The sequence below is a fragment of the Pseudidiomarina insulisalsae genome (assembly GCF_003987065.1).
GTDB classification, from domain to species: domain Bacteria; phylum Pseudomonadota; class Gammaproteobacteria; order Enterobacterales; family Alteromonadaceae; genus Pseudidiomarina; species Pseudidiomarina insulisalsae.
Map to the genome: position 1 here is coordinate 115,344 of NZ_PIPY01000003.1, position 115,343 is coordinate 230,686.

Annotated in this window: 112 protein-coding genes and 1 pseudogene (1 of these 113 only partly in view); 85 read left to right on the top strand and 28 right to left on the bottom strand. The window is 52.4% G+C overall.

Annotated features, from left to right (window positions below):
* Positions 1 to 77 precede the first annotated feature (77 nt).
* Positions 78 to 2,666, top strand: a complete 2,589-nt coding sequence (gene acnB / locus CWI71_RS03510; RefSeq protein ID WP_126753879.1) for a bifunctional aconitate hydratase 2/2-methylisocitrate dehydratase — start codon at positions 78 to 80, stop codon at positions 2,664 to 2,666.
* Positions 2,667 to 2,787: 121 nt separating this feature from the next.
* Here acnB and CWI71_RS03515 read toward each other — a convergent pair whose 3' ends face one another.
* Complete coding sequence (locus CWI71_RS03515; RefSeq protein ID WP_126753880.1) at positions 2,788 to 3,702, bottom strand: ATP-grasp domain-containing protein; 915 nt, start codon at positions 3,700 to 3,702, stop codon at positions 2,788 to 2,790.
* Between the two features lie 168 nt (positions 3,703 to 3,870).
* Between CWI71_RS03515 and CWI71_RS03520 the strand changes: the two genes are divergently transcribed.
* Positions 3,871 to 4,248: a DUF4870 domain-containing protein gene (locus CWI71_RS03520; protein ID WP_126753881.1), complete on the top strand. Its 378-nt coding sequence runs from the start codon at positions 3,871 to 3,873 to the stop codon at positions 4,246 to 4,248.
* A 137-nt stretch (positions 4,249 to 4,385) separates the two neighbouring features.
* Here CWI71_RS03520 and CWI71_RS03525 read toward each other — a convergent pair whose 3' ends face one another.
* Positions 4,386 to 6,170: a DUF885 domain-containing protein gene (locus CWI71_RS03525; RefSeq protein ID WP_198678715.1), complete on the bottom strand. Its 1,785-nt coding sequence runs from the start codon at positions 6,168 to 6,170 to the stop codon at positions 4,386 to 4,388.
* 153 nt (positions 6,171 to 6,323) lie between these two features.
* On the opposite strand from CWI71_RS03525, the gene CWI71_RS03530 reads away from it, so the two are divergent.
* Positions 6,324 to 7,238 (top strand): Dyp-type peroxidase, encoded by a 915-nt coding sequence (locus CWI71_RS03530; RefSeq protein ID WP_126753882.1) that lies wholly within the window; start codon positions 6,324 to 6,326, stop codon positions 7,236 to 7,238.
* Between the two features lie 85 nt (positions 7,239 to 7,323).
* Positions 7,324 to 8,354, top strand: a pseudogene (locus CWI71_RS03535) (IS110 family RNA-guided transposase).
* 370 nt (positions 8,355 to 8,724) lie between these two features.
* On the opposite strand, the gene argR reads toward CWI71_RS03535, so the two are convergent.
* Entirely contained in the window at positions 8,725 to 9,192 is a 468-nt protein-coding gene (gene argR, locus CWI71_RS03540; protein WP_126753883.1) for a transcriptional regulator ArgR, read from the bottom strand.
* Between the two features lie 173 nt (positions 9,193 to 9,365).
* On the opposite strand from argR, the gene mdh reads away from it, so the two are divergent.
* The 11 genes from mdh (at position 9,366) to CWI71_RS03595 (ending at position 18,589) form a co-directional block, all read left to right on the top strand.
* Positions 9,366 to 10,298, top strand: a complete 933-nt coding sequence (gene mdh / locus CWI71_RS03545; RefSeq protein ID WP_126753884.1) for a malate dehydrogenase — start codon at positions 9,366 to 9,368, stop codon at positions 10,296 to 10,298.
* Between the two features lie 100 nt (positions 10,299 to 10,398).
* Complete coding sequence (gene rrtA / locus CWI71_RS03550) at positions 10,399 to 10,980, top strand: rhombosortase (RefSeq protein WP_126753885.1); 582 nt, start codon at positions 10,399 to 10,401, stop codon at positions 10,978 to 10,980.
* Between the two features lie 9 nt (positions 10,981 to 10,989).
* Entirely contained in the window at positions 10,990 to 11,961 is a 972-nt protein-coding gene (ispB, locus tag CWI71_RS03555) for an octaprenyl diphosphate synthase (RefSeq protein ID WP_126753886.1), read from the top strand.
* 180 nt (positions 11,962 to 12,141) lie between these two features.
* Positions 12,142 to 12,453, top strand: a complete 312-nt coding sequence (gene rplU, locus CWI71_RS03560; protein ID WP_126753887.1) for a 50S ribosomal protein L21 — start codon at positions 12,142 to 12,144, stop codon at positions 12,451 to 12,453.
* Positions 12,454 to 12,470: 17 nt separating this feature from the next.
* On the top strand, positions 12,471 to 12,728 hold the full coding sequence (gene rpmA / locus CWI71_RS03565) for a 50S ribosomal protein L27 (RefSeq protein ID WP_126753888.1): 258 nt from the start codon (positions 12,471 to 12,473) through the stop codon (positions 12,726 to 12,728).
* Between the two features lie 79 nt (positions 12,729 to 12,807).
* Positions 12,808 to 13,974, top strand: coding sequence for an Obg family GTPase CgtA (cgtA, locus tag CWI71_RS03570; protein WP_126753889.1), 1,167 nt, complete (start codon positions 12,808 to 12,810; stop codon positions 13,972 to 13,974).
* A 120-nt stretch (positions 13,975 to 14,094) separates the two neighbouring features.
* Entirely contained in the window at positions 14,095 to 14,613 is a 519-nt protein-coding gene (gene folA, locus CWI71_RS03575; RefSeq protein WP_126753890.1) for a type 3 dihydrofolate reductase, read from the top strand.
* A 169-nt stretch (positions 14,614 to 14,782) separates the two neighbouring features.
* Entirely contained in the window at positions 14,783 to 15,133 is a 351-nt protein-coding gene (locus CWI71_RS03580; protein ID WP_198678716.1) for a DUF3718 domain-containing protein, read from the top strand.
* 102 nt (positions 15,134 to 15,235) lie between these two features.
* A complete protein-coding gene (locus CWI71_RS03585) occupies positions 15,236 to 16,699 on the top strand; it encodes an alpha/beta hydrolase (RefSeq protein ID WP_126753892.1) in 1,464 nt (487 codons plus the stop codon).
* Between the two features lie 10 nt (positions 16,700 to 16,709).
* Entirely contained in the window at positions 16,710 to 17,444 is a 735-nt protein-coding gene (locus CWI71_RS03590) for an ABC transporter ATP-binding protein (RefSeq protein WP_126753893.1), read from the top strand.
* The gene (locus tag CWI71_RS03595; RefSeq protein WP_126753894.1) at positions 17,441 to 18,589 is read left to right on the top strand and encodes an ABC transporter permease; all 1,149 of its coding nucleotides are present in this window, start codon (positions 17,441 to 17,443) and stop codon (positions 18,587 to 18,589) included. Before CWI71_RS03590 ends, CWI71_RS03595 begins: the two co-directional genes overlap by 4 nt.
* A 9-nt stretch (positions 18,590 to 18,598) precedes the next feature.
* Here the strand turns inward: CWI71_RS03595 and CWI71_RS03600 are convergent, their stop codons facing one another.
* The 5 genes from CWI71_RS03600 to folE2 all read right to left on the bottom strand — a co-directional run bounded on the left by CWI71_RS03600 (position 18,599) and on the right by folE2 (position 24,054).
* Positions 18,599 to 19,930, bottom strand: a complete 1,332-nt coding sequence (locus CWI71_RS03600) for an NAD(P)/FAD-dependent oxidoreductase (protein ID WP_126753895.1) — start codon at positions 19,928 to 19,930, stop codon at positions 18,599 to 18,601.
* Between the two features lie 16 nt (positions 19,931 to 19,946).
* On the bottom strand, positions 19,947 to 20,528 hold the full coding sequence (locus CWI71_RS03605) for a GNAT family N-acetyltransferase (RefSeq protein WP_126753896.1): 582 nt from the start codon (positions 20,526 to 20,528) through the stop codon (positions 19,947 to 19,949).
* Positions 20,529 to 20,539: 11 nt separating this feature from the next.
* Positions 20,540 to 21,904: an adenosylhomocysteinase gene (gene ahcY, locus CWI71_RS03610; RefSeq protein ID WP_126753897.1), complete on the bottom strand. Its 1,365-nt coding sequence runs from the start codon at positions 21,902 to 21,904 to the stop codon at positions 20,540 to 20,542.
* Positions 21,905 to 22,024: 120 nt separating this feature from the next.
* The gene (locus CWI71_RS03615) at positions 22,025 to 23,038 is read right to left on the bottom strand and encodes an adenosine kinase (RefSeq protein ID WP_126753898.1); all 1,014 of its coding nucleotides are present in this window, start codon (positions 23,036 to 23,038) and stop codon (positions 22,025 to 22,027) included.
* A 77-nt stretch (positions 23,039 to 23,115) separates the two neighbouring features.
* Positions 23,116 to 24,054, bottom strand: coding sequence for a GTP cyclohydrolase FolE2 (gene folE2, locus CWI71_RS03620; RefSeq protein WP_241967609.1), 939 nt, complete (start codon positions 24,052 to 24,054; stop codon positions 23,116 to 23,118).
* Between the two features lie 171 nt (positions 24,055 to 24,225).
* Between folE2 and CWI71_RS03625 the strand changes: the two genes are divergently transcribed.
* Positions 24,226 to 24,567, top strand: coding sequence for an Hpt domain-containing protein (locus CWI71_RS03625; protein WP_126753899.1), 342 nt, complete (start codon positions 24,226 to 24,228; stop codon positions 24,565 to 24,567).
* Here CWI71_RS03625 and CWI71_RS03630 read toward each other — a convergent pair.
* From CWI71_RS03630 to mutH, 8 genes are all read right to left on the bottom strand, one after another.
* A complete protein-coding gene (locus CWI71_RS03630; RefSeq protein ID WP_126753900.1) occupies positions 24,544 to 25,299 on the bottom strand; it encodes a response regulator in 756 nt (251 codons plus the stop codon). The genes CWI71_RS03625 and CWI71_RS03630 overlap by 24 nt on opposite strands.
* Before the next feature lie 115 nt (positions 25,300 to 25,414).
* Positions 25,415 to 27,025: a sensor histidine kinase gene (locus CWI71_RS03635; RefSeq protein ID WP_126753901.1), complete on the bottom strand. Its 1,611-nt coding sequence runs from the start codon at positions 27,023 to 27,025 to the stop codon at positions 25,415 to 25,417.
* Complete coding sequence (locus tag CWI71_RS03640; protein ID WP_126753902.1) at positions 27,022 to 28,083, bottom strand: class I SAM-dependent methyltransferase; 1,062 nt, start codon at positions 28,081 to 28,083, stop codon at positions 27,022 to 27,024. Before CWI71_RS03640 ends, CWI71_RS03635 begins: the two co-directional genes overlap by 4 nt.
* A complete protein-coding gene (locus CWI71_RS03645; protein ID WP_198678717.1) occupies positions 28,084 to 29,109 on the bottom strand; it encodes a succinylglutamate desuccinylase/aspartoacylase family protein in 1,026 nt (341 codons plus the stop codon).
* Positions 29,110 to 29,112: 3 nt separating this feature from the next.
* Positions 29,113 to 30,018, bottom strand: coding sequence for a 30S ribosomal protein S6--L-glutamate ligase (rimK, locus tag CWI71_RS03650; protein WP_126753903.1), 906 nt, complete (start codon positions 30,016 to 30,018; stop codon positions 29,113 to 29,115).
* Positions 30,015 to 30,467: an ATP-dependent zinc protease family protein gene (locus CWI71_RS03655; protein ID WP_126753904.1), complete on the bottom strand. Its 453-nt coding sequence runs from the start codon at positions 30,465 to 30,467 to the stop codon at positions 30,015 to 30,017. Before CWI71_RS03655 ends, rimK begins: the two co-directional genes overlap by 4 nt.
* 79 nt (positions 30,468 to 30,546) lie before the next feature.
* Positions 30,547 to 31,233, bottom strand: coding sequence for a DUF2982 domain-containing protein (locus CWI71_RS03660; protein ID WP_126753905.1), 687 nt, complete (start codon positions 31,231 to 31,233; stop codon positions 30,547 to 30,549).
* 25 nt (positions 31,234 to 31,258) lie between these two features.
* Entirely contained in the window at positions 31,259 to 31,918 is a 660-nt protein-coding gene (gene mutH, locus CWI71_RS03665; protein WP_126753906.1) for a DNA mismatch repair endonuclease MutH, read from the bottom strand.
* Between the two features lie 89 nt (positions 31,919 to 32,007).
* On the opposite strand from mutH, the gene rppH reads away from it, so the two are divergent.
* Genes rppH through CWI71_RS03700 form a run of 7 tightly spaced genes read left to right on the top strand, consistent with a single transcriptional unit; the run spans position 32,008 to position 38,590 of the window.
* Entirely contained in the window at positions 32,008 to 32,541 is a 534-nt protein-coding gene (gene rppH, locus CWI71_RS03670; protein ID WP_126753907.1) for an RNA pyrophosphohydrolase, read from the top strand.
* Between the two features lie 2 nt (positions 32,542 to 32,543).
* The gene (ptsP, locus tag CWI71_RS03675; protein WP_126753908.1) at positions 32,544 to 34,820 is read left to right on the top strand and encodes a phosphoenolpyruvate--protein phosphotransferase; all 2,277 of its coding nucleotides are present in this window, start codon (positions 32,544 to 32,546) and stop codon (positions 34,818 to 34,820) included.
* Between the two features lie 32 nt (positions 34,821 to 34,852).
* A complete protein-coding gene (locus CWI71_RS03680) occupies positions 34,853 to 35,644 on the top strand; it encodes a sulfite exporter TauE/SafE family protein (RefSeq protein WP_126753909.1) in 792 nt (263 codons plus the stop codon).
* 3 nt (positions 35,645 to 35,647) lie between these two features.
* Positions 35,648 to 36,478 (top strand): prolipoprotein diacylglyceryl transferase, encoded by an 831-nt coding sequence (lgt, locus tag CWI71_RS03685; protein WP_126753910.1) that lies wholly within the window; start codon positions 35,648 to 35,650, stop codon positions 36,476 to 36,478.
* A complete protein-coding gene (locus CWI71_RS03690; RefSeq protein ID WP_126753911.1) occupies positions 36,475 to 37,326 on the top strand; it encodes a thymidylate synthase in 852 nt (283 codons plus the stop codon). The genes lgt and CWI71_RS03690 overlap by 4 nt, the downstream gene beginning before the upstream one ends.
* 2 nt (positions 37,327 to 37,328) lie before the next feature.
* Positions 37,329 to 38,090 (top strand): tRNA cyclic N6-threonylcarbamoyladenosine(37) synthase TcdA, encoded by a 762-nt coding sequence (tcdA, locus tag CWI71_RS03695; RefSeq protein WP_126753912.1) that lies wholly within the window; start codon positions 37,329 to 37,331, stop codon positions 38,088 to 38,090.
* Positions 38,087 to 38,590 (top strand): DUF1543 domain-containing protein, encoded by a 504-nt coding sequence (locus tag CWI71_RS03700; protein WP_241967611.1) that lies wholly within the window; start codon positions 38,087 to 38,089, stop codon positions 38,588 to 38,590. Before tcdA ends, CWI71_RS03700 begins: the two co-directional genes overlap by 4 nt.
* Here the strand turns inward: CWI71_RS03700 and CWI71_RS03705 are convergent.
* Positions 38,572 to 38,967 carry a SufE family protein gene (locus tag CWI71_RS03705; RefSeq protein ID WP_157981042.1) on the bottom strand — a complete coding sequence of 132 codons (396 nt, stop codon included), beginning with the start codon at positions 38,965 to 38,967 and terminating at the stop codon, positions 38,572 to 38,574. The genes CWI71_RS03700 and CWI71_RS03705 overlap by 19 nt on opposite strands.
* A 145-nt stretch (positions 38,968 to 39,112) precedes the next feature.
* Here CWI71_RS03705 and CWI71_RS03710 point away from each other — a divergent pair, with 145 nt between their 5' ends.
* From CWI71_RS03710 to CWI71_RS03730, 5 genes are all read left to right on the top strand, one after another.
* Positions 39,113 to 39,862, top strand: a complete 750-nt coding sequence (locus CWI71_RS03710; RefSeq protein WP_126753914.1) for an electron transfer flavoprotein subunit beta/FixA family protein — start codon at positions 39,113 to 39,115, stop codon at positions 39,860 to 39,862.
* Positions 39,859 to 40,788 carry an electron transfer flavoprotein subunit alpha/FixB family protein gene (locus CWI71_RS03715; RefSeq protein WP_126753915.1) on the top strand — a complete coding sequence of 310 codons (930 nt, stop codon included), beginning with the start codon at positions 39,859 to 39,861 and terminating at the stop codon, positions 40,786 to 40,788. Before CWI71_RS03710 ends, CWI71_RS03715 begins: the two co-directional genes overlap by 4 nt.
* 205 nt (positions 40,789 to 40,993) lie before the next feature.
* Positions 40,994 to 41,926: a hypothetical protein gene (locus CWI71_RS03720; protein WP_126753916.1), complete on the top strand. Its 933-nt coding sequence runs from the start codon at positions 40,994 to 40,996 to the stop codon at positions 41,924 to 41,926.
* A 555-nt stretch (positions 41,927 to 42,481) separates the two neighbouring features.
* Positions 42,482 to 44,326: a DUF1302 domain-containing protein gene (locus CWI71_RS03725; RefSeq protein ID WP_241967613.1), complete on the top strand. Its 1,845-nt coding sequence runs from the start codon at positions 42,482 to 42,484 to the stop codon at positions 44,324 to 44,326.
* A 161-nt stretch (positions 44,327 to 44,487) separates the two neighbouring features.
* Positions 44,488 to 46,533, top strand: a complete 2,046-nt coding sequence (locus tag CWI71_RS03730) for a S9 family peptidase (protein ID WP_126753917.1) — start codon at positions 44,488 to 44,490, stop codon at positions 46,531 to 46,533.
* A 23-nt stretch (positions 46,534 to 46,556) separates the two neighbouring features.
* Here CWI71_RS03730 and CWI71_RS03735 read toward each other — a convergent pair whose 3' ends face one another.
* The gene (locus CWI71_RS03735) at positions 46,557 to 47,291 is read right to left on the bottom strand and encodes a glycosyltransferase family 25 protein (RefSeq protein WP_157981043.1); all 735 of its coding nucleotides are present in this window, start codon (positions 47,289 to 47,291) and stop codon (positions 46,557 to 46,559) included.
* Positions 47,292 to 47,372: 81 nt separating this feature from the next.
* Positions 47,373 to 48,158: a glycosyltransferase family 2 protein gene (locus CWI71_RS03740; protein WP_157981044.1), complete on the bottom strand. Its 786-nt coding sequence runs from the start codon at positions 48,156 to 48,158 to the stop codon at positions 47,373 to 47,375.
* 82 nt (positions 48,159 to 48,240) lie between these two features.
* Between CWI71_RS03740 and ung the strand changes: the two genes are divergently transcribed.
* The gene (ung, locus tag CWI71_RS03745) at positions 48,241 to 48,897 is read left to right on the top strand and encodes a uracil-DNA glycosylase (RefSeq protein WP_126753920.1); all 657 of its coding nucleotides are present in this window, start codon (positions 48,241 to 48,243) and stop codon (positions 48,895 to 48,897) included.
* Between the two features lie 37 nt (positions 48,898 to 48,934).
* Here the strand turns inward: ung and CWI71_RS03750 are convergent, their stop codons facing one another.
* Positions 48,935 to 49,105: a DUF3545 family protein gene (locus CWI71_RS03750; protein WP_126753921.1), complete on the bottom strand. Its 171-nt coding sequence runs from the start codon at positions 49,103 to 49,105 to the stop codon at positions 48,935 to 48,937.
* A gap of 247 nt (positions 49,106 to 49,352) precedes the next feature.
* On the opposite strand from CWI71_RS03750, the gene suhB reads away from it, so the two are divergent.
* The 9 genes from suhB to fdx all read left to right on the top strand — a co-directional run bounded on the left by suhB (position 49,353) and on the right by fdx (position 56,340).
* Positions 49,353 to 50,153, top strand: coding sequence for an inositol-1-monophosphatase (gene suhB / locus CWI71_RS03755; RefSeq protein WP_126753922.1), 801 nt, complete (start codon positions 49,353 to 49,355; stop codon positions 50,151 to 50,153).
* 5 nt (positions 50,154 to 50,158) lie between these two features.
* A complete protein-coding gene (gene trmJ, locus CWI71_RS03760) occupies positions 50,159 to 50,890 on the top strand; it encodes a tRNA (cytosine(32)/uridine(32)-2'-O)-methyltransferase TrmJ (protein WP_126753923.1) in 732 nt (243 codons plus the stop codon).
* Positions 50,891 to 51,052: 162 nt separating this feature from the next.
* A complete protein-coding gene (iscR, locus tag CWI71_RS03765; protein ID WP_126753924.1) occupies positions 51,053 to 51,541 on the top strand; it encodes a Fe-S cluster assembly transcriptional regulator IscR in 489 nt (162 codons plus the stop codon).
* A 30-nt stretch (positions 51,542 to 51,571) separates the two neighbouring features.
* Positions 51,572 to 52,786 carry an IscS subfamily cysteine desulfurase gene (locus CWI71_RS03770; protein ID WP_126753925.1) on the top strand — a complete coding sequence of 405 codons (1,215 nt, stop codon included), beginning with the start codon at positions 51,572 to 51,574 and terminating at the stop codon, positions 52,784 to 52,786.
* 15 nt (positions 52,787 to 52,801) lie between these two features.
* Positions 52,802 to 53,185, top strand: coding sequence for a Fe-S cluster assembly scaffold IscU (gene iscU, locus CWI71_RS03775; protein WP_126753926.1), 384 nt, complete (start codon positions 52,802 to 52,804; stop codon positions 53,183 to 53,185).
* Between the two features lie 33 nt (positions 53,186 to 53,218).
* A complete protein-coding gene (gene iscA / locus CWI71_RS03780; RefSeq protein ID WP_126753927.1) occupies positions 53,219 to 53,542 on the top strand; it encodes an iron-sulfur cluster assembly protein IscA in 324 nt (107 codons plus the stop codon).
* Positions 53,543 to 53,544: 2 nt separating this feature from the next.
* Complete coding sequence (gene hscB / locus CWI71_RS03785; protein WP_126753928.1) at positions 53,545 to 54,045, top strand: co-chaperone HscB; 501 nt, start codon at positions 53,545 to 53,547, stop codon at positions 54,043 to 54,045.
* 60 nt (positions 54,046 to 54,105) lie between these two features.
* Complete coding sequence (gene hscA, locus CWI71_RS03790; protein ID WP_126753929.1) at positions 54,106 to 55,989, top strand: Fe-S protein assembly chaperone HscA; 1,884 nt, start codon at positions 54,106 to 54,108, stop codon at positions 55,987 to 55,989.
* Between the two features lie 12 nt (positions 55,990 to 56,001).
* Complete coding sequence (gene fdx / locus CWI71_RS03795; protein WP_126753930.1) at positions 56,002 to 56,340, top strand: ISC system 2Fe-2S type ferredoxin; 339 nt, start codon at positions 56,002 to 56,004, stop codon at positions 56,338 to 56,340.
* Between the two features lie 91 nt (positions 56,341 to 56,431).
* Here the strand turns inward: fdx and msrA are convergent, their stop codons facing one another.
* Positions 56,432 to 56,962 (bottom strand): peptide-methionine (S)-S-oxide reductase MsrA, encoded by a 531-nt coding sequence (gene msrA / locus CWI71_RS03800; protein ID WP_126753931.1) that lies wholly within the window; start codon positions 56,960 to 56,962, stop codon positions 56,432 to 56,434.
* 131 nt (positions 56,963 to 57,093) lie between these two features.
* On the opposite strand from msrA, the gene CWI71_RS03805 reads away from it, so the two are divergent.
* The 11 genes from CWI71_RS03805 (at position 57,094) to CWI71_RS03855 (ending at position 71,447) form a co-directional block, all read left to right on the top strand.
* Positions 57,094 to 59,532: a heparinase II/III family protein gene (locus tag CWI71_RS03805; protein WP_126753932.1), complete on the top strand. Its 2,439-nt coding sequence runs from the start codon at positions 57,094 to 57,096 to the stop codon at positions 59,530 to 59,532.
* Positions 59,533 to 59,636: 104 nt separating this feature from the next.
* Positions 59,637 to 60,068 (top strand): nucleoside-diphosphate kinase, encoded by a 432-nt coding sequence (gene ndk, locus CWI71_RS03810; RefSeq protein WP_126753933.1) that lies wholly within the window; start codon positions 59,637 to 59,639, stop codon positions 60,066 to 60,068.
* Between the two features lie 113 nt (positions 60,069 to 60,181).
* Positions 60,182 to 61,315, top strand: coding sequence for a dual-specificity RNA methyltransferase RlmN (gene rlmN, locus CWI71_RS03815; protein WP_126753934.1), 1,134 nt, complete (start codon positions 60,182 to 60,184; stop codon positions 61,313 to 61,315).
* Between the two features lie 70 nt (positions 61,316 to 61,385).
* On the top strand, positions 61,386 to 62,174 hold the full coding sequence (gene pilW, locus CWI71_RS03820; protein WP_126753935.1) for a type IV pilus biogenesis/stability protein PilW: 789 nt from the start codon (positions 61,386 to 61,388) through the stop codon (positions 62,172 to 62,174).
* 11 nt (positions 62,175 to 62,185) lie between these two features.
* Positions 62,186 to 63,286, top strand: a complete 1,101-nt coding sequence (locus tag CWI71_RS03825) for a RodZ domain-containing protein (RefSeq protein ID WP_126753936.1) — start codon at positions 62,186 to 62,188, stop codon at positions 63,284 to 63,286.
* A gap of 18 nt (positions 63,287 to 63,304) precedes the next feature.
* Entirely contained in the window at positions 63,305 to 64,417 is a 1,113-nt protein-coding gene (gene ispG / locus CWI71_RS03830) for a flavodoxin-dependent (E)-4-hydroxy-3-methylbut-2-enyl-diphosphate synthase (RefSeq protein WP_126753937.1), read from the top strand.
* Positions 64,418 to 64,483: 66 nt separating this feature from the next.
* On the top strand, positions 64,484 to 65,749 hold the full coding sequence (gene hisS, locus CWI71_RS03835; protein ID WP_126753938.1) for a histidine--tRNA ligase: 1,266 nt from the start codon (positions 64,484 to 64,486) through the stop codon (positions 65,747 to 65,749).
* Between the two features lie 71 nt (positions 65,750 to 65,820).
* Positions 65,821 to 66,444 carry a YfgM family protein gene (locus CWI71_RS03840; RefSeq protein ID WP_126753939.1) on the top strand — a complete coding sequence of 208 codons (624 nt, stop codon included), beginning with the start codon at positions 65,821 to 65,823 and terminating at the stop codon, positions 66,442 to 66,444.
* Positions 66,441 to 67,637, top strand: coding sequence for an outer membrane protein assembly factor BamB (bamB, locus tag CWI71_RS03845; RefSeq protein WP_126753940.1), 1,197 nt, complete (start codon positions 66,441 to 66,443; stop codon positions 67,635 to 67,637). The genes CWI71_RS03840 and bamB overlap by 4 nt, the downstream gene beginning before the upstream one ends.
* A 2-nt stretch (positions 67,638 to 67,639) precedes the next feature.
* The gene (gene der, locus CWI71_RS03850) at positions 67,640 to 69,103 is read left to right on the top strand and encodes a ribosome biogenesis GTPase Der (RefSeq protein WP_126753941.1); all 1,464 of its coding nucleotides are present in this window, start codon (positions 67,640 to 67,642) and stop codon (positions 69,101 to 69,103) included.
* Positions 69,104 to 69,236: 133 nt separating this feature from the next.
* The gene (locus tag CWI71_RS03855; protein WP_126753942.1) at positions 69,237 to 71,447 is read left to right on the top strand and encodes a heparinase II/III domain-containing protein; all 2,211 of its coding nucleotides are present in this window, start codon (positions 69,237 to 69,239) and stop codon (positions 71,445 to 71,447) included.
* Positions 71,448 to 71,519: 72 nt separating this feature from the next.
* Here CWI71_RS03855 and hslR read toward each other — a convergent pair whose 3' ends face one another.
* Together hslR and hslO are read right to left on the bottom strand one after the other, a co-directional pair.
* Positions 71,520 to 71,894, bottom strand: coding sequence for a ribosome-associated heat shock protein Hsp15 (gene hslR / locus CWI71_RS03860; protein ID WP_126753943.1), 375 nt, complete (start codon positions 71,892 to 71,894; stop codon positions 71,520 to 71,522).
* Between the two features lie 328 nt (positions 71,895 to 72,222).
* Positions 72,223 to 73,050, bottom strand: a complete 828-nt coding sequence (hslO, locus tag CWI71_RS03870; protein ID WP_126753944.1) for an Hsp33 family molecular chaperone HslO — start codon at positions 73,048 to 73,050, stop codon at positions 72,223 to 72,225.
* Positions 73,051 to 73,181: 131 nt separating this feature from the next.
* Here hslO and gspC point away from each other — a divergent pair, with 131 nt between their 5' ends.
* The 32 genes from gspC (at position 73,182) to CWI71_RS04030 (ending at position 104,879) form a co-directional block, all read left to right on the top strand.
* Positions 73,182 to 74,108 (top strand): type II secretion system protein GspC, encoded by a 927-nt coding sequence (gene gspC / locus CWI71_RS03875; protein WP_126753945.1) that lies wholly within the window; start codon positions 73,182 to 73,184, stop codon positions 74,106 to 74,108.
* 29 nt (positions 74,109 to 74,137) lie between these two features.
* Entirely contained in the window at positions 74,138 to 76,246 is a 2,109-nt protein-coding gene (gene gspD, locus CWI71_RS03880) for a type II secretion system secretin GspD (RefSeq protein ID WP_241967614.1), read from the top strand.
* Entirely contained in the window at positions 76,215 to 77,720 is a 1,506-nt protein-coding gene (gene gspE / locus CWI71_RS03885) for a type II secretion system ATPase GspE (RefSeq protein ID WP_126753946.1), read from the top strand. Before gspD ends, gspE begins: the two co-directional genes overlap by 32 nt.
* A 2-nt stretch (positions 77,721 to 77,722) precedes the next feature.
* Positions 77,723 to 78,967: a type II secretion system inner membrane protein GspF gene (gene gspF, locus CWI71_RS03890; protein WP_126753947.1), complete on the top strand. Its 1,245-nt coding sequence runs from the start codon at positions 77,723 to 77,725 to the stop codon at positions 78,965 to 78,967.
* A 12-nt stretch (positions 78,968 to 78,979) separates the two neighbouring features.
* Positions 78,980 to 79,402: a type II secretion system major pseudopilin GspG gene (gspG, locus tag CWI71_RS03895; protein ID WP_126753948.1), complete on the top strand. Its 423-nt coding sequence runs from the start codon at positions 78,980 to 78,982 to the stop codon at positions 79,400 to 79,402.
* A complete protein-coding gene (locus CWI71_RS03900; protein ID WP_126753949.1) occupies positions 79,368 to 79,973 on the top strand; it encodes a pilus assembly FimT family protein in 606 nt (201 codons plus the stop codon). Before gspG (CWI71_RS03895) ends, CWI71_RS03900 begins: the two co-directional genes overlap by 35 nt.
* Entirely contained in the window at positions 79,973 to 80,335 is a 363-nt protein-coding gene (gspI, locus tag CWI71_RS03905) for a type II secretion system minor pseudopilin GspI (protein ID WP_241967615.1), read from the top strand. The genes CWI71_RS03900 and gspI overlap by 1 nt, the downstream gene beginning before the upstream one ends.
* A complete protein-coding gene (locus CWI71_RS03910; protein ID WP_126754029.1) occupies positions 80,332 to 80,895 on the top strand; it encodes a type II secretion system protein GspJ in 564 nt (187 codons plus the stop codon). The genes gspI and CWI71_RS03910 overlap by 4 nt, the downstream gene beginning before the upstream one ends.
* Positions 80,873 to 81,955, top strand: a complete 1,083-nt coding sequence (gene gspK / locus CWI71_RS03915; protein WP_126753951.1) for a type II secretion system minor pseudopilin GspK — start codon at positions 80,873 to 80,875, stop codon at positions 81,953 to 81,955. The genes CWI71_RS03910 and gspK overlap by 23 nt, the downstream gene beginning before the upstream one ends.
* Complete coding sequence (gene gspL, locus CWI71_RS03920) at positions 81,955 to 83,094, top strand: type II secretion system protein GspL (protein WP_126753952.1); 1,140 nt, start codon at positions 81,955 to 81,957, stop codon at positions 83,092 to 83,094. Before gspK ends, gspL begins: the two co-directional genes overlap by 1 nt.
* Positions 83,095 to 83,097: 3 nt before the next feature.
* A complete protein-coding gene (gene gspM, locus CWI71_RS03925; RefSeq protein ID WP_126753953.1) occupies positions 83,098 to 83,607 on the top strand; it encodes a type II secretion system protein GspM in 510 nt (169 codons plus the stop codon).
* The gene (locus CWI71_RS03930; RefSeq protein WP_126753954.1) at positions 83,604 to 84,377 is read left to right on the top strand and encodes a type II secretion system protein N; all 774 of its coding nucleotides are present in this window, start codon (positions 83,604 to 83,606) and stop codon (positions 84,375 to 84,377) included. Before gspM ends, CWI71_RS03930 begins: the two co-directional genes overlap by 4 nt.
* Positions 84,378 to 84,389: 12 nt before the next feature.
* The gene (locus CWI71_RS03935) at positions 84,390 to 85,217 is read left to right on the top strand and encodes a mechanosensitive ion channel domain-containing protein (RefSeq protein ID WP_126753955.1); all 828 of its coding nucleotides are present in this window, start codon (positions 84,390 to 84,392) and stop codon (positions 85,215 to 85,217) included.
* A gap of 89 nt (positions 85,218 to 85,306) precedes the next feature.
* Positions 85,307 to 85,669 carry a hypothetical protein gene (locus CWI71_RS12060; RefSeq protein ID WP_198678719.1) on the top strand — a complete coding sequence of 121 codons (363 nt, stop codon included), beginning with the start codon at positions 85,307 to 85,309 and terminating at the stop codon, positions 85,667 to 85,669.
* 93 nt (positions 85,670 to 85,762) lie between these two features.
* Positions 85,763 to 86,452, top strand: coding sequence for a YjbF family lipoprotein (locus CWI71_RS03945; protein WP_126753956.1), 690 nt, complete (start codon positions 85,763 to 85,765; stop codon positions 86,450 to 86,452).
* Positions 86,449 to 87,315, top strand: coding sequence for a capsule biosynthesis GfcC D2 domain-containing protein (locus CWI71_RS03950; protein WP_126753957.1), 867 nt, complete (start codon positions 86,449 to 86,451; stop codon positions 87,313 to 87,315). The genes CWI71_RS03945 and CWI71_RS03950 overlap by 4 nt, the downstream gene beginning before the upstream one ends.
* Entirely contained in the window at positions 87,312 to 89,480 is a 2,169-nt protein-coding gene (locus CWI71_RS03955; protein ID WP_126753958.1) for a YjbH domain-containing protein, read from the top strand. Before CWI71_RS03950 ends, CWI71_RS03955 begins: the two co-directional genes overlap by 4 nt.
* Positions 89,481 to 89,504: 24 nt before the next feature.
* Positions 89,505 to 89,915: a type II secretion system major pseudopilin GspG gene (gene gspG / locus CWI71_RS03960; RefSeq protein WP_126753959.1), complete on the top strand. Its 411-nt coding sequence runs from the start codon at positions 89,505 to 89,507 to the stop codon at positions 89,913 to 89,915.
* Between the two features lie 9 nt (positions 89,916 to 89,924).
* The gene (locus tag CWI71_RS03965; protein WP_126753960.1) at positions 89,925 to 91,607 is read left to right on the top strand and encodes a GspE/PulE family protein; all 1,683 of its coding nucleotides are present in this window, start codon (positions 89,925 to 89,927) and stop codon (positions 91,605 to 91,607) included.
* Positions 91,607 to 92,806 (top strand): type II secretion system F family protein, encoded by a 1,200-nt coding sequence (locus tag CWI71_RS03970; RefSeq protein ID WP_126753961.1) that lies wholly within the window; start codon positions 91,607 to 91,609, stop codon positions 92,804 to 92,806. Before CWI71_RS03965 ends, CWI71_RS03970 begins: the two co-directional genes overlap by 1 nt.
* Positions 92,803 to 93,267, top strand: a complete 465-nt coding sequence (locus tag CWI71_RS03975; RefSeq protein ID WP_126753962.1) for a type II secretion system protein — start codon at positions 92,803 to 92,805, stop codon at positions 93,265 to 93,267. Before CWI71_RS03970 ends, CWI71_RS03975 begins: the two co-directional genes overlap by 4 nt.
* The gene (locus CWI71_RS03980) at positions 93,251 to 93,688 is read left to right on the top strand and encodes a type II secretion system protein (RefSeq protein ID WP_198678720.1); all 438 of its coding nucleotides are present in this window, start codon (positions 93,251 to 93,253) and stop codon (positions 93,686 to 93,688) included. Before CWI71_RS03975 ends, CWI71_RS03980 begins: the two co-directional genes overlap by 17 nt.
* Positions 93,652 to 94,338 (top strand): PulJ/GspJ family protein, encoded by a 687-nt coding sequence (locus CWI71_RS03985; RefSeq protein ID WP_126753964.1) that lies wholly within the window; start codon positions 93,652 to 93,654, stop codon positions 94,336 to 94,338. The genes CWI71_RS03980 and CWI71_RS03985 overlap by 37 nt, the downstream gene beginning before the upstream one ends.
* Positions 94,331 to 95,194 carry a hypothetical protein gene (locus CWI71_RS03990; protein ID WP_126753965.1) on the top strand — a complete coding sequence of 288 codons (864 nt, stop codon included), beginning with the start codon at positions 94,331 to 94,333 and terminating at the stop codon, positions 95,192 to 95,194. The genes CWI71_RS03985 and CWI71_RS03990 overlap by 8 nt, the downstream gene beginning before the upstream one ends.
* A gap of 6 nt (positions 95,195 to 95,200) precedes the next feature.
* A complete protein-coding gene (locus tag CWI71_RS03995; protein ID WP_126753966.1) occupies positions 95,201 to 96,355 on the top strand; it encodes a hypothetical protein in 1,155 nt (384 codons plus the stop codon).
* Positions 96,348 to 96,893 carry a hypothetical protein gene (locus tag CWI71_RS04000; protein WP_126753967.1) on the top strand — a complete coding sequence of 182 codons (546 nt, stop codon included), beginning with the start codon at positions 96,348 to 96,350 and terminating at the stop codon, positions 96,891 to 96,893. The genes CWI71_RS03995 and CWI71_RS04000 overlap by 8 nt, the downstream gene beginning before the upstream one ends.
* A complete protein-coding gene (locus CWI71_RS04005) occupies positions 96,890 to 97,408 on the top strand; it encodes a hypothetical protein (RefSeq protein WP_126753968.1) in 519 nt (172 codons plus the stop codon). Before CWI71_RS04000 ends, CWI71_RS04005 begins: the two co-directional genes overlap by 4 nt.
* Positions 97,409 to 97,431: 23 nt before the next feature.
* Positions 97,432 to 99,486, top strand: a complete 2,055-nt coding sequence (locus CWI71_RS04010) for a type II secretion system protein D (RefSeq protein ID WP_126753969.1) — start codon at positions 97,432 to 97,434, stop codon at positions 99,484 to 99,486.
* A gap of 309 nt (positions 99,487 to 99,795) precedes the next feature.
* Entirely contained in the window at positions 99,796 to 101,526 is a 1,731-nt protein-coding gene (locus tag CWI71_RS04015) for a hypothetical protein (RefSeq protein WP_126753970.1), read from the top strand.
* 151 nt (positions 101,527 to 101,677) lie between these two features.
* Positions 101,678 to 102,988, top strand: coding sequence for a flippase (locus CWI71_RS04020; protein WP_126753971.1), 1,311 nt, complete (start codon positions 101,678 to 101,680; stop codon positions 102,986 to 102,988).
* Positions 102,989 to 103,006: 18 nt separating this feature from the next.
* Positions 103,007 to 104,110, top strand: a complete 1,104-nt coding sequence (locus tag CWI71_RS04025; RefSeq protein WP_126753972.1) for a nitroreductase family protein — start codon at positions 103,007 to 103,009, stop codon at positions 104,108 to 104,110.
* Positions 104,097 to 104,879 (top strand): glycosyltransferase, encoded by a 783-nt coding sequence (locus CWI71_RS04030; protein ID WP_157981046.1) that lies wholly within the window; start codon positions 104,097 to 104,099, stop codon positions 104,877 to 104,879. Before CWI71_RS04025 ends, CWI71_RS04030 begins: the two co-directional genes overlap by 14 nt.
* On the opposite strand, the gene CWI71_RS04035 is transcribed toward CWI71_RS04030, so the two are convergent.
* A complete protein-coding gene (locus tag CWI71_RS04035; RefSeq protein ID WP_126753974.1) occupies positions 104,872 to 106,098 on the bottom strand; it encodes a glycosyltransferase family 4 protein in 1,227 nt (408 codons plus the stop codon). The genes CWI71_RS04030 and CWI71_RS04035 overlap by 8 nt on opposite strands.
* A gap of 165 nt (positions 106,099 to 106,263) precedes the next feature.
* On the opposite strand from CWI71_RS04035, the gene CWI71_RS04040 reads away from it, so the two are divergent.
* The 4 genes from CWI71_RS04040 to CWI71_RS04055 are packed head-to-tail and all read left to right on the top strand — an operon-like array spanning position 106,264 to position 111,529.
* On the top strand, positions 106,264 to 107,172 hold the full coding sequence (locus tag CWI71_RS04040) for a Wzz/FepE/Etk N-terminal domain-containing protein (protein ID WP_126753975.1): 909 nt from the start codon (positions 106,264 to 106,266) through the stop codon (positions 107,170 to 107,172).
* A gap of 4 nt (positions 107,173 to 107,176) precedes the next feature.
* Positions 107,177 to 108,466: an O-antigen ligase family protein gene (locus CWI71_RS04045; RefSeq protein ID WP_126753976.1), complete on the top strand. Its 1,290-nt coding sequence runs from the start codon at positions 107,177 to 107,179 to the stop codon at positions 108,464 to 108,466.
* Entirely contained in the window at positions 108,463 to 110,388 is a 1,926-nt protein-coding gene (locus CWI71_RS04050; RefSeq protein WP_126753977.1) for an acyltransferase family protein, read from the top strand. Before CWI71_RS04045 ends, CWI71_RS04050 begins: the two co-directional genes overlap by 4 nt.
* Positions 110,375 to 111,529 (top strand): polysaccharide pyruvyl transferase family protein, encoded by a 1,155-nt coding sequence (locus CWI71_RS04055; protein WP_126753978.1) that lies wholly within the window; start codon positions 110,375 to 110,377, stop codon positions 111,527 to 111,529. Before CWI71_RS04050 ends, CWI71_RS04055 begins: the two co-directional genes overlap by 14 nt.
* On the opposite strand, the gene CWI71_RS04060 is transcribed toward CWI71_RS04055, so the two are convergent.
* The 4 genes in view from CWI71_RS04060 to CWI71_RS04075 are tightly spaced (at most 13 nt apart) and all read right to left on the bottom strand, a layout consistent with a single transcriptional unit that may run on beyond the window.
* Positions 111,526 to 112,569 (bottom strand): glycosyltransferase family 4 protein, encoded by a 1,044-nt coding sequence (locus CWI71_RS04060; protein WP_126753979.1) that lies wholly within the window; start codon positions 112,567 to 112,569, stop codon positions 111,526 to 111,528. The genes CWI71_RS04055 and CWI71_RS04060 overlap by 4 nt on opposite strands.
* Positions 112,566 to 113,819: a UDP-N-acetyl-D-mannosamine dehydrogenase gene (wecC, locus tag CWI71_RS04065; protein ID WP_126753980.1), complete on the bottom strand. Its 1,254-nt coding sequence runs from the start codon at positions 113,817 to 113,819 to the stop codon at positions 112,566 to 112,568. Before wecC ends, CWI71_RS04060 begins: the two co-directional genes overlap by 4 nt.
* Before the next feature lie 3 nt (positions 113,820 to 113,822).
* The gene (wecB, locus tag CWI71_RS04070; protein ID WP_126753981.1) at positions 113,823 to 114,956 is read right to left on the bottom strand and encodes a non-hydrolyzing UDP-N-acetylglucosamine 2-epimerase; all 1,134 of its coding nucleotides are present in this window, start codon (positions 114,954 to 114,956) and stop codon (positions 113,823 to 113,825) included.
* Between the two features lie 13 nt (positions 114,957 to 114,969).
* A protein-coding gene (locus CWI71_RS04075) for a WecB/TagA/CpsF family glycosyltransferase (protein WP_126753982.1) crosses the window boundary here: on the bottom strand, positions 114,970 to 115,343 show its 3' portion. It continues 352 nt past the right edge of the window; 374 of the gene's 726 nt are visible here — the last part of the coding sequence; its start codon lies beyond the right edge, outside the window; its stop codon occupies positions 114,970 to 114,972.

A 115,343-nucleotide genomic window follows, 5' to 3' on the forward strand; every position in this document is an offset into this window, starting at 1 on the left:
TGCCTCTCAAAACCCCTATAATTGCGCCAAAATTTTCACCCGCAAGTTTCATCCGCATAGCAAAGTAGAGGTAATCTGTGCTGCAAGACTATCGTAAGCATGTTGAAGAGCGCGCCGCAGAAGGCATCCCACCGAAGCCACTAACCGCAGAGCAAGTTGCGCAGTTAGTTGAATTATTGAAGAATCCTCCAGCCGGCGAAGAGCAATTTTTAGTTGAGTTACTGTCTGAGCGTGTACCGCCAGGCGTTGACGAAGCCGCCTATGTCAAAGCAGGCTTTTTGTCAGCTATCGTAAAAGGCGAAGCCTCGAGCCCTGTCATTAGCAAGCAAGATGCGGTGAAGTTACTCGGTAATATGCACGGTGGTTATAACATTGAAACCCTGGTGCAATTGCTTGATGACGCAGAACTGGGCGAGCTGGCAGCTTACGAATTAAAGCATACCTTACTGATGTTTGATGCCTTCCATGACGTGGAAGAGAAAATGCAAGCCGGCAACGCTCTGGCGAAAGAAGTTGTTGAGTCGTGGGCTGCCGGTGAGTGGTTCACCAGCCGTAACGAAATGCCAGAGCAGATTAAAGCGACCGTATTCAAAGTAACTGGCGAAACCAACACCGACGATTTGTCACCAGCGCCAGATGCCTGGTCACGTCCGGATATTCCTTTACATGCCAAAGCCATGTACAAAATGCCACGCGAAGGCGTGACCAATGCGGCTGAACAAATTGCTGAGCTGAAAGAAAAAGGGCATCCGGTTGCCTTTGTTGGTGACGTAGTAGGTACGGGTTCATCACGTAAATCAGCGACCAACTCGGTGCTGTGGTACATCGGTGAAGACATGCCGGGTACGCCAAACAAGCGTGCTGGTGGTATCTGTATTGGCGGCAAAGTGGCGCCGATTTTCTTCAACACCATGAAAGACGCTGGCGCGTTGGTGTTTGAAGCCGACGTCGAACAAATGAACATGGGTGATGTGATCACCATTTACCCTTACGCGGGTAAAATTGAGAACGAAGCGGGCGAGATTATTGCCCAGTACGACTATGCCTCACGCGTTATTCTTGACGAAGTGCGTGCTGGCGGTCGTATTAACCTGATCATCGGCCGTGGCCTGACTGAAAAAGCGCGCGAATCGCTGGGCATGGGACCGTCGGACTTGTTCCTGAAACCCGAGCAACCTGCTGACTCTGGCAAGGGCTATACCCTGGCACAGAAAATGGTAGGTAAAGCTTGCGGTATGGAAGGCGTACGCCCGGGTACTTACTGTGAGCCAAAAATGACCACCGTGGGTTCACAGGACACCACCGGTCCAATGACCCGTGATGAACTGAAAGACCTGGCTTGCCTTGGTTTTACTGCTGACCTGACCATGCAGTCATTCTGTCACACTGCGGCTTATCCGAAGCCGGTTGATATTGAAACTCAGCATACCCTGCCTGATTTCATCATGAACCGTGGCGGCGTGTCGCTGCGCCCGGGTGACGGCATTATCCACAGCTGGCTGAACCGTATGTTGTTGCCAGACACCGTTGGTACTGGTGGCGATTCACACACGCGCTTCCCGCTGGGTATTTCATTCCCGGCAGGTTCTGGTCTGGTCGCTTTCGCTGCGGCTACCGGCGTTATGCCATTGGACATGCCGGAGTCAGTACTGGTGCGCTTTAAAGGTGAAATGCAACCGGGTATCACCCTGCGTGATCTGGTTCACGCGATTCCTGCGTTTGCCATTAAAGAAGGCCTGTTGACCGTTGAGAAACGCGGTAAGAAGAACATCTTCTCAGGTCGTATTCTGGAAATCGAAGGTCTGGATCACTTAACTGTTGAGCAGGCGTTCGAACTGTCAGACGCCTCTGCTGAGCGCTCTGCGGCGGGTTGTACGATTAACCTGTCAGAAGAGTCGGTCGCAGAATACCTGCGCTCGAACATTACCATGCTGCGTTGGATGATTAACGAAGGCTATGGTGACGCGCGTACCCTTGAGCGTCGTGCTCAGAAAATGGAAGAGTGGCTGGCCAACCCGTCACTGATGCGTGCCGATGCTGATGCTGACTATTCTGCAGTGATCGAGATCGACCTGAACGAAATTAAAGAGCCGATCGTTTGCTGCCCGAATGACCCGGACGACGCCAAGTTCCTGAGCGAAGTTGCGGGCGATAAAGTGGACGAAGTCTTCATCGGTTCATGTATGACCAACATCGGTCACTTCCGCGCCGCTGGTAAGTTACTGGAGAAGAACAGCGACGAGCTGAACACGCGCCTGTGGATTGCACCACCGACCAAGATGGACGAAGCGCAACTGCGTGAAGAAGGTTACTACAACATTTACGCGAACAACGGCGTGCGCACTGAAATGCCAGGCTGTTCACTGTGTATGGGTAACCAGGCGCGTGTTGAGCCGGGTGCGACCGTGCTTTCAACCTCAACCCGTAACTTCCCGAACCGCTTAGGCGACGGCGCGAATGTCTACCTGACCTCAGCCGAACTGGCCGCTGTTGGCGCCATTCTTGGCAAACTGCCAACCCCGGCTGAGTACCTTGAGTACGCCGCAGACATTAACGCAATGGCCGGCGAAGTTTACAAGTACCTTAACTTCGACCAGATGGACGCGTTCCGCGACGCCGAAGCTGCCGCCAAGCAGAACATCATCCCGACCATTAACGTCGCGTAATTGCAAGGGAGGGCAGACCTCCCTTTTATTTCTTCAGAGCAAAGGGGGGGCAGCCCCCCTTTTTTTGTGTCCGCCGCGCAACGACCTCTGCCCCGCAGTGATCACTTCGCTTTGAGTTGGCCTATATCTGCGTAAACCGTGGGTGTATGGATCCGGTGTACAACTGACTAAGCAGCGCAGCAAAAAATGGAACGTTAAGTGAGTTGTTTATGAGTTCGGTGTGAACAAAGTTGGACTTTGAGTTGACCTCAATCAGCCGCACTTCATGGTTGGCTTTGAATAACAGATCGACGCCGAGCAATCCGTATTCTGTTTTTGAACTCGCGTTAATAAAATCAGCGAGTATTGGTTTTAGAAGGATAATCGCTTTTTGCAACTCTGCGCGCTTTCGTTCTAACTCTGGTAATTCTGTCATGCGCATCATTTTAATTGCGCTGCCGGCTTCATGATAACCGCGATGATCAATCTGTGTCGCGAAATCTGTCGCTTTCGGATCGTAAGGCTTGCCGTGAATCATGACAAAGCCATCGTCGAATAAAAATACTTTCTGGTCGTGGACAAACACGTAAGCGCGCGCTGTATATTTTTTTCCGTCCACTAACTCAATATCATCTACCTGCTGTTGAATAAAATGATGCGGAGGTAATTCATAACTGGCTAATTCGTTTGTTGTCAGGCAGTGAATTCCTTTACCACCTGTCGAATAGGTAGGTTTAATAAACCAGACACAATCTTTATTTTGCGCGTAGTCGAGGGCTTCCCCGACACTGAAAAAGCCGGGTGGAAATAAATGTGCAATTTCCATGTCCCGTACTTTTCGAGCTATAAATCCTTTGTTATCAAAGCCTTGAATGCATTTATAATTCAGCAGTCGGAAGTGAGAAGGGGTAATGTCAGGGTGCGTTCCGTAATAGGCATCCCAATAACTAAACGGGCGTAAATAAGCGAAAGGTAACAGTTGACCTGCTATCTGGTGGAACGCCGAAGCAATGATTCGACTGGCACGATTAACAATAATCTCAGGTTGCGCCGACATAGAAGTCTATTTGCTGTTGTTAATAAGTTAAGATGCTAACAAAACAATTTCTTTAAGTCGCACAATTTTTTTACACAGTAGCGATTTGGGGGAAAGCAATTGCGATTTAGCCAGTCACCATCTAAATTTCTGATAGCACAACAGAAACAATAAAAAAGGAAGCATGTTATGGAACCTGTCCAGGAAACCACCGTTATTACAGGACCAAGTAAAGAAGAACGTACCTTTGCGATGCTACTGCATTTATCACAACTTCTCGGTTATATCGCCCCGCTTGCGGGCTTTATCGCTCCGATAGTTATGTGGTTACTCAAACGTGACGAAAGTGCTTATATTGATGCCAACGGCAAAGTTGTTTTTAATTGGCTTATTTCAGCATTTATCTGGGGTGTGATTTCAGTCATTCTCAGCTTTATCGTTATTGGCGTTTTCATGCTGTTTGCGCTTGCCATCTGTCATATTATTTTCGCAATTATGGGCGCAATACGCGCCAACGACGGCATCGTCAGACACTACCCACTCACCATCAAATTCTTCCGCTTTTAACCTCTGCCCTCACCCGAGGGCAGACCCCAGCAAATTTTCCCGCTGCGCCAGAGGGGGCTGCCCCCTCTGGCGTAGAGGGAGCTGTTGGGGCAGAGGTGGTGCTGATTTTGGGGTGGTGGTAGCAGGGGCTGCCCCTGCTATGTTTGCGAGTTGATCCAGGTGCGGATTTCGGTCTCGAGGACATCAAGCGGAATACTACCGTTCTTCAGAATCTGGTAATGAAATTCTCTGATGTCGAATTTGCCGCCCAAGATTTGCTCAGCTTCACGGCGCAAGGAGCGGATCAGCATTTCACCAAGCTTGTAGGAAAGCGCCTGACCAGGCCAGGTGATGTAGCGGTCAATTTCGGTGCGCACGTTATGCAGGCTCAGCGCGGTATTGGAAGCCATGAAATCCATAGCCTCTTCACGAGTCCAGCCCATGGCGTGCATGCCGGTGTCCACTACCAGACGTGCCGCGCGCCACATTTCATAGCTCAAACGGCCGAAGTTGCTGTAAGGGTCCTGGTAAAAACCAGCTTCTAACCCCAGCCATTCGGAATATAGTCCCCAGCCTTCACCAAACGCAGAAATATAGGTACGCTGACGATAAGAGGGCACGCCCTCCATTTCACCCGCCAAAGCGTTTTGTAAGTGGTGGCCAGGCACCGCTTCGTGCAGCGTCAGCGCTTCGAGCTGATACAGCGGGCGACGATCAAGCGCATAGGTATTGACCCAGTAGAAGCCCGCACGGTCGTCGCGGTTGGTGCCCGCGTAGCGGCCAGTGGTGTACTTGGGCGCAATTTCAGAGGGCACCGGCGCCACGCCATAAGGCTTGCGTGGCAGCAACTTGAAGAACTTCGGCAGCTCGCCATCCATGCGTTTGGAAATATACGAGGCTTCTTTCAGTAGTTCTTCGGCTGTTTCAGGGTAAAACCGCGGATCGGTACGTAAGAACTCGACAAACTCGTCGAAACTGCCAGCGAAGCCGGTGCTATCAATCACCTCTTCCATCTCCGCACGAATGCGCGCAACTTCCGCCAGACCGCGTTCGTGAATCTGCTGCGGGGTCAGTGACAAGGTGGTGAAGTGCTCAATGCGGTTTTGATAATAGGCCATGCCGTTCGGCAATTCAGAGGCGCCGACCGACTCGCGACAATTTGGCAAATACTCCATCACCATAAAATCAAAATACTGCTGGTAAGCAGGAATCACTGCGTCGTCAATCACCTGCGCGGCCTGTGTCTGCAATTCGGCCCACTGCGCGTCACTAACAAAGTTAGGTTGCTTCAATAAGGGTTGAAAAAACACGCTGTCACGTGGGTCTTGCACAATGAACGCGGCAATACTGTCTTCGAAACCAACCATCGCCGCCTTGGGCTGAGTGTAACCGGTGGCGAGCCCGCGCTCGAGCCAGGCGGTCTGCTCAGCCATGTAGCGTGGCACGGTCGCCAGTTTGGCAACATAATTCTGGTAATCCTCGTAGCTACGCAAGGCAGTATTTCGCACCATGAACGACAGCGAGCTATGGAAGCCGCCTTCCGCGTTTAAAGGCATGTAATGTTCATTGAAGTCATAAGAGTCGACGTCATTTTGCAAACGATAGGTCAGCATGCGCCAGTTAATATATTGCTGGCGTGACAAGGCGTCGGTGTCGATTGCGTGCAGTTCCTGAAGCCAGGCGCGCTGCTGCTCAGCGCGCGCAGCCACTGCTTCAGGGGTCATAGATGGCAGTGCGGTATCGGAATCTTCACTGCCCACAGGGTTTTGCATGCCTTCCCAGACGCGTTCCGCTACTTGGGTAAAGCGTTGGTCTTCGCTTTGCGTGGTAGCTTGCACCGCGGTGCCCTGGTTTGAAGTGCCAGATGTCGCGGCACAGCCGCCCAGGAACATGGCCAGAGAGGCAGCCACTAAAGTAGTTGTAAAACGCTGTGGTGATCCCATAATAACTCCGCTTAAATTCTGATTTTTTTCGTACAATTTTTGCTAAACTGGCAAGCATTTACTAAAAGGCATTGTATGCCAGTGAGCAGGTAGCGCAAGCCGCTTGCGACCAAGCCGCTAACTTCCTAGAGCAATAACCAGCAGAGGACACGCATGGCACAAGCGCAAAAAGGCATTTATGCCGAACCTAACCTGCATGGCTTGACCTTGTTACTCAACGTAATGACCGACGATGTCGACAACATGCGTCGTAAGCTTGCGCGTATCCCGACCCTTTTAGAAGAGCTTGATGAGAGATTTTCCGAAGCTTTACTTAGCGGCTATATTGCCATCGGCAGCGATTACTGGGACATCATTTATCCTGACGAGCGCCCACCGCAACTGGGTCACTTTCCGGACTTACGCGATGCCGATCGCCAGGCGCCGCGCGAGCCGGTTGATTTATTGCTGACCGTGCGCTCCGACCGCTTTGACGTCAACTATCACAGTGCCCGCGCTATTTTAGAGTGGTTTGGCCATGACGTTGAATTGACCGATCAGATTCCAACGTTTCGCTTCATGGACGGACGCGATCTGACCGGGTTTATTGATGCGCCAGAGAACCCCCGTGGCATTCGCAGACGCCAACTTGCGCTGATTCAGGCCGACGACGACCCGGTATTCGCAGGTGGCAGCTATCTGTTCGTGCAAAAGTTTCGTCACGACTTGCGACGTTGGGAGCAACTAACTCAGGAAATGCAGGAGTTTGTGATTGGCCGGAAGAAGCTGACCGGCGAGCGCATCAGTGAAGCGGTGCTGCAAATGGTCACGCATACGCAAAAAGCGCGGATGCAGGACGATCAGGAGCAACCCATTCAGATGTTACGGCAGAATATGCCATGGGGCGATATGCGTGAGCAAGGCTTACTGGCGATGTACTTCAGCGCCCAGCCCCGCGACGTGGTGCATTGGCTGAAACGTCGTTATTATGCCGACGAGCAGGGCGACTACGACCCCTTACTGGACTATACCGAAGCAGTCAGCAACGCCGCGTATTTTGTGCCTTCCGTAGAGTTCCTGGCGAAGTAGCCCGATGTGATGGTCTCCTCCAACAATACGGCATCGCAATGTGCCAAAATAATACGTGATTATTTACATGTTGGAGGAGACACAGATGACTATTGTAACCCGAATCGGACTGGATTTGGCAAAAGAAGTTTTTCAGGTGCATGCAGTTGATGCGCAGGATGAAAAAATTACCAACAAGCAGATCAAGCGTAAAGATTTGCTGCAGTGGTTTGCCAGGTTAGAGCGCAGTGACGATTGTCTGGTCGCGATGGAAGCCTGTGGGAGCAGTCATCACTGGCGTCGCGAGTTGGAGAAGTTAGGGTATCGTACGATGGCGATACCACCGGCGTACGTAAAACCCTATGTGCGCACCAACAAGAACGACGCGAATGATGCGCGAGCGATTTGCGAAGCAGCCAGTCGGCCAGGCATGCCGACAGTACGGCTGAAAACGGTGGCTGAGCAAGACGCGATGATGCTGATAAAGCAACGTGATGGGTTAGTACGGGAGCGCACGCGGCAAGTCAATCGCATTCGCGACAACTCAGTGAGTACGGTATTTTCATCGGCCAGGGCATTCGTACATTGCGCCGTAAGTTGCCGGAGATTTTAGAAGACGCTGAGAACGGTTTGGAAGCACTTGGCCGTTCATTGGTGCAGCTCTCGTACGATTATATTGTCGGCATTGATGCTCAGATTGAACTGTACGAGAACAAGATAAAAGCGCTTGCGCAAAGTAGCTCTCAGGCACAACGTTTACAGACTGCGCCGGGCATTGGTCCGATAACAGCGATGACGCTGATAGCGCAGCTGGGCGACATGAGGCAGTTTGCCCATGCCAGAAGTGCTTCGGAGTATTTAGGCGTGGTGCCAAGGCAGTTTAGTAGCGGTGGCAAAACGGTACTTGGCGGTATCAGTAAACGTGGTAATAGCCAGTTAAGAAGCTTACTCATTCATGGTGCACGCTCGGTGATACGTGTCGCCAAAGGCAAGGACGACAAGTTCAGTCGCTGGGCAGTGAGTGTCGCCGAAAGACGTGGCAACAATGTGGCTGCGGTGGCGGTTGCCAATAAGCTGTTACGCATTGCCTGGGCCATGCAAACTAAAGAGCAGGATTATCGAGCGATGGCTGCGTAAGTCGTCGCAGAGATTTAACAAGGTAAACCCTGAAAGAAAAACGTAGGTACTACAACAACGATTGTGAATTAAAACTGATGGTAAACGAGTCATCCTGCATGGCGTGAGACCGATGAACTGCAGTCATTTTATGACGTTAGCCCGATAGGCCACACCATGCGCGGATTACATCAAGGCCCCACAATGAGCTAAAAATGAATACATTGTGAATTGAGGCCGAATATACGAACGCAACTTCGCTTACTACCGGTTTTAACTTGCAAAGTTGGAGGAGACCATATACGTAGTTCTACTACGGGGGAAGCCATCCACCACCGCGAAAGGTTATCGTTTACCCCGCAGTAGAACTGCGGGCTACCACCTACAACCGCTACCCAACGTTCTCAAACAGCTCGCGAACTTTCTCCAAAGTAAAATCGATGTCGGACACTTTCACCGGCGCAATAAAAATCGTGTCATCACCGGCAATGGTTCCTAGCACGCCTTCCTTCTTACCGACCGAGTCAAGCAGTCGGGCAATCAGTTGCGCAGCACCCGGGGAGGTGCGAATAATGACCATCACGTCGTTGTGTTGAATGTCAAAAACCAGTTGCGACAAAGGCGCGCGGGTAGAGGGGATGCCAAGCTCTGGTGGCAGGCAATACACCATCTCCTGACGCGCGTTGCGCGTGCGCACCGCACCATATTTACTTAGCAACCGTGATACTTTCGACTGACTGATATTGTCAAAACCACGCTCTTTCATCGCATCGACAATTTCGCCTTGAGAGCCATAGCGCTCCTCTTTCAGCAGCGCTTTAAAAGTATCAATCATTGCATCGGATTTAGAATTTGCCATGGGTGCACGCTACCTTATTGTCATAGTTTCTGAACGCTCCGCCAAAAGATAAAAGCCAGTCTATCGTAAAACCGTCAAAACGCCTAGCAAGCCCCTGTCAGGTTGTAATTTAGACGGTTTTGCAGTAGGCTTTCGGCACTAAAAATTTCCCTAACAACTGGATGGAGTCTGAGATGAAAGTTGCAGTTTTAGGTGCAGCTGGCGGTATCGGCCAAGCACTATCATTACTTTTGAAAACCCAATTACCTGCTGGTTCTGAGTTAGCGCTGTATGACGTGGCGCCGGTCGTACCAGGTGTTGCTGTTGATCTCAGCCATATTCCGACTGCCGTGAATGTGAAAGGCTACGGCAAAGAAGATCTGGCTCCTGCGCTGGTCGGTGCTGATATCGTTCTGATCCCTGCTGGCGTACCACGTAAGCCAGGCATGGATCGCTCAGACCTGTTCAACATTAACGCTGGCATCATTGCTAACCTGATTGAAGCGATTGCGGATAACTGTCCGAAAGCCTGCATTGGCGTAATCACCAACCCGGTGAACACCACGGTTGCTATCGCTAAGCGCGTACTCGAGAAAAAAGGCGTCTATGACAAGAACAAACTGTTCGGTGTCACCACCCTTGACGTCATCCGCGCAGAAACCTTCGTTGCTGAAATTCACGGTAAAAACCCTGCCGAAGTGAATGTTCCGGTGATTGGCGGCCACAGCGGCACGACCATTCTGCCATTGTTGTCACAAACTGGTCTGAGCTTCACTGACGAGCAAATCGAGCAACTGACGCATCGCATTCAAAACGCGGGCACTGAAGTGGTTGAAGCAAAAGCCGGCGGCGGCTCTGCAACCCTTTCCATGGGTCAGGCAGCAGCACGTTTCTGCTTGTCATTAGTAAAAGCGCTGGAAGGCGACAATAGCGTCGTTGAGTGCACTTACGTTGAAACCGATGGTAAAGACGCATTGTTCTTCGCTCACCCGGTTCGTCTTGGCAAGAATGGCGTGGAAGAAATTCTGTCTTACGGCGAATTAAGCGACTTCGAAGAAAACGCTAAGAAGTCCATGCTGGATGGCCTGAAAAAAGACATCCAGACCGGTCTGGACTTTGTGAAGTAAGTCACACTCCGACCAGTATCGTAACGCCGGGTCAGCTGTCACAGCGCCCGGCGTTTTGCTATCAGGGTCAATTATCAACGGGCGAAAGGTTCCCACAGTCATGCAACTGCTAGGTCTTGATATTCCTGTCAGCCGCCGGGCCCTGTTGCCAACGGCAAGCGTCATGTTGTTATTAACGCTCATCATGCTGCTTCCTGAGGCGATACGCGACGAATTAAAGCTCGATCGGCAGAGCGCACTACGGGGCGAGCAGTTGTGGCAGCTTATCACCGGGCAACTCGTGCATCATAGCTGGCCGCACCTTGGCCTGAATTTGCTGGGCCTGTTGGTTTGCTGGGCACTGTTTATTGATCATCAACAGGGCTGGCGCCGCTGGCTTGGCGTGCCTCTGATTATGCTAAGTAGTAGCGCGGCACAACTTTACTTCGACCCGCAGGTGCGTTTTTACGCCGGTTTTTCAGGCACGCTGTACGGCATTTTTGCCTATTGCGCACTGGCCGACGTACTGCATAAACGCTGGCTGGGAGCGCTGGTACTACTTGGGCTGGCAGGCAAGGTGATTTATGACCTGCTGTACCTTCCTGACTTCAGCGGGCTGGCATTTGCCGCGCACACCGGCGGCGTTGTTGCTGGACTTATACTGGCGTTTCTTTGTAAAATCTTAACCTTAAACCACGGCTAGCGAAGCGGAATGAAGTTATCTGAAATTAATGCGTTAATGGCGACCGATATGGCCGGTGTCAACCAGCTGATCGGGCAAGAACTCAAGTCAGATGTAGCACTTATTAACCAGCTCGGCTTGTACATCGTGAATGGCGGCGGCAAACGCTTACGACCGTTACTGGCCGTCACCGCGGCCCGCGCCGTCGGCTATCAGGCGCAGGGACACCTGACCCTAGCGACCATCATCGAGTTTATTCACACCGCAACGTTGCTGCATGACGATGTGGTCGATGCCTCAGAATTACGCCGTGGCCAGGAAACCGCTAACGCCGTATTTGGCAATGAAGCCAGCGTACTGGTCGGTGACTTTCTCTACACCCGCGCGTTCCAACTGATGGTGACGCTGGACTCAATGAAAGTCATGAAGATACTCGCCGACGCCACCAACATCATTTCCGAGGGGGAAGTGTTGCAGTTAATGAATTGCAACGACCCGGACACCACCGAAGAGAGCTATTTTGGCGTTATTTACGGCAAAACCGGCAAGCTGTTTGAAGCGGCAACGCAACTCGGCGCCGTTCTAGCAGAGCAATCAGAAGCGATTGAGCACGCGCTGGCCGCTTACGGGCGCCATCTCGGCACCGCATTCCAGCTGGTTGATGACCTGCTTGATTACACCGCCGACAGCGACGTCATGGGTAAACAAGCCGGCGACGACCTGGCCGAAGGCAAGCCCACACTGCCACTGCTGTACGCCATGTGGCATGGCAACGAAGAAGAAGCGGCACTCATTCGCAGCGCCATCGAACAAGGCGACGGCCGCGGTCAGCTGCAGACCATTCTCAGCGCCATGCGCCGCACCGGCGCGCTGGATTACACCCGCGATCGGGCGCTGGAAGAGGCACGGTTAGCACAGCAGCAGTTGGAGCAGCTGCCGGCATCAGAGTATCGCGATGCGTTGCACGCGCTAGCCGACATCGCCGTCGACCGCCTGTCGTAAAAAACAAAAGCGTTAATGGATATTAGATATTGGATATTGGAACTGAAAAAGCGTTATTTCGGGCGCCCAATAACCAGTATCCAATATCCATTAACGCTCTTGCTTTTAGAACGAGAGGCGCTTATAATTCGCGCCCTGATTTAAATCTAACGCGCCCGGACGGGCAAATCGGAGAAAATTATGTACGCAGTATTCCAAAGTGGCGGTAAGCAACACCGTGTAACTGAAGGCCAAATCGTCCGCCTGGAAAAGCTGGAAGCAGCCACTGGTGATGTGGTTGAGTTCGACCAAGTATTAATGCTGTCGAACGGTGACGACGTGAAAATCGGCGCGCCTTTTGTTTCTGGTGGATCTATCAAAGCGGAAGTGGTCAACCATGGCCGTGCTGACAAAGTGAACATTATCAAGTTCCGTCGTCGTAAGCACCACATGAAACATCAAGGTCATCGTCAGTGGTTCACTGAAGTGAAAATCACTGGTATTAACGGTTAATTAAGGAGTAACGACACATGGCACACAAAAAAGCTGGTGGTTCAACCAAAAACGGTCGTGACTCAGAAAGTAAACGTCTGGGTGTAAAGCGCTTCGGTGGTGAGTCAGTTTTGGCTGGTAGCATCATCGTTCGTCAACGTGGTACTAAGTTCCACGCTGGTGACAACGTAGGTATCGGTCGTGACCACACTTTGTTCGCACTTGCGGACGGCAAAGTTTCTTTTGCGGAGAAAGGTCCAAAGAACCGCAAATTCGTTAGCATCGTTACTGAATAAGTTTTAGTAAGCTAACGCAAGACAAAGAAACCCCGTCCTTTGTGACGGGGTTTTTTAATATCAGCAGGCAGGTTTTAAGATGAAGTTTGTAGATGAAGCAGAAATTCGCGTAGAAGCGGGCGACGGCGGTAATGGTGTCGTCAGTTTCCGACGTGAAAAATACATCCCAAAAGGTGGCCCCGATGGTGGTGATGGTGGCGACGGTGGTGACGTTTATCTGGAAGCAGACGAAAACCTGAACACGCTGATCGATTATCGCTTTGAACATATCCACCGCGCACAACGCGGACAAAATGGTATGGGTAAAAACTGTACCGGAAAACGCGGTGAAGACATTGTGTTAAAAGTTCCGGTCGGTACCCGTGCTACTGACCAGGAAACCGGCGAAGTGCTGGGCGATTTAACCCGCCATGGCGCACGCCGTATGGTCGCCAAAGGTGGCTTTCACGGCTTAGGTAACGCGCGCTTCAAAAGCAGCACCAACCGTGCACCACGGCAAAAAACCAACGGTACGCCGGGCGAAATTCGCACGCTGAAATTAGAGCTGATGCTGCTGGCTGACGTTGGCCTGTTAGGTATGCCAAACGCTGGTAAGTCGACCTTTATCCGCTCGGTCTCTGCGGCCAAGCCCAAAGTTGCCGATTATCCGTTCACCACTCTGGTACCTAACCTGGGTGTTGTGCGTCCGGTACCACACGCCAGCTTCGTGATTGCCGATATTCCCGGACTGATTGAGGGCGCCGCTGAAGGTGCAGGCCTGGGTATTCAGTTCCTGAAACACCTTGAGCGTTGTGGCCTGTTGCTGCACCTGGTCGATTTGGCCCCGTACGATGGAACCGATCCTGCAACCCAGGCGGTGACCATTGTTAACGAGCTGGAAAAATACAGCCCGAAATTGGCAGACAAGCCACGCTGGTTGGTGGTTAACAAGGTTGACTTGTTAACTGAAGAAGAAGTTGAAGAACGTTTGGCCGAGCTGACTGAGGCGCTGGACTGGGACGGTCCGGTCTATAAAATCTCAGCGCTTAGCAAGCAGGGCACCGAGCTGCTCTGTAAAGAAATTATGACCTATCTGGAGAATTTGCCGAAGCCGTCGGCAGAAGAGCAGGAAGCAGAAGCGCAGACTACCACTGAATTTAAGTGGGACAGTTATCATCAGGAACAGCTTGACGAGTACGGCGATGATGACGATGATGATGACTTTGACGACGACGATTACGACGTCGAAGTAATCTATCAGAAATAACAAAAGCGTTATTGGATATTAGATATTGGTTATTAGATACTGGTTATTGGATATTAGATAATGGTTGTTAAAGACACCAAATAACTAGTATCCATTATCCAGTAACGCTCTGAGGTTTTTATGCGAATTGCGCTTATTGCAGCTATGGCTGAGGATCGCGTCATCGGCAAAGATGGCGCTATGCCCTGGCACCTGCCAGCAGAACTTCAACACTTCAAACGTATTACCCTCGGCAAGCCCGTGGTGATGGGACGTGCGACCTATGAGTCAATTGGTCGCCCGTTGCCCGGCCGGCGAAATATCATTCTCAGTCGCAAGTATCAGCAACCTTACACCGACGATCAGGGCGTAATTTGGGTCAGTAGTCCCGCACAGGCGGTGGCGGCGGCCGGTGAATGTGAAGAGCTGATGATCATAGGCGGCGGACACGTGTATAACGAATTTTTAAGACACGCTCAGCGCCTTTATTTAACTGAAATTGATTTGAAAGTTGCTGGCGATACCTGGTTCCCTGACTTTGAAGCCCTTGGTGACTGGCAGCTTCACGAGCAGATCGAGCATCCAGCAGATGCCAAAAACCCTCACTCGTTCAAAACTCTGGTTTACGATCGTATACAACCTGACCGCCCAAGTGTTTAGCAGCGTGTAAACGATTGGTAAATGAAAGTAGACAGGTTAACATTTTATTCCGTTGTCAGGGCTCTGACAGCGGGGTAGGATTGCAAACCTGAAGGGGAACTGAAGGTCGTATTTGATGTTGAGAGTAGTATCTTATTGCCTGAGCGCGGTGCTAGGGGCCACTATGCTAATGTCGCCTACGCAGACCGCTCACGCGCAATATCGGTTCGAGACAGAAGAAATCGCATTAGTTTTCTGCGCCTATGCACGGGACAATGAAACTCAGCGCTTACAGTACAAATTGCGCGAGCTTCGCATTCGCATGCGCGATGTCTATTCAAGTATTCGCTGCAATGGCGCCTCCCTTATTCAGTTCGCTATGAAAAGTAACTCCCAGGATATCGGCAGCTTCATTGCGCGTAGTGTGACCCTCGAGGGATTGCGCACTATGGATGACTATCGCTGGGCACGCGAAAATGGTTACCTTGATACAGAAATCGGCGAAACGCTGAAGTTTCGCTTTGAAAATGACCTGAATTAAGCCTTTTTCTTCTCTCGCCACATTTATTTACAGTTTCCGGTCTTTTTAATCGACCTGTGAAGGTTTAGACTGAGTGCATTGGTTACAAATGGATAACAATGCATGAAAACTCTCATCGCTCCTTTGGTCCTGTTCTCGGGCTTAATCACTCTGAATGTGCAAGCGCAAGAGGCGCCGACGCATTCGACCAAAGCGCTGCAACAACAGCAATGTTATTTGAAAGATATCTCAGAGCAACTGCGCTGTGGCACCTTAACGGTGCCGGAAAACTATGCTGAGCCCGAGGGACGAAGCATCGACATCCATTTCGCCGTGTTACCGGCGATTAGCGAAAATAAAAAACCGGATCCGCTGGTGATTCTGGCCGGCGGCCCTGGCCAGGCGGCGACTGAATTAGCTGCTATGATCAACCGCATTTTCCAGACCGTACGGCAACAGCGTGACATTTTGTTGATTGACCAGCGTGGTACCGGTAAGTCAGCGCCGTTGAGCTGCGAGGTCAATCATGTTGAAGAGCTGGTTAAAGCCGACGATGACCTTGATCTTGCGGCGATGGCACGCGATTGTCTGCAGCAGTATGACGAAAGGGACCTGACGCAATATCACACGGTGAATGCGATTCGCGACTTCGAAGCAGTGCGTGAAGCACTTGGCTATGAGCAAGTGAATTTATATGGCGGCTCCTATGGATCACGCGCCGGACTAGTTTACATGCGCGAAGCGCCTGATTCGGTGCGGGCGGCGGTACTTGACGCGGTAGCGCCGGTACAGGTCGTGGTCGGACCCTTCGGTCGCCATGGCGCTGAGTCATTCAATAAGCTGCTTGATAATTGTGCGGCCACAGAAGCTTGCAGCAGCACCTTCCCTGAGCTCGATGACACCTATCAGCAGTTAATGCTAACACTGGAAACGAACCCGGTGCCATTGACCGTGCGTGATCCGCTGACCAACGCACCCGTTGATATCCTCATCACTGCCGGACGCTTCAGTTCGGTGATGCGGGTCGGCTTGTACCATCCGACAACCCGACAGATGTTGCCCTACGTGATTGACCGCACAGCCGCTGGAGATTACGTGCCGCTGACAGGACTGTTGGGGAGTACCATGGCGCAGTCGGAGCTCTACATGGGGCTGACCTTAAGTGTGCTGTGTAGTGAAGACCTGGCGCGCGCCAGTGACGACTTACTGGCCGCCGATGGCGATAATGCGTTTATTGGTAGTCGCACCGCCGACGCCTTTATTGAAATGTGTTCCGTATGGCCAAAGGCCGAGCGTCCTGACAGCTGGTTTGAGCCGGTACACAGCGCCGTGCCAACCTTACTGTTGTCCGGCGAGCTTGATCCGGTCACGCCACCGAGCTGGGGCGAGATGGCAGCACAGACGCTGAGCCAGAGCCGCCATATGATGGCGCCAAAAGGCGCACATACCATTGTCGGTCATACCTGCGCGAATCACCTTGCGGCGGACTTTATAAAAGACCTTGATTTAGCCGCGCTGGATGCCGAATGCTTGGAAAATCAGCGGCAAAAACCTTTTATTCTCAATAGTAACGGCAAAGGATTATAAGAGAGCTAGCATGATCGAAGTAAAATCATTACAAAAATCCTTCGGTAAAGTGACGGCTCTAGATGGTTTAACATTTAGTGCTCCGGAAGGACAAATTACCGGACTACTCGGCCCGAACGGCGCCGGCAAAACGACCTGCCTACGTACTATCTACGGGCTGCTGAAAGCAGACTCAGGTGAGGCGCTGATTGACGGCGTCGATGCCAATAAAGACCCGCTGACGGTGCGTACCAAAATAGGTATTTTCCCCGACAAGTTTGGTCTTTACGAACGCCTGACCGCGCGCGAGCAAATTACTTATTTTGCCACCTTACATGGTCTGGAAGGCAAAGCTGCCGCGCAGGCCGTTGCTGAGGTCATTGATCGGCTGGATATGAACGCCATCGCCGATCGCCGCGCGACGGGCTTTTCGCAGGGGCAGCGCATGAAAGTTGCATTAGCCCAGGCAATCGTCCATCGCCCGCAGCATCTGATTCTTGACGAGCCAAGTCGTGGTCTTGATGTCATGAGTACCCGAATTCTGCGTGATCTTTTGCGCGAACTGCGGAATCAGGGCACCAGCATTCTCTTTTCCAGTCATGTGATGCAGGAAGTCGCAGCCTTATGCGACCAGGTGGTGGTCATAGCTGCCGGTAAAGTTGCTGCCCAGGGGACGCCTGACGAGTTGTGTCAGCAAACCGGAGAGACGGCATTAGAAGAAGCCTTTGTGAAGATCATTGGTACGGATGAGGGTATTGCGGCATGAAGTCACCGATAAAAATTGTCTGGCGTAAGGAAATGAAAGACGCCCTGCGTGATAAGCGCTCGGTGATGGCCGCAATGTCGTACGCGTTTTTTGGCCCCTTATTGATGGCTGTCGCTTTTTATGTACTGATCAGCCAGCTCACCGACACCAGCGACGTCAAAATTGACATTGAGGGCGGGGAGTATGCGCCGGCCTTTGTCCAGCATCTGCAAAGCCGTGGCGTGGTTCAGCGTGATGAGCCCTGGCCCGCCGGGCGGCAGCCGATAACCCTGGAAATTGCCGGTGACTGGGATGAGAATATCGCCACCGCGCAGCCAGCGAAGGTGACACTGACCGCCGATTTTTCCTCACAAAAGCAGCGTACCGATATTCGTCGCGTTGAGTCCGCCGTCGAAGCCTATAGCACGCAGCTGACCTATATCCGCTTGCAGATGCGTGGCATTGACCCGCGCATCACCCAAGGGATTGATCTGGTGAAGCATGACACCGCGACCAAGGGCTCCAAAGCCGCGATTCTGATGGGCAGTGTGCTTATTTTTATCCTGTTATCGGTATTTTTCTCAGGTATGAACGTAGCCATTGACATTAGTGCCGGTGAGCGCGAGCGTAACTCACTGGAGCTGTTGCTGTCGCAACCACTGACCACCAGTCAGCTGGTCTGGGGCAAGTCGCTGGCCGCTTCTGCGTTTGCCATGTTTGGCGGCATGTTAAGCGCTATCCTTATTCCTATTATCTTTAAGCTTTTGCCGTTGCATGAAATCGGTATGAGCATTTCGCTGGGCTGGCCTATGGTGCTTCTCATCATCCTGTTGTTGGTGCCCTTAGCGTTGCTTGCCACTGCCTTGCAGTTATTTGTTTCATTCCGGGCGAAAAGCTTTAAAGAGGCACAGACGTATATTTCGCTATTACTCATGGCGCCAATGTTAGTGGTATTTGGCGTCGAGTTTGCCAGGGTGAAAAATCAGCTGCTTTACTACCTGCCGCTGACCGGTCAGCACCAGGCACTGCTCGATATTATCAAAGGTGAGCCTTTGCAATGGATGGCGATGCTCGTCAGTGCCATCGCGACCTTCCTGGTGGCGGTGCTACTGCTGAAGCTTATCAGCCGTATGTTGAGCAGCGAAAAAGTGGTGTTTGGTCTGTAACCAAACGACTTAAAAGGTGCGCCAGCGGGCTAATTGGTAAAACGCCCACTGGCCTACACGCCGCAAATGCGGTAACGGAAATCGCGGCAACGGCCCCTGATAAAACGGTAGTGCTGGCAGCTGTTCTCCCATTGCCAGCTCGGCTAGCCGTTGGCCGGCCAATTGCGTGAAGGTCACGCCTGCACCGCAATAGCCCATCGCGGTATAAATACCGTCATCAGGACTGTAAATGCGCGGATAATTATCCAGCGCCACACTTATCCAACCGCTCCAGTAATATTCCACCGGCTCACTGCTCAGTTGCCGTAGTGCCGGGAAGGTTCCCTGCAATGCCGCCAATAAATGTTTGGCGTAACGCGGATGCTGCGCGTCCTTACCGCGGATGGCGCCCCGTCCACCAAATAACAGGCGGCCGTCCGGCAACAGGCGGTAATAATATTTTAAAGTGCGCGTATCCATCACTAATTCGGTACTGTGCAGGCCGGTCGCGGCTTTCTCATCAGCAGTCAGCGGGCGGGTCACAATCACACTGGAGAGCACCGGTAAGCTGCGGCCATGAATACCTGGATGCAGGTGGTTCGGCGTGTAGCCGTTACTGGCAATCACGACCTTAGGTGCACAGATGCGCCCCTTCGCCGTATGTAAGCGATGCTGCTGCGCCACCTTGTCCCAGCGTTGTACCGGGGCGTCTTCCACCAACGTAACGCCAGCCTGCTGAGCTTGTCTGGCGAGACTGGCCGCGAGTAGCACGGGATTTATGCCGAAGCTTTGCGGATAGTGTATGGCAGCATGCGCTTGCGGGCTGTGGACACGCTTCTGAATGGCATCGGCATCGAGCCAGCGCGTACCAGGTTCGTAGCGTTTTAGAATGGCGTAGCTGGCTTTCAGCGCGTCAATCGCTTGTGGCCGGTGGGCAATTTTCAGATAGCCGCCGCGTTGCGCCTGTAGGCGTTGCGGGCAAGCCTGCAAATGCCGTTCAAGGCGCTCGAAGGCATGATCGTATTCGGCCTTAATAGCACGGGTGCCGTCGACACCCAGCCGTTTTTCCCAGTCACCATAGCCCAGCCGGCCCGTACCTGGCATGGCAAAGCCAGCATTGCGGGTAGAGCATCCCCAGCCTATCTGATTGGCGTCAATGACCACAACCTGCTGCTGAAAGCGTTGCGCCAGTTCCAGCGCGGCATTCAGGCCGGTGTAACCGGCACCAATAACAACAATGTCAGCATGTTCGGGTAAGTACTTTTGTGTGGCAGGTAAGTCGACACTAGTGGTCGCTTGCCAATAACTTCGGACGTGCGGTTGCGCAGGGCCGGGGTAGTTATTAACAAGCGGATCGTACATAGGTGTCAGGAATAGGTCAGGAATCGAATTTTAAAATCATTTCGCCAGCAGTACAGTGACAGATACCATCACAGATAGGGCAGTGATAGCCGCCTTGCACTGAAAGTTCATACCAGCGGTCAGCATGTTCAGCAACCATTTCGCCGCCGCAACGGGTAAAGTAAGAGTATGCACTATTATTCGGACTTTGCATCCAAATATGCGCAAGCCCCGCTTTACAGCCCAGCGACTGGGCTGCGGCGATAGAGCGCTCTAACAACCCACGGCCAATACCCAGACCACGGCTGATTTCCGAGACCGCCGCGCACTTAAAGTAGCACATCTGCTCAGGAGTAACGGGCCACTTGGCTGGCGTGCAATACGCGTCAATTTCCCAGTTGCCGGGTGCAAACGTCAGACGAATCCCTGCCAGCTCGTCATCAACAAAGGCGAGCCAGTTCAGATTGACGCCGTTTTTTAAGCCGCGCGCGACATAGTCCGCCAGGTTTGCTTCGGTCAGGTAGTTGTCACCGTGAACCCGGTTGCCTAATTCAATAACGGCCGCGTGATCGGCGGCCGTTAGTTCGCGGTAGGTAACTACCGGTTGTTTCTGCGTCATAATGACACCAATTAATAACGATATAAGTCAGTCTTGAACGGACCTTCAACGTTAACATGGATGTAGTCAGCTTGTTCTTCGGTAAGCTTGGTAATCACGCCACCAAAGCCCTGCACCATGTAACGGGCAACTTCTTCATCGAGCTGCTTAGGCAGTACTTCAACACGCAGTTTCGCAGTTTTCTCAGCGGCTGGCAACTCAGCAAACTTCTGCTCAAACAAGTGCAGCTGTGCCATCACCTGGTTGGCGAACGAGCCATCCATAATGCGGCTTGGGTGACCGGTGGCGTTACCTAAGTTCACCAAACGACCTTCTGAGAGCAAGATCAGGTAATCGTTAGCATCGTCGCTACGATAAATTTGATGAACCTGTGGCTTCACTTCTTCCCAGCGCCAGTTTTTACGCATGTAAGCAGTGTCGATTTCATTATCGAAGTGACCGATATTACAAACCACGGCAGTTTTCTTCAGCGCCGCCAGCATATGACGGTCACAAACATTGACGTTACCTGTGGTGGTCACGATAAGGTCAATCGTTTGCAGTAAGTCTTTGTTGATGCCCTCAGCCGTGCCGGTATTGACGCCGTCAATGTACGGTGACACCACCTCAAAGCCGTCCATGCATGCCTGCATGGCACAGATAGGATCAATCTCGGCGATACGCACGATCATGCCTTCCTGGCGCAAACTGGCAGCAGAGCCTTTACCCACGTCGCCATAACCCACTACCAGCGCTTTCTTACCCGACAGCAGGTGATCAGTCGCTCGCTTAATCGCATCGTTCAATGAGTGGCGGCAGCCGTATTTGTTATCGTTTTTCGATTTGGTTACGGCGTCGTTGACGTTAATTGCCGGTACTTTTAGTACGCCGTTTTGTTGCATTTTCAGCAGGCGGTGTACACCTGTGGTGGTTTCTTCGGTAATACCATGCACCTTGTCCAGCATTTGTGGGTACTTGTCATGAATCAGCAGGGTCAAATCACCGCCATCATCAAGAATCATGTTCGCGTCCCACAGCTCGCCGTCTTTATGACACGTTTGCTCCAGACACCACTCGTACTCTTCTTCGGTTTCCCCCTTCCAGGCAAACACCGGAACGCCAGCGGCCGCCATCGCTGCTGCGGCGTGGTCCTGAGTCGAGAAAATATTACATGATGACCAGCGCACTTCGGCACCGAGTTCGATCAGTGTTTCAATCAACACCGCAGTCTGAATGGTCATATGAATACAACCAATAATACGCGCGCCTTTCAGTGGTTTTTGCTCGGCGTATTTGCGGCGGATGGTCATCAGCGCCGGCATTTCGGATTCGGCGATAGAGATTTCTTTGCGGCCCCAATCGGCCAAACTGATATCTGCAACTTTATAATCTGACATAATAAAACCTCACTGCGTTGTTGGTTACTGGTTACTTGATATTGGTTGCTGGTTACCAGCTAATAACTAATATCCAATATCCAATATCCAATATCCAATATCCAATAACGCTCTTGTCGTTTAACTAAATTCGGGTGCGTGTTGTAGCTTTATTAGCAACTGCTGCTGTTGATCCAGACTCAAGCGTGGACCAAAACTTGCAACCACCTCGGCCGACGCATGACTGGCAAGCAAGCCACAGGCTGCCAGTGAATAATTGCGGATCAGACCGAACATCATAGCGCCTGCGAACATGTCACCGGCACCATTAGTATCAATGGCTTTCACCGGAATACCCGGGACCGCCACCTGACGGGTTCCGTCGCCCAGCAAGGCGCCGTCCTTACCCAGCGTAATGGCGACTAATCCGGCATGGCGCTGCAACTGTTGCAGTGCCGCTTGTACGTCATCGGTGCCGGTAAGGATCGCCGCTTCTTCCTGATTACAGAACATGACGTCAACGCCGCCCGACAGAATTTCATCAATGCCGTCACGGAAGTATTTCACCATTGCCGGATCACTGCAGGTCATGGCTATTTTAGTGCCATTGGCGCGTGCCACTTCTTTGGCGCGGGCAATCGCCTCGCGCGCCACCGGTGAGGTCACCAGGTAGCCCTCAATATACAGGTACTCAGCCCGAGCGATCGCTTCTTCGTCAAGTTCAGCGGTACTTAAGTCAGCGGTAATACCCAGATAAGTGCGCATGGTGCGCTCGGCATCAGGGGTCACCATGACCAGACAACGTCCGGTTTTGCCCTCATGCTTCTGATTGCCAGTATTGGTGGTAATACCTATCTGCTCTAAGTCTTCGCAGTAAAATTTACCGGCCTGATCATCTGCGACCTTGCAACAGTAAAACGCTTTGCCGCCAAACTGACTGAAACCGACCAGGGAGTTGGCTGCTGAACCACCTCCGGACTGTTTCTTTAATTCACCGCGTCTGGACAGTTCCTTAATCAGGCGTTCTTGCTCGACATCTTCGATTAAGGTCATCATGCCTTTTTCGATTTTGTGCTGCTGTAAAAACTGGTCAGTTACTTCAAACTCTTGGTCGACCAGCGCATTGCCGATGCCGACGATATCAATTGAATCCATGTGATACTCGGGATAAGTTCATAAACAAAAAAATCCGGCTGCTTAGTATACAGCAGCCGGATTTCGAGATCGATAAATTAGGACTGGAAGCCGCCCGGGACTCCCTTGGTGGTAATACTCACGGCATCGTGCGCGTGCAACGACTCGTAGTGGTTTACCCGTACCCAGAAATCAGAGAATTCTGAATGTTGGTTTAAAGCGTGCTGCAGACGGCGTGCAGCATCTTCGCAGAACATCAGGTTCTGACCATTCAGACGCGCAAATTCCTGCTCGTCTTCGCGTTTCACCGCGGCTTGCACCGGCGTTTGCAGCGCGTTCTCAATGGCATCGACCAGCGCGATGATCGGCAATTCCGAAATCTCTTCGCCCATTACCACTTTTACTTCAGCGATGGAACGCTGGCTGTGCGGCGTAGCCACGATACCTTGCGTGGTACCTAACCAACGATGCACCATTTCGGCGTCGACTTCCGCGTCAGTACCGAACTGCTCAGCAAAGGCGTCCTGAATGAGCTGACGCGCCAGCGCTGCCGAGCATGGGCAGGTTGAAGAGTAGGGCACTTCAACGCCCAGTTGCAGATACAGCTTGCCATGGTCGTAACGACCGATAACGGTAACTGGGTAGGCTTTCCAACCCGGCTTTTTACTGATCAGAGCCTTGCGGCGCAGGTGATAATCGAAGCTAAACTTCACATAAGCTTGATCAGAGAGCCCTTCATGACTATCAATAAAGTCATGGAGAAGTTTACTGAGCGACTGATGCGAGAGTACGTTGTTGTTCGATAAATCTTCAAGCAACAGGTAGAGTCGGGACATGTGAATGCCTTTCGCTTTTGGATCTTTAAGATTCACAAAAGCGTCAACCAGCGCACTGACCGGGCGCTCCGGTTCGTTGGCGGCACCAACCACCAAAGGCATCTCAATGTTACTCATGCCCACCCAATCCAAGGCACCCTCAGTTTGTGCTTTGGTTTGATTGGCGATATCTGGCATCATTGTCGGTGTAGCTGTTGGCATTCGAATACGGCTCCAAACATTGCAAAAGAGTACAAAAGTACAGATGTTCCTTAAAAAAGGGGCGATAGTATACAAGATTTAACCTGATTACGGTAGTTTGCCATATCGGGTTCAATTTTCAGGGAAAACTTTTTCGATTACGATTATCGGTTCAGCACAAGGAAAAGAGCAATGTTAGATAAAGATCTCCTCGAGCAGTATGCAGATCTGATGGGTGATGACGGCGTACAGGACATGTATGCGACCTTTGCTGATAACATCGGTGGTTATCTTAATCATCTGCAGTGGCTCGTCAAAGCGCGTAACGAAGCTGAATTTCGCAACCAGGCGCATCGGGTGAAAGGCGCGTGTCGGTCAATGGGGCTGACAGAGCTCGCGACCACCATGGAATATTTTGAGCGCGGCCAGTGGCAGTGGGAAGAGGTGGAGAAAGAGCTGGCGCAGTGGGAAAGTGATTTGCCCCTGCACCAGCATCAGATTGAAGCCTGGTTAAACGCCCGGCGAATTGAGTGAAGGTTGCTCGAGGTGGCGAATGTTCACCTCGCCGACAAACCGATAGCCCTCACCATGAATGGTGGTGATCAGGTTCGGTGAGCTCTTATCCGCTTCGAAGTGACGGCGGATGCGACGAATGGCCACATCAACGGTGCGGTCGTTCGGACGCAGTTCACGGTCAAGCATTTTCTTCACCAGCGTTTCGCGGTCAAGAATCTTACCCGGATTGGTCAAAAACAGTTCCATTGCGCGGTATTCGCTTTTTGGTAAACGGAACATTTTGCCTTCCGGCGAAAACAGGCAACGGCTGTCACTTTCCAGGCGCCAGTTATTGAATTCATAAACCACGCTGTCATGACCGACGGCTTTTTGCTGACTCTTAATCGCTTCAATACGGCGATAAAGGTTACGCACGCGCATCAGTAATTCTTTGGGGTTATACGGCTTGATAATATAGTCATCAGCGCCAAGCTCTAAAGCCAGTAAGCGGTCTTCCTCCGCATCCCTGCCAGTTAAGAAGATCAAGCCGACATTTTCGTTCTCACGAAAATTCTCCGCCAGCTCAATACCACTCTTACCCGGAAGGTTGACATCCATGATCACCAGGTCGACTTGCTGGCGCGCCATGATGCGTTGCATTTGCATGCCATCTGCTGCATCGTAGACGTCATAGCCTTCCTGCTGGAACAGGCGCGTCAGAGTGTTACGGGTGACGACTTCGTCTTCTACGATTAGTAATCTAGCGCTCATATTGGTTGATCCGTTCGTCGTTAACATATGTTGAAATCTGGTGTACGCGAGAAGTGTAGCACGAGATTCTAATAAGTGCGTAAAAATCCTGCAAGCTTTCTTGCAAGTTTTTCGCTTACGCTTTGATGATCATGGTGAATTCGGTGTAGCGGCCCGGCCGTGACTGCACTTCAATGCTACCTTCAAGTGCACGCGTGACCAGATTATAGACCAAATGCAAACCAAGACCAGTGGAGCCCTGACGGCGCCGGCTGGTGACAAAGGGGTCGAAAATACGCCGGCCGAGATCTTCAGGTATTCCACGCCCGTCGTCACGGTACTGCAATTTCACGTGGCTACCGTCAAGACGCTCCGCCAGCAGGGTAATATGCCCGCCCTGGCGCTCGGCAAAGCCATGCAACGCCGAGTTTTCCAGCAACTGCCGCAGCACATGATGCAACGGCCCGACCCGGGTGGTGACCTGCAGATTTGCCGGGCACTCGAACCTGACGTCAATGTCGTGTAATTGTGGTACGCGCTCGCGGGTGCTGTGTAGCACCGACTCACAAAACTCCAGCAGATAGACCTGCTTTGCTTCTTCGGCAAACTGATCCATGGCCAGTTGCCGGAACTGGTTAATGAGATCGGCCGTGCGCTCAATATTGCGCTGAATCATGCCCAGGTTGTCGTCACTGGCCTCCATAAAACGCTCGAAATCATTCCGGGTAATGGTGTTCTCGGCAAACTTCTTCTGCATCAGCTCCAGCTTGTCCTGCAAAATCGAGGTCGAGGTGATTACCAGCCCCACTGGGGTATTGATCTCGTGCGCCACGCCGGCAATTAAATCGCCCAACGATTGCATTTTCTCGTTCTCAATGAGCTGACGCTGAAACTGGTGAAGTTTCTCCAGGGTTTCCATCAGCTCTTCATTGGACTCGCGTAGCGCGTTGGTGCGTTGCTTCACCTGACGCTCCAGCTCAATGTTCAAATCCTGGGCCTGGCGCTCGGTTTGCTGCTGGCGCTCCAGGTGCTGCTCAATGCGCCCCAACAGCGTATTAAACGAAATACTCAGCTGTTGCAGCTCAAGCAGGTGGGACTCCGGCAGACGTACGGAATAATCGCGGTTACGACTAATGCGCTGGATAATCGCCACGGCCTGATCAAGCGGGCGTAACAAGGTGAGTCGCGCGCGCAAACTAATCAGCCAGGCTAGCAGCGCCACCACCAAAATGGTCAGACTGCCGGTGACAAAGGTCATCCAGGTGGCCTCATTCGAGGTCTCACGACTTAAACGTACATAGACCGAGCCCAGATTCTCATTTTCGATTTCAACCGGCAGTGCCGCCTCAATATAGTTATTGGTGCTGCGCACACCGAAATTCTGGGTGGCGCCGTCAATGCGTACCGGTATCGGCGCGGTGCCTTCGCGGTTGTAGCTGGCGAAGTAACGTAATTGCTGGTCGCCGGCCAGATTCGGTTGCTGATAAATATGAATGTGCTGAATGACCTCACTGCTGCGAAAATAACGCAGGTAACTGGTGAGCCCCTCGGCGTCACCAAACAGCAAGTAGCGACTGCTGGTATCGGCAATGACATTGGCGATATCCAGGGCGCGCTGTTCACTGGCTTCGTTCACCTGTTGCAGGTGGGTCATGCTCATAATGAACACGGCAAAGACTGACAGCAACACACTGGTGCTGATGACGAGCCAGGTAATACTTTGCCTGATCGAGCCGGTGCGAATCATCTGCGGCCTCGCCTGGCGGTGGGCGAGGCGACCTGACTCACCGCGCGGTAGACCGCAAATTTGTTGTCCTGCGCGACGCGTTGACAGTGATCGAAGCTGGCCTCAATCAGCTCGGGCCAGGGCAAAAACCGGTTGGCGACCAGCCAGAGCTCGCCCTTGGGGGTAAGGTGCTGCCGGGCATTACGCAGAAACTGCTGGCCAATAGTGTAATCAGTCGCCTGGCCGGTATGAAATGGCGGGTGACTGACAATCACATCAAACTGCGGCAAACCGGGCTCAAGCTTATCGGCGGCGATCAGTTCGCCGCGCAGACCGTTGAGCTCCAGGGTCTTCGCGCAGGCTTTCAATGCCATAGCGCTGACATCAAGATAGGTGACTTCCAGCGCCTCTTGCTGGCGTTGCAACCAGGCGCCCAAGACGCCATGGCCACAGGCAAAATCAAGTAATTTACCGGCCTTGAACTGCGGCAGATGCTGCAGCAGCATTTCACTGCCAGCGTCAATGCCGGGATAGGCGAAAACTCCCGGGTAACTGGCCAGTTTTAACGGCGTCAAAGGCGGCTGCGCAAGCGTTTCGCAGACCCGATACGATTCGGGGTCAAAGCCCGGGGTAGGGGTGCTCAGCCGGGTTAGCAGCAGGGTCGAGTGATTGCCATTGGCCACTTTCTGAACTGCGCCATAAGGGGCGCTGATCTGTTTGTGAATGCTTTTAATGCCGCTACGGTTCTCACCCAGCAGCCAGACCGGCGCATCTGCGGGCAGGCAACTTGCCAGCGCCGCCAGCAAATAGTCCGTCAGCTTCTTCTCTTTAGGTAACCAGACAATGGCACCAGCAAAGGCACCCGACGGTGGCTCGGCGCCAAAATGATGCAAGCTACTGTCGTCGTGTTGCCATAGTTTGCTGAAGCCGGCATGCAGATGCCAGCAGCCCGTAACCGGCACTGACGTTCGCCAGGCGCGATCAGGCGAGTTGACCGCGAGCAGCGCCTGAGCGTCAATCGCTGCCGCTTGCCGTACCAGTAGCTGAGAGGGTGGGCTAAGTTGTTTTAGTTCAGACATTTAAATCGGCTTGCCGTCATAAGCTTCGCTAAAGACATCGACACTTGATGAGGCTTCTTCAAATACCTCCTCATCAAACTGCGCGATATTGAACAGGGCCTCCCCTTCGTTGGCCACCGGAATGTTGCTGATACCGATAACAATACCGTTGTAAGGGCTATGGATCGGATGCAGATCGTCGCCGTGAGGGTTGACCGTCTGCGCAATCACCTGGCCCTTCTGGATCGTCTGGCCAAGCTGCACCTGCGGTATCACCAGGCCGTCATCTTCGTTACGGATCCAGGCACTGCGATGCGCAACCACCGGCGTGACTTTCTTGCGGGTACGACGGCCTTTGAGCATTTTCAGCCCTTTCATCACGTTCTGCACACCGATGACGCCGGCTTTAATGGCAGCGTAATCGAAGCGTAAGGCTTCTCCTGCCTCATATAAAATCAGCGGAATACCCAACTCAGACGCCAGTGAGCGCAGCGAACCATCGCGCTCTTTGGAGTGCAGAATGACCGGTGTGTTAAAGTCATAGGCCATATCCAGCGCTTCGTCGTTGTCGGTGTCGACCCGGATCTGCGGCAAATTGCTGCGATGAATAGCGCCGGTATGCAAATCGACAATATGGGTGGCATTTTGCACCAGTGACTCGTTAAACAAAAATGCCAGGCGACTGCCTAGCGCACCACGCTCGGAGCCGGGAAAACAGCGATTCAGATCGCGTCGGTCAGGTAAATAACGCGACTGCTGAATAAATCCAAAAAAGTTCACCACCGGCACCACAATCAAAGTGCCGCTCAGTTCATTCGGGTCAGTCTGACTAATCAGGCGCCGGCAAATCTCAATGCCATTCAGTTCGTCACCGTGAATGGCGGCACAGACCAGCAACACCGGACCCGGTTTCGGGCCATGAAAAACCTCCGCATGCAGATCCATCGGAGTATCGTTATATAAGCGCGCCGCCGGAATTTTGATACTGTGGCGCGAGCCCGGGGCAATCTTCTGTCCCGCGAGCTTAAATGCGACCGGCTTTTTCACGAATTAACCTTTCCCTTTTGTCCGTGTGCGATGAAACTTCGCATTCTTTTCGATAAATGAAATAATTTGGCTGGCCACGTCTTTTTCAGTCGCCGCCTCAATACCTTCAAGGCCCGGCGACGAGTTCACCTCCATAATCAGTGGGCCGTGGTTAGAGCGCAGAATATCAACACCGGCGACATTCAGTCCCATGGTTTTCGCTGCCTTAACGGCCGTGGCGCGCTCGGCCGGGGTTAATTTCACCAGGCTGGCTGAACCACCCCGATGCAGGTTAGAGCGGAACTCGCCTTCTTTGGCCTGACGCTTCATCGCGGCAATCACTTTGTCACCGATAACCAGGCAGCGAATATCGGCACCGCCGGCTTCTTTAATGTACTCCTGCACCATGATGTGCGATTCCAGCCCCATGAAGGCCTCAATCACGCTCTCGGCGGCCTGCCGGGTTTCTGCCAGTACCACACCAATACCCTGGGTCCCTTCAAGTAACTTTATGACCAGTGGCGCGCCACCGACCATTTCAATCAAATCGGGAATGTCTTGCGGCTGGCTGGCAAACCCGGTGGTCGGCAGGCCTATGCCTTTACGGCTCAAAAGCTGCAGCGAGCGCAATTTATCGCGGCTACGTGAAATCGCCACCGACTCATTCAGAGGATAGGTACCAATCATCTCAAACTGGCGTAGCACCGCAGTCCCGAAGAAGGTAACGGATGCACCGATGCGCGGAATGATGGCATCGTAGTGCGGCAGGATCTTACCCTTCATATGAATGGAAGATTCGCGCGCATTTATGTTCATGTAGCAGCGCAACGGATCAATTACGTCAACCTCATGACCACGGTCTTTCGCCGCTTCGATTAAGCGACGCGTGGAATAGAGCTTCGCATTACGCGAAAGAATCGCGATTCTCATGAGCGGACTCCTTTGGGCTCTGATGAATTGCTAGCATCGCCAAGTAGGAAAGACGCATCGGGATCGACGAGAAATTCACCCCGCATGGCCTGACGACCTAATAGCATGCGAAACTTCATGCTGTCGCGATTGGTGAGGGTAAGCTCAATAGTTTGGCTAAACGCCCCTAAAACCAACTTGCTTTGGATGACGTAACGCAGCTCGGTATGCCCGCCTGAGTCAGTGACTTCCCGCTTGTCGTGAATTTTTGCCTCACAGACATGTTCACGATCAGAGTTTTGCTCAGGGTGCACCCAGATACGTAACCAGTCTTCACCGTTTTTTTCAAAAGGCTCGAGTTTAAAGGCGTGCAGGCACGACGTTCGTGCCCCGGTATCGACTTTCATTTTGATGGCATCAATGCCAAGTTCGGGGAGAGCTCCCCATTCGCGCCAACCCAATGTTTGCATGCGCTTAGTTGCTCCAACTGGAAATTAAATTTACCTGTCAAGAATATAGGCGAGCGGGCGAAACAGCAAGCGACAGCGTTTACTCATCGCCTGCGGCAGCGCTCTGACGATGCTCTTTCACATCGCGCAGCCACTGACAAAACTCATCTAAGGGGCGATCGAGGGCGCTGGCGGGGACATAAAGGTCATAACCCAGTAATTCCCGCAGTTGTGCTGTGCGCACGGCAAACATGGCCTGCACCCCATGGTAAACCTTGCCACTGGGCGCTTTATAGTAGTTCGGGATGTCATAATAAGGGGTGTAGTCATTAATTTCACCACTCTCGCGGCGCAAGGCTGCCGACAATAAATGACGCTGTTCACTGACCAGGTACACCGCGAGGCGCGGCGAAATGGTATCGAGTACCGGCTCGATGTTATTGAGGCGAAAACCGAGATAAGGCAACTCTTCGAAATCCATGCCGCGACGGGCACGGGGAATATCAAAGCGCAACAGATTGTCCCAGTCAAAATGCCATTGCCCGCGGCGGTGATCATAACGAATTTCTTCAGGCGTGATGATCAGGCTCACCGGCGGTTCCATTAATTTGGCGATGCCCAGGAAAAATAATGCCGCGGCAGCAATATAAAGCAGCGCCCAAGCCGCCTCCGGCAGCTCATACTCAGCCAGATAAAGAAACATGGTCGCGGTAAATATCAGCACCCCGGTCACACAAAAGGTCAAAGCATCACGGCGCGCGCCCGGGTGTACCTGTAACTCAGTCATAACTCTCCTTACTTCGCTGCTCTTTTCAGTCCAGGTTGAAGGTGCGGCGGATGATGTTCCAGGTGAAATCCGTTTTCAGATAAAAGCCGCGTGGCAGCGTCTGAATACGTTCTCCATCTGGACCTATGGCCTCAGTCAACACCCGGCCGTTGGCGGCTTTCGGGCGCAGCTGTAAAACTTCGCCCTGATGCGCGGTAATGCGCTCGACCTGACCCATAGCAATTTTGTCCATATGCTCCTGCCAGTCGTTCTTCAGTAACGCCGTTTCACTGGCGTCGGGCTGCCACAAAAAGGCCGTGCCCACGGTCCGTTGTGCCAGCGGAATTTCCCGCCGTCCGTCAATCGGAATCCATAATACACACTGTAGCTTGTTACGCACGTTACTGCTTTCCCAGTTCACCCCGGTAATATCCACCAGCGGCGTGGTGCAAACGAAAGTGGTTTCAAGGGGCTTGCCACGGGCATCCAGCGGAATGGTTTTAAGTTCAACCCCCAGCTCCGGGAAGTCCTGCAGAGCCTGAGAGCCGGCGGTGGCTCCGAGTGCGGTCTCAAGCAGTTGCCCGACCCAGCCCTTATGCCGGCGTAAATCGGCCGGTACCGACATGCCGTGACGTCGCGCTAACTCGGCAAAACTCAGGCCGGCCAGGTCACTGGCTGCGTCAAATAATGTGCGCAGGTCGCTCATACTGCTCCTTATTCTTGGTATGACACTTTCTTTCAGGGCTCGATTATGGAAAAATCGGTTACAGAAGTCGAATTTTAGAGGATGCCCGCGTGATAGACGCAGAAGGATTCCGCGCAAATGTTGGAATCATTATCTGTAATGAGCAGGGACAAGTGTTTTGGGCGCGTCGATTTGGGCAACACAGCTGGCAATTTCCACAAGGCGGCATTGACGATGGTGAAACACCAGAGCAAGCCATGTACCGGGAGTTGTATGAAGAGGTCGGATTAAGACCTGAACAAGTGGAGATCGTATATACCAGTCGTAACTGGTTTCGTTACCGCTTACCCAAACGTCTCGTTCGACGCGAACAGCGCCCCACTTGTATTGGCCAGAAGCAGAAATGGTTTTTGCTGCGCTTAAAATGTCAGACAGAGGACGTCAATGTTCTTTGTTCGTCGCATCCGGAGTTTGATGACTGGCGTTGGGTCAGTTATTGGTATCCGGTCAGACAGGTCGTGTCGTTTAAGAAGGATGTTTATCGGCGCGTCATGAAAGAGTTCGCGCCTGTGGTGATGCCCGCGTCGCCGACGCAACAACGGCCTGCCCCACGAAAACAGCGCGGCCCACGACGGAAACGTTAATTATGCTGCGAGTGTTGCAACGCATCGTTGAAGCTGTCAACCAGGCGCCAGACTTTGAGCTGGCGCTACAGACGATGGTGCAACAAGTTAAAGAAGCTCTGCAAACAGACTCGTGTACCGTCTACCTGGCAGATCACGAGCAACAACAGTTTCATCTGGCCGCGACCGATGGCCTGGATATCAAGTCCGATCAACCCATTCACGTGCCTTTTGGTGAAGGTCTGATTTCACTTGCGGCGCAGCGTGAAGAGCCCCTGAATATTGCCAATGCCAGTGAACACCCGAAGTTTTTAAAACTGGCTGAAGTCGATGAGGAGCGCTACAACGCGATGCTGGCAGCGCCGGTGATTCATCGCCGCCGCGTACTGGGGGTGCTGGCTGTACAACAAGAGCATGATCGGGCCTTTAGCCGTGACGAAGAAGCCTTTGTGGTGACCTTGGCCGCGCAATTGGCAGTAGTTATTGCCCATGCCGAAGCGAAGGGTTTTTTACGCACCGTTAAGCAGTCGCCCTGGCTGCAAACGCTGAAAGGCTCTGCGGCTGCGCCCGGCGTGGCTATCGCGCCGGCTTACGTGGTGCAACCACGGGCGCGGCTGAGCGAAGTTACCCCGAAAAAGACGGAGCACCCGGAGCACGAAATTCGGCGTTTTCGCTCGGCAGTGGCGCACACCCGGCAAGAGCTGATTGATCTCAGTGAGAGCATGAAAGGCCAGATTGCTGAAGAAACGCTGGCGATTTTTGAGGTGTACCATGCGATGCTCGACTCCACCAGTCTGGGTCAGGAAGTTGAGCAAAAAATCAATGATGGCTGGCGCGCGCAGACCGCGCTCAAGTTGGTGGTGGAGAGCCTGGTCAATCAGTTCGAAAACCTCGACGATGAGTACATCCGCGAGCGTGCCAGTGACGTGCGCGATCTGGGGCAACGCATACTTTCGCACTTAAAAGAGCGTACAAAGCAACAGCACGAGCCGCCACCTGAATGTATCTTAGTCGCGCATGAAGTTACCGCCACCATGCTGGCTGAACTGCCCCACACCGAAATACTCGGCATTGTCTCAATGCGCGGCTCAAGTAACTCCCATGCGGCTATTATGGCACGCAGTATGGGCATTCCGGCGGTGTTGGGTGCCGATGATATTCAGTTGAATGAACTTGACGGTGAAACCATCATTGTGGATGGCTATAACGGTGAGTTGTTCATTGACCCTCCCGTGCAGGTTGAGAACGAATACCGACAACTGGCCGAAGAAGAGCTCGAGCTACGACAGAAGGTTGAGCAAGCCCGCGGCCTGCCGGTTGAGACCGAAGACGGCGTCGCGATCACCCTGCAACTGAATGTCGGACTGAATACCGAGCGTGACTGGTTAAAAGAGCTCGACATAAACAGCGTGGGACTGTACCGCACGGAAATTCCGTTCATGATGCATGAGCGTCTGCCCACCGAAGACGAACAGGTTGAGCTGTACGGCCAGATTTTAGAGCAATTTACGGCCGGCACCGTGGTCATGCGTACCCTCGATGTCGGGGGCGACAAGCCGCTGCCGTACTTGCCGATGGACGAAGAGAACCCATTTCTGGGCTGGCGCGGTATTCGCCTGACGCTCGACCATCCGGAAATTTTCCTGGTACAGATTCGGGCCATGATGCGTGCCGCGGTAGGCCGCAACAATTTACATATTTTATTGCCGATGATCACCAGCGCCGAGGAAGTTGACGATGCCGCGCGGCTGGTCAAGCAGGCCTATCATGAAGTGGCTGAAGAGTCGAATGGCCACGACCGGCCACAGCTGACCGCGCCGAAGCTGGGCGTGATGCTGGAGGTGCCGGCAATGGTGTACCATATGCATACCATTGTCGATAAAGTCGATTTCTTCTCTGTCGGCACGAACGATCTGACTCAGTATCTGCTGGCGGTGGATCGCAATAATCAGCGTGTCGCAAGCTTGTATGACGCCTTTCATCCGGCAGTGCTGTACGCGTTAAAGCAAATAGTGGAACGCGCCAACGAGCTCAATAAGCCAGTTTCGGTGTGTGGCGAGCTGGCCGGCGAGCCCGGCGGTGCTTTGTTATTGGTTGCCATGGGCTACCGGACGTTGAGCATGAACAGTTACAATATTGATCGCATTCGCTGGATTATTCGTCACATAAAGGCAAGTGACCTTGCTACAATGTTAGAAAAAGCGTTAAAGGCCCGTTCGGCTCAGGAAGTGCGCAAACTTGTCACAATGACATTGGAAGAAGCCGGTTTAGGCGGTTTTGTCCGCGCTGGCGGTTCGTAACCTCAACACTCACTCACGACTAAGGAGTCATAGTGCTCATCACAGGCTGGTTATGGTGTTTAGCCGGAGGCGTGATAGCTGGCTTACTGGCCGGTATGCTGGGCATTGGTGGCGGCCTTGTGATTGTGCCCCTGCTTATTTATCTTTTGCCTTTGCTAGATGTGCCTGCCGGACTGGTGGTGCAAATGGCGGTGGCGACCAGTCTGGCAACCATTGTGATGACGACGTTAAGCTCGGCGCGCTCTCATTACCGGCACGGCCAGATCAGTTGGTTCTGGGTACGGCGACTGGTGCCCGGTTTGATGGTTGGTGCCATTTTCGGCGCCTGGCTGGCGACCCAGCTAAAACCCGAATGGCTGCAACGTATTTTCTCGGTAGTGCTGCTGGTGCTGTCCATTCGTATGATGATTCCACAGCGCACCGGCGAGCCGTTGACCGGCGTATCCAAGCGCCTGATGGCGCTCATCAGCGCGTTGGTAGGTAGCCTGTCAGCCTTGGTGGGTATTGGCGGTGGCTCATTAACGGTACCGCTGTTGCAACGTCTGCGGGTGCCCATCCGGCAGGCTATTGCGGTGTCGTCGGTAGGTAGTTTAAGTATTGGCTTGAGTGCCGTATTGGCGTTTATTATTCTGGGTCAGCAGATGACCAGTAATGAGGGGCCACTCGGTTACGTGCATGGGCCCGCCTGGCTGGCCATCTCAATTACCTCAATGCTGTGCGCGCCACTGGGTGCCAGCCTTACGCAAAAGATACCGGTAAAACGTCTGCAGCAGGGCTTCGCAGCATTTTTGGTATTGGTCTCACTTGAATTATTTATAGGATAAAACATGCAAGCTGAGTTTATGATGCATCCGAGCATCGACCCGGTGATTTTCAGTATTGGCCCGTTGGCGTTGCGTTGGTACGGCTTGATGTATTTGCTGGGGCTTGGTTTTGCCTATCTTTGGGGCAAGCGACAGTGCGAAATGCCGCACTATGCAAAGCTCGGTTGGACGGATAAACGTTTCAGCGACTTGCTATTCTGGTCCTTTGTCGGCGGTGTGATTGTCGGCGGCCGCTTAGGCTATGTGCTGTTTTATCAGTTCGACTACTTTCTTGCCAACCCGTTGTATCTGTTCGATATGAGCACCGGCGGTATGTCCTTCCACGGCGGTTTGCTGGGGGTCGTGATAGTGCTGGCGATTTTTGCCAAAGTCACCAACATCCACTTGCTGCGTGTCGGCGACTTTATCGCGCCACTGGTACCTATGGGGTTGTTCTTCGGCCGTATCGGTAATTTTATTAACGGTGAGCTTTGGGGCCGTGTCACCGATGTGCCCTGGGCGATGATTTTCCCGGCCGCCGGGCCTGAACCGCGCCACCCGTCGCAGCTCTATCAGGCCGCGTTGGAAGGGTTATTGTTATTCATTATTCTGGCTATTTACAGCCGTAAACCACGGCCGATGGGCGCCGTGAGTGGCTTGTTCCTGGTGGGCTACGGCACCGCACGGTTTATTATTGAAAACTTCCGCGAACCTGACGAGCATCTTGGTTTGCTGTACTTCGGCTGGTCAATGGGGCAGTGGTTATCGGCGCCGATGATTGTCGTCGGCGCGCTGATGATGGTATGGGCCTACCGTTTTCATCCGGTACAAAGCGACAAGGAGCGCAAAGCATGAAACAGTATTTAGAACTTTGTCAGCGCATTGTCGATGAAGGTGTCTGGGTTGCCAATGAGCGTACCGGTAAGCGCTGCCTGACCGTGATCAATGCCGATCTTGAATACGACGTGGCCGGTAATCAGTTTCCGCTGATTACCACCCGCAAGAGCTTCTGGAAAGCGGCGATTGCCGAGTTTCTCGGGTATATCCGTGGCTATGACAATGCCGCCGATTTTCGTAAGTTAGGCGCAAAAACCTGGGACGCCAATGCGAACCTTAACGAAGCCTGGTTGCAAAACCCGCATCGCCGCGGCGAAGACGACATGGGGCGTGTGTATGGCGTGCAGGGCCGGCGCTGGGCCAAGCCTGATGGCGGTAGCGTCGATCAGCTGCGCAAGGTCGTCGACAATCTCAGCCGTGGCGTGGACGACCGTGGGGAGATCATCAGTTTTTATAATCCCGGTGAATTCCACATGGGTTGCCTGCGACCCTGCATGCACACGCACAACTTTTCATTGCTTGACGACACCCTGTATCTGACCAGTTATCAGCGCTCCTGTGATGTACCGCTGGGGCTGAACTTTAATCAGGTGCAGGTGTTTACCTTTTTGGCGCTGATGGCGCAGATCACCGGGCATCAACCGGGGCGCGCCTACCATAAGATCGTCAACGCGCATATTTACGAGGACCAGTTGGAACTGATGCGTGACGTGCAGTTAAAGCGCGAACCCTATCCGGCGCCACAACTGGAGATCAACCCGGCCATTAAGAGCCTGGAAGACCTGGAAACCTGGGTCACGCTCGATGACTTCAAGGTGCATAATTACCAGCACCACGATCCTATTAACTATCCGTTTAGTGTCTGATTATGGCTGACCAGAGATTTGCAGGTGTGCAGCGCGTTTATGGCGCCAACGAATTCCAACAACACCAGCGCCATCATGTCGCAGTAATTGGTCTCGGTGGCGTCGGCTCGTGGGCCGTTGAAGCGCTGGCGCGCTCGGGTGTGGGCGCGCTGACGCTGATTGATCTTGACGATGTCTGCGTGACCAACATCAATCGCCAGTTACCGGCGCTGACCAGTACCGTGGGACGGCTGAAAACCGAAGTGCTGGCGGAACGGGTGCGCGACATTAATCCTGAATGCGAAGTACGTGTTATTGATGACTTTCTGGCACGTGAGAACCTTGACCAGTACCTCGGCGAGCCTGTTACCGCAGTGCTTGATGCCATTGACAGTGTGCAGGTGAAAGCGGCTCTGATTGCCTGGTGTAAACGCCGTAAGCTGCCACTGGTTACCTGTGGCGGCGCCGGAGGTCAGGTGGACCCTGGCCAGGTCACCTCAGCTGATCTGGCCAAAGCATCGCAGGATCCGCTGTTGGCGAAAGTGCGCTCTATGTTACGTCGCGACTATAACTTTTCCCGCAACCCGGCGCGTAACTTTGGGGTGAAAGCGGTGTATTCCACCGAGCAGCTACGTTATCCGCAAACCGATGGTGGCTGGACCCATGCCAAACCTGGTGCCGGTACCATGCGGATGGACTGCGCTACCGGCTTTGGCGCCGCCATGCCGGTGACCTGTACCTTTGCGATGCATGCCGTCGCGTTACTATTGGGCAAGCTCAAATGATGCAGCTTTATATGTTCTACATTGGTGGCTCGGCACCGGGCGCCAACATTGAAGTACATGACGTGCGCTTTGTCGCTGGCGCGTCGGTCGAGGCCTGTTACCCGGCATTACGCGCTAACTGGTACGGTACCTTAAGTGGCCTGCACCTTGATAGCTACGTGCGGGTGCATCATGTTGATGGTTATCGCATTGAATTGCGCCGCGAAGCCGCTGCGCAGGCAGAAAAACTCTGGTTCGTGAACTTTGGTGGCTATTACCCCAACCGCCTGGCGGAATTTCATGACTTTACTTTGGTCGTTGCTCAAAGCGCCGACGAAGCCAAGCGCGTGGGGTATGAGCGCTTACTTACGGACAGCGTGCAGCAGCACAAAGACGATCTTTACGATGTCGATAACTGCCTGAATGTGGATTTGCTCGACGGCTGGCACGTGCATCTGGTCAAAGATGATGAGCAGCAGCCGCTGGTGCCGGACTGGTCCGGCTATGAAGTCATTGCCTGAACTACTGCGCGCAGACCGTTACGCCGCGAGCTACTGACAAAGCTCTGTAAGCCAAGCAGGGCAAGCAGGGCATCCAGATCGAAGCTGGCGACCTGCTGTTTGTTGGCGCCATGCAACGCCAGAAATACCAACGCCAGCAAGCCTTTCACCACCCGCGACGAGGAGTCCAGTTGCAACTGTAACTGATCATTTTGCCAGCTTTTGGTCAGCCAGACTTGCGCTTCACAACCCTGCACCTCGTTTTCAGGTTGCTTCAGTTCCGTCGCCATGGGTGGCAAGCGGCTGGCCAGCTGAATCAGAAACTTCAGGCGCTGCGGTTGTTGCCGGGCTTCACTCTGTAACTGGCTGAGATCGCTTTGGGTAAGTTTGCCGTACACAAAAAACTCCAGAGGAACTGCCCCTGATCAACGCAAGAGCAAGGGAAAATATAGGCTAAGAGTACCATTTTTGTTCCGAAAAATGTTAATCTTGGGCGGTCTAAGATAAAACGTGATCGAAAATTAACGCAACAGGAACGACAACATGAAGATATTAGTGGCGGTCAAACGCGTCATTGATTACAACGTGAAGGTACGCGTAAAAGCTGACCAGTCTGACGTTGATCTGGCCAACGTGAAAATGGCCCTGAACCCGTTCTGTGAAATCGCAGTTGAGGAAGCAGTACGACTGAAAGAAAAAGGCATCGCTGAAGAAGTGGTGGTGGTCTCTATTGGCCCGAAAGCCGTGCAGGAGCAATTACGCACCGCGCTGGCACTGGGTGCTGATCGTGCCATTCAGATCGAAACCGAAGATATGCCAGACTCGCTGGCGGTCGCCAAGTTACTGAAAGGCGTGGTGGAAAAAGAAGCGCCACAGTTGGTGATTCTTGGTAAGCAGGCGATTGACTCTGACAACAACCAGACCGGCCAGATGCTGGGCGCCTTGACTGGTATGCCGCAAGGCACCTTTGCCTCGAACGTCGACATGAACGACGGTAGCGTGAAGGTGACCCGTGAAGTGGATGGCGGCTTACAAACCGTGAAACTGAGCTTGCCAGCCATTGTCACCACTGACCTGCGTCTGAACGAGCCGCGTTATGCCTCGTTGCCGAACATTATGAAAGCCAAGCGTAAGCCGCTGGACGTGACCACGGCAGATGAGCTGGGCGTGGACGTGAAGCGCACAGTGAAACTGCTGAAAGTGGAGCCGCCTGCAGAGCGTAGCGGTGGTGTGAAAGTTGCCGATGTAGCGGAACTGGTCGATAAATTGAAGAATGAGGCAAAAGTCATATGAGCATTTTAGTCATTGCCGAACACGACAATAAAGAATTAAGCCCGGCCACATTGAAAACCCTTGCCGCAGCGCAAGCGATTGGCGGCGACATCGACGTGCTAGTTGCCGGTGACGACTGTCAGGCCGTTGCCGAAGCAGTAGCGAAAGCTGAAGGCGTCAGCAAAGTACGCGTTGCTGATAATGCCGTTTATGGTCATTTCCTTGCCGAGAATCTTGGCACTTTAGTTGCTGAGCTGGGCAAAGATTACGGACATATTCTGGCGCCAGCCACCACCACTGGTAAGAACTTCATGCCACGTGCTGCAGCCTTGCTGGATGTCGCGCAAATTTCAGACATTATGGCGGTTGAGAGTGCCGATACCTTCAAGCGCCCTATCTATGCAGGTAACGCCATTGCTACCGTGCAGTCTGAAGACGCTATTAAGGTTATTACTGTGCGTACCACCGCATATGACGCGGTGCCTGCCGAGGGCGGTAATGCTGAGATCGAAGCGGTTGATATTGTTATTGATAACGACAAATCTGAATTTGTTGGCGAAGAGCTGGCTGAGTCAGAACGTCCGGATCTGACCGCTGCGCGCGTTGTTATTTCAGGCGGTCGCGGTATGCAAAACGGCGAGAACTTCCATTTGCTGGAAAAAATCGCTGACAAACTTGGCGCTGCCGTCGGTGCGTCACGTGCCGCCGTTGACGCTGGCTTTGTGCCAAACGACATGCAGGTCGGTCAGACCGGTAAGATCGTTGCGCCTGAGCTCTACATCGCAGTAGGTATCAGTGGTGCGATTCAGCACTTGGCGGGTATGAAAGACTCAAAAGTCATTGTAGCCATCAACAAAGACGAAGAAGCGCCGATTTTCCAGGTCGCTGATTATGGTCTGGTGGGTGACTTGTTTGAGGTTCTGCCTGAGCTGGAGAAGCAGCTGTAACGCGATACACGTTCAATATTATGCCGAAAGCCCGCATCATGCGGGCTTTTTACTTTTTGGCAACAATCTTTAATGACTTTGAATACATTGTTGGGGTGATACGAATCGTTTATTTTTTGAACTTGACTTTGCTGAGTAAAGCAAAGTTCCGATGATAACGCGAGCGGTACGGTATCACAGTCTAAGCACTCAAAAGGATCACCTCATGAAGCATTATAAAAATAAACTTTTACTATCCTGCGCTGCGTTGCCGCTGCTGTGCATCGAAGCCGCTCAAGCCGAACAGCAGACATATATTTTTAATGGCATATTAACGCAGTTTGACTCTACCTTTTTCAGTCAGGCGGCAAATGATTCGATGGACCAGTTTACTCTAACGCTGATCGTCGAAACGACAGCCGTCCTTGTCTATGCCGATCCTGAAACAGAAGTCTACACCGACGCAGTTATTCGGTTTGACACCGGTTCTTCCGGTCCGAATGGAGGAGTGTGGACCTTTCCTACACCGACGTTTCACCAAGGCTCCATTAATGAGATTTCCTACTCCAAGACAGGGGGAATTGATGAGCTGACGGTGCAGCTTGACTTCGAGCAGCAATCCTGGCGCTATGTTGAGTACTTAACAGTAACTCAGGCTAGCACGCCATTCATTGGGCTTAATGGCACATTTCCGGGCGTATTAAATGGTCAATATGAAGTGTCGGTTTCATATGAGGCGCAAGAGTTTCAAGGTGAAACAATGACATGGAGGGTCGCAGGTCAAGGCTTCACCACCAGCGTTATTGGAACTTTATTTGATAGTGATTTTGATGGCGTAACAGATGAAATCGATCTCTGCCCAGCTTCCATCAAGGACGAAACGGTTGTCTTTAACGGTTGGTATGACTCAGGGGTCCCCAACTACGTTGACGAAAGTGGCTGCACCATCATGGACCATTATGCTGTTTGTCTTGTCGAAGAAGAGGAAGAACAAGAGCCGTCACGCTTTAGTTGGGTTCAGCCCACCTACAGCGGTCCAAGCTATTGCGAGAAGCAGGTTGCCTACGGCCTTGTTTCCGATGGCGTAATCGATTTCAGCGAGTCACGCACCTTACGTCGCGCCCTATATGACGCCTATCGAAGCGGCGGCATTCGCTAACCTTCACTGAATTAGTTAGTAAAGACAAAACCCCGCAACCGCGGGGTTTTATTTTTCCACCAGCGGGGCAGCCCCCCGCTTTTCTCCCACCTGCGCCAGCAGGGACAGCCCCCTCTGTGGCTAAAGTTAAGGCTTTAAGGGACAAGGCGCACCCGCGACTTGTCGCTTTGGAGAAGCAAAATGAAGAACTTAGTTATAGCCATAGTGCTCTTTTTACTCATCGCCCCCATAGTGGGCGAAGGGGAACCTTGACCGGCTCCTCGCATGCTTTGTTTTGGTGCTGGGCTATTGTGAAAAACAGGTCGTCTATGACTTAGTGAGCGAAGGGATCATTGATTACAGCGAATCCCGTGATTTGCGCAGTGCTCTGTATCAGTCATATCGCTAAATTTCCGACGATTTTCACCCAGCGGGGCAGAGGTCCCGCTTTTTTGTGGCTGCCCCAGCAGGGGCAGCCCCTTCTGGCGTGGATTTTTCGTTAGAGAGCACTTGCATATTTGTAACTCATCGGACATGATTGACCCTATAACATCCTAATGGGATTAGGTGGCTAACATGAAAAGAAGAACAACTATGCTTAAAAAATTACCTCTCGCTACCGCGGTAGCGCTAGCATTCGCAGGAAGTGCCGGGGCTCACGCCGCAGAATTTGAAGTGGGTGATTTCCGCGTTAAGTTTGACTCCATCATTTCATATGGTGCCGCATGGCGGGTGGAAGACCAGGACATGCGTCTCATCCATCCCGGCAACATGCCAGGTGGCATGGGTCAGTCAGGCGTTGCCGACGACGGTAACCTGAACTACGACAAAGGCGACATGGTGTCGTCAGTAGTAAAAGGCGTCCATGATCTGAGCATCGACGGCGGCGATTATGGTGCTTTCGTCCGTTTCAAATACTGGTATGACGATGTCATCAAGAACCAGGAAGTGCCACATGGCCACACCGCGACAAACTATTTCCCAGATGTCACCCTGAACAACGACGGTCTTGATGACTGGTCGACCGGCTCAGGCTTCGAACTGCTTGACGCCTTTGCCTATGCCTACTTTGATTTGGGCGACATGCCAGTCAACCTGCGTGTCGGCCGTCAGGTATTAAGCTGGGGTGAGAGTACGTTCATTTTTAACGGCGTCAATGCGATTAACCCGGTGGATGTGAACGCAATTCGCCGCCCAGGTGTAGAAATTAAAGAAGCACTGCTTCCGGTCGGAATGGTCAACCTGAACATCGGCCTGACCACCGAAACCAGCCTTGATATGTTCTACCAGTACGAGTGGGACAACACCAAGCTCGACGGCTGCGGTACTTTCTTCTCCACCGTCGACATCTTAGGCGGCCCTGGCTGTAATAAAGTTACCCTGAACCCCACCCTGGTCGCCGGTGACCCATCAAGCAGCCTGAGCGATCGCGAGTCGGTACAGTTCGGCGCTTATCTTGATCGCTCGGCCAACATTGAGCCTGATGATGACGGCCAGTACGGTTTCGCGCTGCGTCATTACAGCATGGATCTGGACGTTGAGTTTGGCTTGTACTACATGAACATTCACAACCAAACGCCTATTATCTCTGCTTACAACTGGGAGCAACAGCCGAGCCCGAGCTTCAGCCATCCTGACGGTTATCCGATTGCGGGCCCCAACTATGTGCTGCAATATCCGGAAGATCAGGAAATTATCGGTGCCAGCTTCAGTACCAACCTCGGCCTTTGGTCAGTAGGTGGTGAATATAGCCTGCGTACGGACATGCCAGTCCAGATCAACACCACTGAAATTCTGACTGCCGGTCTGCGTGCCGGTGTACCAAGCACTTTCAGTGATCGCATCCGCACTGATGACGAAGGTAACTTCACGAATCTTGGCGAACTGCAGGAAGGTTATGAAAGCCTGGACGTGAGTCAGTATCAGCTGACCGGTATTCGCTTCCTGGATAACGTACTTGGCGCAAGCCGCGTGACGTTCATCGGTGAAATCGCACTAAACAAAGTCCACTCGCTGCCAGGTCTTGATGAGCAACGCTTCGGTCGTAATCCGGTTTATGGCAAGTGCTTAACAGTTGCTGATCAGCAGCAACTGGGTAACCCAAGCCCAGCGGGCGATATTAACTGTGAAGGCTTTGTCACTGCCTCTTCATGGGGTTATCGCACCCGTTTCGTAGCGGAGTACAACAACGTATTCTCAGGCTGGAACATGACTCCAACACTGGCGTTTGGTCATGACGTGAAAGGTTACTCGCCGAACAGTAACTTCATTGAAGGTCGTAAAGCGATTGGCCTGAGCGTCGACTTCAGCTACTTGTCATCGTACAAAATTGGCGTTGGTTACAACGTTAACACTGGCGGTGACTACGATGCGGCAACCGACCGTGATTTCGCAGCGGTCAGCTTTAGCTACAGCTTCTAAGAGGCTACGCTTTGTTAATACCTTAAAAACCCGCTTCGGCGGGTTTTTTTGTACCGTTCATCGAACAGCCCTTGCGACTGACCGGTTAAATGACTTAAACATGGTAGCAATGATTCGCGCGAACCCCGTAGCAAGACTACGGGCTACTTAGGAGTCCGGAAATGAAATTGACAATCGCAGCAGTACTGGCGCTTACCACCAGCAGCGCCATGGCAGCTGATACTGATCAACAGCTGTTTCAACCTAAAGATGTGTTCCAGCTGGAGTACGCCAGTTCACCCACAATTCACCCCAGCGGTGAGTACACGGTGTTTATTCGTAACTACATGGACATTATGACCGACCGTCGCTACGGCGCGCTTTGGCGGGTCGACAACAGCGGTGACTTGCGACCGTTACTCGGTGGCGACGCCAATGATCACTCGCAGACCTGGTCGCCCGATGGCAGCAAGCTGGCGTTTGTTTCCAATCGCAGCGGCAGCAATCAGATCCATCTTTATTGGACCGATACCGCGAAACACGCTCCGGTAACCCGCCTGACCGGCTCGGCCAGTAACCTCAGTTGGTCGCCAGACGGTAAATGGCTGGCGTTTACCATGTTTACACCCGAGCCTAAGCCGGCCCCGGTAAGCTTGCCGCGCGCTCCGGAAGGCGCAAAGTGGGCAGAGCCGCCGAAGTATATCGACAAAGAACAATATCGTTTCGATGCTGCCGGCTATGCGAAAGACGGCTACACCCAGATTTATGTGATGCCGGCCGAGGGCGGCACCCCGCGCCAGTTAACCCATGGTGACTATCACCACAGCGGCACCCTGGCCTGGACCGGTGATAGCAAGCGCATCATTTTCTCAGGCAACCTGCGTGAAGACGCCTTCGATCAGCCGCAGAACTCTGAGTTGTACAGCGTGACCGTAGCTGACGGTACCCTTACTCAAATGACCGACCGTTTCGGCCCGGATCGCTCGCCGGCGATCAGTCCGGACGGCAAAAAGCTGGCATGGCTGGGTAACGATGATGAAAAAATGAGTTATCAGCTGACGCAGCTGTATGTCATGGACCTGTCAGGTGGTGAGCCACAGTTGCTGACCAGCGATCTTGATTACAGCGTCAGCGACGTGCAATGGAGTGGCGACAGCGGCAGCCTCTACTTCTCTTACGACCGTCATGGTGACGGCCACATTGTACGGCAGTACCTAAGCGGCCAACGTATTGACCTGACCGACAATATGGGCGGCCTCAGCTATGGCCGGCCCTACAGTGGCGGCGACTTTGACGTGCAACAAGACGGCGTACTCGTGTACACCAAAGCTGACGCCCAGCGTCCGGCCGACCTGGTTATGCAAAACGGTGAGCAGGTACAACAGCTGACCCGCCTGAATGAAGATCTGTTCGCTCATAAACAATTGGGTAAAGTTGAGGAAATCTGGTACGACTCGAAGCACGGTGACTACAAAGTACAAGGCTGGATTGTTTATCCGCCGAACTTCGACCCGAAGAAAAAGTACCCGCTGATCCTCGAAATTCACGGTGGCCCCCATACTGCATACGCTGAGACTTTCTCAGCCGAAGTACAGCTGATGGCCGCCGCCGGCAATGTGGTGCTCTACACCAACCCGCGTGGCAGTACCAGCTACGGCGAGGCATTCGCCCAGGAAATTCACCACAACTACCCAAGTCAGGACTTTGACGACCTGATGGACGGTGTTGATGCGGTCATCGACAAAGGTTTTATCGATGAAGAGCGCTTGTACGTGACCGGCGGCAGCGGTGGTGGTGTGCTGACGGCCTGGATTGTGGGTCATACCGACCGCTTCCGCGCCGCTGTTGTGGCCAAGCCGGTGATTAACTGGTACAGCTTTGTGCTCACTGCCGATGCTTACAGCTACTTTACTAAGTATTGGTTTCCTGGGCTGCCATGGGAGAACATGGAGCACTACATGAAGTATTCACCGATTAGCTATGTCGGAAACGTTACAACGCCAACCATGCTGTTAACCGGTGAAGCCGACTACCGCACGCCGATTTCTGAGTCGGAGCAGTATTATCAGGCACTTAAACTGGCGGGGGTTGAAACCGCCATGGTCCGTGTACCTGACGCGCCGCATGGCATTTATAGCCGCCCGTCAAACCTGATTGGTAAAGTCGCGTATATCCTGCACTGGTTTGAAAAACACGGTGAAGGCGACAAGCGTACGGCCGCTAAGTAATAAGGCAAAAACCGCGGGTCAGATCACCATCTGGCCCGCAAGCTATCCAGATATAGCAGCAACTGATGTTTCACCCGCACGAGCGGACGCCGCGGCTGCTTGCGACGGTCACCCATGGCAAAAATATCGCTGCCGTGCTGGTGAGTGTTGTCCACTGCAAATGGCATCAGGCCCCGCACCACTAGCCCTAACTCTGTCTGCCACTGCAAATCGACATCCACCGGCCGGTGAAAAGGCGGTCGCTGCGCTAACAGTTTCTTCGCGCCGGCAGCGCTGACGATATGCCCGCAAGCGCCCATGGGCGGCTTCTTAAAGCGCACCCAGCGAAACCCTGCGAAGTTATCCAGTAGATAACTTTTTTGCTGTTTAAACGGCGCGGCGACTTTAATGAGATCCCAACTTTCCGAACACTGCGCAACGGCCTCAGGCAGCGAAGAAAACTTAGGGTCCAGCACCACGTCATCCTCAAGCACGATGGCATAATCCAGCTGCTCGTCAAGAATGGTCTGCCAGGCCTTCAGGTGGGAAAGATAACAACCGATTTCACCGCGCGAGAGCTGATAATGATAGTTATTGCGAGCCGCATCGCTGTCAAAAACCCGGGCGATAGCCGTCTCGCCCAACGTGTCGCCAGCAACGGCGTCAATTCGCTCAAATGGCAGCCCCGTAGCTTCGAGCTGCGCTTTTACATTACGCCAGCGCTCGGGTGAGCGCTCAAGATTAATAACCAGAACTTTCCATTTCTTCAAGTCAGCCACAGACAGAACCTCCTTATGGTGCCTATGAACAACAACTCATGACTTCGCAACTGTCAGTATAGCAGTAAGTGTTTGACCTGCTTAGTTGTTCTCCTTCTCTGCCTGCTTGCGGCGATAGGCCATTTCGTAAAGCTTGGCTTCTGTGAGAAAGAAATGAAACGCATCGATGTTGGCTTTAATAAACCCGCGCCAACCCGACCAGATCATCTGACGGCCGAGATAAAACTTTAAAAACATCAATGGGAAAATCAGCAACAGCCGCGGCAGGCTGCAAGGGCGCCCTTGTTGCTCGCGTTGTTCGGCTTTCAGCTTGGAGTACTTATTTAGCTTGTCCATGTAGCCATGCGCGGTGTCATAGCCATAATGCTTCAGGTAAATAGGCAGATAAGCAAGCGGCGGTTCGACTTCAATATGCTCATGCACCAACACGTCGGTATTCATATGGCACTTGTCCTTGCGATAGACCCGGCGGTACTTATGGTGACGCGCCTTACGCAGGCTATGGCCCATAAAAATGTCGTCATGATGAATCCAGATGCCATTAATATCTCCCTCGGCAATGCGCTCACGGATCATCTGCAAACCGCCTTCGGGCATCACTTCATCGCCGTCAAGATTCAGAATCCAATTATGCGTGCACTGCGTGATGCCAAATTCTTTTTGCTTGGCATAGCCAGGCCAGTCATTGTGCACCACGCGGGCGCCATGCTTGGCGGCAATGGTGAGCGTGTCGTCAGTGGAGCCGGAATCAATAATGACAATCTCTTCCACCCCGCGCACACTCTCTAAGACTTCGTCTAAGTGCGCTTCTTCGTTCAATGTAATAATAAAAACACTGATAGGTGGATAATCGGTTTTTGCTGACATGCCCGGCCTCGCATTGTTACCATGAATGGCAGTTATCATACCGTAAAAAAGTGCATGACACAGCGACCAGGAGGAACCCGGCGTGGAAGCAAAAACAGAGCCCAACTGGCAAAGCTGTTTAGGTCCGGAAAAGCAGAAACCGTATTTTCAGCAGTTGTGGCAACGCGTCGAAGCCGAGCGGGCCGCGGGCAAGTCGATTTATCCGCCGCGCGAAGATGTATTCAATGCCTTAAAATTAACGCCCATGGCGCAGGTCAAAGTCGTCATTCTGGGGCAAGATCCCTACCATGGCCCGGGACAGGCCCACGGGCTGTGCTTCTCAGTGCCTGAAGGTATGAAACTGCCGCCTTCATTAAAGAATATCTTTAAAGCCTTGCAGCATGACTTTCCTGACTATCAGATGCCCGACAACGGTGACTTAAGCCACTGGGCGCGCCAGGGGGTGCTGTTACTTAATACAGTTTTGACTGTGGAGGAGGGCAAAGCGCACTCGCATGCCAACTGGGGCTGGGAAACCTTTACCGATCAGGTCATCGCACAGCTGAATTACCAGCGTGAGGGCATTGTGTTTTTACTCTGGGGCGCGCATGCGCAAAAGAAGGGCGCGCTGGTCGACAGCAACCGCCATCATGTACTGACCTCAGTACATCCATCGCCGCTGTCAGCGCACCGCGGGTTTCTTACCTGCGGACACTTCCGCCGCACCAACGAACTGCTGGACAAGCCAATAGATTGGTAAACGACGTTGTTCGTGCCTTCGAATAACGAGTAACGCTCTAGAATTCCAGTTCGTCGAGTTCGAGGTCGAGACCGTAATCCATATCTTTAAGCTCATCGCGAAGTTTATATTTTTCTTTTAGCGCTTCAATTTCCCGCCACTTACGTTTACAACGACGTGACTTGTTCTGTTTTGCTTCAACACCGTTTAGCTCGTCTGAATGATCCATGGGATCCTCCTAGCTTTTTAGTTGTTATTTTAGGCATAGCGCAACACTTTAATAACACCTGCCGGAATAAAATACAAGAGCGTTCTTCGTTATTAGATACTGGATATTGGTAAACAGCGAAAACGAATATCCAGTATCTAATAACCAACAACGCTCTTGCCTTTCAATAACGGTTTTGCCTTTCACGAGCGAAGCGAGTATACTCCGCGGCCACAAAATTGTTCTTTCACAGCACAGGTATATTGGTATGCATCCCATGTTAAACATCGCGGTGCGCGCAGCGCGTGCGGCCGGCAAAATTTTGACCAAGAACTTTGGCGTTGAAGCTGACTTCAATGTTCAGGCCAAAAGTCAGCACGATTTCGTCAGCGAAATCGACAAAGCTGCCGAGCAAGCGATCATTCGTACAATTCAAAAAACGTACCCCGACCACAGCATTCTTGCTGAAGAAAGCGGCGCGTTAGAAGGGAAGACGCCGGAGCATCAGTGGATTATTGACCCGCTGGATGGCACCACCAATTACCTGCGCGGTATCCCTCACTTCGCTATTTCTATTGCGTATCTACACAAAGGCTCAGTGCAAGCGGCGGTTGTCTATGACCCGCTGCGTGAAGAGCTGTTCTCTGCCACCAAAGGCGGTGGCGCGCAGTTAAATGGCAAGCGCATCCGCGTCACCAAACAACGGGATTTGAACGGAGCCTTACTGGCTACTGGCTTCCCGTTTAAACGCAAAGACCTGATGGAGAATTATCAGGCGGTATTTGCCGCGTTATTTGAGCAAACTTCGGACATGCGTCGCGCTGGCGCAGCGGCACTGGATCTTGCCTACGTAGCAGCAGGCCGCATGGACGGCTTCTGGGAATTCAGCCTGCAGCCATGGGATATTGCCGCGGGCAACCTGATTGTGCGTGAGGCAGGTGGTTTGGTAACCGATTTTAAAGGCGGCCATGACTACATGCAAAATGGCCATACCGTCGCTGGTAACCCGAAAGTTGTGCAGAATCTGCTTAGCAAAGCACGTCCGCACTTACCGGCAAGCATGAAGTAACAGCAATGTCAGATAACAGCTTAGCGAACCTTCGCATCATCCTGGTCAACACCTCGCATACCGGCAATATCGGCTCCGTCGCCCGCGCCATGAAAACCATGGGATTGTCGGAGTTGACCTTAGTTGATCCAGTGCAGAAGCCGGACAGTCACGCCTCGGCTTTGGCCGCAGGCGCTACCGACGTGCTGCAACGCGCGCAGATTGTTAGCACCTTAAGCGAAGCCATTCACGACTGTGGCATGGTCATCGGCACCAGCGCCCGCAACCGCACCCTCGACTGGCCCTTACTGGGCCCCCGCGAGGCGGCGGCGCAAGCCCTTGCCGAGAGCCAGAATCACAAGGTCGCACTGGTATTTGGCCGCGAAAGCAGTGGCTTAACGAACGAAGAGCTGCAGCAGTGTACCCATCATGTGCATATTCCGACCAACCCGGATTACAGCTCGCTGAATCTTGCCATGGCGGTACAGACCCTGGCTTATGAAGTGCGCATGCAATGGCTGGAAGCAGACAAACTGCCGCAAGCCGCCGAAAGTGAGTACCCGCTTACCGAAGACCTCGAGCGTTTTTACGTACACCTGGAAAGCACTTTAAAAGACACTGGTTTCATTATTAAGAATCATCAGGGCCAGGTAATGGCCAAGTTGCGTCGTTTGTTTACGCGGGCACGGCCGGAGGCGAATGAGCTCAATATCCTCCGCGGCATCCTCGCCTCAGTCGACAAACAGCAAAAGCGTTAGTGGATAAAAAGCAAAAGCGTTACTGGATATTGGATACTGGATATTAGCAGCCACTATCCAGTATCCAATATCCAGTAACGCTCTTGCTCTTGTTTTGTGAATACTTGACTAAAATAGTCGGGAATGCGAAAATTACGGCATCACTAAGGAGGAAACAAAGCTATGCGCTTAACCTCAAAAGGGCGATATGCCGTAACCGCAATGCTCGACGTTGCGTTGCATACAGAACAAGGCCCCGTGCCGTTGGCGGATATTTCCGAACGGCAGGGAATTTCACTTAGCTATCTTGAACAATTGTTCGCGCGTTTGCGTAAGCAAGGACTCGTGAGCAGCGTTCGTGGTCCGGGCGGTGGTTACCGGTTGGGTCATGCGCCGCACGAGATTTCAATTAGCGCGGTGATTCAGGCGGTTGACGAGAGTATTGATGCCACGCGTTGTGGCGGTAAGGGTGGTTGCCAGGGCGGCAGCCGTTGCCTGACCCACTCGTTATGGTCGGACTTAAGCGACCGCATTGAAGATTTTTTAGCAAATATAAGTCTGGCTGAGCTGGTCAAGCAGCGCGATATCAGCGAAGTCGCTGAACGTCAGAATGCTCAGGTAGCAGAACAGAAAAAACGCGAGCAACAAATTGCACTGAATTGTCAGTTATAAGAAGTCTGACAACGTAAGGAGTAGCACCGAATGAAATTACCAATTTATTTTGACTACGCAGCAACCACTCCGGTTGACCCGCGTGTAGCCGAAAAAATGATGCAATACCTCACGCCAGACGGTCAGTTTGGTAACCCTGCGTCACGTTCGCATCGCTTTGGCTGGCAGGCCGAAGAAGCCGTTGACGTCGCGCGTAATCAGATCGCCGAGCTGGTCAATGCGGACCCGCGTGAAATTGTATTCACCTCAGGTGCTACCGAGTCAGACAACCTGGCCATTAAAGGCGCAGCTGAGTTTTACCAGAAAAAAGGTAAGCATATTATTACGGTGAAGACCGAGCATAAAGCCGTGCTGGATACCTGTCGTCAGCTTGAGCGTGAAGGTTTTGAAGTGACCTATCTTGACGTGAAAGAAGACGGTCTGATTGACCTTGACGCCTTCAAGCAAGCGTTACGCGACGACACTGTAGTGGTGAGCGTGATGCACGTGAACAACGAAATTGGCGTTATTCAGGACATCGAAACCATCGGTAACCTGTGCCGCGAAAACAAAACCATTTTCCACGTCGATGCCGCGCAGAGTGCTGGCAAAATCGATATCGACCTGCAAAATCTGCCAGTCGATCTGATGAGCTTCTCCGGCCACAAAATGTACGGCCCGAAAGGCATTGGCGCACTTTATGTACGTCGCCGTCCACGTATCCGTCTGAATGCACAGATGCACGGCGGTGGTCATGAGCGTGGTATGCGTTCAGGTACCCTGGCGACCCACCAAATTGTTGGCATGGGTGAAGCCGCGCGTATCGCCAAAGAAGAAATGGCGGCCGAACGCGAGCGTTTCCGTGCCTTACGTGAGCGCCTGTGGAATGGCGTAAAAGATATCGAAGAAGTGTACGTGAACGGTTCTCAGGACCACGGCGTACCGCATATCTTCAACATCAGTTTTAACTTCGTTGAAGGCGAAAGCCTGATCATGGCGTTGAAAGACCTGGCGGTTTCTTCAGGTTCCGCCTGTACCTCGGCCAGTCTTGAGCCATCGTATGTATTGCGTGCCTTAGGTCGCAACGACGAATTAGCACATAGCTCCATTCGTTTTAGCTTTGGCCGGTTTACCACCGAAGAAGAAGTTGATTATGCAGTTAAGCAAATTCAGCAATCCATTGGTCGCTTGCGCGACATGTCACCCCTTTGGGAAATGTACAAAGACGGCGTTGATTTAGAAAGCGTCGAGTGGGTGGCACACTAAGAGAGGTGAAGTGTTATGGCATATAGTGAAAAAGTAATCGACCATTATGAAAACCCGCGGAACGTGGGCGGCTTTGACAAAAATGACCCGTCTATCGCGACCGGTATGGTCGGCGCGCCTGCATGTGGCGACGTGATGAAGTTACAGCTGAAAATTAATGACGCTGGCATTATTGAAGACGCCAAGTTTAAAACCTACGGTTGCGGCTCTGCCATTGCGTCAAGCTCGTTGGTGACCGAGTGGGTGAAAGGCAAGTCAATTGAAGAAGCGTCACAGCTGAAGAACACGCAGATTGCCGAAGAACTCGCGCTGCCACCAGTGAAAATTCACTGTTCAATTCTGGCAGAAGACGCAATTAAAGCTGCTTTGGAAGACTACAAGAAAAAGCACACGAGTTAATTGACGCTGGGTAACGTACGAAAAGAGGCAGTAATGGCAATTACCATGACCGAAGCGGCCGCTCAACGAGCGCGGTCGTTTCTGGAACAACGTGGCAAAGGCGAGGGCATCCGTTTAGGCGTGAAAACCACCGGATGCTCAGGGCTTGCCTATGTAATGGAATTCGTTGACGAAATTGATGAAACCGACACCGTCTTTGAAGAAAAAGGCGTGAAAATTATTATCGATGGTAAAAGCTTAGTGTACCTTGATGGCACCGAGCTTGATTTCGTTAAAGAAGGCCTGAACGAAGGCTTTGAGTTTAACAACCCCAACGCCAAAGGCGAGTGTGGTTGTGGTGAGAGTTTTAACGTCTGACCATGAATCATTTCGAGCTTTTCGATATTCCTACTGCTTACGACCTTGATCTGGCCGAGCTGCAGCAGCGCTACCGCAAGTTGCAGCAAGCTTTGCATCCTGACCGTCATGCCGCCGGCAGCGAGCGCGACAAACTGCTGGCGGTGCAGCGTACCGCACAGCTGAACGACGCTTATCAGACGCTGCGTTCTCCGCTGGCCCGGGCCGAGTACCTGTTGTCCTTGCGCGGCGTCGACATGCAGCACGAGCAAAAAACCTTACAGGATCCTGAATTCCTGATGGCACAAATGGAATGGCGTGAACGCGTCGAAGAGCTCGACGCCACTGATTTCACCGCCATGGACGCCGCCTACACTGAGCTGGCCGAACAAACGGCGCAGCTGCAGGCGGAACTCGAGCGTCTGATCAAAGCAGACGCCAATGGCGACGCGGCAGACACCATTCGTAAGTTGAAATTTATGCACAAATTACGCAGTGAGCTCGAAGCTCTGGAGGAAATGTAGGCGTCGTTTTGTGACGCGGCCTGCCCTCCATCAGCGTAGCCAGCAAACAACGAGGTATTAATGGCACTTTTGCAAATCGCAGAGCCCGGGCAAAGCACCGCGCCGCATCAACATCGCCTGGCGGCAGGTATTGATCTGGGCACCACGAACTCACTGGTTGCGACCGTCCGTAGCGGCGAAGCGCAAGTTCTGCGTGATGAACAAGACCGCGCAATTTTGCCCTCGGTTGTCTACTACGGTGCCGACGAAGTCGCCGTGGGGCATGCAGCGCTTGCCAAGCATGATGATGCTTCTGTCGCAACCGAAGACACCATTGTCTCGGTGAAACGCTTCATTGGCCGTACCGTGGCCGACGTGAAGCGCAACTTTGCCAATTTACCCTACCGCATGAGCGAAACCGATAACGGCGTGCCGGTGTTTCATACCGCTGCCGGCGCGCGCAATGCGATTGAAGTGTCGGCCGATATTCTGCGCTCCCTGTCGGCGCGTGCCCAGGCGGCACTTGGCGGCGAACTGACCGGTGTGGTCATTACCGTGCCCGCTTATTTTGATGATGCTCAACGCCAGAGCACCAAAGACGCGGCACAGTTGGCCGGCCTGAACGTCTTACGTTTACTGAATGAACCCACCGCAGCCGCGGTTGCCTACGGTCTGGATACCGGTCGTGAAGGTTTGATTGCCGTTTACGATTTAGGTGGCGGTACCTTCGATATCTCCATTTTACGCCTGCAGGGCGGGGTGTTTGAGGTACTGGCGACCGGTGGTGACAGTGCCCTGGGCGGCGACGATTTCGATCAACTTATCGTCGCGCACCTGAAGCAGGAGTGGGAGTTGGACGACGATGTTCCGGCACGACTGGAGCGTTCACTCATTAACGCTGCCAAGCACGCCAAAGAAGCCTTAACCGACGCCGACGAAGTCTCGGTAGAAGTAGCCCGTAGTTCTACTACGGGTGATGCCAGCTACAACACCACATTAACACGTTTGAAGCTTAACGAACTCATCGAACCCTTAGTCCGCCGCACGCTGGTCAGTTGCCGCCGCGCTTTGAAAGACGCCGAAGTCGATGCCGCTGAAGTGCTCGATGTGGTGATGGTGGGCGGCTCAACCCGGGTTCCGCGAGTGCGTGAAGCCGTGGGCGAGTTTTTCGGTCGCGAGCCGCTGACTTCGATTGACCCGGATGAAGTGGTGGCCATTGGCGCAGCGATTCAGGCCGATATTCTGGCTGGTAACAAGCCCGACTCCGACATGTTGCTGCTTGATGTCATTCCCCTGTCACTAGGTCTGGAAACCATGGGTGGCCTGGTCGAGAAAGTAATTTCCCGCAATACCACAATTCCTGTTGCGAAAGCCCAGGAATTTACCACCTTTAAAGACGGTCAGACCGCGATGATGATCCACGTGGTGCAGGGCGAGCGCGAACTGGTGGACGACTGCCGCTCGTTGGCACGCTTTGTACTGACCGATATTCCGCCAATGGCTGCAGGCGCCGCGCACATTCGCGTGACCTTCCAGGTCGATGCCGATGGCCTGTTGAGTGTTACCGCCATGGAAAAATCAAGCGGAGTAAGCGCGTCGATTCAGGTGAAGCCATCGTATGGCTTGAATGATGAAGACATTACCACCATGATCCAGTCATCCATGACCAATGCCAAAGAAGATATGGCCGCGCGCATGTTGCGCGAACAGCAGGTTGAGGCCGACCGCGTATTGGAAGCATTGAGCAGTGCCCTGGCAGTTGACGGCGATTTGCTTGACGAGTCCGAGCGCGCACGTCTGGATGAGGCAATGGACGCTTTGCGTGTCGCTCGTGCCGGCACCGAAGCTGAAGCCATCGAAAAAGCGATTGAAGCTGTCGATAAAGCAAGTGAAGACTTTGCCGCACGGCGTATGGACGCCGGCATTCGCAAAGCCTTGTCTGGCAGCAACGTAAACGAACTTTAACGAGGAAAGACAATGCCACAAATCGTATTCTTACCGCATGAAGAACTCTGCCCTGAGGGTGCTGCTATAGAAGCTGCAGACGGCGAGAGCGTGCTGGATGTTGCGTTGAAAAATGGTATTGGTATCGAGCATGCCTGTGAGAAAGTCTGCGCTTGCACCACCTGCCACGTGTACATCCGCGAAGGCTATGACTCACTGGCCGAAATCAACGACAACGAAGACGACATGCTCGACAAAGCCTGGGGCCTCGACCCCGACTCACGCTTAAGCTGCCAGGCCAAAGTCAATGGCGAAGACCTCGTCGTCGAAATCCCCAAATACACCATCAACATGGTCAAAGAAAACCACTAAGCCAGCAGGGGCAGCCCTCGCTGCTACCAGCAACTAAAAAAGAGAGGGCTGCCCTCTCTTTTTTTGTGCCCGATTTTCGCGACCTCTGCCCTTACTCGAGGCGCTCGGCAAAGGTGCGTTTGAATTTGGCTAGTTTTGGATGGACGACGGCCTGGCAGTAGGCGTTCTGTGGGTTACGTTCGACGTAATTGTCGTGATAGTCCTCGGCCGGCCAGAACTTATCTAATGGCTCGATTTCGGTGACAATTTCACCGTCCCAGGTACCTTCTTCACGCATCTCCGCGATAATTTTCTCGGCTTCCTCGCGTTGCTCTTCGGTCTGATAGAATATTGCCGAACGATATTGAGTACCGACGTCGTTACCCTGGCGATTTAGCTGCGTAGGGTCATGCAGCGCAAAAAAGATTTCTAAAATGTCGCGTACCGATAATGCCTCAGGTTCAAAAGTGATCTGTACGACTTCGGCATGGCCGGTGTTACCAGTACAAACTTCTTCATAGGTCGGCTCTGGTTTATCTCCGCCAGCATAGCCCGACTGCGCCTTCAGAACGCCGCGAACTTGCTTAAACGCTCCCTCAATACACCAAAAACAACCACCACCTAATGTAATTTGCTGTGTCATACCTTACCTCTTGTAGACGTTTAGACATCCATAATACATGCTCTCAGGTTTGCATGGCAACAATTTATGGTTGTTGAAAAAAGCTTATTTATTTAACATGCACGTTAAAAAATAAAAACGGAATTTATAAAATGCGATTTCTCATAATCACCCTTTTACTCGTCACACTAATTGGTTGTGGTGGCCAGGAGTCGGCAAAAAAAGTTAGCCCACCGGTCAGCCTCAACACCCAACCTGACACATTTGAGGGCACTTGGGCATCATCTGTTGTTATAGATGTTTTGGCAAATGATCAGATAACGGATTTTACGCGTCTGGAAGTTGTGAACCCACCCGAGTATGGGGACGTTAAAGTCGAGAATAACAAATTAGTCTATTTTCCTCCGCAACAAGAGATTTCGGAAGAGCTAAGTTATCAGGTCGTGGCGGGTACAAATTCATCTGCCGAGACTCAGGTATCCGTCCAACTTAAAAACGGGATCACCTCAGTTTCTTTATCTGATTCGAAACTAGAGGAAGGTTTGCCTTATGAATTACGCATTGGAATGGCCCTACCGCCGCAAGATGAATCAATCTATATTGAATTGATTCGTGATGATTTGCCTAAGCAAGCACTGGCAACGATTAATCCCAATTCCGCAGAATCAGAGGTTATCTGGAAGTACACACCTTCCGGTGATAATGAGACAAAAGGTTATTTTACTGCGAAAGAGGATACGTTAGTCGTTACGTTTAAAGGTAAATCAGAAACTCTTTCTTACGACTATTATAGTGTGCCTGAGGCTACTGTCCTAAATAACAGCGTGCGTTCAAGATGGTACCGTCAGGATCAGGCCGATCTGATGGCGGAAAAAAGAGGATTCTATTTAAACTGGACGAGCTTCCCGGTATGGGAAATTCCGCAAACACCTCAATGGTCGGAGGATCCGTTCAATAATAATACGTGGTTACTTTATTTCCATTCGCTGGCCTGGCTCCACTCGTATGAGTTTCTCTACGACAAGACTCATGACCCTTCTTATCGAAGTGAAATTAAACGCATCATCTTCAATTATCTTGAGAACTCACCGCGAGACAACCCGGCGAACTACATGAGCTGGAATGATCATTCCACTGCAAATCGCGCAAGTGTAATTAGCTATTTTTATCTGCAATTCCTTAAAGATGAACTTTCGGCCGAAGAGCATCGGTGGTTTATCCAGCAGATGCTCCACCACGCAGCAGAATTAAGAGAGTTGCTTGATGAGGACAAGTACTACGCGCATAACCATAGTATGTTCCATTCACTCGCTTTAATTAATATTGTACTTAGTTTTCCTACTGAGTTTGCCAGTACTGACTACGCAAGCGCGGCGATCGCAAGAATTAAAGAATTATTCGAGACTATGGTGGTAGCGGAAACCGGTTTCTCGCGCGAGCAGTCAACTTCTTACCATTTCATCGCGATGGAGTTGTTTTTGGCCACGGGCAACTTCTTAGAAACCATTTTAAGAAGTAACGATAACGCAATTAAAAACTTGCTTAATAAGATGGTGGATGCGGCAACACACCTTACTTACGTCAATGGTGGCGCGCCTGCAATGGGCGATACCAACTTCGGTGCGGATGTATTCAAAACGCGCCTGAAGAATATTGTCAGTAGAGGGAATTTGTCATCACCGTATTTCGATTACATCCATGGTGACAAAACGGCGCAGCCACTGGAACGAATCTTCCTTGAGTCGTCAGAGGGTATCGCAATTTTGCGTCCTAATAGTGGTGCGCAGAACCTTCCTGAAAAATTCTTACTGTTGGATTTTGGATTACCCAAAATTTCCCATGGCCATCACGACACGGGGCATATTACCTACGCTGTCGATGGTACTGAATATTTGGTCGACCCAGGCGGGCCCTACCTTTACCAAGGAAAAGGGCGCTTTCATTTTGCCTCGCGCGCAGCACACAATGTGCCGATCGTAAATGGCAAAATGACGGTCGAAAATGCCGGCCAAATTCTTGCTTCTGAATGTTCCGAAACTGCATGCTGGAGCGTAGGGCGACTTATCGAGTCTGACTATGCACACTTTCGATTCACACTTGTGCCGGCAAATGACAAAATAAGTATTTACATCATCGATTTAATCCAAGCGCCATCGGCAGCTTCTGGCAGCACTTCAGACATTGCCTTGAACTGGCATTTTTCACCCATGGTCTCCCTGGCGAGTTGCTCCCAGGCAAACGTGAACTCTGACAGTTGTATAATGAGCCATGAAGTAACAGGTGAATACCTTTTTAATGTTGTAGCTCAGGAGCCTTTGCAGCGAAAAATTCAAGAAGGTATTGATGATGGAGAAACAATGGCGGGTTGGGTGCAGCCGAAGTTTGGGCAAAAAGCTCCCGCACCGGTTTTAGTGTATGAGACGCAGGCAACAAATTTTGCTGCGCTTAGCAGTATCGTTTCGGAGCAAAGTGCAACTCCAGCAGAACTCACAGTATTAGAAAATGGGGTGGATGTAAGCTTCGACAGGTTCAACGTTGTCATTCAGAACCCGTGGTCGGCGAGTCCGACAATGAGTGTTTCTGAAAATTAAACCTAAAAATTCTAAAGCCGGGCTGTGGTAGCAGTAAAATACTGAACCGTGTATAATCCGCGCGACTTTAATTTAGCTAGCCTTTTCGACTTTGGAGACAAAAAATGGCTTTAGAACGTACTTTATCAATCATCAAACCTGACGCTGTTGGCAAAAATGTTATCGGCGCTATCTACAATCGCTTCGAGAGCACAGGCCTGCGCATTGTTGCTGCAAAAATGATGCACCTGAGCAAAGAGCAGGCGGAAGGTTTCTACGCAGAACATAAAGAGCGTCCTTTCTTCGGTGCTCTGGTTGAGTTCATGACATCAGGTCCTATCATGGTAAGCGTTCTGGAAGGCGACGATGCAGTGAAGCGTCACCGCGAGGTTATGGGTGCGACCAACCCTGCAGAAGCACTGGCAGGAACGCTCCGCGCTGACTATGCTGAAACTATCGACGAGAACGCGGTTCACGGCTCTGACGCGACTGAATCTGCGGCACGTGAAATTGCATACTTCTTCTCAGACGAAGAAATCTGCCCACGCACTCGCTAAGGGAAGATCAGCAAGGCTCGCGTGGCGAGCCTTGCGTTATTAGTCAATAGATATTAGATATCGGTTCACTAATAACCACTATCCATTAACCCGCAACGCTTTTGGTTTTATACATGAACGCAGTAGACAAAAAAGTTAACCTTCTCGACCTCAATCGCCAGGGCATGCGCGAGTTCTTCCAGGAACTTGGCGAAAAGCCTTTTCGTGCCGATCAGGTCATGAAGTGGCTGTATCATTACTGCGTTGACAACTTTGACGAGATGACCAATCTCAACAAAGTACTACGGGAAAAACTCAAAGAAATCGCCGAAATCCGTGCCCCTGAAGTCCGCCTGCAACAGCAGTCGAGCGACGGCACCATCAAGTTTGCGATGACGCTGTTCGACGGCCAGGACGTCGAGACCGTGTGGATTCCGGAAGCCGACCGCGCCACCTTGTGTGTGAGCTCGCAGGTCGGTTGCGCACTCGAGTGCACCTTCTGCTCAACGGCGCAGCAAGGCTTCAACCGTAACCTGCGCGTGGCGGAAATTATTGGCCAGGTATGGCGGGTAAATAAGCTGCTTGGCCCGTTCGGTGAAACTGGCATTAAACCCGTCACCAACGTGGTCATGATGGGTATGGGTGAGCCATTGCTCAACCTGGCGAACGTCGTGCCAGCCATGGAGCTGATGCTTGACGATAACGCCTTTGGCCTGTCAAAACGTCGCGTCACCTTAAGCACCTCAGGCGTGGTGCCGGCGCTGTACAAACTCAAAGAGCAAATCGACGTGGCGCTTGCCATCAGCCTGCATGCGCCCAACGATGCGTTGCGCGACGAAATTGTACCGATCAATAAGAAGTACAATATTGAAGAGTTCTTAAAGGCCAGCCGTCATTACATTGATGGCTCAAAAGCCAATAAAAATATTACGATTGAATATGTCATGCTTGATCACATCAATGACTCAACCGATCAGGCGCATGAACTGGCAAAAACCTTGCAGGGCACCCCGTGCAAGATCAATTTAATACCGTTTAACCCGTTCCCGGGCAACGATTATGGCCGTTCAAGCAATTCTCGCATTGACCGCTTTGCTAAGGTTCTGATAGAAAAGGGCTATATTGTGACCGTGCGCAAAACCCGCGGTGACGACATTGATGCCGCTTGCGGCCAGTTGGTCGGCGATGTGGTGGACCGAACCAAGCGCATCCTGAAGAAGCAGCAAGCAACCCGCGGTGGTGCCGGAATCGACGTCAAGGTTTCGTAAAGCGTCCCGATGCGCATAGGCAGGCACGCCAGTTCAAGGTAGCATAGCGAATAACCGAAGAGGGCCTGACATGCGAATTTTGCTCCATACTGTAAGCGTCATCCTGCTGGCGACACTCAGCACTGGCTGTGTCAGCCAGCGCACCGTTGATGGCAAGGAAAAACCCGCACAGCAGTTCAACGCCAGGGAAGCCGCAGCGACCCGCCTGGCGCTGGGCTTACAATACTTGCAGACCGGTAATTACGAGCAGGCGCGCGTGAACCTGGAAAAAGCCCGTGACTACACGCCTGAAAATCCAGCGGTGCAAACCGGACTGGCTTTTTATTATCAGCGCGTGCAAGACTACGAGATGGCCGAGCAGTATTACCGCCGCGCCATTCAGTTGCAACCGGACAACGGCGACACCCACAACAACCTGGGCGCATTACTGTGCTCAATGGGGCGCTATCAGGCCGCCGAGCAACATTTTAACCGCGCGTTGCAGATTCCCGATTATGTAAAAGTTGCCGCAACCTATGAAAACGCAGCGCGTTGCGCGGCGCGGGCCGGTGATCTGCAAAAATCCGATCAGTACTTCCAGCGCGCAATCAACCATAGTTCGCGAAATAGCACTATTCTTGAAACCTACGCTGCGGTATTGTTAGAGCAACAACGTTATCAGGATGCTGCGGACGTGCTCGCACGTCGTGCCCAACTGCCCCAACTTTCCCCTGAGTATCTCTGGCTGGAAAGTGAACTGGCGCGCTATCAGAACGACCGCGTCCGGCAACGCAGTTTCGGTGAACTTTTATTGTCGCGTTTTCCCGATTCCCGCCAAGCGCAAACGTATCGGGCACGCGCGGCCAAAACTAAATCATGATGAAGTAACCCATGACCTCAGACAAAGACCTATTTAATGATGAAGCGCCTGAACAAGGTGCAGCACAACCGACTCGTACACCAGGTAAACTGCTGACCGAAGCGCGCGAGAATAAGGGCCTTACACAACAGCAGGTGGCCGATAGTCTACGCCTGCGCCTGGCTGTGGTGCAGTTCATTGAAGCTGATGAATACGAAAAACTGTCGTCGCCGACCTTTGTTCGCGGCTATCTGCGTTCGATGGCGAAGGCACTTGAGGTCAGTGAAGAAGAGATTTTCGCGGCCTATCGTGAGCATGGCTATGACGTGAGCCAGGCCAGCAATGTAAAAATGCAGAGCTTTTCGCGTCGCAAAGTGCGGGAGCGTAACGACAGCCGGCTGAAGTGGATCAGCTACATCATTATTATTTCAGTGCTGGCGCTGGTACTTATCTGGTGGTGGCAGGAAAGCGGTTTTAGCCTGACAACCATTACTGGTAGTGAAGATGCGCCGACCGAACAAGAGGCCCAGCAGCAACGCGAAGCCAGCCAGAACATACCGCAAGTGGTGCGCCCTGAGCCGCAAGTTACCCAGCGCCTGACTGAGGCCGAAGCCCGGGCCGCGCAAATCAGTACAGAAATGACACCGGCAGAAGCCGAGCCGGGTATTGAGCCTGAGAGCCTGGATGTGCCCGAAGAGAACATTCCCGGCGAAATCCCGGCCGATATTACGCCAGCGGAAGACCCGACTGAAGACCCAGCTCAAGACCCGGCCGAAAACCCGACTGAAAACCCAGCCAGCGGAACCGGCACCACAACGCCTGCAGCAGAAGCTGCCGAGGCGCTGGTCATTACCGCTAACGAAGCAAACGCACCGAGCACCGTCACCGCCGCGGCAGAAGAACAACTGGTCTTCGCCTTTAATCAAGCCTGCTGGGTGAAAGTTACCGACGCCACCGGTGAAGAGATCGCGATTGGTGTTAAAGCAGAAGGTTATCGCATGCCGCTGACGGGAGAGCCGCCATTTGATATTATCTTATGCAGACCTGAGGCGGTCACCATCACTTACAATGGCGAGAACGTGAATCTCGACAGCTATGTACGTGACCGGAGTGTGACCTTAACGCTCGATTAAGACTTTTGAAGTAACAACATGATGCATGAGAACCCGATAAAACGCCGTCCTTCCCGCCGCATTTACGTGGGCAATGTTCCTATTGGTGACGGTGCCCCGATTGCGGTGCAGTCAATGACGAACACCGAAACCACCGATGTCGAAGCCACCGTGAAGCAGGTCAAAGCGATTGCCGCGGCCGGTGCTGATATTGTGCGGGTCTCTGTGCCCACCATGGACGCGGCCGAAGCCTTTAAATTTATCAAGCAGCAAAGCCCGGTGCCTTTGGTTGCCGATATTCATTTTGATTATCGCATCGCCTTGAAGGTCGCTGAGTACGGCGTTGACTGTTTACGCATCAACCCCGGCAATATCGGTAATGAGCAACGCATTCGCGCGGTGGTCGATGCCGCGCGCGACAGAAATATTCCGATCCGTATCGGGGTAAACGGCGGTTCACTGGAAAAAGACCTGCAGGAAAAGTATGGCGAGCCAACCCCGGCAGCGCTGGTTGAATCAGCCATGCGCCACGTGGATATTCTTGATCGCCTGAATTTCCCTGATTTTAAAGTCAGCGTGAAAGCCTCGGACGTTTTTCTGGCGGTTGAATCTTATCGTCTGTTGGCCCGGCAAATTGAGCAGCCGTTGCACCTGGGTATCACCGAAGCCGGTGGCCTGCGCAGTGGCGCGGTGAAGTCATCCATTGGTCTTGGCATGCTGCTGGCTGAAGGTATCGGTGACACCATCCGTATCTCACTGGCTGCGGATCCGGTCGAAGAAGTCAAAGTTGGTTTTGATATCCTCAAGTCGCTGCGCATCCGTAGCCGCGGCATTAACTTTATTGCCTGCCCCAGCTGCTCGCGTCAGGAATTTGACGTGATCGGTACCGTCAACGCGCTGGAACAACGCCTGGAAGACGTCGTAACGCCAATGGACGTGTCCATTATCGGCTGCGTGGTGAACGGTCCGGGCGAAGCCATGGTTGCCGAAATTGGTCTGGCCGGCGCAAAAAATAAAAGTGGCTTTTACATCAAGGGCGAGCGTCAGAAAGAGCGCCTGGATAACATGGATTTGGTCGATCAACTTGAGCGTCACATCCGTGCCCGCGTAAAACAGCTCGAAGCTGAACAGATTCCTGTGAAGCAAGGGTAAAGCTGCGGTATACTACCCGCCATTTTTTAAATTTGAACGCAGATAAACCAGACGGTAAGTGACATCGTGGCAAAAACTATCCAAGCAATTCGTGGCATGAACGACATTTTGCCGGACCAGAGTCCGGCATGGCAGTTTGTCGAGGGCGTACTGCGCCAGGTGGCGGCGTCCTACACCTACCAGGAAATTCGCATGCCGGTGCTCGAAAGCACCGACCTGTTCAAGCGCTCGATCGGCGAAGTAACCGATATCGTCGAAAAAGAGATGTACACCTTTGACGATCGCAACGGTGACAGTCTGACCTTGCGTCCGGAAGGCACCGCTAGTTGCGTGCGCGCCGGTAACGAGCATGGACTGTTGTATAACCAGACGCAGCGCTTGTGGTACATGGGCCCGATGTTCCGTCACGAGCGTCCGCAAAAAGGCCGTTACCGCCAGTTTCACCAGTTTGGTATTGAAGCCTTTGGTATGGAAGGCCCGGACATTGATGCCGAAGTCATTCTGCTGTCGGCGCGGCTGTGGCAGCAATTTGGCATCAGTGACCAGGTTGAACTGCAACTGAACTCGTTGGCCTCAAACGAAGCCCGCGCCCGCTACCGTGACGCCCTGCGTGAGTTTCTACGTGCTCATGAAGACCAGCTTGACGAAGACTCAAAGCGTCGTCTGGACACCAATGTACTGCGCGTGCTCGACAGCAAGTCGCCCGAGACACAACAAGTACTGGAAAATGCGCCGAAACTATCTGAATACTGGGACGATGAGTCACGCGCGCACTTCGACGGCTTGTGTCAGCGTCTTGACGCTGCCGGCATTAAGTATGTTCTCAATGAGCGTCTGGTCCGTGGTCTTGATTATTATAATCGCACCGTGTTTGAGTGGGTGACCACCGAACTTGGCGCGCAGGGTACGGTATGTGCCGGCGGCCGTTACGATGGACTGGTTGAGCAACTGGGCGGTAAAGCCACCCCGGCCGTGGGTTTTGCCATGGGTATTGAGCGACTGGTACTGCTGCTGGCCTCGCAGGATAAGATTCCGGCAACGCAAACCGTTGACGTGTATGTGATTGCCCTGAACGAAGCTGCGGAACTTAAGGCGCCGGCCGTTGCCGAACAACTTCGTAACGAGCAACAGGGCTTGCGCGTGCAATTGCACAGCGGCAGCCAGAACATGAAGAAAAAGCTTGCCAAAGCGGACAAGTCCGGCGCCGAGTACGCCGTGATTATCCGCGACGACGACTTTGAAATTAAACACTTACGCGACCGCGATCAAGTCGATCGCAGCGCCGCAACCATCGCCGACGTGATCACGCTGGTTGCTAATAAAGAAGCATAATTTACGAAAAGCGTAGCGCTCGAAAAGCGCAGCGCACGAATAACGAACAACGATTTCACTCAGAGGTCCACATGGAAACAGAAGAACAACAAGTCGAACAGCTCAAGGCATTTTGGAAAGAGCATGGCAAAGGCATCGTCGCCGGCCTTGTGATCGGTTTTGGCCTGTTTTACGGCTGGCGCTATTACGACGCGCAGACTCTGGCAAAACAAGAAGCGCAGTCGCAGCAGTACGAACAAATTGTCGCCCAGCTTGAAACTGACGGTAGCGAAGCCATGAATCAGGCAGAGCAATTTGTCAGCGAAGCCTCAGGCAGCACCTACGCGACCCTGGCAGCCTTTGAGCTGGCCCATCAGGCCACCGAAGCCGGTAACCTGAGCGCAGCCATCGACAGCCTGCAAAGCGCCCGCGAAAGTGCCGAAGGCGTACTGAAGCATGTGGCGAACCTGCGATTGGCCCGCTTACAGCTGGCGCAGGAAAATTATCCCGCGGCACTCTCTGCACTTGAGCAAATTGCCCAGGTGGAAGGTTTCGAGGCCAAAGCAGCTGAATTGCGCGGTGACGTGCTGATGGCCCAGGGCGATGCGCAAGGCGCGCGTCAGGCCTATCAGGATGCCATTGCGGCAGCAACTGAAGCAGGTGTTCCAACTGTACTGGTTGAAACCAAACTCAACAGCATCCCGGCGGCCTCATGAAACAGTTAAAGTATTTGCAGCGTGGTCTTCTTGTCGCCGTAGCCCTTGGTTTAAGTGGCTGCTCAATTTTTAGTGATGAAGAGATCACCTACAAACAACTGCAACCTTTTAACGCCGGCGTCACGCCCAGCGTGGCCTGGGAAGCCAGCGCCGGTGATGGTGTCGGCGAGTTTTTTTCGCGTCTGAACCCAACGGTTGTTGACCAGCACATTGTCGTTGCTGACCGCGAAGGCATGGTCATTGGCTATCAGCGCGACACCGGTAAACGTGTCTGGGCACGGGACTTGCAAGCTGAGTTCGCGGCACAGGGCGAAGGCTGGCTGAGCGGTGCTGAATCGTTACGCATCAGCGGCGGCCTTGTCAGTTACCGTGACAAAGTCGTGCTGGGCACCGAAAACGGTGACGTGATTATGCTGAACGGTAACGACGGCAGCGTCATCTGGCACAACAATGTAAAAGCTGAAATTCTGTCTGACCCGGCGGTCGACGCCAGTTATGTGGTCGTCACGGCCAGCAACGGCAAGGTGTTTGGTCTGAACGCCGAAACCGGTGAGCAGTTATGGAGCATGGTTACCGACGTGCCGGCGTTGTCTTTGCGCGGCACTAGTGCACCATTGATCGCTGCCGGCGGTGCAATTTTTGGCACCGCTAACGGCAAGCTGACGGTCGCGGTATTAAATAACGGCCAGCAGGTCTGGGAAGCGCGTCTGGCGATGCCATCCGGTGCGACGGAGCTGCAACGTCTGGTTGACGTGGACACGGCGCCAGTGATGCGCGGTGAGCTGATTTACAACATTGCCTACAATGGCCAGTTAGCGGCGGTTGAAATGCGTACGGGCCGGGTGGTCTGGCAACGTGAGTACTCGTCGTATCAGAACCTGGAAATTTACGGCCGTACCATTTTCGCCACCGATTCCGATGATCGCGTTTATGCCATTGATATCGAAGGCGGTATCGAGGAATGGATTAACAACGACTTTGAAGGTCGTGGTCTGACAGCTCCGGTTTATTTTAACGGCCACATTGTTGTCGGTGACTCTTTTGGTTACCTGCATTTTATTGACGCGCAAAGTGGTGAAGTCAGCGGTCGTCTTGAAGTAGACAGCGATGTCTACGTGGCGCCTGTGGTTGCTGACGACACGCTTTATGTACAAACACGCGACGGTAGTTTACTCGCGGTAAGGATTAATTAAGAATGTTACCTGTTGTGGCCCTGGTCGGGCGCCCGAATGTGGGCAAATCCACCCTGTTTAACCGGCTGACCCGTACCCGGGACGCACTGGTAGCGGACTTTCCTGGTCTTACCCGCGATCGTAAATACGGCCAGGCCGATTACGATGGTTACCAATTTATTGTCATCGACACCGCGGGTGTGCATGGCGATGAAGAAGGTATCGATAAAGAAATGGCGTCGCAGTCACTGCGCGCCATTGATGAAGCAGACGTTGTTCTTTTTATGGTCGATGCCCGCGACGGTATCACCAGTGCTGACCTTGGCATCGCGAAGCATTTACGCTCGATAGGCAAGAAAGCTTATGTCGTCGCCAACAAAATCGACGGCATCGACGCTGAAGCAGCGCAGGCTGATTTTTACGAGCTGGGTTTAGGCGAAGTTTACGGCATTGCTGCCGCCCACGGTCGTGGTGTTGAGAGCCTGCTACACAAATGCTTTACCCCGTTACTCGACGACTACCCGGATATGTCAGTAGCCCGCAGTTCTACTGCGGGGGAACTCGACGAAGAAGCTGAGCCTGAAGATCTTGCTCACGACGAAATCGACTACGACGCACTACCCCTTAAACTTGCCATCGTCGGTCGCCCGAACGTAGGTAAGTCAACACTTACCAACCGTATTCTTGGTGAAAAGCGGGTGGTCGTGTTCGATATGCCCGGCACCACCCGCGACTCTATTTATATTCCAATGGAACGCGACGGTCGCGAGTATATTCTTATCGACACCGCCGGTGTACGCCGCCGCGGTAAAATCGATGAGACCGTTGAGAAGTTCTCGGTCATAAAGACCTTGCAAGCCATTGAAGACGCCAACGTGGTTATCTGTGTGCTGGATGCGCGCGAAACCGTATCGGATCAGGATCTCAACCTGATTGGCTTCGCGCTCAACGCCGGTCGCTCCATTGTGATTGCAGTCAACAAATGGGATGGTTTGAGCCAGGATCATAAAGAAGAGATCAAGCGCGAACTCGATCGCCGTTTAGGCTTCGTCGACTTTGCCCGGGTGCATTTTATTTCGGCACTGCACGGCAGCGGCGTCGGCAACCTGTTCGAGTCAGTGCTCGAGGCCTATGCCAGCGCCACACAGCGTGTCGGCACCTCGAAGCTCACCCGAATTCTGGAAATGGCCGTCGACGAGCACCAGCCCCCATTGGTACGGGGCCGCCGGGTGAAGCTAAAGTACGCCCATGCCGGAGGTTACAACCCGCCGCGCATTATCATTCACGGTAATCAGGTGAAAGATCTGCCGGGCGCCTATCAGCGCTACCTGATCAACTATTTCCGCAAATCGCTCGGCGTCATGGGCACCCCCATCAAAGTCGAATTCCGCGAATCGGAAAACCCCTTCGCCGGTCGCAAAAACCAGCTCACCCTGTCGCAGCAGCGCAAACGCAAACGCCTGATGAAGTTTATCAAGCGCAAATAGTGCATTGCGCAAAAAAAACTCTTGACTAAGGATAGCTCCTGGAGCTAATAAGTAGCCTACCAACTGTTTGAGCGAACGCCCCGACCGGGGCGTTTCTTTTGTTCCCAGAAAAATAATTATTGGAACCACCATAATGTTAGGGAAAACACCTAAATTCGTATTGTTTTGTATCGTTTCACTACTCGCTGGCTGCGGTGGCGGTTCGGAGACCGGCGGCGGAGGTGGCACTGAAAAACTACCGACAGCGACGGTCGCTTCAGTAGAGGTTGAGGCTGGCACCTTTGGCATTATGGGCGGCGATCACTTCACTGTGAAGGTAACGCTAAGCGAGACAGTCACCAGTGATGCGTCAGTGAGCTTAACGCTGACTGATTTGTCGGCGAGCAAGGACATTGATAAAGAAACTGTCCGGGTGCAGAACGGACAGCGTAGCGCAACCATTCGTTGGCTTGCGCCACAGCCGATTAAAGACACTTACGCGGTCTCATCAATGGCCAATGTCACAGCGTCTTTTAATAATAGTGCGGCGACCAGCAATAATTTTAATATTTACAAATCGCCTCCGGCAGATGTGCTAGCCAACACGCGCGGTAAGCTATGGCAAACGGATACTCAGGTCGAGCTGCTGGTCGAACAAGGACTGTTTCAGGCGGTGACAACAGCTTTTGAACCCTGGACCCTACCCGAGCAACCGACCTGGTACGAAAATCCGTACGAAAGTCTGGCCTGGCAACGGGATTATCACGGTTTAGGCTGGCTGTATGCCTTTGACGCTGCCTATCAGCAGAGCGGTGATGCCGCCTTACTCGATAAAATCAAATTCTACCTGTTCGACTATCTACAGAAGGTACCCGTTGGCGCCAATGAAGAAGCAGCCTGGGACAACCTCGCTGTAGCCTGGCGCCTGGAAGCGTTGGCGTATTTTTACCATAAGTATTTTCGTAGCGAACTGAACGCCGCCGACAATGCGACCTATGTGGATGCCATGAAAGCGCATGCGGACGTGTTGCTTGGCTATTCCACGAATTACGTTTACAGCGGCGAACACAACGGGCTTTACCATGCCGTGTCACTCATGAACCTTGGTGTGATTTTACCGGGTACCAATAATGCCGAAAAATATACCGCTCACGCGTCCGAAAATATTCTCTATATCTACAATGTCCTGGTCGACAAAGCATCTGGCGCTACCCGGGAGCAGTCGACACAGCGGCTGGTTGAGGCACTTGAGCTGTTTAGTTATGCCAACGGGCTGAACCTGGTTGCCCATGATAGAAATATTATCGATTTTTATCCGTTGCTCAGCGCCATGAATGACTTTGCAAGCCATCTGGTTTTCGGTCACGGGGAAGCTCCTGCAATGGGGAATACCCATTACGGGCAAGCAGACTTGCGCGAGCGGGTGAACACTGCCGCTGAGTCAGGAGGTATTGACTCTTCTTTTGTCCGTTATCTGACGTCTGGCGGCACTGAAGGCGAACCGCTGATGGCGAGCTACCTGGCCAAAGAGCAGGGTTATGTAATACAGCGACCCGGTTACAGCATTGATAAGCCAGAGACGTATACGTTTACTGATTATGGCAAGCGCCAGGAAGGCAAAGGCCATCACGATGCCGGTAATGTGGTAGCGGCGTACGACGGACAGGCGATTTTGGTCGATAGTGGCGGCGCAGAAAACGCCGGTGATTACTTTTCCTCAGCGTTCGCGCATAACGTTTTAACGGTGCAGAACAATGCCGAACTCATCGCCGGTGGCGAGGTGCGCGCTGCAGGATGTGAACATGGGCTCTGTTACAGCATCGGTAAAGTGAGCGGTCCGGACCATCAGTATTTTCGTATGGTATTTAGTCAGACGACCGGGCAGGGCCCACGTTGGACCATCGTCGATATCGCCGCCAGTGTATATGCCGATCTTGCGCTTGATTATCAAATGATGTTCCATTTTGCGCCCGACGCGACGGTCATAACCCAGTCTGATGCCAGCGCATGTCAGCAGATCACCTTGGCCAATGGCACCAGCTATTGCTTACAAACACAAGCCGATCTGCCACAAAGTGTGCACTATTTTAAAGGGCTAGAAAGCGAAACGTATACCCAGGGCTGGGTGCAGTTGAACGAAAGTGAAAAGGTGGCGGCGCCGGTCATTGAAATGCGCAGCCACGGTATGGAGTTGATGGCCGTGACTGAGCTGCGTAGTGCAACGCAAAGCGCAGCACCGCTCGCAACCGTCACCCGGATGACGGCAGATACCTGGGATCACACCATCGACCTCGGCAATTATCTCGTCGATGTGCTTTATCTAACTCGCTCGAACCCAGAAGTACAGATCACCCCAACTGAGTAATAATAAACGTAGCCCGTAGTTCTACTACGGGCCTAGCCTGCCAGGTGCGCCGATGCCAGCTACGACCAGCGATCAACGCTTCATCTTCAGAAGTTCCCGGCGCTCTTTTTTGTCAGGTTTATGATCAGGATGTGGATTGTAAAGCGCGTTCATTTTGCGTAACTCCGCCTCTTTCGCGCGCCGCTCTTTCGAAGCCTCGGTTTCCTGATAGAGCTTCTGCGCTTCCGGCGCACCGCGGCGTTGATCGCTTAGCTCCAAGACTTCCACTTCCATCACTTCATAACCGCGGGTCAATTTAATCAACTGGCCGACATTAATGGTCTTTGAAGGTTTGGGACGCTGGCCATCTACATGCACCTTACCTGACTGCACCATTTGCCGCGCAAGCGACCGCGTTTTGTAAAAGCGTGCCGCCCATAACCACTTATCCAGGCGTACATTTTCCATAGTGAACCCTATTACGCTTCATGACTGCCGAATACATCGTCGAGCCAGGTGAAATTAATATCTGCCCATTCCGGTGGATATCTACCGCTCGCCAGGTATCGTCTTAGTGTTGAATAAGGCCAATCCAGGGCATTTTCAACATATCTGTGTTTCACTGGATTATAACAGCAATACAGAATATAGAGATGATGCTCTATTTCATTGCGTATGGTGTGTTCCCAATAACAGTGGTGCCAAAGCGAGCCATTGCCGCGGCGCGCGCCGGGGTGATAAGTTGCATCGGCGCGCGTGGCAGGTTGGGGCCCGTAGTAGAACTACGGGCTACCGGTTACAGATCTTGCTCGGTGAAGCGGTATTCGCTCAGGCAGTAGTCGCAGGTCATGACGATTTCGCCGTCTTCAGCAAGAATCTGGCGCAGCTCGTCAGGGTGCACTGCTGAAAGTGACTCAAGGGTGCGCTCGCGCGAGCAGCCGCAATGAAAGGTCACCGGCTGCGGACGGTACAGTTCCACCTGCTCCTGGTGATAGAGACGATGCAGCACTTCTTCACCGGGGAGGGTATACAGCTCGTGAGCGGTCATACTGGCCGTCAGCGTCTCTAAATGTTCAAAGCCGCTGCGGTCGTGCCCGGCCGCAGGCATTACCTGCAAAAACATACCGGCGGCGTGTTCGCCATCGGCGTGCAGCCACAGACGCGTGTGCAATTGTTCAGATTGGGCAAAATACCGTTCAATTACCTGCGCCAGTGAATCAGCGTTGGCATCGACCACGCCCTGATAACGTTCACCGTCGTCCGGCGTAATGGTAATAATAAGCACTGCCTTGCCAAATAGCGCACGAAAGTCGTTATTATCGTCGGCAATGGCCTCACGTACCCGCGCCAGGCCGCGCAAATCCTGCTCGTGACTACCATTGACGGTAATAAAATTAATCGGACCATCACCCTGCAATTGCAAACTGATCTGTCCTTCAAATTTCAAAGTGGCACTTAATAACGCAGTAGTGGCCATCAATTCACCAAGCAAACGTTGAACTGGAGCCGGATAATCGTGTCCATGTATCATGCGCTGATAACTGCTACTTAATTGAACGAGCTCGCCACGCACGTCCTGTTCAGAAAATGTATAGCGAAAAAGTTGGTCAACTGGGTAATTCATACGGCATCATCACTGTGTAATATTTTGTACGCATTATACCATAATCACCCATTTTGATCTGTTCACTTTACCCCTGAAGGGTTAGAATGGCTTAATCTTCGTGCTGTCACAAAATTATAACGATTAGAAAAATGCCGATTGAGAACCCACAACTAAAGCGCTTTGCCTCCTTAGCCCGCGAGCCGCGCGTATTGCGCGCCGGACTCTGGTTGTTGACGGCGTTATTTGCCGTTTACGCGGTCTGGCTGTTGGCGCAACTAACCTGGCAGCTACTGGCACCGACCAGCACGCCTGCCAGCGGGCCTTTGGCAGTGCAGGTACAAAACCAGACCAGCGAGCGTGAGACAAATCTCACCGGTCTTGCCCGGTTGGACTTATTTGGCACCACGGTGGTGACTGCATCTGATACCCGGAATGCGCCAAAAACCCAATTAAATGTGCGTTTACTCGGCGTCTCTGCCAGCACCATCCCGGAGCGTTCTGCGGCCATTATCGAAAAAGATCGCCGGCAGGAAGTGTACGTCATTGGCGACAAAATCAGCGGCACGCAGGTGAGCATTGAGGAAATTTACGCTGACCGGGTCATTCTGAACAATAACGGCGTCCTGGAAACACTGGAACTAGAAGGCATTGGTGAACTCAGCGAAGGCCTTAGTCTGACCCTTGAGAACCAACAACGCACTGCTGCGAACACAGAAGAAGAACCGCCGATGAGCGATGCGCGCTTGCGCGAAGTTTCCGATGCCCAGCAGGCCTACCGCGACTTACGGCGTGGCGGTGAAAGCGCGGCCTTACTTGATTACATTCGGATTAGCCCGGCCATGTCCAGTGAAGGCTTACAGGGCTACCGGCTGAGCCCGGGTAAATATCCCGAGCTGTTTACCAGCGCCGGCTTTAAAACCGGTGACATTGCCGTTGCCATTAACGGCCAGGATTTAACCGACGTCGCCAGTGCTCAGGTAGCCATTGGTGAATTACGCAACGCGCGGCAAATTATAGTGACTGTCCTGCGCGATGAAGAATATCTCGACTTAGAGCTAGCGGTTCCAAGCGAGTAACCAGAACCACGAGAACAATAGGACCAACTATGCGCATTTTGACCACCGCATCGATTTGGCTCAGCAGCATGAGTTTGGCTTGCGCTATCGGCGTAAGTGCCAATGCCTTTGCCCAGCAGGCTGGCCAGCAAGCCAATCAGGAAGCTGCACAGTATGCAGCTAGTTTTAAGAATACCGACATTACCGAATTCATTCAGGTGGTGGGGCGTAATCTGGGTAAAACCATGATTATCGACCCTGATGTGCGCGGCACCATTAACGTGCGCAGTTACGACGTTATGAGTGAAGAGCAGTACTGGCAGTTTTTCCTGAACGTGCTTGAAGTCTATGGCTTCGCCACGGTCACTATGGAGTCGGGCGTGGTGAAAGTCATGCGTGACAAAGACGCGCGTAACGGCGCCATTCCGGTGGTCGACGACAATACCCTGGGCGGTGACACCTTGGTAACCCGCGTGGTGCCGGTCAACAACGTCAGCGTACGTGAGCTGGCACCATTGTTGCGTTTACTTGCCGACAGCAGCGGTGGTGGCAACGTGGTCAGCTACGATCCGTCGAACGTGATTATGATCACCGGCCGCAGCGAAACCGTGCAGCGCCTGACCGAAATTATCGAGCGCGTCGATCGCGCCGGTAACCAGGACGTTGACGTGGTGAAACTCGAATACGCATCAGCTGCCGAAATTGTCCGTATTGCCTCAGCGTTGTTTGAAAAAACCAATGAGGGCACCCCGGCGCTGCTGATCCCGAAAATTGTGGCCGATGAGCGCACCAACTCCGTCATTATCAGTGGTGAGCCGCGGGCGCGTCAGCGCGTCGTGCAGTTAATTAACCAGCTCGATCAGGACTTAAAAACCGAGGGTAATACCCGAGTGTATTACCTGAAATATGCCAAGGCCAAAGAATTGGTTGATGTCTTACAGGGTGTGAGCGAGAGCATTCAGGCCGAACTGGACAATGCCGCTGGTGGGGCCGCGCAACAAGCGCGTATGGCCCGTGGTGCGCGCGGTGGTAGTCAGCAGAACATCAGTATCTCGGCCCATGAAGACAGCAACTCGCTGGTCATTACCGCGCAGCCTGATCTGTTAACCAATCTGGAAAGCGTGATCCGCCAGCTCGACATCCGTCGCGCGCAGGTGCACGTCGAAGCCATTATTGTTGAAATCTTTGAAGGCGACGGCATTGACCTGGGTCTGCAGTGGATCTCTGAAGACGGCGGTATGGTGCAGTATCAAAATGGTCGGCAGGTGCCGATTGGCCCATTGGCCGCGGCAGCCTATCAGGCGCGTGAGCGCGAGGGCCGTACCACGCAAACTGTGGTCGACGGCAATATTGTCACCACTACCGAGCCGGATGAGCCGGGTGATGTGAGCTTGCTGGCGCAATTGCTGGGTAATGTGAACGGCATGATGATTGGCGTGGTGAAGAATGACTGGGGTGCGATCTTGCAGGCGGTTGCAACGAATACCAAGTCGAACATTCTGGCCACGCCCAGTATTATGACCGTCGATAACGAGGAAGCGTCCTTCCTGGTCGGTCAATCGGTCCCAACCATTACCGGCTCCACGGCCGGCGATAACAATACCAATCCGTTCCAGACCGTCGAACGCGAAGACATTGGTATTAAACTCAATGTCACACCGCAAATTAACGAAGGTGACGCAGTGCAGCTGGTGATTGAGCAGGAAGTTTCAAGCTTAAGTGGTGCGACCGCGGTCGATATCACCATCAATAAACGAACGCTGAAAACCACGGTCATGGCCGACGACGGCGACACCATTGTACTGGGCGGTCTGATTGATGAGGACGTGCAGGAAAGTGAGTCGAAAATTCCGCTGCTCGGTGACATTCCGCTGGTGGGCGCGCTGTTCCGCAGTACCTCAACCACGCGGCAGAAGCGCAACCTGATGGTATTCCTGCGCCCGACCATAGTCCGTGACTCAGCAACCGCCACTGGCGTCAGCAGCCGTAAGTATAACTACATGCGCGCGCAACAACTGAAGCGTCAGGACCAGGGCGTGACCCTGATGCCAAATACCGAGACACCAGTGTTGTCAGAATTTGAAGACAGCGAACTGGCCATTCCGCCTGAGTTGCAGAAGTACCTTGATGAGCGCAAAGGAGATAAAGGTAATGACTGATCTTGCCGAAACGCAAGTGGCTGAGTTGGCGGCACGGGTAGCGCCGCGTCGCCTGCCATTTGGTTTTGCCAAGCGTCATGGCGTGGTGGTCGCCGACAGTGAAGACGAGACCACGGCGCTGACCGTGCATTGCCGTGACGACATCACGCCGGGCGTGCTGCTTGAAGTACGGCGCGCGCTCGGTCAGCCATTTAACCTGACCCGCCATAGCAACGAAGCCTTTGATGCATTGCTCACGCAGGCGTATCAGCGCGACTCCTCCGAAGCCAAACAGCTGATGGAAGACATTGGTAATGAAACCAATTTATTTTCGCTGGCAGACGAGTTACCGCAAACCGAAGATTTGCTCGAAAGCGAAGATGACGCGCCGATTATCAAGCTGATTAACGCCATGCTTTCGGAAGCCATCAAAGAGGGCGCCTCGGATATTCATATCGAGACCTTTGAGAAAGACCTGCTGGTGCGTTTTCGTATTGACGGCGTGCTGCGCGAAGTCATTCGCCCGAACCGCAAACTCAGCTCGCTACTGGTGTCGCGTATTAAAGTGATGGCACAGCTTGATATTGCCGAAAAACGGGTGCCACAAGACGGTCGTATCAGCTTGCTGATTGCCGGGCGCGCGGTCGACGTGCGGGTCTCGACCATGCCGTCAAACCATGGCGAGCGCGTCGTGCTGCGTTTGCTCGACAAGAACAACGCGCGGCTGAACCTGCAGCAACTGGGCATGACCGACGCCAACCGGAAAATCTTTGCCGAGCTGATTAAAAAACCGCACGGCATTATTCTGGTCACAGGTCCCACCGGCTCGGGTAAATCGACCACCTTGTACGCCGGGCTGATGGATATTAACTCTAAAGATCGCAATATTCTGACCGTTGAAGACCCGATTGAGTACGCCATTGAAGGCATTGGTCAGATGCAGGTGAACCCGCGCGTCGACATGACCTTTGCCCGTGGCCTGCGCGCCATTTTGCGGCAGGACCCTGACGTGGTCATGGTGGGTGAGATCCGTGACGTCGAGACCGCGCAAATTGCAGTGCAGGCTTCACTGACCGGTCACCTGGTGTTATCGACCCTGCACACCAATACCGCCGCTGGCGCTATTACCCGACTGGAAGACATGGGCGTTGAGCCCTTCTTGCTAAGCTCATCGCTGTTGGCAGTGCTGTCACAGCGCCTGGTGCGGACCTTATGTGACGACTGTAAAGTACCTGTCACAGCGGGCAGTCAGGAATGCCGTGCGGTGGGTTGCGACAAATGTAACTCTACCGGGTATCGGGGCCGGACCGGTATTCATGAACTGCTGGTGGTCGATGAGACCATTCGCGAGCTCATTCATAACGGCCATGGCGAACAGGCCATCGAAAAATACGTTCGCCAGTCAACGCCGGGTATCCGTCAGGACGGTCTGGACAAAGTCGCGCAAGGCATTACCACACGTGAAGAAGTGTTACGTGTGACGCGCGAGGAATAAAAATGGCAGCTTTTTCCTACCAGGCACTGGACGCCAAGGGGCGCAAGAAAAATGGCGTCATGGAAGCTGATACCGAGCGCCAGGTCCGGCAGCTATTGCGGGATCAGGGCCTGCTGCCAGTCAGCGTTGACGTCGCCGAGCAAAGTGCTAGCGCCACCGCGACCACCCGCACCGGTGTTTCAGGTTGGCTGGCGCGCCGCCGCGTCCGTAAAATCAGTGCCGCCGACCTGGCGCTCATCACCCGTCAGCTGGCGACTCTGGTGGCCGCTGCGATGCCGATTGAACAGGCCTTACTGGCCGTTGCCGAACAGACCGACAAGCCGCGCTTACAGAAACTGGTCATGGCCGTGCGCTCGCGCGTGGTGGAAGGCTATTCGCTGGCAGTGGCAATGGCCGATTATCCGCATATCTTTGACAAACTCTTTACCGCGATGGTGGCGGCGGGCGAGCGCTCAGGGCATCTCGACGAAGTACTCAACCGCCTGGCCGACTATACTGAACAACGTAATCAGCTGAAGGGTCAGTTGACGCAGGCGCTGGTGTATCCGGCCGTGCTGACCTTGGTCGCGGTCAGCGTGATTATTTTCCTGCTGGTGTCAGTGGTACCGCAAATTGTCGAGCAGTTTGGTGACCTGGGACAGGAGCTGCCGTTTATTACCCGCGCCTTACTGGCGGTAAGTGAGTTCTTACAAACCTTCGGGCCTTTTATGTTAGTCGGCATTTTGCTGGCGCTGGTCATTGGCGGACAGCTGTTGCAAAAGCCCGAGCGGCGCGACAAGTTTCATGCCTGGCAACTGAAACTACCGATGATCGGCAATGTCATAAAAGGTGTGAACACCGCGCGGTTCTCCCGCACCTTAAGCATTTTGACCGCTTCGGCGGTGCCCTTGCTTGAAGGTCTGCAAATTACCGCGCGGGTACTCGGTAACCGCGCCATGCAACATGCGGTCACCGCTGCCGCTGACAGAGTACGGGAAGGTTCATCGCTGCGCGCCGCGCTGGCGCAGACCAAATTATTTCCACCGATGATGCTGCATATGATTGCAGCGGGTGAGAAATCAGGTGAACTGGAACAGATGCTCGGTCGCGCGGCCGACAATCAGGACCGCGACTTCGAAAACACCATGAACGTGGCACTGAAGGTATTTGAGCCGGCGCTGATTATTGTCATGGCCGCCGTGGTGCTGGTTATTGTGCTGGCAATTATTCAGCCGATCTTGCAGTTAAACCAAGCCGTCGGCTTGTAAAGTGGAGGTACTATGAAAACTACGAAAGGTTTCTCTTTGATTGAAATCATGGTCGTCATTGTCATTTTAGGACTGTTAGCGACCCTTATTCTGCCCAACGTGCTGGGCTCGGCCGAACAGGCCAACGTGCAAAAAGCCAAATCTGACATCATCGCGCTGGAAAATGCGCTGGTGCAGTATAAGCTCGACAACAATTCTTATCCGACCACTGAGCAGGGTCTCGAAGCGCTGTTGAACGAACCAACGATGGATCCGTTACCACGCAACTATCGCCGGGGCGGCTACATCCGCCGTCTGCCAACTGACCCCTATGGTGCTGACTACCTGATGCTAAGCCCGGGTGAGTACGGCGAGATTGACGTGTTCTCTGCTGGCGAAGACCGTCAGCCAGGTACCGACGATGACATCGGCAACTGGAACCTTGATCAAAACTAAGGGGTTTACCCTGGTTGAGGTAATGGTCACCATTGCCATCATTGCGGTGATGGCAATTACGGTGACCTTTGTCGTGCCTGATCAACAGAATGATGCCCTTGATGACAGCGCGGAAGATCTCTATCAGCGCATTCGCTATGCCCAGGAATACGCGCTGCTACGCCATGCCATTTTGGGTTTAAGGCTGGACGAGCGGGGCTACACCTTTGTGCAATGGCAGGATAAAAAATGGCAGCCGCTCGATTATCGTGGCTTGCGCGCACAAGAATGGCCCGAAGGCGTGGTGTACGAAATTGACAGCGAAACTGAAGCGTTGCTAGGGCAGGATGAGGACGCGGTGGAGGCCTTTTTCGCGCCCCCCGAAGATGCCCGCGTCAGTGCCGAAGAGCGCGAAGCGCAGCAACCGCAGCTGTGGATTCTGGGCAGTGGTGACATCTCCGTATTCAAGTTACGGCTACAGCCATTGAACAATCTGGCCGGGTACGGCTGGCTGATAAGCAGTGACGATGGTTATCAGGTAACCTTGCAGTCGCTGCGCGAAGCAGCGGCGAACTCCGCGGAAGCCTCCTGATGCAGTGTCAACGCGGTTTTACTCTGGTGGAAGTGATGGCGGCGCTGGCGATTTTTGCTATGGCGGCGCTGGCCGGCGTGGCCGCGGCGACCAATCATCTGAATGATCTCGCTCATCTGCAGGAACGCACGCTGGCACGCTATGCCGCCGCAAATGCGCTGGCGCGGATTTCGCTTGACGATGAACCGCAAGAGGTCAAAAAAGGCAGTGAAACCATCGCCGATCAGCAGTGGTACTGGCAAGCCACCTTTACCGAAACCGTGACGAACGAAGTGGTGTATGTCGAAGTGAGCGTCAGCACCAGCGAAAACAGCAACGACAGCAGCTATCGCCTCGGGCGTTATCTGAGGGTAAGCGAATGAGGCAGCGCGGTTTTACGCTGGTAGAAGTGCTGGTGGCCATTGTGGTGTTTGCCATTATCGGCCTGGCGAGCGCCGCGGTCGTCAATACCATGATGCGCACCAACGAGCAAAGCAGCGAAGCGCGTACGGCCTTGCTGCAGTTGCAACAGGCCATGTTACTGATTGAGCAGGATTTACGCCAGACCGTATCGCGCCGTACACCAAGTGGTGAGCACTATGTCAGGGCTGGCTGGTTTAACCCGGGGCAGCTGTTGCCGCGCAGTGAATTGCAGCCGTTTCGCTATTTTGTCAATGATGACCAGCAGCTCATTCGCGAGCACTACAGCTACCCCGACATGAGCAAGAGTAGTGATCCGGTGCAGCGCGTGTTGCTGGAAGGTATTACCGATATCACCATTACGCCGATTGTCAAAGGCCAGGAGCAGGAAGAAGAAAGTGAAGGGCCCATGGCTATACCTGACGGTGTTGAGGTGACGGTAGAAAGTGACTATTGGGGCACCATTGTGCGGGTATTTTTGTTAAACGGAGGCGACTTCAGTGACCCAGCACCGAGCCCGTAACCACTGTTACAGTGTGCCACCGGCGCGTCAGCAAGGCGTCGCGCTGGTCATGGTTTTATTAGTGGTGGCACTGGTGACGGTACTGGCGGTGCAGCTGAGTCAGCGCATGCAAATGAATGTCGTGCGCACCATGAATTACCAGGACAGCGAGCAGTCGTACTGGTACTGGCTCAGTGCTGAAGAAATTGCCCGGCAGCTGTTACAGGTACAGGTGCGCGATAGCCGTGGTGTCATTCATCAGGGCCAGGTCTGGTATCTGCAAACCGTAGAAGAGCGGGTGTACCCCATTGAGGGCGGCGCGCTGGCAAAGGCGGCAATCACAGATTTGCAGAGCTGCTTCAATCTGAATGCGCTAAAAGGCGATAACCTGAGCACCGAACAACTGGTTCGGCGTAAAGTACAAATGCGGATGTTGCTGCAGGCAGCAGACGAAAATATTGATGATTATCAGGCCGATGTCATTGTTGAGAGTATGGCCGACTGGCTCGACAATGACGAGCAGATGAGCAGCAGTTACGGTGCTGAGCGCGCCGACTATGAGAGTCTGAGCGTGCCTTACCAGGCCGCGAATGACTATTTTGTGCATGAAAGCGAGCTGCGCCTGGTGCGCGGCGTGAGTCAGCAGATTTACCAGGCACTAAAGCCGTTTGTCTGTGTTATACCCAACAGCAACCGGCTTCAGCTGAATATTAATACCGTCGCGCGTGGTGAAGTGTTGCACGCCATCAGTCTTGGCGCGCTGACCGTCGACGCCGGTACGGCAGCGATTGATAACCGACCGGATGGCGGCTATGACAAGGTGGAAGACGCGCGCAATAACTCGATTCTGGCGCAGGCCAGTCAGCAGCAGATCAACCCGAATTTTGGCGGCGTGCCGCGACCCAGTGGCATTACGGCAGAGTCACTGGGCGGTATGTTTGACGATCTCGTGGTAAAAAGTAATTATTTTGAATTAGACACCCACATTGACTACGGCGAGATGACGCTCAGTGGGCAAAGTAAACTCTACGTCAGTGAGAGCGAGGCCATCGTGCTCATGCGTGGACGAGGAGAACCTTAATGGAACAGCTCTACATTCATCTGGCGCAGCCGGTGCGTTGGCTGATCTGGCACCCGGGCCAGGGTGAAGTCATTGCCAGCGGCGAGCTAAGCGACAGCGGCCAACTGCATCAGCTTAGCGAAAAAGCACAGCGCTGCACTGTGACCGTGCTGGTCCCCGGTCAGGACGTACTGCTGACCGAGGTACGACTACCTGCCGGTTCGCAACGGCTGTTGCCGCAACTGGTACCTAATACGCTGGAAGACGAGCTGGCCAGTGACATCGACAGCCTGCATTTTGCCTGGCCAGCCAATGCGCGCCCGGGTGGCGTCGACGTGCCGATTCCGGTCACCGTGGTCGCAAAAGAGCGCATGCGTGAGTGGCTTGACGCCTTGCAAAGCGCTAACCTTGAGGTCGACGCAATGTATCCCGATTACTTTGCGTTGCCGGTAGTAGAAGGTGGTGCACAGTTACGTCTTGGTCACAGCTTGCTGGTCCGTGAGGGCGAGTGGCAGGCCTACAGCACCGACTATCCGCCGCTACTTACCAGCGACGCGCAAGATATTACCGACCAGTTTGAAATGCCGCTGCAGGTTGCCAGTGCCGCGCACGTGCAGAATGGCATTAATTTGCGCCAGGGTGACTATCGCCCAGTGCGTAAGCGCCGTAAGCAAAACCTGCAATTACCCTGGCGCCCGGCCGCCATCGCCGCGGCCATCGCATTGCTGGCGTTGTTCGGCCAGCAGCTGACCACCTATCTGCAGTTGGGGGAGGAAAACGAGCAGTTGCAGGCGGCCATTGAAACAACCTTCCGTGAAGCTTTCCCACAAACTACACGTATTGTGAACGTGCGTAGTCAGCTGCGGCAGCAACTTGCAGGCTTAGGTATGAGCAATAGTGCTGGCGCTGACCTGGCCACTGGTGGCGTCAGCATGTTAGGGGAGCTGGAGCCGGCTTTTGCCAGCACACCTGATTTGCAACTGGAGTACATTCGTTATAATAACGCCACCTTACAGCTGCAAGTGAATGCCCGCGACTTTGACAGCCTGCAACGCTTTCAGGAAGCAGCAACGCAAACCGGGTTAAGTGTGAATCAGGGCCAGGTGACCAATCAGAATGGTGCGGTCACCGGTACCATTGAAGTTCGCAAGGAGAGTTAATTTATGTGGCCTGAACAGTTACAACAGCGCTGGCAGCAGCTGAATAGCCGTGAACAATTACTGGTTAGTCTGGCCGGTGTGGTGTTGGCCATTTGCATTGTTTATTTTGCTCTGTGGCAGCCGCTACAGAACGGTATTGATGCCCGTCAGGCACAACGCGACGCGCAGCAGGAGACGCTGGCATGGGTGCGCGAGAATACCGGCCGTTATCTGGCGCTGCGTCAGCAGGCACCGCAAAGCCCTGGCCCGGCACGTCAGTCAAACTTAAGCCTTGGCGATATCCCCCGTATTGTCACCCAGCAGGCCAGCCAGCTGCGCCTTGATGTCGGGCGGCTGAATCCGGAAGGACAATCGCTGGTGGTGGTCATGAATGACGTGCCGTTTAATCAGGTGCTGGCCTTTATTGACGCGTTGCAACGCCAATCAGGACTGGTGGTCGAGCAGCTTGATATAACCCGTGCCGGTAAGCCTGGCCACGTGCATGTGCGACGACTGAAAGTAGGTCTGGCATGAGTTGGCGCTGGTTGCTCTGGCTGCTCCCGGTTTATCTTATCGGCTTAGTCGTGTTCGCTCCGGCACGTTTATTGCTGTGGTTTATTCCCGCACAAAGCGGTATTGAACTGAGCGCCATCTCCGGCACGCTCTGGGACGGCCAGGCCTCGGTTAGTGCGCCGGCCAATCAGCAGTTAACATTAACCTTTCACCAGGTGCAATGGCAGTTGCAGCCATGGGCGCTCTTCACTGGCAAGGCGCAGCTGGCGTTTCGTGTGCCATCGGGTAATACCGTGCAGGGCAGCGGCACGGCCACTTTGGGTATAAACGGTGCGGTGCAATTGCAGGGAGAATTTTCCGGTAATCTGCAAGAGGCCATTCAGACCTATCAGTTGCCGGTGCCTGTTACCCTCAATGGCGACTGGTCGCTTAATGTACAGCAGTTTCAACTAAATGATCTTGCTGACGGGCATTGGTGTAATGAGTTACAGGCCCGCGTGGTCAGCCGCGATACTGAGGTGCGTTTTAATCAGCGTTGGAGCGACCTGGGTGAATTCAGCACGCTTCTGAGTTGTAATGCCGGCAACGAGATTGTCGCCGATATGGCCGCGGACAATCGTCTTGGCCTTAGTTTTGAGACCGTGATCGGCGGCACGCAACAGTCGCCCCGTATTGCCATTTCGGGCAGCATGCGTCCGACCACGCAAACCCCACGCGAAGTCGCTGATATGTTAGTATTTCTGGGAAGGCCCGACGCAACAGGCGCCTACCAATTTCGTTTTACGCTCTAAAGGAGTAAAGAGATGGACAAATTTATGACCTGGATTAGCAATAACCAGGAACTGATTCTGAGCTACACCATTAAGTTTGTGGTGGCGATACTGATCCTGATCATTGGTAAGATGATCGCCAACAGTGTTGCCAAACTTCTGGGTAAAGGTTTGACCCGCAAAGGCGTTGATGGCGCCGTCATCAGCTTCTTAAGCGCCATTGTCAAAAGCGTGATCTTTATCGCCGCTATTTTAATGGCGTTGTCACAGGTGGGTGTACAAACCACGTCATTTATTGCCATTTTAGGTGCTGCCGGTTTAGCCATCGGTCTATCACTGCAGGGCTCACTGTCCAATATGGCTTCAGGCGTGTTGATCATTACTTTCCGTCCATTCCGCGCCGGTGAGTATGTTGAAGCCGGTGGTGTGTCGGGTACCGTTGAAGAAGTAAATATTTTCCAAACGGTCTTGAAAACCCCGGACAATAAGGTTGTATTTGTACCGAACGCGCAAATAACCGGTCAGCCGATCACCAACTACAGCCGTGAAGACACGCGCCGCGTTGATTTGCTGATTGGTGTCTCGTACGACGCTGACTTGCATAAAACCAAAGAAGTGCTCGAGAGCGTCTTAAAAGCGGATGATCGTCTGCTGAAGGAGCCGGCCTGGAATATTCAGGTGCATGCGCTGAATAACTCATCGGTCGACTTTATTGTACGTCCGTGGGTGAACGTCGGCGATTACTGGCCAGTATACTGGGATTTAATGCGCGAAATTAAAATTGCGCTCGATAAGAATGATATCGGTATTCCTTATCCGCAAATGGACGTACATTTATTTCGTCAGGCTTCACAAGATTAAAACTTAGTGCTAACCTTTGAAGTGTCATGGAAAGTAAATTTTCCTTGATTGGCCAATCAATAAGAAAAAGCACATAGAGGTGTATTTATATGTTAAAACAAACTGCATTAGCGGCTGCGATCAGCTTGATCCTAAGCCCTGCTGCCTTAGCGCAGACGGGTGGCGGTGCAGCTAATGGCGACGCCGACGGTGGTGGTTACATCACTAAAGGTACGGTAGCTGCCGGAGCTATAGTAGCGCTGACCATCGCAGCGACTCTGGACAACGACGACTCTGACGTTGTTCCGCCACCGGAACCAGAGCCGGAGCCAGAACCTGAGCCAGAACCTGAGCCTGAGCCTGAGCCAGAACCTGAGCCAGAGCCAGAGCCAGAGCCAGAGCCACCGGTGACGACAACGACCGCACCAGTGGTGACCACCACGACAACTACAACGACGACAACTACCAACTAGTCGTTTAGTAAAGTGAAGTATGAAATACCGCAGGTGCGCACTGCGGTATTTTTTTAAATGGCACACGGATGAATACTACAATAAGTGAAAACTATGGCCAGCACGTCCCGAATTCTGCTCCTGGGAGCTCTCTCCGTACTCGTCCTTAGTGGTTGTAGTGCGCGTGTTCAAAATATGGTCGATACCGCCCGAACGGCTGTCTTTGGTCATGACGGCGTTGAACTGACTACCGAACAGGTCAATAAGTATCCTTACGCCGCCGCCTATATCAAAACCGAGCGTTTCCCGCAGGCCGTCGCAGTGCTTGACCGCACCAGTGACCAGCAGCGGGTGTATCGCACCGGCGGTGACGAAGCGCTCACCACCCGCTTCGGACGCGTTCTCACTAGCTCCGGCATTCCTGGTATGCCGCTTTACACGCTTAACTGGCAAGCCGATCCGCTGGCGTGCTATGTGCAACAGCTGCACCGTGGCACCAAACAACGCTGCCCCGATAGCTGGGAGCGTCAGGTTGAGACAGGTAATTACGGCGAAAATGACCTCCAGCGTGTCACCTTTAACAGTTCGTTTAACGTCAGCGAGCAGCGAAGCTATCTTCACCCCGATGGCACGGAATTGACGATAACCGTTATCCGTGAAGTCGGAGCAGCGGGCGATCAGTCCTTTGAGAATACCTTTTACGCAGCCAATGGACGGGTGGTGTATGCCCAGCAGTGGGTGTCCGATGCCATTGGTTACGTCACCTGGCGAGAAATGAAACCATTCAGTGGAGACTTACCATGAAGAACTTAGGTTTCCGCACAGGAGTTGCATCCTTTATCGTAGCGGCAATGCTCACCACCAGCACGACGCTGGCGGCGCCACAACAAGCGCAGGCAGATGCGCCGGCGACCCAGGTGATCGTGGGTGAGGGCGTGGTTACTTTTTCAAAGCCTGCACGATTACTGAATCTGTACCAGATTGCGCAACTTGATCCCAGTGCCTACTGGCCGAGCAGCCGTCTGATTAGTAGCACGCAGACTAACAAGCTACAGCAGCGCCGCCAATTTATGCTCGAACAGCTCAGCGATTTAGCTCAATCAGCCTTTATTCAGGGTGAAGAAGAACTAGCCGCCGCGGCGCGCGCCTATGCCGCACAAATTCCGGGCTGGCCGTTGATTGGTGCAGAATGGGTAGGTGTGACGAAAATCGATGACCGCCTTGACGTGCAAAGCGGCGTCGATGTTGAGCGCCCAAGTTTGTACAGCAGCTTTAATGGTGCCGTTGCGAACCTGCAGGCCAATCCGCAGTTACCTGAAGGGCAACTGCAATTTTTGCCACCAGCTGACCTCGGGCCCTGGCAGGTAACCGTGATTAGCCCTGCCGGCGTGCAGCAATTTAACTTTGATGAAACCGATACCGTGCGTGGCATACTGCAACGCGCCGGTAGCTTCAGTGAGAATTATGATCTTGCTGAAGTTACGCTGGTATCACTTACCGGTTTAAGTCGTACGACTCATGTGGCCTATTACAACGACGATGAAGCTTTGCCACCGGTACACGGCATTATTTTTGTGGGGTTAGATGTCAGCAATATGAATGCAGGCTGGCAACAGGTCAATGCACAACTTGCCGCACTTTTGAGTTATTGGAATCCGCAATCATGAATGAAGTAGTTATCCCGAAACTGTCAGTTAGCCGAGTTGCTGCCGCGATCAGTGTGGGTTTGTGCGCAATGGTCGCCAGCACCAGTGCCCAGGCCGATCAGTACACCAGCCAATCCGACTTTGGCGGGGTAGGCCTTATGCAAATGCCAACCGCGCGGTTTGCCGATTACGGCACCTTGTCAGGGCTTTATTACGATAACGAAGAATATCGGCGTCTGGCAGTAAGTCTGTCGTTGTTTCCCTGGCTAGAGACAACGATACGTTACAACGATATCCGCCCGATTACCTACAGCGGTAACCCCGAGTTCAGCGGCGATCAGACCGGAAAAGACAAAGGTTTCGATGTTAAATTACGCGTATGGGAGGAGAGCTACTGGGTGCCACAGGTGGCAGTCGGTTGGCGCGACCTTGCCGGTACGGGAATTTTTGCCAGTGAGTACCTGGTCGCCAGCAAACAGTTTGGCCCGCTTGATGTCACTCTTGGCCTGGGTTGGGGTTACATGGGCCGGCGCGACAATATCAGCAACCCGTTCTGTGAAGTGTCGGATACCTTTTGTGTGCGTGAGCCAGGCTATAGCGGTCGTGGCGGGCGCTTTGAAACGGATAAATGGTTCCGTGGCGACGCTTCGCTATTTGGGGGATTCCAATATCAGACGCCTTTTGATCCATTGGTACTGAAAGCCGAGTACGATGGCAATGATTACAGCCGCGAGCGTTACCTGGGGCAGTTGGAAGTTGATTCGGCCTGGAACTTTGGCGCCGACTACCAGCTGACCGATAACTGGACGCTGAAACTTAGTTATGAGCGCGGCAATACGCTGATGTTTGGTTTTTCCGGAGCCATTGATCTAAATAGCATGGGGCAGGTGAAAACAGCCAACCGCCGCGTACCAACGCCGGGCACGGCCACTGCGCTGACCCGCGCCGAAAGCAAGGACGATAGTCGCGACCTGTATCGTATGGCCAGCGACTTCTACAGTTTTGGCGGTGTGGCCGTCAGCGAAATGCAGCACGCCCGTTCTGAGCAAAGTGATGAAGTTGATACCTTAAGAGTCTACGGTCAGCAACTGTACTACCGTGACTCGCAGCAGGGTATCCGCCAGGTGGCACGCGTCGCCGATCAGCGTTTGCCAGAAAACTACAAGTTTGTTGAAGTGGTGGAGCAGCATGATCAAATACAGCTCAACACCACCGTGATCGATCTGGAAGAAGCGCGCCAGGCCATTCACAACCTCGACCTGACCACCGAGCTTGAAGACGCCTTCACGCGTACCAACACCGACCTGGACCTGCGCGAAGATAAGGGTTTTTACGAAGCCCGTTATCAGCGCACCTGGCCACGCATCAGCGTGCGGCCATTCCTTGATCAGAGCTTCGGTAACCCGGAAAACTTCTACATGTATCAGTTCGGCCTCGACGTGAATGCCTCTATGTGGATTGCGCCGGGCACCTTTGTGCATGGTACCGTCAGCGGCAACCTTTTGACCAATTTTGACGACTTCAATTTCCTGGTCGACTCGTATTCATCACCGCTGCCGCGGGTACGTACTTATATTCGTGAATACGTTACTTTTAGTGATATCTGGCTGAGCAATTTGCAGGTCAGCCATATTAACCAACTGGCGCCGAATGTTTATACCAGTGTCTACGGCGGTTATCTCGAGCGTATGTTCGGTGGCGTCGGTACCGAATTGTTGTATCGTGAACTCGACAGTAACTGGGCGGTGGGCGTTGATTTAAACTGGGTGAAGCAGCGCGATTATGAAAGTCACACGGGCTTTTTAGATTACGATACTTTTACCGGTCACATTACCGGTTACTATCAGCCATCGTTCCTGCCAAATACATTAATTAAGGCCGCGTGGGGTAAATTCCTTGCACAAGACAACGGTCTGCAGTTAAATGTTGAACATAAGTTTAAAAGTGGTGTCCTAGTTGGTGCCTACGCAGCGAAGACCAATGTGTCATCAGCGGAATATGGTGAGGGCAGCTTTACCAAAGGCTTTTACATTAGCTTCCCGATTGACCTGCTGCAAACCGAGCATAGTCCGAACCGTGGTTATATCGGCTGGACGCCGTTAACCCGTGATGGTGGGCAAATGCTCAGCCGTGGTATACAGTTGTTCCATGCAACGGATCTTCGCAGTCCGTTTTACAAAGAGTAACGGAGTACATACAGGAGAACATTTATGAAACGTGCGCAGACGCGTAAGACAGCCGGCTTCACCTTAATTGAGCTGCTGATTGTCATTGTCATTTTGGGGTTGCTGGCCAGTCTGGTCGCGCCGCAAATGTTTTCCAAGGTTGACTCATCGAAAATTAAAACCGCTGAGACCCAGATGAAAATGCTGGAGACCTCACTGAATACCTACCGTCTTGATATGGGGCGCTACCCGGAAAGTCTCGACTTGCTGCTGGCCAGCGACGAGGCAAATTGGCAGGGCCCTTATTTCCCGAAAGACGTACCGCCCGACCCCTGGGGCAACGATTATGTGTATCGTATGCCTGGCGATGATGGTGCACCCTTTACCTTGTTGTCCTACGGCGCCGATGGTCGCGAAGGTGGTGAAGAGAATAACGCTGATATTATTCACCAATAAGTGACGCTTATGAGCCTAGCCAATGTTTCGCAGTTGTTCACTGAACGTTTTCGGGTCAACGAAGAAGACTTGACCAAGGCTTTGCAATTTCAACATCGCAACGGCGGGCAACTTGAGCAGATACTGGTGCGCATGGGTGCGCTCAGCTCAGAATTCCTACCCGACTATTACGCCCAGGTCTACGAATTACCTCAATTGCAGGAGCGTGAGATCCAGGCGCTCATCGATAACAATGCGCATTGGCAACAATTGCATGAACAGCTGCCCGAAGGCCTGGAGCGCAAGTGTCTGCAACACCATTGCGTGCCCATCGGTTATCAGGACTCGACGCTGCGCGCGGTCTGCACCAACCCCAGTCAGCCGGCGCTGCTGGAATTTGTTGCTAACCAGCAGGTCGAGTTGGCACTGGTGGGTGAAGACGCGTTCAACCAACTGAAAAATCGTTTGCAGCAAGAAACCGAAGGTACCAGCGAGGCGACTGGGCTAACCATGGTCGAAGAAGACCGCTTGCGTGAAATGGCCTCTGAAGCGCCGACCGTGAACCTGCTGAATAATCTCATGGCGAAAGCCCTGCGCCGTCGCGCTTCTGATATGCACATTGAGCCTTGGAAAGGCAAAGGGCGGGTACGCTATCGCATTGACGGCGTGCTGCACGAAGCTGACTTTATTCCTATTCATATGGTGCTGCCGGTCGTCACGCGGCTGAAACTCCTCTCCAGTATGGATATTGCCGAAAAACGCCGCCCGCAGGACGGTAAAATTGAGTTGCGTATCGACGGCCTCAATGTCGATGTGCGGGTCTCGGCTTTGCCAGTGGGTGAAGGCGAGAGCGTGGTCATGCGTTTCCTGCTGCAGGACAACCTTGCCTATGACGTGAAAACTCTGGGCATTGAGCCCGACGTAGAAGCATTGCTGCTGGAAGACATTCAGGCGACCAGCGGGGTGATTCTGCTGACCGGGCCCACAGGTTCGGGTAAGACCACTAGCTTGTATTCGTTCTTGTCGCGCCGCAACGAACCCGACGTAAAAATTATTACCATTGAAGATCCGGTGGAGTATCAGCTCGACGGTATTAATCAGGTGCAGGTACAAGGCGATATTGGCTTTAGCTTTGCTCACGCATTGCGCTCGGTGGTACGGCAAGACCCTGACATTATTATGGTCGGTGAGATCCGTGACGCTGAAACCGCGGGCATTGCGCTGCAGTCAGCACTCACCGGGCACCTGGTGTTCAGCACCCTGCATACCAACGACGCCGCCAGCGCCTACACTCGCTTGCTCGACCTCGGCGTGGAAGAGTTTTTACTCTCGGCCGCAATTAAAGTGATTGTCGGTCAGCGCCTGGCCCGTAAACTTTGCCCGCACTGCAAGCAGGTGGACCCTGAGGCAGAAACTGCGTTTCGTAAGTTGAAAATGGACTGGTTGGTGGAACGGTTTGCCGTTCAGCCTCAATTACATAAGGCGGTGGGTTGTGAGAAATGCGCCCATACCGGTTACAGCGGACGGGTCGCACTGATTGAGTACATGCGCTGTGACGAGCAACTGACTGCCTTGCTCGGCGATGCCGAATTTTTAACTAAAGCGCGCCGGCTGAACCGCGAGCGGGGGTATCGCAATCTGCTCGAAGACGGCGTATTGAAAGCGCTGCGCGGTGAGACTACCATCGCTGAAGTGGTGAGGGTGGCAGGCTAATGGCATGGTTCTCGTACGTCGCCTATAACACCAGTGGCGTTGAACAAAAAGGCCGTATTGACGCTGTTGACCTGGAAAGCGCGAAAGCACGTCTGGAAAAACAACAACTGCTGGTAGCCGATATTAAAGAGGCGTCGGGTAGTTTAAATGCCAGTTTGTTCGGTGAGCGCGGGCTGAACGTCAGCGACGTTGAGTTCTTTACTGCCGAGCTGAGTTTATTGCTGACCTCGGGCCTGCGGGTCGACAAAGGCCTGGAGATACTGCTGCATAATGTGGAAAAACCAGCGCTGCGCGACCTGCTGCAGGATGTGCTGCAACAACTGAAACAAGGTCACAAGCTGTCGGAGAGTTTGGCGAAGTTCCCGGTATTCAGCTCGCTTTACATTGGCTTGGTGGAAATTGCCGAAGAAACCGGTGAGCTGGCCGCCACCTTTCAGCGTCTGGCGGCAGAGCTGCATTACCAGATGGAGCTACGCGATAAAATCAAACAGGCGTTGGTATACCCCGCAGTGATCCTCACTGTCTGTATTGCCGCTATCGTTTTTATTTTCAATTTTGTGGTACCGAATCTCACCTCATTGTTTCAGGACGCGGAAAACCTGCCGGGTTATACCGTTGCTCTGTTGGCGGTCAGCGACTTTTTCACCACCTATCAGTGGTGGCTACTGCTTGGGTTGATCGTTGGCGGCTTCGCCTTATGGCGCTATCGCGAACATTCAGCCGTGCAACGCCTTGGCAACTGGTGCCGCGAACGTCTGCCGGTGGTCAAAGGCGCGAATATTCTGGTCGAGCGCATTCGTTTTAACGCGGCGTTGAACGTGATGCTCAATTCCGGCGTTGCCATTGACCGTAGTATGAAACTGGCGGCGCGTACCTTGCGCACCGAGTCATTGCAGGCAGAAGTGACCCGGGCGGCAGAGCGCGTAAACCGAGGCGACAGCCTGGCGGAGTGTTTAAGTGAGTCGCGCCTCTACCCACCGTATTTTGCCGCGTTGCTGGCCATTGGCGAAGAAAGTGGCGAACTGGCCCGGGTATTTGGGGAAATTGCCGATCGTTCGCGGCGTACGTTTTACAGCTGGGTCACCCGCTTTACCAGTTTGCTGGAACCTGCACTTATCTTATTTATGGGGGCTGTGGTCGGCTCGATCGTCGTCGTTATGATGCTGAGTATCTCGGCCGTCACAGACATGCCAATATGACGGGCCCCACACCTCGTTACGGCTTTACGCTTATTGAACTACTGGTGGTCATGGCCATCATCGCCATCGCCGCCACCCTTATTGGCCCGGTTGCCCTGAATCAGTACCAGCGCAGCCAGCAAACCGCCGAACGCGAAACCCTGCTGCGCCTGCTCGACCACTACACCTTCACCGCCTATAGCCACAACCAGAGCTTTACCCTGCTGGCCGACGGCCCCAAAATAGTTATCCACAAAGGGCTGCCCCCTCTGGATAAGTGGCGCGAGGGTAGTGCGGGCGCGGGGTTGGTGCAGGCGCTGGAATTTGAGTTTTTGCGTTTTCCACAGCAGCAGATGGTGCTGAACCGGCACGGTTTCTGGCAGCCGGCCGTGCTTGAGTGGCGCGAGGGTGAGCGCGCGCAAAATACCACGCTCAACATGGCGCTGGTCGAAAGCGGAGGTGATGATGCGCCGCGCGAGTGAGGGCTTCACGCTAATAGAGATTTTGGTGGCGATGACGATTTTGTTCGCCACCGTCGTTACCGGTGTCATTGCCTTTCAGAATAATATGCAGAACTCGGTGAAAGCGGCCGAGGTAATGCACGTGCTGAGTCAGGTCGACGCGGCGCGCAGCTCGATTCGCTTTACTCTGCAGCACGAGCAGCAAACCAGCGGGGCCGACCTTTATACCCAGGACGTGAAAGTTGACTGGCAGGCAAATGAGGTTGCGTACTTGCCACCGGCGCCCTTTTTCGATGAGGACACCGGCAGCTTTAATCAATTCGCGCCGCGCTTCCATTTATACGCCATCACCCTGACCATGCAGTATGGCAGTACCAAAAGGGTGTTTAACTACGAGGAGCTGGTATGGGACGAAACCATGCAACAAGCGGCTTCACCTTAGTTGAGACACTGATTGCCATGGTGTTGCTGAGCCTGCTGATGATTAGCGGCGCGCTGGCATATGACTATTTCAGCCAGAACTGGCAGCGCAACAAAGGGCTGGCAGACGTGACACTGGAGCGCCACCATTTGCTGACTTTGGTGCAAAAAGTCAGTTGGAACACTTACGCCAAAACGGTCGCCATGGGCAATGAGCGCTACGGCTTTTATTTTCTTGGGCGTGACGATGGTTTTACCGCAGTGTCGCAAATTAGCGTGCAACATCCGGACCTGCCGGCAGTCTACCGTATTTTCCGCGAGCCCAATGGTCGCAACGGCTACCGGCTGGTGTATGAAGAAGCAGTGCTGCGCGACACCTATTTGACCAATGCCGATCAGCAGCTCCCTTTTAACTTTCGTCGCATTCTTTATGACAATATCGAACAGCTAAGCTTTGACTATTATGGCTATCAGTCACTGACTGAACGCAACGCGACCGTGGCGGGCGATATGGGCGAAACCTTCCAGTTAGAGTGGTTTAGTGAATACGACGGGCTGCAACGCTCACTGCACCCGCAGGCGGTGGCGATTAACTTAAATGGCTTTCGCTGGCTGATTGAAGTGCCGGACACCGTCGAGCAGGCAATGTCGGGGTATAACACTGATGTATAAGCCAACCGGACAACAGCAACAGGGCATGGCATTGTTTCAGGTACTGCTGATAGTGGCGATTATTTCGGTGCTTCTCATTATTATGAGTCAGCAGACGCAAAGTTCGGTGGCGCGGGCGCAGCAAATGCAGGACCAACTGGAATTGCAACTGGCGCTCGACTCCAGCGCCGCTTACATGGACAGCCTGCTGATCAGCAATGAATGGCTAAGCGCCCGCAAGGACCAGCAAAACCCGCTTTATGGCATCAATTTTTATAGCCACGCCACGCGTATGCCGCTACCGCAACGGCTCGCCTATGCACCGTTGAATTATCAGGTCACACTGGCGCTACAAAACGAAGCCAGTTTAATTGACCTCAATTTCAGCACCAGCAAGCTTCAGAAGCTGCTGATACATCTGGGTAAAGCCGAGCCTGAGGCGCGTCGTCTTGCCCAAACCGTGCGCGACTGGGTGAGCTCCGGCGGCGGCCGCACATTGCAGGCCATTGCTGAGCTAAGCCAGCTACCGGGCTGGCAGGTGAGTGACGTCGAGCTTATCCGTCCTTACGTCTCAGTACGCGCGCCGATCTTTAATCCGGCCTGGATGCCAGACGGCCTCTTGCCTGTATTGCTTAGCCCATGGCAAGCTGATAGTATCGTTTCATTACGAGAAAACAACGAAGTTTCAGCGGGTTTATTACAAGAGTTTTACCCGGAAACCGACCCCCTCGATAGCGGCGTTTTTCCAGGAGAGTCGCAGCGTATGTGGTTGACTGCTGAGCCTCAGGGACTAAGCCTTTATAGAGAGGTAGATTACCGGCCAAGAAATCCGAGTCCGCTGCGTTCTCACGCGACCTATTACCAGCTAAAAGAATAAAAATAAATGGCAGAAACCACGACGGCTAAAGCAGCAAATAAGTCAGCAAGCAAAGTATCGAACCGGCTTCGGCAGGGTTTTGCCGCGCTGGTCTGGCGCGTCAACCGGCAGTTGCAGTGGTTTCAGGGCGCCCATACCGAGCCCAAGCCACCGCCCAAACGGCGTTGCCCGTGCCTGGTGATAGCCCGCGGCCTTTATAGCGAGAGTTGGCACAGCTACAACATACGCTCGCAACGCGCGCTGCATAAAATACTCAAACAAAAATATGGCGATGCCGCCAACGTCCAGTTTTTTATCGGCCCCTGGCACCAGAATCAGCGCAAAGTACTTCTCATCGAACTCAACAACACCGCGCTCTCGCTCAAAGAAAAAGCTCTTACCTTATTACCTGAATCGCTTGTCCTTAGTGCCGCACTCGCTCCCGGATTATACGAAATCAATGATGGCGAGCATCAATATTACCTTTACAAGCAGCTTTATAAACAAGAAAGCCAGTGGCAAACACTGCTGCGCTCAGGACTGGTCAACAACCTCGAAAAAGCCCGGCTGGCTTTAGGCTGTAGCGCCGAACAGCAAGCCACGCAGCTTACGCAGCGCCAACTGGCAGCGTTAACCCCACGCGGTGTGGCGAAACTCGGCTTTAATTACTGGCAACAGGGTTTGCAGCAGCAACAAGGTCAGCGTGGCCGGCAGCTGCCCTGGCAACAGCTGGGGCTGACAGTAGCGGGTATTGGCGCGGTGTATCTGTTGCTGAGTAGCGTGTATTTAGGCGTCATGAATCAGCGCATTGACAGTGAGCTGGAGCAGGTGACACCGCAGGTCAGTAACTTGCTCGATCAGCAACAGCAGTTGCAGCAGGCACAACAGGCATTAACCGAGCTGCGTGGCGAGTTTGTCAACGCGCAGCGAGTGAATGCCTTCTGGGAAGTCTTTGCCGCCGCCGCACAAACTGAAAATAACCGCATTACCTACCTGCAAAGTAATGACAGCAATCTGGTCTTGGGCGGCGAGATTCCGGAAGCACTGCCGTTGTTGCGTCAGTTGCATGACCTGCCGCAGGTGGCCACGGCCGAGTTTGCCTCACCTCCGCGTAATGCCAGAACTGGCCAGCAGTACCGGATCACTATGGAGCTGACGGGGGAGGGCCAGGGCAATGACTAAAAGCCAGAAGCAACTACTGTGGGTAGCCGCAGTGCTCGCGGTGCTGCAATTTATTGTCAAGCCAGTACTGAGCTGGCAAGAAGAAGTGAAAACCGAGGCAACGCTGAAGCTCGAGCGCCTGGAGCGCAGTAAACAACTATTGGCCAATGCCGACGAGCTGACCGCGGCGGCTACAACTGCGCAGACAATGAAAGAAGAATTACTGGCGCAGTTTCCGGTGGCTGTCGAAAGCTCCATGTTGCAAATTCAGTTGCAGGGAGAAATTGAAACCCTGCTACGCGGCCAGCGCGTGCGGGTCGAGCAATTTAACTGGATGACCGGGCTGGAGCCGGTGAACAGCAGTTTGCAGGGACTGCGCGCCAAAGTAATTCTGTCGGGACGTCTGCCACAGCTGGTGCAGACGCATCTGCAATTAATGCAGCAAATGCCGACGGTGCAGCATGAAAGCATTGAGATTCGCGGTTCCAATACCCGCCGCAGCGAGCATCGGCTGACCTTGACATTGTTTGTTCCGGTACAGCGTGGAGGTCAGGCATGAGCGTTTGGCAAAGGGTACCGAATCTGGTGAAGGTCTGCGCGGCAGTGGTAGTGCTACTGTGTCTGCTTGATTTTACCCAGCGCGTGTGGATAAGCGCCGAGGTCGATGCGCGTGAGGTCAGTGGCTTTGTAACCACCGGCTATCAGGCACCGCAGCCGCAAGTGTCGGATCAAGTCAGCGCCTTTATCGCGCAACTGACGACCGCCGAGAGTGAAACAGTCGAGGAAGAAAGCCCTGAGCAAAGCGTAGCAGAGCAAACGCCACTCATAGAGGGCGGGGTGAACTTGGGCGACATGCGGGTGCGGGTACGCGCTATTTACGTTTCACAAAAAATGAATAAACGGGTTGCGCTAATTGAAACCCAACATATGAAGGAGCGTCATCTTGAGCTGACGGAGATAGCCGTCGATGACGTACTGAATAACTATAAAGTAAGCACTATTACGGTTGATAGCGTAGTGTTCAGCGGTGACGACGGCAGCGAGCCAGTCGTGGTGCCGGTGTTTGACTATTAACTTAGCTGCAGGACGAGGACATTATGAGTCGAAATTACGTGAGTTCCGCTATCGCATTAGTCGCAGCTTTCAGCTTAATGGGCTGCACGCAAACACCGGACCCCATCGAGGTGAACCCCGCGCGCATGAAAACGGCGCAGGCAGACTATCCTGACGCGGCCGAAGATGCAGGTACCGCACGCCTTGAAACCGATGGTTTTCAGCGTATTGATACACTGAATTATGAGAACTACCGACAGCGCAGCGACAGTGATCCCGCCAGGCAGTTCAGCACCGACGATGCGCACTCATTAAGCGCGCTCGAGCTACCCATGCGTAATTTTATCGAAACCGTATTCGGCAAGGCGCTCAATACCAACTACGTGATTGCGGTCACCGAAGAACAACGGTTAAAGAGCAATGTCACGCTGAATCTGTCCAATGAAGTCAGCTCGCGCGAACTCTTTGAAGTGTCGCGTCAGTTGCTGAACGATAACGGACTTGACCTTACCTACCGTGACAATACCTTCTATATCTATCCGCGCTCGCAGGAACGTACCGACGTAGTAATTGGCTTTGGTCGGCGCTATCAGGACGTACCCGACACCGCCCAGACCATTTTGCAGGTGGTGCCCATGCGCTATGGCATGCGCACCTCACTCGAGCGCACCCTACGCGACCTGAGCACCGCTCGCGTCTCGACCGAGATGGCGCAGAACGCATTTATTGCCGAAGGCACCCGCGCTGAAATCATCCGCTTTTTAGATCTGGTACATTTGCTTGACGTGCCCGCGAATCGCGGCCGCCACATTGCTATGGTAGAGCTCACCTATCTGGCTCCCGAGGAGTACATCAGACAATTGAAGGAGCTGATGGACGGTGAGGGCATTAGCGTGGGCGTACAAGCGGGCCTCGGTGTCGCCATTTTAACCGTGCCGGTCACGCAACTTGGCGCGGTGGCCATGTTTGCCTCGAACGAAGAGGTGCTGGAGCGCGCGCGTTTCTGGACGCAACAGATTGACCAACCCAGCAAAGGCCCGGAAAAAGGCTATTACATTTATCATCCGCGTTATTCACGCGCGTCTGATCTGGGCGAGTCGATTGGTAATTTAATTGGCGGTGGTGGTGGCATGGGCGGCAATATGGCCCGTGATACGCAGTCGGCAATGGGCAGTGACCCGCGTCGCGCCAGCGGCGGTCAAACCGGCCAGGCTCCCGCCGCCAGCTCAGTGCGCACCGATGAAATTAGCATGACCGTTGATGAGCGTTCGAACTCACTGATTTTTTATACCACCGGCGGCGATTACAAAGCGCTGCTTCCGGTCATCCGACGCCTTGATGTCATGCCCAAACAAATCGTGTTAGATGCCACCATCGCCGAAGTTACGCTCACTGACGAATTCTCGCAAGGCTTTGAGTTTGCGTTTCGTAATGGCAAGCTCAGCGGCGGTACGCTGGGAGCTCTTGGCGTGCAGGATATGGGCGGCCTGCGACTGAACTGGGTGGATGGCTTTGATCGCTTTATTGCCAATTTGCAGCAAAGCTCGAATCTGGTGAACGTGATTTCCAACCCAACCCTGGTGGTGCGTGACGGCATTGCCGCCTCTATTCAAGTGGGTAACGACATTCCTACCGTCGGCTCAACCACCTTTACCGACGACCTGCAAAGCCAGACGCAATCGGTCGAATACCGTAAAACCGGTGTTCAGCTAACGGTCACGCCAACCATTAACGCCCAGGGCCTGGTGGTGCTACAAATCGACCAGACCATCTCGAATACCTCGCCGACCGGACCGTCGGTGGCTGGTAACCCGAGTATCTTCGAACGCTCTATTAAGACAGAAGTTATCGCACAAAGTGGTCAGACCGTGCTGCTGGGTGGGTTGATCTCAGAAAACAACTCCAGCGGTGACAGCAAGGTACCATTGCTTGGCGATGTGCCGGTATTAGGTAACTTATTCAAATCTAAGAGCGAATCAAATGAAAAAACCGAGTTAGTCATCTTTATTACCCCCCGTATTATTGAGCGTACAGAGCAATGGGAGGAAATAAGAAAAACTATTGAGGACGGCTTGACAACTATCTCAGTTAACGACTAATCTCAAAGTCACTTTGCAAAAATGTTGAGGCTATGGAAGTGCAAAAAACCATAATTAACAATCTTAACAGCAAAGGTTTTAGGGACTCCGCGTAAAGGAGTTAATCAATTTGAACCGGAGCACTTTGTTGAGTGTTCATGAGCGAGCCTAATCACCTCAGCATCATGACCTGCAACTTGGCTTAGAGCGAAAGTTCAATTTAATCGAAGCGACCGAGTTCTTAATCACAACGAGGTCATTTTGATAACAACAGGGATGAAGGCGGCCAAATTTGCCTGATTCTCTTATTTCATGAAATTGGAGAACATCATGACAAACATGTTTAAACGTTCGCTAATTGCTATGGCACTTGCCGGCGTTAGCACAGGAGCGATGGCTGCAGACGTCACTCCTACTGGTACAACAACAGCGACAAATGAATTCATGTTAACCATGGACCAGATTTTGTCGAAGAGCATCATTATTACGCTGAACGATGAGTACAGCGTAAATGATGAAATTTATCTTCGTTTTGAAGGTGACGCCTATGTTAGCGGTGCACCAAACTCGGTGGATATTGCTTTTGGTGAGCAATTCTGTGAGAACGCTATCTCTGGTATCACCTGCCCTGCCGGCTCAACTGCTCCACCCGCAAGTGCGTCGACCTCTCAGGACGATGTCAACAAGGGCATCAGCCTTGACTACAAAGGCATGATGAATGATCCAAACGGCGATACGGTATTAATTTACCGCGTTTCGCAAATCAACGGTGATAACAACGCTCAGACGAACGACACTACCTACGGTATTGACGTTGAATTCGGTCGTTTCAGCTTTGACGCGCCTACCGTCATTGTCCAAGACGGCGTTATCTTTGACACCTTCTCACGTCTGAACTCAGAACTGTGGCCAACAGTTGCCTTAGGCGACAATATGTTCGACCACGACGTTGTGAGCTTACCAATGATTGCCGAAACTCAGTTGTTCGAAATGGAAGATCAGTTCGAAATCGAAGTGATTGAGCCATTCAACGGCACGTTGAACGTATGGGATTATCGTCGTACGTTTACCGATCCAAGCTGTAACGACCCGCGCACTTGCGCCACGTGGACTGATGACGTCATCATTGAAATCACCAACGCCGGTACGTGGGACTTCTACGTAGACGTTGACCCAGGCACCACAAATCAAGTGCAGTATCGTGTGACCAGCACCAATATGTTTGGCTGGATCGAAAGTGCTGACCCAACTACTGGTGGTGAAGTGACAATCAATAGCGCATGTAGCTATATCACTCACACTGCTGACGAAATGTGGTTCAACTGCCCAGACACGTCAACACAGCTTGACTTCACTGTTGACCTGACCGGTGCACCTGATTCAGCTCAGAATCCGAAACAGGCCGGTGACTTCTCAGTAGAGGGTACTGTGTGGTGGTACAACTATCCTGCACTGTATGCAGATGGTGGTCCTAACCGCACGCCTGAAGATGGTGTACTGAATATACTTCCATTTGGTACCTCTGGAGTAGGTCCAGTGGATGCAGGTATGTGGGCAGTGAATGGTTCAATGACTCACATCCCGTATATGCCTTACTCAGCGCAGTCAACTCAGGGTGAAGTAACACCGATTGGACAAATCATCTATGTGACTAACATTACCCGTGACCCGGGTACAGATGACATTCTGATTGGTAATGACGGCAATGGCGATGACAGCGGTAACGGCGAAGGTCCAACTCCAGATAACTTAAACGTGAATCGTTTAATCTGGGTTGAAGGTATTGACGAAAACGGTAACACATTCGGTCCAACCGAGTTGCCAGTAACTGCCGATCCAGGTGTAACTGGTATTGCTGGTGATGTCCGCGACGTGCTGTTTAACGCTGGCCTGTTAACTAGTAGCAACAAAGTCTCACTGACAATTACCGTTGCTGACTATCCAACGAATATTCAGATTTACTCTGCATATAACGTGAATGGTTCAGACCGTGGTTGGGTACAAAACGATTCAATCCGTACTGATCTGGATCTGTATCGTTTCAACGAAATTCTTGACTAAGACTAGTTGCGAAACTAGCAATAGTTAGAAAAATCGTTAAGATAAAACGCTCCTTCGGGAGCGTTTTTTTTTGATTTTTGGCTCTCGTAAATTGAAACTACGCTGGCTACTTTTATCACTGCTTTCTAAGCGAAACTTCGAAGAAAACTTAATGCAACGTAACGTAGTGACACACTCGACTTGGATGATTGCCGAAAAGGCCCTCAGTATCGGAGTCAATCTGCTTGTAACCATAGGTCTTGCCCGTTGGTTAGGGCCAGAAACTTACGGGCAGCTAAGCTATATCATTGCTTTTGTAGCTTTGCTCGCACCTATATCAGCCTTGGGTTTGCATAGTATTATCATCCGAGAGTTAGGTGAAGCATTAGCTACCGAAAGCAAAGTTCTTACTACAGGATTGGTGCTGCGACTTGCCGGTGGTTTGTTTAGTTTCGTCGTAGTTTTGTTGGTGACAGGTGTGGTTGAACTGAGTGGCAGCGAACGCTTTAGTTTGATACTTATTGCCCTGGCCAGTTCTTTGCACGCCTTTCAAGTTCTTGATTATTACTTTCAGGCAAAAAATCAAGCACAGCCTCTCGTTATGATGCGTACATTCGTCGTGTTAAGCGGAGGAGCCATGAAACTAGCCATAGCCAACTATTTTCCTAGCTTGGAACTAATTGCTGCGGCCTTCGCATATGATTATATTGCCTATGCCTTCGGTTATTGGTTTATCTATCATAAATGTGGCTTTGGGTTGAGCTTGAAATCAGCAGATGCGATTTATGCAAAAGGGTTACTTAAGCAATCAAGTTGGCTAATTCTTTCCGGAATTGCGGCAATAATTTATTTAAAAATCGATCAAGTAATGCTGGGTATATGGGGTGAACGACAGGACGTTGGTATTTACGCTGTAGCCGCAAGGTTATCTGAAGCTTGGTATATATTTGCAACAGTCATAGCAACAGCATACTTCAGCCAATTAGTTTCAGGAAGAAAGAGTAGCCGCAGTCTGTATTATGTTAGGTTACAGCGCGTGACCGATTTATTAGTCATTTTTGCGATTGCCATTGCGTTGACGGTGAGCGCCGTAGCCGGCTGGCTTGTTCCTTGGTTATTTGGAGCCGAATATGAAGAAGCTGTGCCTATTTTACGTATTCACATTTGGGCTTCAGTTTTTGTTTTTATGCGCGCGGTCGCTAGCAAATGGCTCATAGCTGAGCGACTACTTAAATTTTCCCTGCTCAGTCATCTTGGTGGAGCTGTGATAAACGTTGTATTAAATGCGGTATTAATTCCTCACTGGGGAGGTATAGGTGCGGCGGTGGCAACGGTAGTGGCTTATGCTGTAGCTGGCTTTGTGATGTTCTCCACAAGTCGCTCGACACAACCCATGGCGGCCATTATGTTAAAATCTCTCGTCCTCCCTCTTTCCCTTGGCTATCGTTACTGGCCAAAAAAGTATAAACTTAATCAAAATTAGACTAACGAAAAATTTCGCATGGCGACGCTACGTAAAATTGCAAAGGCTATTATCCCCCGACTTTTGATTCAAAAGATACGAGCTTTAAATGATGCGTTGCATAGACGTTTGATTTATCTGTTTGCACCGTCACGGTGGACAGCTTCGCTATATTATTGTTTGTTCAGTACGCGGTTTGGGCGCGAACATCAGGCTCTGTTGCAAGGCCGGATTCGCTATTTGGAATCTTTGAAAGCTGAACCAGATAAGCGAATGAAAAGCCGAGTTCTATTACGGAGAAATATCCACAGACTCGAGAAAGGACTTATTATGCAGCCCCGCAGAAGCAGCTTCGCATCAGCTTACATTGCAGAAACGCTAGCTCAGTTCCAATTTGCAGTTGCAAATCCAGAACAAGACCAAGACGAGTTGCAGTGGGCGCATGACGTTTTAGATGCCTACTTTTCTGTAGTAAAAGACACTCCCACCATAGCAAAAGCCCGCAAACAGTGGGAAACTAGTGTGGGTCGCGGTAGCTCATCAAATAAAAAACCATACCAGTACAAAGAACTGCCCCGAAGTACGATTACCAGGGAGGAGCTGAAGTGTTTGTTTACCCAGCGTCGTTCGGTACGTTGGTTTGATTCAAATCGCAAAGTATCTGGTGATGTTATTGAAAAAGCTGTAGAACTTTCATCACTCGCTCCATCCGCATGTAACCGCCTGCCCTATTCATATTATTACCTTGATACGCCGAAGCGGGCACAAGAAATTGCAGCTCTTGCAGGAGGAACTGTTGGATTCTCTCAGAATATTCAACACCTCATAGTGGTGGTTGGAGATCTTAGCTGTTATCCGTTAGAGCGAGATAGACATTGCATTTATATTGATGCGAGTTTAGCAACGATGCAGCTAATGTTGGCATTTGAAACTATGGGAGTCTCCACTTGCCCAATAAATTGGCCTGATGACGAAGGCCGCGAACAGTTAATGGCCGAACGACTTGGACTTGAGAAATTTCAGCGTCCCGTGATGCTTCTCGCTTTTGGTTATGCTGATCCACAGGGGGGCATTCCTTATTCGGCAAAAAAATCCGCGAACCTGCTGTTAGTAAAGGATTCAGAGTACAGTGCCCATAGTTAGTATATACCTACCTACTAAAAACCGACTTGAACTGCTGAAGCGTGCTATTGCCTCGGTGTTGGCACAGACAGAAACAAACTGGGAACTCATTGTTGTCGATGATGGCTCCACGGATGCGACTCCGGCCTATTTGCAAGAACTGGCACAAGCAGATAAGCGTGTACGTTATATTCGACATGAGTATAGTGTGGGTGCCCCGGCGAGTCGCAATGAAGCTATTTCTGCTGCCCACGCCGAGTTGGTGACAGGTCTTGACGATGATGATGAATTTGTCCAGCAGCGACTAGGGCTTCTTCTTGAAAACTACGACCCGAACTACGCTTTTATTTGCGCTGCAAGCTTCTGGATTAGCGATAGCGGTGAAAAAGTTTTGTGGGATGCAGAAAAAGAATTAACGCTGTCTGATATGATGCGAGAAAACCAGGCTAGTAATCAGGTACTGGTCAGCAAAGAAAAACTGCTCACCATCGGTGGTTTCGACACTGACTTTCAGGCGCTACAGGACTACGACTGCTGGGTACGGCTCATTGAAGCCTTTGGTCCAGCGAAACGTATCGCCACACCGTTAATGAAAGTAAATGTGGGTCACGGACTCACGCGTATTACCGATGATCAAAAAGCAGTCGAAGGTTACCAGTGCTTTTATCAGCGCCACAAAAATAAAATGAGCGCCCGCCAGCGACTACGATTTCAGCTGCGTATAAAAGAGAAAAAATCGCTGTCGCAGGCGAGTAAGCTTCTGTTTCGTGGGCTCACACGTCTCATTTAGGTTGCTTTGCAATAGCCTTAAGGTCTTCGGCGAGCTTGCGCCATGAGAAGGTTTGTTCAGCATGCTGGCGGTTCGCTGTTGCACACGCGATATAATTCTGCGCGGACATTGCAGCATGATGCTCCATAGCGCGGGCCAATGGTTGTGGATCGGGGTGTTTGACAAATGTGCAATGCGCATCGGTCATTAAGTCGCGGCTGGCAGTATTAACGCCTGAGGCTTTGCCGGGCTCAAATGCAATGATCGGTAGACCACTGGCAAGCGCCTCCAGTACGGTTTGACCTAAGGGCTCATATAACGACGAGAGAATATAAGTGTCAGCCAGGCGGTAGTAACGTTCGGTTTCACTAGTGGCGCCGATAAACTTCACCCGCTCAGACACCTGCAAACGAGACGCCAGTGATTTGAGTATTGGCATGTCGACACCATCGCCAAGAATCCAAAGCTCGGCATCAGCAGGTCCTTCGGCAAGCGCTGCAATCGCCAGGTGGAAGCCCTTCACCCCGACGCAGCGGCCGACACACAAAAAGACATGGTGCTCTGCGTTTCGGCTCAGGCCCTGAGCTACGCGCTGACGGCGTTTTTCTGCAGGATCTACAGGCGAAAAGCGCTCTAAATCGACACCCGGCTTGGTCAGGTGTATGTCGCGTTTGAAGCCAAGCTGGCGTAACTGTTCAACCATGTTATGGCTGAATACAGCGACATGACTCGCACGTTTAAGCGCAGCAAGTTGCAACAAATGATGATAATACCAGCGCAGCCGGTACTTAATACCGGCACTTTGTTGGTACTTGGGCGCATTCTGAAATTTAATAACACCGGGAACCAGATAAACCGTGGGTTGCACGCCTGCCAGTGAAGCTAACAGCTGATTGTAATGGTAGCGGCAAACCATAAAAGCGCCGGGATGCTTTTTATGGTAATTGCGATAAAGCTTGAAGGCATTATAAGCGGAGCGCACAACACTGGGCATTAAGCCTTTGCCGCGTGCTTCGTAACGACTCACATCCACGCCGCGCACCCGTTCCTGTGCGTCCAGTGCGGTCTGATTGCCTGAGGGAATGTCAGAGGTGAGAACTTCTGGTTGATAACCAAGCTCTTCGTACGCTTTGGCAAGATAAAGAAGTGAATTTTCAACCCCACCAATATGCGGGAAAAATAAATTACTTGTTAATGCCACGGGAGACCGTTCTTGCTCTGCTTGCTTTAGGCTACTCATACAATCCCTTGTTTTGATCAGAGGTGGTTGTTTCTTTAGCGCGAGGCCTAGTTTACTATGAACTGGCAAGTGAATGAACTAGCAGCCCGCAACTAGTGAACTGTGCTCTATGTTCGGGCTATACTAGCGCGCATGAAATCCGATTGAACGACAAAAGTGAAAATAATGAAAACAGCACAACGCCCTGATGATGTAATTCACTTAAGCAAATTTTTCGCCCTGCTATGGCAGCGAAAGTTTTTGATTGTGTTAACCGCATTCATCGTCGGTGGTGCGGCCTATGCCTACTCTCTGACGCTGCCGAACATTTACCGGACCGAAGTTATTACGATAGTGCCAAACTCACAAAGTGGCCCCTCGTTGCCGAACATGGGCGGCTCGCTAGGCGGACTGATGGGACTGGCGAACCTTGGCGGTGGCGACTCGGCGAAACTACGTCTTGAACAAGTGGAAGAGCTGATTAAGTCGCGTGCCTTCTTACACAATTTTATCGAAAAATATCAACTTAAAGCTGATCTTTATGCCGCGATTGACTGGCAAGAAGAGAGCAACACCATTGTTTATGATACCGAGCTTTATAACCCAGAGACTCAAACCTGGGTGGTACGTGAGCCAACCCCGTGGCAGTTATATGGCCGTTTTCTGGAAGCCATGAAGGTTACGATATTATTTAATAAAAATATGCTGAAGTTAAATATTGACCATGTCTCTCCGCATGTTGCGCAGAACTGGGCAACATGGCTCATTGATGAACTTAATACTTTCTATAAATTACGCAGCGCAGAAGAAGCTAAAGAAAGCATTCGTTATCTGGAAAATGCGGTAACGGAAACCGAATTTATTTTCTTGCGTGATGTGTTCTCAACACTTCTGGAAGAACAAATTAAAAAAGATATGCTCGTAGAAGTGAAAGCGGAGTACGCGTTTGAAACGTTGGCCCCCGCTGTCCTTCCTGAAAGTAAAAGCCATCCGAAGCGCACAGTTATTGGCATTTTAGGTGTCATTATCGGTGGTCTGCTGGGAATAATTCTGGCCTCAGTACTGGGTTTACGTGACCGCCTGAAACGCGACTAACTTTATGCAGTTTTTGCTTCAGACCATAGCAAATCACGAGCGATTAATTTCGTTCAACTTAAGCCATCTCACGCTATTTGCTATGGCATTTTTATTATGGGTCGACACTCTTACTGGCATGAGTGTTTACTATGGCGTTGGTATTGGCTCCATATCCATGCTGTACAAGCTAATGATCATCGGGCTTGTTTTTGTGATCATTGGCAGTCATTCTCCGCGTCTGCTGGCGCTGTTTTTGTTTGGCTTCATTATTCTCCTCATTGGCCCGAGCCAGTCATTTCTGACGTTTGGTGAGTCCAAGTACTACTTTGATGATATTAGCTACGCACTTAAGTTACTTACACCGGTACTTATTTTTAGCTTTATGTTCATCATCAAGCGCAGTTATCCTGAACTTATCAATTATTGGTTGCCGGTCATACTTTTTAGTAATTTTGCTGCGGTGATCTTTAATCTCGTGTTGGGAAAGCTTGGCTTTGGCTGGCCTTCTTATAGCGGAACCGCAGGACAACCCGGAATCGGCGTAAACGGGTTTTACGTCGCAGGTAATGAGCTCAGTGCCTGCTTCGTTTTGTTATATGGTTTTGTTTTGCATCATGTCTGGCTGCATAGATCCAAATGGAGTTATGTAATGGTTGCCCTCAGCGCGCTTTACTTCGGTGCTGCAATTGCGACCAAGACAGCCATGCTTGCCTCCTTGTTGCTGGTTTTTCTGGTGCCGTTAATTAACGAGCGCGAACACCTGTTTAAATTTACAAAGTTAAAGCTCGCTCTACTGGGCCCGTTTCTGATAGTTACTTTTGGCGTGGTATTGTTCATTGAAGCGGTACTCACCAGCATCGGCTTATGGGAAAAGTTTACCTGGATTATTGCCGAGAAAGGTGTGTTAACGCTTATTGTGTCAGGACGTGATGAAAAGGCTTCACAACTTTTGGCGTATTTTGAGCAGTATGCTTCGGTTTGGGATTACTTATGGGGTATCGGTGCTTCAGGTATTACTCACTTTGAACCCATTTTCTACGGCGCTGAAGTTGACCCTGTCGATATTTTTATCTGGTTCGGTTTTACCGGTGTGTTAATTGTTCTGGCGGGTATCGTAGTTATGAATTACCTTGCAGTTCGAGCTATTCGTAGTCCAGCATTTTATCCCCCGATTATTGTTCTTGTGAATCTGATTTTATTACTCTTAAGTCTGATAAGCGGTCACATCTGGGCGTCCGGAATGTTAGGTATTCTGTGGGGTGCTTTTAACGGACTTATTTTCGTACAAAATGAGAGAGTGGAGGCTGCGTGAAGTATCGCGGTGACATCGACGGGTTAAGAGCGATTGCCGTGTTGGTGGTGATTGCATTTCATGCCGGTATAACTACCTTCGCGGGTGGTTATATTGGTGTCGATGTGTTTTTTGTTATTAGCGGCTACCTTATTACTACGCTAATCAGCCAGGAAATGCAGCAGCAGCGCTTTTCATTTGTGAAATTCTACAAACGTCGTATCGCGCGGTTACTACCTGCTCTTGCAATTACACTGTTTGTGGTTTTTTGCCTTGGATTCGTTTTTTACAATACTCATTCGTTTGATAATTTAGGCAAACAGATTTTCTTTAGTGCTTTTGGCGCCGCCAATATCTTTTTTGCCGGAGGCGAAGATTATTTTGCCTCCGGGGTAGCTAATCAGCCACTCATACATCTTTGGTCGCTTGGTGTTGAGGAGCAGTTCTACGTGGTTTGGCCGGTTTTGCTGCTGATTATTTACAAGGTGCGTCCACAATGGCTCATGCCGGCAACAGTAGTGCTACTGCTTTTTTCGCTGTTAATCTCCGAGCTAGCCGCAGCAAACGCGACACCTGCGAGCTATTTTATGCCCCAGTACCGCGCATTTGAGCTGTTGATTGGCGCACTCACCGGGCTCTTGCTGCTTCGCTATGACTCGAAACAGCTCCCCAACGCCTTACGAATTGCCCTCCAGGGGCTTGGTCTGTTGCTTATTTTTGTGCCCATTTTACTTTTAAATGAGCACTCAAAATTTCCTGGCGTTAATGCTCTTTGGCCCTGTATTGGTACAGCGCTCCTTATCGCGTTTCCAAGTGACTCGGTAATCACGCGCTTGTTGGCAAACAAAGTTATGGTGCTGATCGGCCTTATTTCCTATCCACTGTACCTTTATCATCAGCCGATGATTTCATTCTTACACGTTTGGGACATTGAGCTGGCGCCTTACACAATGTTCGTTACAGTGACGTTGTTTACCGGAGTCTTAGCCTGGCTTACATACCAATATATAGAGACCCCGGTACGGCGGGTAACGAGTCGCGGAGGTTTATGGCCAAAGCGCACCACGGTGGCAGGCTTGGTTTTGACGATTCCGGTATTCGCTATCGCAGGGGCTGGTGTAGCAAAAACTGATGGTTTACCAGCACGATTTGAAGTCCTGAATCCTTTTGCAGTGAAGCTTAATGAAATGCATGCAATGCCTTTTCATGAACATTTTCAGGAAGGTTGGCAAGTAAACGAGCCGCCAAAAGCAAAGCTGCTGTTTATTGGCGACTCAGTGATGCAGCAATATGTTGAGCCCCTGGCAGCTGCACTTGGCTATGAGAAAGATGAAATCGAAACCGTTACGCGTGGGCTTTGTGTCATGCTCAAAGGAGTCGACTACGTTGATCAGATTTCTGATATACCGTGCGGTGGTTTGCGTGAACAGCTATACCAGCTAGATAGCAGCTATGAGCATGTAATTATCTCGCAGGCCTGGCAAGGGTATGGTCCCAATGTGAAAAATTATGAGCCGGAGGCAAAGAATCTCTTCGACCGGTGGCATGGCCTTTTGGCGGCCACCGTGGAGCACTTCCGTGGTCGTGCTCAGGTCATCACAGTTGTCGGCATGCACCCAATTATTGACGGTACCGCGGGCATTCGCGGAACTGTCTTGATCGATCCGCAAAGTTACCGGGAGCGCATTAAGCAGCTTAGCTTCGCTCACCCGCAAAGGCTGCGTGAGGGACGGGAGTTTTTTGAAGGCTTTGCTGCGACAAACCATATTAACGTTATTCATCCTGAAGACATTTTTTGTGCGTCTGACTGTGTGCTGAATAGCGAGCAATGGTCCTACTTCGGTGATTCAGTCCACATTTCCAAGGCTGCGGTGCCGTTCGTTGAAAGACGTTTTCGCCAGCTGTTCAACGACACGAAAGAGTTTGCCAATGCAGCAAAATAAACTGACGGTTGAGGTGAAAGGCATAAGCTTTGCCAATAGGGGGGCAGAGCTTATGCTGAGTGCGGTTAAAGAACAGTTTATGCGCAGAGGCATCGACGCACATATTGTGGTTGAACCTAATGGTAATTATATTCGGCGTTGCCGATATGAGGTGTGGCAAAAGCCGCAACTCATACTTAAAAGAGTTAACGTATTAAAACCTCTGGCCTGGCTGCCAAAAAGTCTTCGTCGGCGTTTGGGAATTATAACGGACAGTGAAATTGATGTCGTACTGGACGCCTCGGGCTTTTCTTATGGCGACTTCTGGCCACACAAAGTGGCGTGGGATCGTCTTGCGAAACCAATAAAGCAGCTTAAGCGACGCGGAGTACCGGTAATCGTTTTGCCTCAGGCTTTGGGCCCTTTTACACATACGGCCAGTGCTAAACCTTTTCGTCGTATTCTGAAATATGCTGATCTGATCTTTGCGCGTGATGCGCAGTCTCTGAGTTATGCCCGGGCACTAAGTTGCCGCAGTGATAATCTTTTCTATTGTCCGGATTTTACCTGTCTGGTTGCGCCACAAGGCATACCTGAACTGACCCCGCCCAAAAATGCTGTCTGTTTCATTACAAACGAAAAAATGGCCGCAACCGCGGAGCGTAAACAGGCGTATCTCGACTGGATGATCAGTTTGGTGCAAGCCACACTCAGAAGTGGCCATCAAGCCTACTTCGTCAATCACGGTGGCAGTGCTGACGCCACGCTAGCCCAGCATATTATCGCCAGTGTCGGAGCGCCCGTGGCATTGCTAGAAGCTGAAAACGCCAAGCAAACGAAATGGTTGATTGGTCAAGCGCGCGTGGTCGTTGGTTCTCGTTATCATGCGGTTGTCAGCGCGCTTAGCCAGCGAATACCAGTCGTTGCAACAAGTTGGAGCCATAAGTATCAAGCACTGCTAAATGACTATGAAAGCAGCGAAAGCCTGTTCGCTTGCGATGAAACCGATGCAGCGAGCGCGCGGCTTAATAAGTTACTGAGCGATAATGCATTATACGAGCGTGAGCAACAAAAATTACAGATCTGTGCCGAGCAACAGAAATCGCTGAGTGAGGCGATGTGGCAGCAGGTGTTTGAGTTGCTTGAAGACCAGAAGCTTTAGCTTCTCGACGAGAAAAACTTCAAGAGATGGGGCAAAATGGTGTCAGCCGGATAATTGGTGGCAACATACTCGCGTCCAGCCAAAGAGAAGCGCTTGTGCTCGGCCAGGCAATCCTGAATCGTTACTGCTAGTTTTTGCGGATCGCAGTCATCTACCAGTAGTCCGACACGGCCATGCGGGACAACGTCTGAACAAGGTCCGGTGCGTAACGCAACAACGGGAAGGCCTGCCGACATGGCCTCCAGAAATCCCATGCCAAAGGCGTCGAACTGAGACGGTAAAACAAACATGTCTTGCTGCTGTAAAAGTTCAATTTTTTGTTCGTAGCCAACCCAGCCGGAAAATTGAACACGATTTTCGAGTCCAAGCTCTCGCACACGTCTTTTTAATGCAGCCTGTAACGGTCCGTCGCCCGCAATCGTTAAATGAAAGCGGTCAGGAAGATAAGCCATAGCCTCTATTACCGCGCCAACGTTCTTACCTTCAACTAAGCGGGTCATTGCAAAAAGCTTAATCAGGGAAGGATCCGGCGCTCGATAACTCGCAGACTTAGCGAGTTTTTCGAAACGTTTATCTAACGGGTTGGGCACAATGTGGATGCGCTCGGCTGAAAACTCAAGTTGTTTGAGAAACAGATGTCGCCACCAACTGGACAGGACACAGATGCCATCTGAAATCTTATAAAGTCGGCTGAGCAATAGACGTCCGAGCGGCTTCTGCGCGTAATCGGCCGTCACTGTGGAATGAAACTGAATAAACACTTTTGCGCCACGCCGTTTGGCCATGCGGGCAAGTAAATACTTACGAATCATCGACACCCAGCGCGCACAGTGAATCCAGACCACGTCACCTGGCTTTACCTCGCGCTTAATGCGCCTGGCAGCATGGCGGAAACTGGCGAGCTTTGATTTTGTCTCATTATGCGACTCAATAATGTTAATGCCGGCCTCAGACAGCGTATTGGACTCACAAAAGCCAATAAGGGCGGTACTTATACCACCTTTACCAGACTTTACCGCGGTCGCAATAATGTGAATCATCCGTCGATAAGCCCTTTGGTATCGACCCAGACTTTACCCTCTAACTGGGCTCGGGTAATTGCCTTAAATGGCGCATGGTCTACCAGCAACAGAATAACGTCTGCCTGTTCCAGTGCCGTATTAAGTTCCATTAGCTGCGCGCCGTTAAAACCGGAAGGCAGACTTTTAATATTTGGCTCCACCACCAGAGTACGTCCGGAGTGCTCGGATGCAATGCATTGAGCGATGGCAAGAGCCGGGCTCTCACGTAAGTCATCAATGTTGGCTTTAAAGGCAAGCCCCAGGCATGCAATAACTTTATTTTCAGCGGGGCCGGGCAGGGCTGCGACCTTTGCTTTAACCTGCTCGAGTACCCACTGCGGTTTGTAGTCATTCACTTCGCGAGCAGTGCGGATCAGGCGGGCCTGCTCAGGCGCTGAGCTGACAATAAACCAGGGGTCGACGGCGATGCAGTGACCGCCCACACCCGGGCCTGGCTGTAAGATATTCACCCGCGGGTGGTGATTCGCCAGGCGAATCAATTCCCAGACGTTGATATCAAGCTTATCGCAAATCAGTGATAACTCGTTGGCGAAGGCAATATTGACGTCACGGAAACTGTTCTCGGTCAGCTTAGCCATTTCGGCAGTACGCGCATTAGTGCGCAGGCAGTCGCCTTTTAAAAATATCCGGTATAAATCTGCCGCCTGTTTACTGGCGCGGGGTGAAAGGCCACCAATCACCCGGTCGTTCATGACCAACTCTTCCATCACCTTGCCCGGCAGCACTCGTTCAGGGCAGTAAGCAAGTTGCACGTCCGCCTCATCGCCATGGCTTGAGGGGAAGGTGAGGTCAGGGCGTTCCGCCTGTAACCAGGCTTCCAACTGCTCGGTGGTGCCCACCGGTGAGGTTGATTCCAGGATAATCAAGTTACCGCGTTTCAGCACCGGGGCCAGGTTCTTTGCCGCAGCCTGTATATAAGATAGATCACCGCTTTTATCGGCATTGAATGGTGTCGGAACCGCCATAATAAAGGCATCGGCAGGCTCCGGAGTGGTGACTGCCCGCAATAAGCCGGTTTTTACCGCACTGGCGACCACATCGCCAAGTCCGGGCTCAACAATATGAATCTCGCCTTTATTAATGGTGGCGACGGTCTTTTGATTCACATCCACACCGATCACTTTTACGCCTTGCTTGGCAAAGATTGCCGAGGTGGGTAGACCAATATAACCCAGGCCAATCACCGATACCGTGGTGTCACGACTCATCTGTTAAAGCTCCTTCTTTAAAACGTCGATAATGCGCTGACAGGCCTGGCCATCACCGTAAGGATTGTGCGCGCGGCTCATGGCCTGATAAAGCTCAGTGTCGTCCAATAAGGCGCTGACACCAGCGACAATTTTCTCAACGTTGGTGCCCACTAATTTTACCGTGCCCGCAGCAACAGCCTCCGGACGCTCGGTGGTGTCGCGCATGACCAATACTGGCTTGCCCAGCGAGGGAGCCTCTTCCTGTATGCCGCCGCTGTCGGTCAGAATAACCGAGGCGCGGTTCATTAAATAGACAAAAGGCTCGTAGTCCTGTGGTTGTAATAAGTGCACATTGGGGAAACCGCTCAGTAAACGCTGTACTGGCTCTTGTACGTGCGGATTTAAGTGCACAGGATACACAATTTGCAGTTCGGGGCGTTGCGCGGCAAGCTGGGCGAGGGCCTCGCAGATACGCTCAAAGCCCGCTCCGAAACTCTCCCGACGATGCCCGGTAACCAGCAGCATGGGCTGATCAACGGCAATAGCGGCAAACTTTTCGGCGTAGTATTGTTGTTTGCCAGCATCTGCACGTAATTGCTCACTTACGTGCAAGAGCGCGTCAATGACAGTATTGCCGGTCACATGAATCTGATCTTCGCGAATATTCTCACGTAACAGATTGTCCCGTGCCTTTTTCGTGGGCGCGAAGTGCCAGCGGGTAATTCCTGCAACCAAACGGCGGTTCGCCTCTTCAGGCCAGGGGGAGTAAATATTACCGGTGCGCAGTCCGGCCTCGATGTGGGCAACAGGTATCTGTTTAAAATATGCTGCAAGCCCAGTGGTTAGGGTGGTAAGAGTATCACCGTGCACACAGACCAGATCCGGCTGAAAGTCATGTAACACCGGCTCAATTTCAGTCAGTACGCGTGCGGCAAGCTCATGCAGTGACTGATTGGGGCGCATCAGATTGAGATCGTAGTCAGGTGTCAAAGCAAATAATTTCAGTACCTGATCCAGCATTTCGCGATGTTGCGCGGTGACGCACAACCGTACGTCCCACTGCGCGGGGTCAAGTTGCTGCATCTGTTGCACCAGCGGCGCCATTTTTATTGCTTCGGGACGGGTGCCGAAGACCACCAGAACTTTTTTGGGCATGAAGTTATTCTTTTTATAGTTTATGCGTCAGATGTAATCGCAGATAGCTTAACAGAGCCAGTTGGCGTCCGATACGGCTCGGTTGCGCACAAAGCCGGTAGAACCATTCTAAATGCAGGTCGCAGAATAACTTCGGTGCGCGTTTGCCATAGCCGGTAAAGACATCATAAGTGCCTCCGACCCCCAAATAAAAGGCGTCGGGGTAAACTTTTCGTAAACGCTGAATCAGTTTTTCCTGTTTGGGTGAGCCCATGGCAACACTGACCAGCTTAGGACGGTGCTGCAGCAGCGCGTCATGCAACTGACTCTCGTCTTCGAAATAGCCGTCTATAGCAGCGGCCACGGGCGTGCCCATAGCTTTTAGCTTTTCGGCGCAGGCATTATTGA

Excerpts from the sequence above, each read along its gene's own strand:
- CWI71_RS03935 (WP_126753955.1), top strand. The coding sequence starts at position 84,390 with ATGGACAAATTTATGACCTGGATTAGCAATAACCAGGAACTGATTCTG.
- CWI71_RS03605 (WP_126753896.1), bottom strand. The coding sequence starts at position 20,528 with ATGACGCAGAAACAACCGGTAGTTACCTACCGCGAACTAACGGCCGCC.
- CWI71_RS03910 (WP_126754029.1), top strand. The coding sequence starts at position 80,332 with ATGAGGCAGCGCGGTTTTACGCTGGTAGAAGTGCTGGTGGCCATTGTG.
- CWI71_RS04015 (WP_126753970.1), top strand. The coding sequence starts at position 99,796 with ATGACAAACATGTTTAAACGTTCGCTAATTGCTATGGCACTTGCCGGC.
- CWI71_RS04045 (WP_126753976.1), top strand. The coding sequence starts at position 107,177 with ATGCAGTTTTTGCTTCAGACCATAGCAAATCACGAGCGATTAATTTCG.
- CWI71_RS03615 (WP_126753898.1), bottom strand. The coding sequence starts at position 23,038 with ATGGATTCAATTGATATCGTCGGCATCGGCAATGCGCTGGTCGACCAA.
- CWI71_RS03635 (WP_126753901.1), bottom strand. The coding sequence starts at position 27,025 with ATGATTCGCACCGGCTCGATCAGGCAAAGTATTACCTGGCTCGTCATC.
- mdh (WP_126753884.1), top strand. The coding sequence starts at position 9,366 with ATGAAAGTTGCAGTTTTAGGTGCAGCTGGCGGTATCGGCCAAGCACTA.
- CWI71_RS03585 (WP_126753892.1), top strand. The coding sequence starts at position 15,236 with ATGAAAACTCTCATCGCTCCTTTGGTCCTGTTCTCGGGCTTAATCACT.
- msrA (WP_126753931.1), bottom strand. The coding sequence starts at position 56,962 with ATGACACAGCAAATTACATTAGGTGGTGGTTGTTTTTGGTGTATTGAG.
- CWI71_RS03530 (WP_126753882.1), top strand. The coding sequence starts at position 6,324 with ATGGCACAAGCGCAAAAAGGCATTTATGCCGAACCTAACCTGCATGGC.
- gspF (WP_126753947.1), top strand. The coding sequence starts at position 77,723 with ATGGCAGCTTTTTCCTACCAGGCACTGGACGCCAAGGGGCGCAAGAAA.
- gspE (WP_126753946.1), top strand. The coding sequence starts at position 76,215 with ATGAGCGCAAAGGAGATAAAGGTAATGACTGATCTTGCCGAAACGCAA.
- CWI71_RS03515 (WP_126753880.1), bottom strand. The coding sequence starts at position 3,702 with ATGTCGGCGCAACCTGAGATTATTGTTAATCGTGCCAGTCGAATCATT.
- CWI71_RS03975 (WP_126753962.1), top strand. The coding sequence starts at position 92,803 with ATGACGGGCCCCACACCTCGTTACGGCTTTACGCTTATTGAACTACTG.
- CWI71_RS03600 (WP_126753895.1), bottom strand. The coding sequence starts at position 19,930 with ATGTACGATCCGCTTGTTAATAACTACCCCGGCCCTGCGCAACCGCAC.
- CWI71_RS03990 (WP_126753965.1), top strand. The coding sequence starts at position 94,331 with ATGTATAAGCCAACCGGACAACAGCAACAGGGCATGGCATTGTTTCAG.
- gspD (WP_241967614.1), top strand. The coding sequence starts at position 74,138 with ATGCGCATTTTGACCACCGCATCGATTTGGCTCAGCAGCATGAGTTTG.
- ispB (WP_126753886.1), top strand. The coding sequence starts at position 10,990 with ATGAAGTTATCTGAAATTAATGCGTTAATGGCGACCGATATGGCCGGT.
- gspG (WP_126753959.1), top strand. The coding sequence starts at position 89,505 with ATGAAACGTGCGCAGACGCGTAAGACAGCCGGCTTCACCTTAATTGAG.
- bamB (WP_126753940.1), top strand. The coding sequence starts at position 66,441 with ATGAAACAGTTAAAGTATTTGCAGCGTGGTCTTCTTGTCGCCGTAGCC.
- iscA (WP_126753927.1), top strand. The coding sequence starts at position 53,219 with ATGGCAATTACCATGACCGAAGCGGCCGCTCAACGAGCGCGGTCGTTT.
- rplU (WP_126753887.1), top strand. The coding sequence starts at position 12,142 with ATGTACGCAGTATTCCAAAGTGGCGGTAAGCAACACCGTGTAACTGAA.
- CWI71_RS04035 (WP_126753974.1), bottom strand. The coding sequence starts at position 106,098 with ATGAGTAGCCTAAAGCAAGCAGAGCAAGAACGGTCTCCCGTGGCATTA.
- CWI71_RS03900 (WP_126753949.1), top strand. The coding sequence starts at position 79,368 with ATGACATCGGCAACTGGAACCTTGATCAAAACTAAGGGGTTTACCCTG.
- CWI71_RS03630 (WP_126753900.1), bottom strand. The coding sequence starts at position 25,299 with ATGAGCGCTAGATTACTAATCGTAGAAGACGAAGTCGTCACCCGTAAC.
- rrtA (WP_126753885.1), top strand. The coding sequence starts at position 10,399 with ATGCAACTGCTAGGTCTTGATATTCCTGTCAGCCGCCGGGCCCTGTTG.
- suhB (WP_126753922.1), top strand. The coding sequence starts at position 49,353 with ATGCATCCCATGTTAAACATCGCGGTGCGCGCAGCGCGTGCGGCCGGC.
- gspM (WP_126753953.1), top strand. The coding sequence starts at position 83,098 with ATGTGGCCTGAACAGTTACAACAGCGCTGGCAGCAGCTGAATAGCCGT.
- CWI71_RS03985 (WP_126753964.1), top strand. The coding sequence starts at position 93,652 with ATGGGACGAAACCATGCAACAAGCGGCTTCACCTTAGTTGAGACACTG.
- folA (WP_126753890.1), top strand. The coding sequence starts at position 14,095 with ATGCGAATTGCGCTTATTGCAGCTATGGCTGAGGATCGCGTCATCGGC.
- CWI71_RS04020 (WP_126753971.1), top strand. The coding sequence starts at position 101,678 with ATGCAACGTAACGTAGTGACACACTCGACTTGGATGATTGCCGAAAAG.
- CWI71_RS03965 (WP_126753960.1), top strand. The coding sequence starts at position 89,925 with ATGAGCCTAGCCAATGTTTCGCAGTTGTTCACTGAACGTTTTCGGGTC.
- CWI71_RS03930 (WP_126753954.1), top strand. The coding sequence starts at position 83,604 with ATGAGTTGGCGCTGGTTGCTCTGGCTGCTCCCGGTTTATCTTATCGGC.
- gspI (WP_241967615.1), top strand. The coding sequence starts at position 79,973 with ATGCAGTGTCAACGCGGTTTTACTCTGGTGGAAGTGATGGCGGCGCTG.
- CWI71_RS04010 (WP_126753969.1), top strand. The coding sequence starts at position 97,432 with ATGAGTCGAAATTACGTGAGTTCCGCTATCGCATTAGTCGCAGCTTTC.
- wecC (WP_126753980.1), bottom strand. The coding sequence starts at position 113,819 with ATGAGTCGTGACACCACGGTATCGGTGATTGGCCTGGGTTATATTGGT.
- rimK (WP_126753903.1), bottom strand. The coding sequence starts at position 30,018 with ATGAGAATCGCGATTCTTTCGCGTAATGCGAAGCTCTATTCCACGCGT.
- CWI71_RS03595 (WP_126753894.1), top strand. The coding sequence starts at position 17,441 with ATGAAGTCACCGATAAAAATTGTCTGGCGTAAGGAAATGAAAGACGCC.
- CWI71_RS03840 (WP_126753939.1), top strand. The coding sequence starts at position 65,821 with ATGGAAACAGAAGAACAACAAGTCGAACAGCTCAAGGCATTTTGGAAA.
- hslR (WP_126753943.1), bottom strand. The coding sequence starts at position 71,894 with ATGGAAAATGTACGCCTGGATAAGTGGTTATGGGCGGCACGCTTTTAC.
- trmJ (WP_126753923.1), top strand. The coding sequence starts at position 50,159 with ATGTCAGATAACAGCTTAGCGAACCTTCGCATCATCCTGGTCAACACC.
- CWI71_RS03980 (WP_198678720.1), top strand. The coding sequence starts at position 93,251 with ATGCGCCGCGCGAGTGAGGGCTTCACGCTAATAGAGATTTTGGTGGCG.
- gspL (WP_126753952.1), top strand. The coding sequence starts at position 81,955 with ATGGAACAGCTCTACATTCATCTGGCGCAGCCGGTGCGTTGGCTGATC.
- CWI71_RS04000 (WP_126753967.1), top strand. The coding sequence starts at position 96,348 with ATGACTAAAAGCCAGAAGCAACTACTGTGGGTAGCCGCAGTGCTCGCG.
- rpmA (WP_126753888.1), top strand. The coding sequence starts at position 12,471 with ATGGCACACAAAAAAGCTGGTGGTTCAACCAAAAACGGTCGTGACTCA.
- CWI71_RS03740 (WP_157981044.1), bottom strand. The coding sequence starts at position 48,158 with ATGTCAGCAAAAACCGATTATCCACCTATCAGTGTTTTTATTATTACA.
- hslO (WP_126753944.1), bottom strand. The coding sequence starts at position 73,050 with ATGAATTACCCAGTTGACCAACTTTTTCGCTATACATTTTCTGAACAG.
- CWI71_RS12060 (WP_198678719.1), top strand. The coding sequence starts at position 85,307 with ATGTTAAAACAAACTGCATTAGCGGCTGCGATCAGCTTGATCCTAAGC.
- folE2 (WP_241967609.1), bottom strand. The coding sequence starts at position 24,054 with ATGCCAACAGCTACACCGACAATGATGCCAGATATCGCCAATCAAACC.
- CWI71_RS03700 (WP_241967611.1), top strand. The coding sequence starts at position 38,087 with ATGATGCAGCTTTATATGTTCTACATTGGTGGCTCGGCACCGGGCGCC.
- CWI71_RS03655 (WP_126753904.1), bottom strand. The coding sequence starts at position 30,467 with ATGCAAACATTGGGTTGGCGCGAATGGGGAGCTCTCCCCGAACTTGGC.
- CWI71_RS04060 (WP_126753979.1), bottom strand. The coding sequence starts at position 112,569 with ATGATTCACATTATTGCGACCGCGGTAAAGTCTGGTAAAGGTGGTATA.
- der (WP_126753941.1), top strand. The coding sequence starts at position 67,640 with ATGTTACCTGTTGTGGCCCTGGTCGGGCGCCCGAATGTGGGCAAATCC.
- CWI71_RS03720 (WP_126753916.1), top strand. The coding sequence starts at position 40,994 with ATGAAGCATTATAAAAATAAACTTTTACTATCCTGCGCTGCGTTGCCG.
- CWI71_RS04055 (WP_126753978.1), top strand. The coding sequence starts at position 110,375 with ATGCAGCAAAATAAACTGACGGTTGAGGTGAAAGGCATAAGCTTTGCC.
- hscA (WP_126753929.1), top strand. The coding sequence starts at position 54,106 with ATGGCACTTTTGCAAATCGCAGAGCCCGGGCAAAGCACCGCGCCGCAT.
- CWI71_RS03590 (WP_126753893.1), top strand. The coding sequence starts at position 16,710 with ATGATCGAAGTAAAATCATTACAAAAATCCTTCGGTAAAGTGACGGCT.
- gspC (WP_126753945.1), top strand. The coding sequence starts at position 73,182 with ATGCCGATTGAGAACCCACAACTAAAGCGCTTTGCCTCCTTAGCCCGC.
- CWI71_RS03690 (WP_126753911.1), top strand. The coding sequence starts at position 36,475 with ATGAAACAGTATTTAGAACTTTGTCAGCGCATTGTCGATGAAGGTGTC.
- lgt (WP_126753910.1), top strand. The coding sequence starts at position 35,648 with ATGCAAGCTGAGTTTATGATGCATCCGAGCATCGACCCGGTGATTTTC.
- wecB (WP_126753981.1), bottom strand. The coding sequence starts at position 114,956 with ATGCCCAAAAAAGTTCTGGTGGTCTTCGGCACCCGTCCCGAAGCAATA.
- CWI71_RS03955 (WP_126753958.1), top strand. The coding sequence starts at position 87,312 with ATGAATGAAGTAGTTATCCCGAAACTGTCAGTTAGCCGAGTTGCTGCC.
- CWI71_RS03730 (WP_126753917.1), top strand. The coding sequence starts at position 44,488 with ATGAAATTGACAATCGCAGCAGTACTGGCGCTTACCACCAGCAGCGCC.
- CWI71_RS03525 (WP_198678715.1), bottom strand. The coding sequence starts at position 6,170 with ATGGGATCACCACAGCGTTTTACAACTACTTTAGTGGCTGCCTCTCTG.
- CWI71_RS03660 (WP_126753905.1), bottom strand. The coding sequence starts at position 31,233 with ATGACTGAGTTACAGGTACACCCGGGCGCGCGCCGTGATGCTTTGACC.
- CWI71_RS04025 (WP_126753972.1), top strand. The coding sequence starts at position 103,007 with ATGGCGACGCTACGTAAAATTGCAAAGGCTATTATCCCCCGACTTTTG.
- CWI71_RS03710 (WP_126753914.1), top strand. The coding sequence starts at position 39,113 with ATGAAGATATTAGTGGCGGTCAAACGCGTCATTGATTACAACGTGAAG.
- cgtA (WP_126753889.1), top strand. The coding sequence starts at position 12,808 with ATGAAGTTTGTAGATGAAGCAGAAATTCGCGTAGAAGCGGGCGACGGC.
- CWI71_RS03805 (WP_126753932.1), top strand. The coding sequence starts at position 57,094 with ATGCGATTTCTCATAATCACCCTTTTACTCGTCACACTAATTGGTTGT.
- CWI71_RS03715 (WP_126753915.1), top strand. The coding sequence starts at position 39,859 with ATGAGCATTTTAGTCATTGCCGAACACGACAATAAAGAATTAAGCCCG.
- mutH (WP_126753906.1), bottom strand. The coding sequence starts at position 31,918 with ATGAGCGACCTGCGCACATTATTTGACGCAGCCAGTGACCTGGCCGGC.
- pilW (WP_126753935.1), top strand. The coding sequence starts at position 61,386 with ATGCGAATTTTGCTCCATACTGTAAGCGTCATCCTGCTGGCGACACTC.
- CWI71_RS03725 (WP_241967613.1), top strand. The coding sequence starts at position 42,482 with ATGAAAAGAAGAACAACTATGCTTAAAAAATTACCTCTCGCTACCGCG.
- CWI71_RS03950 (WP_126753957.1), top strand. The coding sequence starts at position 86,449 with ATGAAGAACTTAGGTTTCCGCACAGGAGTTGCATCCTTTATCGTAGCG.
- CWI71_RS03640 (WP_126753902.1), bottom strand. The coding sequence starts at position 28,083 with ATGTCTGAACTAAAACAACTTAGCCCACCCTCTCAGCTACTGGTACGG.
- CWI71_RS03995 (WP_126753966.1), top strand. The coding sequence starts at position 95,201 with ATGGCAGAAACCACGACGGCTAAAGCAGCAAATAAGTCAGCAAGCAAA.
- CWI71_RS03625 (WP_126753899.1), top strand. The coding sequence starts at position 24,226 with ATGTTAGATAAAGATCTCCTCGAGCAGTATGCAGATCTGATGGGTGAT.
- ndk (WP_126753933.1), top strand. The coding sequence starts at position 59,637 with ATGGCTTTAGAACGTACTTTATCAATCATCAAACCTGACGCTGTTGGC.
- rlmN (WP_126753934.1), top strand. The coding sequence starts at position 60,182 with ATGAACGCAGTAGACAAAAAAGTTAACCTTCTCGACCTCAATCGCCAG.
- CWI71_RS03580 (WP_198678716.1), top strand. The coding sequence starts at position 14,783 with ATGTCGCCTACGCAGACCGCTCACGCGCAATATCGGTTCGAGACAGAA.
- iscU (WP_126753926.1), top strand. The coding sequence starts at position 52,802 with ATGGCATATAGTGAAAAAGTAATCGACCATTATGAAAACCCGCGGAAC.
- CWI71_RS03970 (WP_126753961.1), top strand. The coding sequence starts at position 91,607 with ATGGCATGGTTCTCGTACGTCGCCTATAACACCAGTGGCGTTGAACAA.
- ispG (WP_126753937.1), top strand. The coding sequence starts at position 63,305 with ATGATGCATGAGAACCCGATAAAACGCCGTCCTTCCCGCCGCATTTAC.
- CWI71_RS04005 (WP_126753968.1), top strand. The coding sequence starts at position 96,890 with ATGAGCGTTTGGCAAAGGGTACCGAATCTGGTGAAGGTCTGCGCGGCA.
- CWI71_RS03945 (WP_126753956.1), top strand. The coding sequence starts at position 85,763 with ATGGCCAGCACGTCCCGAATTCTGCTCCTGGGAGCTCTCTCCGTACTC.
- CWI71_RS03520 (WP_126753881.1), top strand. The coding sequence starts at position 3,871 with ATGGAACCTGTCCAGGAAACCACCGTTATTACAGGACCAAGTAAAGAA.
- CWI71_RS03855 (WP_126753942.1), top strand. The coding sequence starts at position 69,237 with ATGTTAGGGAAAACACCTAAATTCGTATTGTTTTGTATCGTTTCACTA.
- gspG (WP_126753948.1), top strand. The coding sequence starts at position 78,980 with ATGAAAACTACGAAAGGTTTCTCTTTGATTGAAATCATGGTCGTCATT.
- ptsP (WP_126753908.1), top strand. The coding sequence starts at position 32,544 with ATGCTGCGAGTGTTGCAACGCATCGTTGAAGCTGTCAACCAGGCGCCA.
- CWI71_RS03750 (WP_126753921.1), bottom strand. The coding sequence starts at position 49,105 with ATGGATCATTCAGACGAGCTAAACGGTGTTGAAGCAAAACAGAACAAG.
- iscR (WP_126753924.1), top strand. The coding sequence starts at position 51,053 with ATGCGCTTAACCTCAAAAGGGCGATATGCCGTAACCGCAATGCTCGAC.
- fdx (WP_126753930.1), top strand. The coding sequence starts at position 56,002 with ATGCCACAAATCGTATTCTTACCGCATGAAGAACTCTGCCCTGAGGGT.
- CWI71_RS04040 (WP_126753975.1), top strand. The coding sequence starts at position 106,264 with ATGAAAACAGCACAACGCCCTGATGATGTAATTCACTTAAGCAAATTT.
- CWI71_RS03770 (WP_126753925.1), top strand. The coding sequence starts at position 51,572 with ATGAAATTACCAATTTATTTTGACTACGCAGCAACCACTCCGGTTGAC.
- ahcY (WP_126753897.1), bottom strand. The coding sequence starts at position 21,904 with ATGTCAGATTATAAAGTTGCAGATATCAGTTTGGCCGATTGGGGCCGC.
- tcdA (WP_126753912.1), top strand. The coding sequence starts at position 37,329 with ATGGCTGACCAGAGATTTGCAGGTGTGCAGCGCGTTTATGGCGCCAAC.
- CWI71_RS03825 (WP_126753936.1), top strand. The coding sequence starts at position 62,186 with ATGACCTCAGACAAAGACCTATTTAATGATGAAGCGCCTGAACAAGGT.
- argR (WP_126753883.1), bottom strand. The coding sequence starts at position 9,192 with ATGGCAAATTCTAAATCCGATGCAATGATTGATACTTTTAAAGCGCTG.
- hscB (WP_126753928.1), top strand. The coding sequence starts at position 53,545 with ATGAATCATTTCGAGCTTTTCGATATTCCTACTGCTTACGACCTTGAT.